The organism is Streptomyces gossypii (assembly GCF_025165795.1).
In the GTDB taxonomy this organism is placed as follows: Bacteria; Actinomycetota; Actinomycetes; order Streptomycetales; family Streptomycetaceae; genus Streptomyces; species Streptomyces gossypii.
Genome location: NZ_JAJAGO010000004.1, coordinates 169,591 through 282,935, shown reverse-complemented (window position 1 = coordinate 282,935; position 113,345 = coordinate 169,591). Strand labels below are relative to the sequence as shown.

The following is a 113,345-nucleotide window of genomic DNA, read 5'->3' as shown; positions in this document are numbered from 1 at the left end:
GGCCGCGTCCGGCGAGCAGTTCGCGGGCCTTGACCAGGCGGGAGAGGTTCGCCGTCGGTTCCGGCACGCCGGTCGCCGGATCGCACAGCAGGCACGGGAAGGCGGTCACGCCCGCGATCCGTGCCCCCGGCAGCTCCTCGGCCGCGGCGGCGAACTCCTCCAGGGTCTCCAGCGGTACACCGCCCTCCTGCCCCGGATACACGGCGCCCGGCACGCCCTCCAGCCGCAGCAGGATGTCCTGCACCCGGCCCGTCGCTTTCGCGGCGTCCGAGACGGCGCGCGCGTTGTCCAGGTCGAAGACGGTGACGGCCTCGGGCTCCCAGCCGAGCATCTCCGGAAGCTCCCGCCGGGGGATCTGTACCAGGTGGCCGAGGTTGCCGGGCCGGGCACCGGCCGCGTGCAGGGTGCGGGCCTCGGCCGCGTCGATGGCCGCGAACCGGGGCAGCCGGCGTGCGATCGTCGCGGCCAGGGCCGGGTTGCGGCCGAGCTGCTTGACCACGAACCACAGGGTCAGCCCCAGCCGTTCGGCCTCGGCCGCGAGGAGCGCGGCGTTGGCGTCCACGGCGTCCCGGTCCACGACATAGGTGTCCGCGGGAACGGCGCCGGTACGGTGCAGCTCCGCCGCCGTCCGGACAAGCTGCGGATTCCGGGTGAGGACGGTGTCGAGGAACACGGTCAGTCCTTGGTCTCGCGCGGTGCGGCGGGGCCGTGCGCGGCGTCGAGGTCGGTCAGTGCGCGGCCGAGGATGTCCAGGACCAGCCCGGCTCCGGCCCGCATGGGGTTGATTCGTACGGTCCAGTCGGCCAGTTGCGGCGCGTCGTCCAGGGCGGAGGCGGACATCCGGTAGAACAGCGGTGCGATCTCGTACCGCGAGTTGGCGCCGACCGGGTAGGGCGCGGCACCGTACCGGGCCGCGGCGGCCGGCACCTGCTGTGCCACCGGATGGTGCAGCCGCACCAGCAGGCAGCGGTCCTGCACATTCGCCAGCCGGACCTCGGCCACTCCGGGCACCTCGCCGTTCGCGAGCCGCTCGGCGGCCTCGCCCGTGGCCTGCGACTGCAGGGACCACATCACTGGTACGTGCGTCAGGGCACGCAGTGCTTCCAGAGCCTGGGTGCCCTGCACCTGGCCGCCGCCCGAGTAGTTGTCCCGGTGCACCGCGTCGACCAGGTCCCGGGTGCCCACCACGGCGCCCACGCCCTCCGGCCCGTGCAGCTTGAACAGCGAGAAGCAGGAGGCGTCCGCGCCCAGCTGGCTGCCGGAGCGAGGCACCCGGAAGACCGCGTAGTTGTCGTCCACCAGGGTGCGCACGCCGGCCGCGTGACAGGCCGCCAGCACCTCGGCGGGGTCGTACGAGTCGGTCAGCCGCTGCCGGGTGTGCTGCACATAGGCGTACCGCAGGCGTCCCTCGGCCCCAAGGGCCAGGGCGCGCTCCAGCTCGGCCCGGTCGTTGAAGTCGGCCTCGACCAGCGCCACGCCCAGACCGCGCAGCGTCACCGCGGTGGTCCGGTAGACCGGTGCCCGGTGGATCAGCAGCGGCTCTCCCGGACGGAGTACCGCGGTCAGCGCGGCACGGATGGCGCCGGTGCCGGCGCCCTGCACCAGCGCGGCGGCCTCGGCGCCGAAGAAGTCGGCGAGCGCCGCCTCCACTCGCGCGGTGGTACGGGGCCGGCCCGGTCCGGGTACCACCCCGGCGTCCGAGGCGAAGAGTTCCGGCCCCTGGAAGTGGCGGGTGACGCTCTCCAGCATCCGGTGCTGGACGGCGACCGCGTCCGCCGTCGGGACCGTGGCCAGCGGGAAGGTGCGCGGCAGCCGCGGGGGCGCCGGGGGGCCGGCCGGCGGTCCGTCGCCGTCGCCGGTGCCGTGGGCGCCATCGTCTCCCGAGCCGGTGGGCCCGGTCTGCTGCTGGGTCAACTCAGTTCACCTCCGCGGTGGATCCGGTCAGAAAGCGCAGGGGGTTGCGGCGGGTCAGCAGGTCGATGAGGTCGTCATCGGCCCCGGCGGCCCGCAGCCGGGGGAGGAAGGAGCGGAACAGGTGGCCGTACCCCTGGCCGCCCTCGCCGCGCAGATAGCTGTGCCGGGAGATGTCGCAGCTCAGCAGCGCACGGTCGCCGTGTCCGGCCTCCACCAAGGCGAGCAGCAGCCGCAGCCGGGTCGCGTCGCTCTGGTAGCTCTCCTTGCCGATGGTGTCGAACGCGACATAGGCGCCCGCGGCGGCCAGTTCGCGGTGGGTGCCCGGATCGTCCAGCAGATCCTGGTGGCCGATGCAGACCCGGTGGGCGGGCAGCCCGCCGTCGGTGAGCAGTTTCAGCTGGGCGAGGCCGCCCCGGCCGAGCTGGGCATGGGTGCTCACCGGCAGCCCGGTCGCCAGCGCGGCAGCGGAGGAGGCGGCGAAGACCCGGTGTTCGGCGGGGCTGGGCAGCTCACCGTGGCTGCCGATCTCGCCGAGCACGCCGGGGCGCACGCCGGTGCCGTCCAGCCCGCCCGTGATCTCCCGTACCAGCAGTTCGGTGAGGTCCTCGGCGCGCGTCCCGCCGCCCGGACCGGCGCCGGTGACCTCCGGCGGGTGGAAGGCGGCGTAGTACCAGCCGGTGGCGGCCACCACGGCGACCCCGGAGGCCTCGGCGATCCGCCGCAGTGCCCCGGCGTCGCGCCCCATGCCGCGACAGGTCAGCTCGACGACCAGCGCCAGCCCGTACTGCTCGCGGAGGGCGGCCAGTTCGGCCGTGACCGGCTCGGCGTGGCGGGCCGGGTCCAGCCGGGCCTCGGGGTCGCCCGCGCGGCCCAGGTCGAGTGCCAGGTGCTCGTGGGCGAGCACCGGCCCGCGGATCCGGGCAGGGGAGAGGGGACCGGCGACGGTCCGCAGTGCGTGCATGGAGGGTGGCCTTCCTGACGAAGAGTGCCTGTCGGGGGCGTACGAGGGAAGGTCCCGGCGGGCTCCCCTCCTGGCGCGGTGCCGCGCGGCCCTGCCTGGTGCCGCTCACCGACCGCATCACCAGGCGTGTTTCCCGGACCACCCTGCGGCGGTCCGGGAAACACGCCTCAGCCCTTGACCGGGGTGAACAGATCGAGCCAGTACAGGATGTTGAGCAGCACGCCGCCGACGATCACGGCGGCCGGTGCGGCGGCCATCCGGACCACGATGCGACCCATCGCCTCGTTGAGCAGGTAGAGCCCGCCGACTATCAGGATGCCCAGACCGCCGCCCATGGCGTTGGCCGCCATCAGGGAGCCGAAGAGGATGGCCAGCCACAGGCTCTCGCTGATCGCGTTCCGCAGATGCTCCGAGGAGTCGCGTACCGACGGCAGCTTGCCCAGCAGCCGTCCCAGATAGGACAGCGCCAGCACCTCGACGGCGAAGACCAGGGCGCCGACGATCAGAGCGAGCCACGGGTTCGGCAGCAGGTAGCCGATCGGGTAGACCAGAGTGAAGCCGGCGATCGCGTACGCCCCGGAGGCCAGCGCCGTGGTGGCGATCAGCGGGATGAACCCGAAGACGCGGTAGAAGTCGACCTGTGCGGCCCCCGAGTAGTCGCCCTTGGCGATGAGGAAGCTGGTGGCCTCCCCGCCGCCGAAGACATGCATCTGGGCGAGCAGACAGACTCCCGCGCCGAGCACCATGTACAGCGGCAGGTACCGGCGCATCCGTGCCGCGCTGGCGCTGAACAGCGAGGCAGTGGGGTCCTCCGGCTCCGTGGCCGCACCGGTACCGGCCGGGGCTCCCGTGGAGTCGCCTCCCGCGGAACCGCCGCCGCCGACAGCGGCCTTGGCGGCCTCCGCCCGTTGCTGACGGCGCTGCCCCAGGTCCTTGGTGGTGGCGAAGCCGATCAGCATCAGGACGCCGACCGCCATCGCGATGGCGCCCGGGAAGACGTCCGGCCACATCTTCATGGTGAAGACCACCAGCACCAGCTCCACGACCCCGGCGATACCGCCGCGCAGCCGGCCGAACTGCTTGGTGATGGCCAGCATCGGGAAGAGCGTGAAGAGGAACAGGATCGGCGTGGACATCTGCTGCAGGGCGGTCAGGAAGTCCACCGGCAGGTCGTGTGCGAGGTCGTTCGCCCCTCCCAGCCCGAAGACGACGACGGCACCCCAGGCCCCGCCGAGAAGGGGCGCGAGCCACCTCTTCGGCGAGAGGATGCCGAGCACGTCGGTCGGCAGGAACAGCAGCCAGGGGTTGAGCACCCCGGTGGACAGCGCCATCGGGGCGCCCAGGCCGAAGATGAAACCGGCCGACAGCCCGAAGGACACCGCCGCGGTGGCGCTGCGGGTGGTGCGGCCCTGGATGAAGTCGAGCAGGAAGGGCCGTACGCCGTCGTTGAAGACGGCCAGTGCCATATGTGCGATGAAGGCGGTCAGTGCGCAGAGGCCGATGACCGTCATCTCCTGCGCGAGCGAGAAGTCGAGACTTGTGCTCCCGGCGTCCGCCGCGGAGGCCAGTAGGGTGCTCACGAAAGGCTCCTTCGTGCCCGGGCGGCGGTCAGGCGGCGCGCGCGGCGATGGCACGGGCGATGACGGGTGCGGTGTCGGCGAGCTGGTCCATGCCGAAGCCGAACGCCTTCTTCCCCTGGTCCAGCAGGGCGGTGACCTGAGCCTCGGTGGGTATCGAACGGCCGAAGGTGTGGCAGGCGCCGCTGCCCAGCAGGCCCACCAGCACGCCGAGCGAGGCCCCGGCACCGGTGTGGCAGGTGCCCAGGTAGTAGTCGGCCTGCCCGGAGCGCAGCTGCATCGCGGCGTCCATGTCGTTGGAGACGGTGACCTGGAGCGCGGTGAGGCCCTGTGCGCCGAGGGTGTCCGCGACCTCGGTCTTGGCGACGCCGCCGGTGAGGATCTTGGTCATGGTGATGTCCTTCCGTTCCGATTTTCCGAGGGGATTCCGGTTCAGCGGGTGGCCGAGCGCTGGGCCAGGACGGCCAGATGCAGGGCGAGGAAGTTGATCTCGGACTGGGGCAGTGCGGCGCCCAGCGTGCCCTGGGCCCGTTCCGTCACCGCCCGGGCGCGGGCGACCGCCTCCGGCTGCTCCGCGAGCTCGTCGGCGATGTGCTCGTCGGCGGGGAACTCGTCGATGGACTCACCGTTCAGCAGGCGGGTGAGCGCCATCATCAGATGGCTGGTGAGCATGCCCGCCGTCTCCTCGGAGACCGGCAGCTCCTCGGCGGCCAGTGCCTCCAGCTCGGCGGAGACGAAGTCGGCGACCGCGGGCCGTACCTGACCGCTCTCCCGGAACAGCCGGATGCGCTCGGCGAGCCTGTCCTCCATGGTCTGTCCGTCCTTCCGTGTGTGCGGTGCCGGGTGTCTGGTGCCGGATGCTTTGCGCGGGGGCCGGGGTGCGGTTCGCGGGGCATCGGCGGTGTCGCGGGGCTCCTGCCGGCCGTGTCCGGTGCCGCCCGTGTCCGGTGGCGCAGCCATTATGTGATGGTTGCTCCCATTAACGGGGAGCGGGAATCGGAACAGTAGTCAGGATTCTGGTTTTTGAGAAGCCCCTGCGTCGTTCGTACCGAGGAACGGGCAGTTCGGGGCTACGACCTGCGGTGCCGCCGCAGGTGCCGACGCCTCGGTGGAGGCGGCGTGCGGCTGCGGGGCGGGGCGGGAGTCGGCGTGAAGGGGTGGCGGCCGGTCAGTACAGCGGGACCCGCTCGCCCCGCAGTACCTCGGCCTGGACGTCCGTGACCAGGGAGAAGTCCAGTGCGTCTCGTACCGCCTCCAGCGGCCCGGCGCCCTGGGGCCGACTGATCACTGCGGCGCTGGAGTTGCGCAGCGCCAGGTCCCGGGTGATCTCGTCCCCCAGCGGGTGGACCTCGACATCCGGCCCCAGGTGGTCCCGGACTTCGTCCAGGTTCCAGACCGTGGCGTCCACCTCGCCGCGCGCGAACAGGTCACGCAGCTGCATGTAGGAAGCCTCCCGCCAGGCGATGTCGGGGCGGCCGGCGAAGGCGCGGGTGGCCAGTAACCGCAGATCCTCCGAGGAGGAGTCCATGGCGACCCGCAGTCCCTCGGTCTCCAGTGGCACGCCGCGCCGGAGCAGCAGCCCGTGGGCGCCCACGTAGGTGGCCGGCCCCAGGTCGGCCAGCAGTCGCACCTCGTGCTCCGCGGCTATCCGGTCGGCGGCGAACCGGGACAGTACGACCAGGTCGACCTTGCCCTCCAGCAGCGCCGAAAGCCGGGTGGTGGCCCCGCGCATGAAGGTGAGCGCGAACGGGGCGCCCGATTCCTCGAATGCGGTGCGGAGCCCGGTGGCCAGCCCCTCGTAACGGCGCGAGTAGGGGAGGGGCATGGCCGCCAGCAGGGTGCCGAGGCCGGCCAGCCGCCACAGCAGGGCGCGGTCCATTCGTACCAGGTAGGTGCCCAGATGGCCGCGCGCCCTGGTCTCGATGGCGCCCGTCTCCTCCAGGAGCTGGAGGCCGGTCTGTACGGTGCCGTTGCCCACGCCCAGGTCCTTCGCGAAGTCGCGGAGCCGGGGCAGCCGGGTGTCCGGCTCATACCGCAGCAGGACCGCGGCGAGCTGGCGGGCCGCCAGGCCGTTTCGCGTGAGGAACCGCTCTTCACCGGCAAGCATGCGAGGGACAATAATCAGAATCCTGGATTCTGTCAAAGCTCTCAGACTGCCGCGGGTCGTGGCCGCAATCCCCTGCCGGACCTGTGGTGGAGGCGGCCGGCGGGGTGCCAGCCGCGCACGGGGAACGCGTCAGGGCTGCCCGTACGACGGCGCATCCGCCGCCCCCGAAGGCTTCGCCGCCGCCGCTTGGAACGCCCCCGGATACGTCTGCTCGCGCACCGCCGTGTACTGCTGCCGGATCGCCTGGCCCACAGCCAGTTCGTCACCAGGCTCGAAGGACTGGCCGGCCGCCGCGGGCCAGGGCGGCGGCGCGCCGCCACCGCCCGAGAGGGCCCAGGCGGCCTGGCGCGCGGCGCCCAGTGCCGTGTAGTCGGCGGGCTGCGGCACCACCACCGGCGCTCCGAACAGCCCCGGCGCCATCGCCTGCACGGCGGGAAGGTCGGCCGCCGCGCCGAGCAGGAAGACCCGCCGCACCTGGACGCCGCGCGTACGCAGCACGTCCAGCGCGTCGGCCAGCCCGCAGAGCATGCCCTCCAGGCCCGCCCGCGCCAGGTGTTCGGGCCGCATGCTTTCGCGCCGCAGGCCGTGCAGGGAGCCCGCGGTGTGCGGGAGGTCGGGGGTGCGTTCGCCCTCCAGATAGGGGAGGAGGACCATCCCGGAGGCTCCCGGTGTGGATTTGAGCGCCAGTTCGGAGAGCCCGTCGAGGTCCGTGCCGAGCACCTCGGCCGTGCCGCGCAGCACCCGTACGGCGTTCAGGGTCCGCACCACCGGGAGATGCATCCCGGTGGCGTCGGCGTAGGAGGTGATGGTGCCGCTGGGGTCGGTGAGTGCCTCATGGTGCACGGCGAAGACCGAGCCGGAGGCGCCCAGTGAGATCACCGCGTCGCCGAGGCCGACGCCGAGTCCGAAGGACGCGGCCATGGTCTCGCCGGTGCCCGCGGAGATCAGCAGGCCCTCCGGGGTGTGCCCGGCGCTGTCGGCGGGGCCGATCACCTGCGGCAGGGACACCTGGTGGCCCAGGGCCAGTTCGACGAGGTCCGGCCGGTAGGACTCCTGCGCGGCCGACCAGTAGCCGGTGCCGGAGGCGTCGCCCCGGTCGGTCGTACGCCGGTCGGGGCGGCCCAGCAGCTGCCAGACCAGCCAGTCGTGCGGCTGGAGGACCTCGGCCACCTGCCGCGCCGTTGCCGGGTCATGACGCGCGAGCCAGCGGAGCTTGGAGACGGGATGCGCGGCCTGCGGTACGGCACCCACGGCCTGTGCCCAGGCCGCCCGTCCGCCGAGGGCGTCGGTCAGGTCGGCGGCGGCGGTCTGCATCCGCCGGTCGTTGCCGAGCAGCGCCGGTCCGACAGGGGTCCCCGAGGAGTCGAGGGCGACGACGCCCTGCTGCTGGGCCGCGACGCCGATTGCCCGTACGTCGGCGAGTTGTCCGCCGCCCGCGGCCTCGCCGAGTGAGATCAGCCAGGACTGTGGATCGTCCCGCTCACCGGAATGTTCGGCGTACCCCTGTTTGACGACCGCGCCCGTGTCGGCGTCGCACACGACGACACGGGTGTACGCGGACGAGCTGTCCAGCCCGGCGACGATGCTCATGCTCCGTGGATGCCCTCCAGCTCCGGAATGTGCATGGGGTACCGGCGACGTGGTGCGCACGCCGGCCCGGGTCCCTGGCCCGGGGGGAACGAGACTACCGGGCGACCGTGGCGACCCGTCGCCAGCGGCGGCCTGCCGAGCCGTCCGGGGAGGCGGTACATTCTGTCGCCGGAGCGGTCGGGGGTGTGGCGGCGGGTGACCGTATTCCCCGGCTCCGCGACCGCCTGCTGTGAGTCGGCTGCCCGTTTGCTGCCCGTTTGCTGAATGACCGCCGCGAGCCCGCTGCGAAACGCGAGGCCATAAAATTCGCTGGAAAATATGGTTATCTTCATTTGGTCCTGCTCCGATGAAGAGGTCCGATCAAGTTCCCAATGGCTAATAATGGACTCTGCGGGAACTCCGCATTCGAAGAGAATGAGGAGTTCCCCCCTCTGCAGATTCCGGCAAGGGCGGGGTGGACCGTTCGCCGGGGGTTCTCGAACCCGGTTCGACTACCGTGGAGGCGAGTTGACAGGCTCCGGGCTTCCCTTGGGAGCGGTCGTCATGGCCGACATCGCCATCGTGCTGATCGCCGGCGCCGTGGTGGTCAGGCTGAGCCGACGGCTCAGACAGCCACCCGTCGTCGCGGAGATAGCCACCGGCATCATGCTGGGCCCGAGCGTCCTGGGCCTGCTGCCCGGTGACCTGCCACAGCAGCTCTTCCCCACTGACGCCCGGCCGGCGCTTTCGGTGATCGCCCAGGTCGGACTGGTGTTTTTCATGTTCCTCGCCGGCTGGGAGCTCGACTTCACCCGGCTGCACGGCCGGGGTAAAGCCGTCGCCACGCTCGCCGGACTCTCGATGGCGGTGCCGTTCGCGCTCGGTGCCGGAGCCGCCGCGTTATTGTTCGACCGCTACGGCGGCGGCGACGTCCAGCTGAGCACCTTCATTCTCTTTCTGAGCACGGCATTCTCCATCACCGCCTTCCCGGTGCTGGCCCGGATCATCAAGGACGGCGGGCTGTCCGGGACGAAGGTGGGCACCATGGCGATGGCCTGCGCCGCCATCGGTGACGTGCTGGCCTGGTGCGTTCTCGTCCTTGTGGTCGCGGTGTCCCAGGCGGACGGCGCGGGCCGGTTCGTCGCGGTGCTCGCGCTGACCGTGGCCTACGCGCTGCTGATGGCCTGCGTGGTGCGTCCGCTGCTGCGCACGCTGATAAGCCGGTCGGCACGTTCGTCCCGGCCGGTGGCGGGCGGCATGTACCTCGCGCTGATCGCCTCCGGTGTGTTCCTCTCCGCCTGGGTGACCTCCTGGATCGGCATCCACGCGATCTTCGGCGCGTTCGCCTTCGGCCTCGCCATGCCCCGCACGGTCTCGCGCGAGGTGCACGAGCATGTCGCCGCGCCGCTGAGCAAGATCGTCTCTCTGCTGCTGCCCGTCTTCTTCATCGTCACCGGGCTGACAGTCGATCTGGGCACCCTGGCCCCCTCCGGCCTGCTGATCCTGCTGTTCCTTCTGGCGGTCGCGGTCGTCGGCAAACTCGCGGGCGCCGGGCTGCCTGCCCGGATGTCGGGGATGTCCTGGCGGGAGGCGGGAGCGTTCGGAATCCTGATGAACACGAGAGGACTCACCGAGCTGGTGGTGCTCGACATCGGGCGCCAACTCGGGGTCATCAACGCGGACATGTTCACCATGATGGTGATCCTGGCGGTCGTCACCACGGCCATGGCGGGGCCTGCGCTGCAACTGCTCGGCGTGACGGCGCAGCCATCGGCGCCTGAAGCCCCGCTCGCGAACCCCGACACCATCCCGCCCGTCACCGGCCCCGTACCAGATCCGGTGCCCTGACGACCGACCTGACCCGGCCGGAACCTCAGGCTCGTACGGCGTGCCTCCCCGCCCGGGGGAGGCACGCCTTTCACGAGCTGTCAGTCCGCCAGGCCCTTTGAGGACGTCGAACAGGTCAAGGTGCCTTCGGACGCCCCCTCGATCAGCGCCTCGTGGGCTGCCTTGAGCCGGTCCACATCGGGTTTGACGACCTTGCGGTCATAGGTGAGCAGGCCGTTCAACTCGCCTTCCAGGTCGGTGATCTGGGTGTAGACGGCACCGCTGCTGCCCCGGCAGGCAGCCAGTTCCTCGACCTCCTCGAGCCGCTCCAGGTACTTGTCGGTATAGGTCTCCCGCTCCACGCCGACGTACGTGTGACGGACGGGCCAGGCGTGTCCCGGAACCGCCAGGCCGAGACCGCCGTACTCGCCGCTGACCAGTGCCCGTTCGCCGTCCGGTTCGGGCAGCTGCGCGCCCGGATAGCCATGGGCGTCCGAGATGTCGCCGTTGCCGCCGTCCACCGCCCCGCAGCAGTTGTGACCGCTCATGTTGTTGACAAGGCGTGTCGGGTCGAGCGCCTTCGCGTAGTCGGCGATCCGTGCCTGGTCGTACTGGCCCCAGCCCTCGTTGAAGGTCACCCACATGATGACCGAGGGGTGGCTGTCATGCTGCTCGATCATCTCCTTCATCTCTTTCTCGTACTGCTTGCGGGCGGCGTCGCTCTTCGGGGTCTCGGCCATGGACGGCATGTCCTGCCAGACCAGCAGGCCGAGTTTGTCCGCGTGGTAGAACCAGCGGTCGGGCTCGACCTTTATGTGTTTCCGTACCGAGTTGTAGCCGAGCTTCTTGTGCATCTCCAGGTCGTAGGCGAGGGCCTCGTCGGTCGGCGGAGTGTGCAGCCCCTCCGGCCAGAAACCCTGGTCGAGAGTGGCCATGGAGAAGACCGGCTCTCCGTTGAGCACGGTGCGCTGCTGACCGTCGATGGTCTCGACCGCGATGGTGCGCATGCCGAAGTAGCTGCCGACCTTGTCCGCCGACCTGCCCTCCCCGACGGTGACCTTCAGCTGGTAGAGGTGCGGATCATCGGGGGACCACAGGTGCGGGTCGGGCACGGGTACGGCGATGTCCTCCCCGGAGACGCCGGTGGTCCTGCCGATCTCCCGCTTGCCGTCGTAGGCGACGGCGGTCACCGGCAGGCCGTCGCGTACGCCGCGGACCTGGACGCCGACCTTCTCGCCCGCGACGTCCGGGGTGGTCTTCACGTCCGTAGCGTGATCAGCCGACACCGGCTCCATCCACACCGTCTGCCAGATGCCGGAGGACGGGGTGTAGAAGATGCCCTGCGGGTTCAGGCGCTGCTTGCCCACGGGCTGGTTCTCGCCGTCGCGGGAGTCGGTGGGGTCGTACACGCCGACCACCAGCTCCTGCTTCCTGCCCGGCTTCAGCGCGTCGGTGACATCGGCGGTGAACCGGTCGTAGCCGCCCTTGTGGCCGGCGACCTTCGTGCCGTTGACGTAGACGTCGGCCTTCCAGTCCACGGCGTCGAAGTTGAGGTTCAGCCGCTTGCGGTCGCCGACCTTCCATCCCTGGGGCACGGTGAAGGTGCGCCGGTACCACATGCGCTCCTCGTGCCGTTCGATGCCGGAGAGCTCGGACTCGACCGGGTAGGGGACGAGGATCCGCTCGTCGAGGTTCTTGCCGAACGGCGGCTGCTCGCCCTCCTCCGCACCGGCGAACTGCCATTCGCCGTTGAGGTTCTTCCATGCGTCACGGGTCAGCTGGGGGCGCGGGTACTCGGGGAGGGCGTTGTCCGGACCCACCTCGTCGGCCCACTTCGTCTTCAGCTGGTATTCGGACTTGTTCGCGCCGGAGGTCCAGAACTCGTCGATCGCCTCGCTGTCCGCGGTGTTCAGACCGCCTTCACCGTCGTATCGGACATCGGCGAGCCCGCCCTGTCCGACGACCGGTTCCTCGAGCGTGACGAGGAGCTTCTTCGAGTTGCCGGCGTCCAGGCGCGCCTTGTCCAGCGGCCATTCGGCGCCGCCGATGACGGCCTCGACGTGCTCCAGGAAACCCGTGGGGGGAGCGGAGAGGGCCTCCGGGAACTCCATGCTCAGGGTGCGGCCGGAGGCTTCGACGGCAACCCCGGTCGGCCCGTTGTAGTCCATGCCCTCGGGCAGGGTGAACGCGGACTGCGGGACGGCCGTCTTCGCGCCGCCGGGCGGGGTCCAGCGCAGGTGCAGGTTGGAGCCGCCGTAGTGCTCGAAGTACTCGACCTTGATGTCGTAGGCCCGGCCCGCCTCGAGGGGGACCGGCTCGGAATTCTGCTCGTTGTCCCAGTCGTCGACCCAGTGGTCGATCACCGGGTTGCCGTCGATCCAGAGCCTGAATCCGTTGTCACCGGACATCGAGAAGGTGTGGTCGCCGGTCTTCTCCGGGGTGATCTTCCCGGTCCAGCGCACGGTGGCGTCGTCGGCCTGGCCGGTGCGTGCCTGCAGTCGCTCTTCGAGAGTGTCGAAGTCGAGACTCGGGTCGACCGTGGTGGCCTTCAGCTCGTCGAAGTCGAAGGCCCCGGTCGCGGACTGGGTGTAGTACTCGCCCTTGAGGCCGTGTGCCACGCCGGATTCCTCCGCCGCCGAGGCGGCGGCGCCGGGCACGACGGCGGTGCTGACGAGGGCGAGGGTGGCGATACCGATCAGCCAGGATGCCGAACGGGCGCGAGCACGTCTGGGCGCACTCAGATGGGGGATACGCAACAGAACCTCCCGGTAGAACGTACGTGTGTACCTGGGGTGTTGGAGCTGCTGGGGTGTTGGAGCCGCTGGGTTGAACGGGGGCTGCTGGGTTGCACGGTCTGCTGGGCCGCACGGAGCGGCGGCGCACGTGGTCCGTTGGCGCACCGCGGGGCACCGCACGGTGCCGCGCCCCGGCGCGCGAGCGTCACCCTCGCCGCCTATCGCTTGGCGGGTCCGGTCCGCCAGGCCAGCACGCCGCCGGAGTAGTCGGCCCGCAGGTGAACCCGCAGGCGCAGGGCGGTAGTCGTCACCCGGTTGAACGCCACCCGGTTGAACTGGTCCGTCGCCGTGCCGTACTCCGTAGGGCTCTCCACCGGCTTCCAGTCACCGGCGCCGTCCCGGTACAGCAGCTCCCAGGTATCGGGGACGCGGCACGCTCCCACGCCGGTGTCGTCGAACCAGTACACGGACACCTCGTCCAGGCGGGTGGCCCCGGTCGTCTCGTACTGCACCCACTCGGTGGTCCCCCTGCGGTCCCACCAGGTGAAGCGGGCGATCGAGTGGTCGCTCGAACTCGCCGGTTCCGTCCCGGCGTTCATGATCAGAGCCTGGGGCGTGTCGACGCCGCTGAACGACGCGGTGCACGAGATCCACTCATGGGCGCGCGGCCCCGTACCGGCCGAGGGGAAGGCGGTGACGCGCAGCCGTGCGGCGGCCGACGGGATGAGGGTGACCTGCTCGACGGGCTCCCGTGTGTGTACGGGGCTCTGCTGAAGCGGCGTGATGACGTCCTGGTCGTCGGTGCGCCATGCGGGGACGCGGCGGGCCCGGGCGCGCATCCGCACCGGGGTGCCGCTGTGGGTGAAGGGGTTGGCCTCGTCGGCGCCGGTGCGTTCGACGGTGAACGACTTCTCCGGGGAGTTCTTGTCGAGTTCGAGGGCGTAGTTCCACGGGGAGGCGGGGTGCACCTCGTACTCCGGCCAGTCCTCCGTGCCCGCGAAGCGCTTCCAGTCCTCGTCGATCTGGAGGGAGTAGGTGAGCGGGCCGTGGTCGACGGACACGGCGTCGTTGTTGTCCTTCCAGGTGCGCACGCTGGTGCGCATGGGCAGCCGCAGTTCCAGGGTGTCGCCGTCCTGCCACTCGCGGTTCAGCACCAGATAGCCGCCACTGGTCCGGCGGGGGGCCGGCCGGCCGTTCAGCCGGACGGAGGGAGCGGAGCACCAGCCGGGGAGCCGCAGGTAGAGCGGGAAGTTCACCGTCCGGGGTGTGCTCAGCGTGAAGGTGATGGTCTCCTCGAAGGGGTATGCCGTGTCCTCGGTGAAGGTGACCGTCGTCCCGTCGCCGACCTTCGCCCGGACGGACGACTGCGCGTAGAGGGAGGCGCAGAGGCCGCCGTCGGCGGAGGCGAGCCAGAGTTCCTCCGCGTAGTACGGCCAGCCCATGCCGTAGTTGTGGGGGCAGCAGCGGTAGTTGTGGATGCCGGGCATGTACGCCTGCATGGCGAAGTCGTTGTCGAACTGGCCGTGGTTCTTGGCCCCGTTGTCGAGCTGGACGCCGTTTGCCGAGGTCACGTAGTGGATGCCCTGGTGCTGCGGATCCAGGGCGGCCGGCAGCATGTTGAGCGCCAGTTCCTCGCAGCGGTCCGCCCACACCGGGTCGCCGGTCATCCGGGTGAGCAGCTCGTGGCTGTACATGTACTCGACGATGCCGCAGGACTCGAAGCCCTGAAGCGGGTCCGCGTAGCCGCTCCGGCAGTTCTCGTCTCCGGCGAAACCCCCGCCGGGGAACTGCCCGTAGCGGCGCATCACGGTCTCGTAGTTGCGGTAGGTGGCGGAACGGAGCGAGGAGGCGCCGTCGAGCAGGCCGTACTGGGCGGGCTCGCGGAAGCCCTGGGCGAGGTTGACGTTGTGCCAGTTCGGGATGCCGGTGGTGTAGTCGGCGGAGTGCGTGTGCACCTTGCGGACCAGGTCGAGCAGCCAGTCGTCCCCGGTCCGGTTGTACAGCCAGTACGCACTCTCGATGACGTCCGCGCAGCGGAAGGTGCCCCAACCGTGCCCGAACTGCTCCGGTTTCTGGCCGTTGAGGTACTTCAGCCAGCCGGTCAGCGCCGACAGCGCCCGTTCGTCGCCGCTGTACTCGTGCCAGCTGCGCAGGGCGTCCTGCACCGGCACGTACGGCCAGAAGTCGGGGCCGCCGTTCAATGCGGTGCGAAGCGAGGTGGGGCCGAAGAAGCCGTCGGACTGGCGGGTGCCGAGGATGCGGTCGATCCAGGCGCGGGTCTGCTCCAGCGCGTTCGCGTCCCCGGTCACATAGGCGAGGTCCCCGAAACCGCGGAGCCAGTAGGGCAGTTCCTCCCAGCCCCCCTTGCTGGGCAGGGACCAGCCGCTGGTGGCCGGGTCGAGGAAGTCGGAGATCTCGGGCAGGCGCCCGTTGAGGCCGCCCAGTTGCAGCTTCAGCTGCTCGCGCAGCCATCCTCCGGTGCTGATGCTGCCGGGAGGCAGGCGCAGGAAGGGAGTCGACTGCAGAGGGGCGCGGTTGACGGGGTAGTGGGCCGCCTTGCGGGTCGGCCCCACGAGTTCGACCGGCGGACGCGGAGCCGCGGCCTGCGCGGGAAGCCCCGCCATGCCGCTGAGCGCGATACCGCCGGAGACAGCGAGTGTGCCGGCGAGGAACTGGCGACGTTCCATGTCTGGACATCCTTCCGAGTGTGGCGCTTCGGGTAGTGAGCGGGCATGGCGCAGCCGCGCTCCGAGCCTGCGTGATCCACGGTTATCGGACGCTGTCCCTTTTTCGCGGCGCGTCGGGGCTACACCGGGAGGTGGGGGAAGCGGAGTTCGGTGCGGCTGCGGCTGGTCGTACCAGGGCGCAGCACGGTGCTCGGATAGTCGGGACGGTTGGGCGTGTCGGGCAGGTGCTGGGTCTCCAGGCAGACGGCACCGTGGCGGTCCAGGCGTCGGCCGCAGTCGTCCGTGAGCGAGCCGTCGAGCTGGTTCGCCGTATAGACCTGCACGCCGGGCTCGGTGGTCCACACCTCCATCACACGGGCCGAGGCAGGCGCGGTGAGCCGGGCGGCGCGCCGGAGCACGTCCGGGGGGCCGGACAGCACCCAGCAGTGGTCGAAGCCGTCGGTCGCGCGGATCTGGCTGTCGGTGGACTGCAGGGGCTCCCGCAGCAACTGGGGCGACGTCAGGTCGAAGGGGGTACCGGTCACGTCGGCGACGGGGCCGTGCGGGATGCCGTCCGCGTCGATCGGCAGATAGGCGGGGGCGTCGACCTCCAGGGTGTGACCCAGGATGTCGTCCTGCCCGGCCAGGTTGAAGTAGGCGTGATTGCTGAGGTTGACCACGGTGGGGCGGTCCGTGGTCGCCGTGTAGTCGAGGGAGAGGGTTCCGGAGGCGTCGAGTGTGTAGGTGACGGTGGTGTCGAGGGCACCGGGGAAGCCCATGTCGCCGTCCGGGCTGTGCAGCGAGAGCCGCACCCCGGCAGTGTCGCCGTCCCGCAGCGGAGTGGCCTGCCACATCCGGGTGTTGAACCCTTCCGGGCCGCCGTGCAGGGCGTGGCCGCGGTCGTTCGTCGGTATGTGGTGGGTCGTTCCGTCGAGGGTGAAGCGGCCGTGGGCGAGGCGGTTGGAGTAGCGGCCGACGATGGCGCCGAAGTAGGAGCTCTTCTCGGCGTACTGCTCGATGGAGGCGGGGGAGAGGACCACGGAGGTCGTCTCCCCGGTGGTGCCGGGCACGCCGAGGGTGTGCAGGATGCCGCCGTAGGTGAGGATCTCGGCGTGCACTCCCGTGCCGGATTCCAGACGCCAGAGCACGACGTCGTCCCCGCTGGGGGCGGTGCCGAACGGCCGGTGCTGCACGGTGGGTCGGGGCATGATCAGTCCTCGTGGCGAGCTGTGTCCGGATGGCTGGGGGTGTCCGGATGGCGGGGGGTGGCGGGGAGCAGTGGGTCGGTTCGCGTGGCGTTCTCCGTACCGTTGCCGGATCCGTGCGCGCCGGTGGGGACGGACCCCGTCGACTCCCGGACGGCGAGCCGGTATCCGGGCCTGATCCTCAGCGGCTCGGATACCGGCTTCCCGGCGAGCCGCTCGACCAGCCTGTCCACGGACAGCCGGGCGATCGCCTGCTTGTCGGGTGAGACGGTGGTCAGCGTGATCGTTCCGTAGCTGCTCTCCTCGATGTCGTCGAAGCCGACGACGGCAACGTCGTCGGGCACCCGCAGGCCGTGTTCGGCGAGGGTGCGCATCGCGCCGATGGCGATCAGGTCGTTGTAGGCGAAGACGGCGTCCGGCGGTGCGCCGCGCTCCAGCAGCGTCGTCATCGCCGTAGCGCCGTCAGCGCGGCCGTAGCCCTCCGTGGCGACGACCAGCGTCTCGTCGGGCTCCAGCCCGGCCGCGGTGAGCTCTTCGCGCCATCCGCGCAGCCGCAGATGCGCGGGCCTGCGCTCCCGGCTGGTGCGCGAGCCGAGGAAGGCGATCCGGCTGCGTCCCAGGTCCAGCAGGTGGCGCACCGCCAGACGGGAGGCGGCCACGTTGTCGATCGCGATCTGGTCGTAGGGCGCCTCGTACTCCCGCTCGCCGAGCAGCACCAGCGGGGAGGTCTCCTGCCTGGCGACCAGGTCCGCGGTCTCCAGGTGGATGGGGCTGAGAATGAGTCCGTCGATGACATGGGACCGGAATTCCTGGCAGACCAGCAGTTCTCGCTCGCGGAGGCCGGCGGTGTGGTCCACCAGGACGGTGTAGTCGTGCCGCGCGGCGGCGTCGATGACGGCTCCGGCCAGTTCCGCGAAGTAGGGGTTTCCGAGTTCGGGAACTGCCAGGGCGACGATCCCCGTGCGCCCCTTGCGCAGATGGCGCGCGGTGAGATTGGGGCGGTAGCCGAGTTCGTCGATCGCCTGCTGCACCTTGGCGCGCATCTGCGGCGTGACGTGGGGATAGTTGTTCACCACATTGGAAACGGTCTTGATCGACACGCCCGCTCGCTGCGCGACGTCTTTGAGGCTGACGCCCACGGCACTCCTCGTATTCGGCTCTGTTCGACATGCGTCGACCGGGATCGGGCCTCGGCGATGTCCGGGCTCCGGGGTGGTGCGCGCCGGGCCGCTGTGCGGGGGTGTCCACGCGGCCACCCGGCGGGATTTCAGGCCCTGGAGGCCGGCCCTTCGTCCCTGGCGGGCGCACGATGACGGCTGCGGCATCTCGCCGCGCTGTCGGCACGCCCGGATAACGACCTCGCCCGCGATGGGACGTGGGCGAGGCCGTAGCCAAGTATCACGGTGCCGCCCCTCTGCGAGTGCGCGCGGTCAGATACCGCTGCGAGACCACCACAAGGATGAGAAAGCCGCCGCTGACCACGGACTGGTAGGAGGAGTTGAGCGAACCGATCTGGTTGATGAGGTTCTGGATGACGGCCAGCAGGAGCACGCCCCACAGCGTGCCGCTGACGGATCCGGCACCGCCGATGAGGAGCGTTCCGCCGATGACGACGGCGGCGATCGCGTCGAGTTCCATTCCGACACCGATGATGGTGACGCCGGAGGACAGCCGTGCCGCGTTGATCGCCCCGGCGAGCCCGGCCAGCAGCCCGCTCATCAGATAGACCGTCATTCTGACGCGGGCGACGGGAAGACCCATCAGGGTGGCCGCGTCCTTGCTGCCGCCGACGGCGAAGACCGTCTGGCCGAACGAGGTGCGCTGGAGTACCACCCCGATCACCCCGAAGAGCGCGAGAGCGATCAGGATCGGATAGCCGAAGCCCCAGATGCTGCCCTGGCCGAGCGTGGCGAACGCCGAGTCCTTGGGCACCAGATAGGTGGTGGCGCCCTCGTCGGTGATCGCGAGCAGCAGTCCCCGGGCGCCCAGCAGGGAGGCGAGCGTGACGATGAAGGGGGCCATGCCCGCCCGTGCGATGAGCAGGCCGTTCACCGCGCCGATCGCTCCGCACACCGCGAGGGGCACCAGCAGCGCGGGAATCATGCCCCACTGCGAGGCCCAGGCGGCGAGCACGCCGCCGAGGGCGAACACCGAGCCGACCGACAGGTCGATGCCGCCGGTGATGATCACCATCGTCACGCCCAGCGCCACGATGGCGAGGAACGAAGCCTGCACCGTCACGCCACGGGCGTTGTCGAGGGTGGCGAAGGTGGGATAGATGAAGGAGGAGATGAGTATGAGGGGGATCAGGATCGCCAGCGCGCCCTGACTCTGGAGGAACGAGGCGAGCCGGTCCTTGCCGGACGTCTGGGAGGCCGGTGCGGACCCTGGGCTGGGGCCGCCCTTGCCGAGAGGCGCGGAGGGAAGAGGGGCGGCGGTCTTCGGAGAACCGAGTGCTGACATGAGTTTCATCGGGACCGGCGCTCCCGTGCGACGTAGACGGCGATGATGATGATGACCGCCTGGGCCATCTGGGCGGTCGAGTCGGGCAGGTTGTGCTTGACGAGGGTCGCCGTCAGCAGCTGCATCAGCAGCGCTCCGGCGACGGTGCCCAGCACCCGGATGGAACCGCCGCTGAGCGGGGTCCCGCCCACCACGACCGCGGTGATCGCCGACAGCTCCATCAGGTTGCCCAGGGAGGAGGGATCGCTGGCGGTGAGGCGGGCTGTGGCGAGGATCCCGGCCAGCGCGGCCAGCACACCGCACAGGACGTAGACGCCGGTCAGGACCCGCTTGACGGGCAGGCCCGCGAGGGCCGCGGCCGAACGGTTGCCGCCGATCGCGACGACCTGTCGCCCGAAGGTGGTGCGCTGCACCAGGAAGGCGACGGCGAGAGTCAGCACACCGGCGATCAGGACGACCAGCGGGACGCCGAGGAAGCTGCCGGTGCCGAGGGCCAGGACGTCGGGGTTGGTGATCTGCTTGAGCTGTCCGTCGGCCACGACCAGTGCGATTCCCCGGCCGCCGACGAACAGCGCGAGGGTGGCGACGATGGGTTGCAGCCCCACCACCGACACCAGGGTGCCGTTGACGGCGCCGACGGCGGCACCGGCCAGCAGCGCGATGAACAGGGCAGGCACCAGGCCGTAGCCCAGATAGAGCGGCAGCAGCGCGGCCGAGAGCGCCATCGCCGACCCCACCGACAGGTCCACACCCTCCGTGCCGATCACCAGGGCCATGCCCAGCGCCACGATGACGATGGGGGCGACCTGGATCAGCTGGGTGCGGAGGTTGTCGACGGTGAGGAAGTGCTCGGTGAAGAACGCGTTGAAGACCAGCAGCGTGGCCACCGCCGCGTACACGCCGTACTCCTGGAACCAGGCGGGAGCGCGGGACTTCGACAGGGGGCGTTCCGCCGTCGCGGCCGGTTGGGTTGTCGTCATCGGGCAGCCTCCTCGCCGGCGTTCTCTGTGGTCCCGGCCTCCGGCGCCGCGGGGGAGTGGTCGGCGAGCGCTTCGAGCAGGGCGCCCTCGGTGACCTGGTCACCGGTGAGCTCACCCGCCGAGGCCCCCGACCGGAGCACCAGGATCCGGTCGGCCCCCTCGATGAGCTCCTCGATGTCGGAGGAGATCAGCAGCACGGCGAGCCCCTGCTGGGCGAGCTCGTCGATGAGGGCCTGCACCTCGGCCTTCGCACCGACATCGATGCCCCGGGTGGGCTCGTCGAGCAGCAGCACCTTGGGTTCGAGGCAGAGCCACCGGGCCAGCAGGACCTTCTGCTGGTTGCCGCCGGAGAGTTCGCCGACCTTCTGCTCCGGACTGGACGCCTTGATGCGCAGGCGTTTCATGAAGATCTCGACGATGCGGTCCTGCCGCCCGCGCGAGACGATGCCGGCGCGGGACAGCCGGGGCAGCGCGGCGAGCACGATGTTCTCCCGGACGGAGAGTCCGGGCACCACGCCCTCCGCCTTGCGGTCCTCCGGCAGCAGGCTGATCCCGGCCCGGATGGCGCTCGCGGAGGAATGGCGGCGCTGTACGCTGCCGTCGATGCTGATCTTTCCCGCGTCCAGCGTCAGGGCCCCGGCCAGCGCCTTGGCGGTCTCGCTCCGGCCTGAGCCCAGCAGGCCCCCGAGACCCAGCACTTCGCCCGGGTGGAGGTTCAGGGAGATGCCGTCCAGCTGATGTCGTCGGGCCAGCCCCTCCGCCTTCAGGACGGGCCGGCGCTCGACGTCGTGCCCCTCCTGGCTGAAGCTTGTCACTCCGTGCCGGCGGACCTCGGTGATCTCCCGGCCGAGCATCATCGACACCAGTTGCATGCGGTCCAGTTCGGCCAGGTCGCCGGTGTGGATGTGCCGGCCGTCGCGGAGCACGGTGACGCGGTCGCAGACGCGGTACAGCTCGTCCATGCGATGGCTGACGTAGACGACGGCGATGCCCTGACGGCGCAGGTCCGCGATGACTCCGAAGAGCGTTTCGACCTCGCGCGGTTCGAGGGACGAGGTCGGCTCGTCCATCACGACGACCTGGGCGTTGACGGAAACGGCACGGGCCAGCGCCACCATCTGCTGGGCACCGACGCCGAGCGTGTGCAGCGGACGGCGCGGGTCGACCCGTACTCCGAACCCGTCGAGCAGTGCCGCGGCCTCGCTGTTCATGCGCGGGAAGTCGATCAGGCGGAAGCGGTTCCTGGGCTCGCGGCCGAGGAAGACGTTGCGCGCCACGCTCAGCAGCGGGACCAGGTTCACTTCCTGGTAGATCGTGGAGATACCGGCCTGCTGGGCCTCGAAGGGGCGGGCGAAGTGCACCTCCTGCCCGGAGAGCCGGAGTTCGCCGCCGTCCGGGCGGTGGACGCCGGTCAGTACCTTGATCAAGGTGGACTTGCCCGCGCCGTTCTCGCCCACCAGAGCGTGGGTTTCGCCCGCCTCCAGGGTGAACGAGACGTCATCGAGGGCGACCACGCCCGGGAAGTGCTTGCTGACTCCGCGAGCCTCCAGCACCGGCGGTGGGGCCGGCGACTGTCTACCGGCCGCCGCGGACGCTGCCGCTTCGGGGGGTTTCATAAGAGCTGGCCTTCCGGAGTTCGGATGGTGGTTCCGCGGCCGCCACGGCAGGGCCCGTGGCGGCCCGCCGGGCGGGTCAGTAGGCGCCGCCGATGGACTCCTTGGCGTTGGACTTGTCGTAGGCGCGGTCCTTGATGAGCACCTTGGCCGGGATCTCCTCACCGTCGTAGAACTTCTGCGCGGTGGAGAAGGCGAGCGGACCGAAGCGCGGGTTGGACTCGATCACCGCGTTGAGCTCACCGTTCGCCAGGGCCTTGACGGCGTTGCGGGTGCCGTCGATGGAGACGACCTTCACGTCATCGCCGGGCTTCTTGCCCGCCGCCTTCAGGGCGGTGACGGCGCCCAGCGCCATCTCGTCGTTCTCCGCGTAGACGGCGGTGATGCCGGGCTTGGACTGGATCAGCTGCTCGGTCACCTCCTGGCCCTTGTCGCGGGCGAACTCGCCGGTCTGCTTGGCGACGATCTTCAGACCCGGGGCCTCGGCCTTCACCTGGTCGACGAAGCCCTTGGTGCGGTCGGTGGTGACGCTGTTCCCGGAGGTACCGAGGAGGATGGCGACCTTGCCCTTGCCGTCGGTTGCCTTGATCATCGCGTCGGCGGCACGCTTGCCCTGCTCGACGAAGTCGGAGCCCAGGAAGGCGAGATAGTCCTCGCAGGACTTGGCGTTGACCTCGCGGTCGATGGTGAGCACCGGGACCTTCTTCGCGGCGGCGGCCTTGAAGGCGGGCTCCAGGCCGTCGGAGTTCAGCGGCGCGACGATCAGGAAGTCGGCACCCTGCGCCAGCATGGCCTGGATGTCACTGTTCTGCTTGGACAGCTGGGACTGGGCGTTGGTGGTGAGCAGCTTCTTGACGCCCACCTTCTTCGCCTCGTCCTTGATGGACTGAGTCTCCGCGATGCGGAACGGGTTGGCCTCCTTCTCCGACTGGGAGAAGCCGACGACCGCGTCCTTGAGGTCGAGCTCGGGCGTGCCGTAGCTCTTGAGCGAGCAGCCCGGACCGGAACTGCCCGCCGTCTCGGCTGCCTGGGGTGCCTGGCCCGTGTCGCCGTCGGTGTCGCCGGACGACTCCGACTTCGCGCAGCCGGAGAAGGCCAGCGTGGCGGTGGTGGCGAGCAGCAGGGCGACAGCCCGCGTGTGGGATCTGTTCGAGTTGATCATCTGGGGACACTCCCGTGCATGGGTGACAGCGCCGCCGAGTGGGTGCGGCCGGGCAACGTGGGTATGGAGAGTCAGCCTGTGCCGGGGTAGGACAGGGGTCGGCAAAAGGCGCTCTGACCAGCGGAAACTAGGACCCCAAAGCGTCTGTTCGGCCCGTCGGCCGCTCTGGTTTACAACGTTATATAGCCGCTCCGCGGGGGTCGGCAAGGGGGTTGCGTGAGGTTTCCGGAATGTGATGCGGTCGGCGTCCGCTCGTGGCGGCGGGTCGTGGCGGTGGGGTGGCGGCCGGATGGCGCACGGGTCTGGACACCCACTCCCGGGCGTGCTGTCATTCCGCTGCAGGCCAAATTTCCAACGATGGAACGACCGCTGGTGCGTGCCGCCGCCGCTGTGGGCTCCGGCGTCCCGTAGTCCCGTATTCGCGTAGTCCCGTATTCGCGTAGTCCCGTAGTCCCGTCGTACCCCAGACACCCGTGCCCTGAGGGCGAAGACGACACCTCACGGGTCTTCGTCAGTCGCCGCACGCACTCCACGCAGGTCCGTCTCCGATCCCGCTGTGCGAGGAAACTTCCGATGACACGACATCACGCCCGCCCACGATCCAGAATCTGGGCGCTGCTGACCGCGGCCGCGCTGGCGCTGACGGGCACCCTTGTCCCCGCGGCCTCGGCAGCCGAACCGCCGAGCCGCGCCCCCGCGTCCGCCGATGCCCACGGCCTGAAGGGTGAATACTTCAGCATGTCCGAGCCGGGCGCGCGCGACTTCGCCGACCTCGGTGGCGTAGCGCTCGACCCCCAGATCAACTTCCCCGGACTGACCGGCACCTTCGAGTCGATGACGGGGCGTCAGGAGCACACGACGGCGCGCTGGACCGGCCAGATCACCCCGCCGGCCACCGGCGACTACACGTTCTACGGAATCGGCGACAACGGCTTCCGGCTGTTCATCGACGACAAGCCGGTGATCGACCACTGGGTTCCCGACTGGGACAAGGAACAGACCAGCGCGGCGGTCCGGCTGACCGCGGGCGAGTCGCACGAGTTCCGGATGGAGATGTTCCAGGACATCGGCGGCGCCAACATGTTCCTTCGCTGGTCGGGCCCGGACACCGCGAAGCAACTGGTGCCGGAGACGGCGTTCACCCCGCCCCCCGGCTTCGAGATCTACCCGGTGGACCTCGGCGTCTCCGGTGACGGTCTGCGTCTGAAGGCGACGTTCGAGAACGAGGTCGGCGGCACCGAGGCGGTCAAGGACCACCTGGAGGTCGAGGCCGACACGACCGCGATTCCGGTCGAATCCGCAGCCGTCGCTCCGGACGACCCCAACTCCCTGGTCGCCACCCTGTCCGCGCCCATCCAGAAGGACCAGCAGATCCGCGTCGCGTACGACGGGGAGGGCGGTCTCACGGCAGGCTCCGACACCGTGCCGGAGATCCGGCGCTCGGCGCAGAACGACTCCACCCACCGGCTCACCACCAAGTGGGGAGACGAGCTCGACAAGAAGAACCCGCTGCCCGAGTACCCCCGCCCGCAGCAGGTCCGCGCCAAGTGGAAGAACCTCAACGGCCCGTGGCAGTTCACCGGTGCCGACTCGGGGGAGAAGCCGGTCTTCGGCAAGGACCTCGACGAGAAGATCACCGTGCCCTTCCCGGTCGAGTCGCAGCTCTCCGGGCTGGAGCGGCACGAGGACCACATGTTCTACCGCAAGCTCGTGACCGTGCCGAAGAACTGGAAGGTCGGCAGCCGCAACCGGCTGAAGCTCAACTTCGACGCCGTCGACTACCAGGCCCGCGTATGGGTCAACGGCAAGAAGGTCACCGAGCACACCGGGGGTTACACCGCCTTCAGTGCCGACATCAGCGACGCGCTCAAGGGCACCGGACCCCAGGAGATCGTGGTCGCGGTCACCGACACCGGCGGTGCGAACCAGCCGAAGGGCAAGCAGTCCACCGATCCGGGCGGCATCGTCTACACCCAGTCGTCGGGCATCTGGCAGACGGTCTGGATGGAGCCGGTCGCCGCCGCCGCTTCGGTCGACAGCATCAAGACCACGCCCGACATCGACTCCAGCAGCCTGGCCGTGACGGTCAACTCCGAGGACGCCTCCTCCAGCGCCCGCGTCAAGGCAGTCGCCCGCGACGCCAAGGGCAAGGAGGTCGGCTCGGTCAGCGGGCCGGCGAACAAAGAACTGCGCCTGCCCGTCAGCAGGCAGCACCTGTGGTCCCCCGACGATCCGTACCTCTACGACCTCGACGTCAAGCTGACCGACGGGAAGTCGAAGGACAAGATCAAGAGCTACTTCGGCATGCGGAAGGTCGGGATCGAGAAGGTCGGCGGCTACCAGAAGCTCGTACTCAACGGAAAGCCGGTCTTCTCCCTCGCCATGCTGGACCAGGGCTTCTGGCCCGACGGCCTGCACACCCAGCCCAGCGACGCCGCCCTCGCCTTCGACCTGAAGGCCCAGAAGCGGCTGGGCTTCAACGCCGTGCGCAAGCACATCAAGGTGGAGTCCGCCCGCTGGTACCACCACGCCGACAAGCTCGGTCTGCTGGTGTGGCAGGACTTCGTCTCCGGCGACCTCCCCGACGAGAGCGGCCAGAAGGCCTTCGTCGCCGAGGGCAAGGAGATGATGCGGCAGCGGCACAACTCGCCGTCGGTCATCGGCTGGGTCGTCTTCAACGAGGGCTGGGGCGAGTGGAACCGCGAGGAGTCCGGCCGGATCGCCGAGTCCGTCAAGGCCGCCGACCCCTCCCGTGTCGTGAACGCCCACAGCGGTGTGAACTGCTGTGCTTCGAAGGGCGATTCCGGCAAGGGCGACGTCATCGACCACCACGACTACACGAACACCGACCCTCCCTTCCCGGACGAGAACCGGGCGGCGATGGACGGTGAGCACGGCGGTTTCACCCTCCGTACGCCCGGACACATGTGGCCGGGCGCGCCCGCCGCGATCTACAGTGGCGTCGCCGACAAGGACGCGCTCACCCGCAAGTACGTCGAGAACACCGAGACGTTCTACCTGGAGGCAGCCGGTGCCGAGCTCTCCGGCTCGGTCTACACCCAGATCACCGACCTGGAGAACGAGCTCAACGGCTTCTACACCTATGACAGACGGGACATCAAGGTCGATCCGTCCAAGGTGCGCGAGATCAACCGCAAGGTCATCGAGGCCGGCGCCGCCGCCGGTGAGCGGGACGAACTGAGCGGCGGAGGATCCTGGCCCCTCGACGAGGGCAAGGGCACCACCGCACAGGACGAGGGCCCCAACGGGAGCACACTCACGCTCACGGACGGCACCACCTGGACCCCCGGCGTCAGCGGCAGCGCACTGAGCTTCGACGGCGACGGCCAGTACGCCCAGACCGGCGGGCCCGTCCTCGACACCACGAAGAGCTACTCGGTGTCGGCCTGGGTCACGCTCGACTCGGTCCCGGACAACTACGCGACCGCGGTCAGCCAGGACGGGCGACGCCAGGAGAACCCGTTCTACCTCCAGTACGGGCAGGGCGCCTTCGCGTTCAGCATGCCCGGCGGCAACCGTGCCCGCGTGGAGACGGAGCCCGAACTGGACCGCTGGTACCACCTCGTCGGCGTGCGGGACACCGCGAGTGACGACATCAAGCTGTACCTCGACGGCAAGTTGGTCGCCACCGCCGAACCCGGCCCGGCCGACGTCAGCACCGGCCCCCTCTCCCTCGGCCGCGCCCAGTGGAACGGCCAGCACGGCGACTTCTGGGATGGCGCGATCGACCAGGTGCACGCCTACGACAAGGCACTCACCGCCGAGGAGGTGAGCGCCCTCAACGCTGCGGAGAAGCCGTAGCCTTTGGCGGCGACCGCACCGGTGCCGGGCGCGCGGGCCCTGTCCGCGCGCCCGGCACCACGGGCGTTGCGTTCCGCTTGGCGGCCCGGCACTCTCCTTCGTGGCCTCGCCGCGAAGGCCCAGCCGGTGCCGCCGCAGTGTTGGGCCCCTGTTCACGTGCGCACGAAGACCGGGCCACCTCCGCTTCCTAGGGTTACGGCTGCCCCGACCGCGGCAACCAACCTCGCGGTCCACTTCCATGGCTGGAGGCCCTCCGTGCGCCCCGACAGTGCCGCTTCACCCTCGATGTCCGAGCTCGCCCGGCGCCGCCTGTCCCGCCGGACGGTCCTGGCAGGCGGGCTCGCCACCGCCACGGCCTCGTTCTTCGGCGCCACGGCCACGCCCGAGGCTGCGGCCGGCACCCAGCCGGGCGCCACGCCCGGCGCCGGCCACGGCAGGCCGGGGCTGCTCGGGTTCCCCGCGGTCCAGCCGAGCGTCGCCGACACGGTCGTGCTGCCGCCCGGATACCAGCACCAGGTGCTCTTCCCCTGGGGCCACCCGATCGTGCCCTCCGGGCCCGCGTTCGCCGAGGACGCAGGCAACAGCGCGGCGGAGCAGGCGCATCAGGCGGGTGACCACCACGACGGCATGTGGTTCTTTCCGCTGAAGGGCGGACCTTCTGGACGCTCGGGCCTGCTCTGCGTGAACCACGAGGCGACGAGCGAGCAGTTGCTGCACACGGACGGCCGGGCCGACTGGTCGCCGGAGAAGACCGCCAAGTCGCTCGCCGCGCACGGAGTGTCGATCATCGAGGTCGAGCGGGACCGCGACGCCCGGTGGCACCTCGTCGAGTCGAAGTTCGCCCGCCGGGTGACCATGACCACGTCCGCCGAGGTCACCGGACCCGCCGCGGGACACCCACTGCTGCGTACCCACGCGGACCCCACCGGCGTCCGGGTGCTGGGCACCCTGAACAACTGCGCCAGCGGGCCGACGCCCTGGGACACCTATCTGACGTGCGAGGAGACGATCAACAAGTACTTCTACTTCGGCGAGGAGCCACCGGCGGCCGGTTCCGTCGAGGAGCGCTACGGCATCGGATCGGAGGAGCCGTATCCGTGGCACACCACGGAGGCCCGATTCGACATGAGGGAGGAGCCCAACGAGTACAACCGGTTCGGCTGGGTGGTGGAGATCGACCCCTTCGACCCCACGTCGACACCGAAGAAGCGGACCGCCCTGGGCCGTATGGAGCACGAGAACGCCGTCGTCGTACGCGGCAGGCGCGGCGAGGCCGTCGTCTACATGGGCGACGACACGCAGTTCGACTACTTCTACAAGTTCGTGGGCGCGGAGCGGATCCACAAGGCGCACAAGCGCGGACGCAGCCCGCTCGACAAGGGCACCCTCTATGTGGCGCGGCTGGACGAGGACGGCACCGGCAGCTGGCTTCCGCTGGTGCACGGTGAGCCGGGCCTGACCGCGGCCGACGGCTTCGCAGACCAGGCCGAGGTGCTGATCCGCACCCGCCTCGCGGCCGACGCCGTGGGCGCGACCCCGATGGACCGCCCGGAATGGTGCACCGTGCAGCCCGGCACCGGCGCGGTGTTCTTCACCTGCACGAACAACACGGCCCGGACCGAGTCGGTGAACGCGGCCAATCCACGACGGGAAAACCGCTTCGGCCACATCATCAAGATCGACGAGGGCGGAGACCCCGGCGCGGAGACGTTCGACTGGGACGTGTTCCTCCTCGCCGGGGACCAGGCCAGCGGCGCCACCGTCCCGCCGGACCAGGCTTTCGGCTCGCCCGACGGTCTCTGGTTCGACGCCGAGGGGCGGCTCTGGATCCAGACCGACGGCACCCAGCCCACGGTCGACGGCGCCGAGCAGAACAACCAGATGCTGGCAGCCGATCCGCGCACGGGTGACATCCGGCGCTTCCTGGTCGGGCCGCCGCGCTGCGAGATCACCGGCATCACCTCCACGCCCGACGGCCGGTCGCTGTTCGTCAACATCCAGCACCCCGGCGACTCGGGCACGCCCCAGGACCCCCGGGCGAGCTCGAACTGGCCGGACTTCAGCGCCACCGGACGTCCCCGGTCAGCAACGATCGTCATCACCAGGGAAGACGGCGGCGTGGTCGGCGGCTGACGGGGGTGCGGGCAGGGCGGCATACCGGCGCGGCGACGTGGGGTTCGCTGCCGCCGCCGCGGCCTCCCCGTCCAGGTCTCGCCTTCGGCGGCCGAGCCGACTCGCGGGGGGTCGCCCGGAGCGAAGACCCCCTTGCTGGAATACGGCGGCAGCGGTTGGTCTTACGCAGGTGCCAGGCCAACCTCTCAGAGAGCCGACATGCTTACGGAGCGGAACATGCGCATCGGAGAGTTCGCCGAACGAGTCGGCGTCAGCCCTCGCTCCCTGCGTTACTACGAGCAGCAAGGGCTCCTTTCGCCTTCCAGGGACGCCAACGGGCACCGCGAGTACGAGGAAGCCGCTCTCGACCGGGTACGCAACATCAAGGATCTGCTCGTCGCTGGACTGACCACCGATGACGTCCTGCTCTACCTCTCTGCGGGCTGCCTGGAACACCGCCTGACCGACTCCCCCCGCTGTGCGGCCGAAGTGGAAACGGCGCAGCGGCGGCTGGCGGGACTGGAGGACAGGATCGCCCGGCTGCAACAGGTCAGGGACCGGCTGGTCCAGCACTGTGCCGAACTGGAAGAGGCGGTCGTGCCGCAACGGGACAGCCCTTAGGCATCTTCCTGCAGGTCTTCACGGGACGGTGACCCGGGCGGCAGGGGTTTTGGCGAGGGGAGTGGCGGTGGGGTGGCGGCGGATGGCGGCGGTCATGAGGAGGAGGGCGGCCAGGCCGGTACCGGTGGCGGTGAGGGAGACTCCGGTGCCGTTGTGGGTGCTGAGCGCGGCGCCGCCGACAGCGCCGGCGAGGGCGATGCCGAGGTAGAGGCCGCTGGTGTTGAGGGCGACGGCTTCGGTTCCGGCATCCGGGGCGAGGTGGAGGGCGCGGGTGTTCATAGGGGGGTTGAAGCCCCAGGCGGCGAAGCCCCACAGGGCCAGGGCGAGGGCCACGAGCCAGACCGGGGCGTCCTGTTGGGCGGTGGTGCCGATGAGGGCGAGTCCGGCGGTCGCCACGACGAGACCGGTGAAGGTGGCCAACAGGGCTTTGTCGGCGCCCCAGCTGTCGGTGAGGCGGCCTCCGGCGAAGGTGCCCACGGCGCCGGCGACACCGATCACGGCGATGAACAGGGCGAGGACCGCGCCGTTCTTCCCGGTGAGGTTCTCGGTGACCGGGGCGATGTAGGTGTAGATCATCAGCCCGCTGCTGGCACCCAGCACCGTCCCGGCCACGCACATCAGGAGGGCGGGGCGGCTCAGGATGCGCAGCTTCTGGGCGACGGTGGCTTCGGTGGCGCCCGAGAGGCGCGGCAGGAAGCAGGCGGCCGCCGCGGCGACCACGACGGTGAGCAGGGCGACGGCCAGGAAGGTGGCCCGCCAGCCGAACGCGTCGCCCACCAGCGTGCCCAGCGGCACGCCGACGAAGAGCGACACCGTGAGGCCGGCGGCGACGGTGCCGATGGAGCGGCCGATCCGCTCCGGCGCCGAGAGGCGGCCCGCGAGCGCGAACACCGCCGGGGTGAGGGAGGCCGCGACCAACGCGGCCACCACCCGCATCACCATCAGCAGCCCGTAGCCGGGTGCGAGCGCGGTGGCGACGTTGGCCACCGCGAACACGACAAGGCCCCCTACCACCAGCGCCTTGCGCGGCAGCCGGGCCGTCAGCACCGCGAGGACCGGCGCCGCCACCGCATACGTCACCGAGAACACCGTCACCAGCTGCCCGGCCGCAGCCTCACTCACCTGCAGATCCTCCGCGATCTGAGGCAGCAGCCCCGCGATCACGAAATCGTCCGTACCGATCACGAAGGTCGTCAGCAGCAGACACACCAGCCACCCCGGCCCGCGCGGACGCACCACATCACTCGCATCAGCAATCATGCGGGCACCGTAGGACGCTGACACTAGCGTCAAGGGCAAGTCCTGCTGCTGGAGAACGCCCCGTCGCGCCGTGGTGCGTAGAGGGACTCGATGACCGTGAAGAGGCTGACGCGTTCGTCGCGCTCGTCCAGGACCTCGTGGTCGGGCGCGTGGAAGAAGAGGCTCTGCCGCCCTCCGCCGGGGCCGAGGACCATCAGGCGCTCCAGCGGGTGGAGGCCCATGGGCGTCCGGCACCCCCGCGTCCGGCACCCCCGCCAGCGGGCGCGGAGCCTCCTCCGGGACGGCGAAGGGCTCCCAGCGCAGTCGCGATGGCGGGCCGTCACAGCGGGTGAGCGTCGGCGTACTGGCCCTGAGTGGCCGTTTCCGACCATAATGTGAGTGCAGGGCGCGGCCAGAAGTGGCTTGCTCCCGCGCTCACTTGCCCCCTGTGCCGACGCGTGGTCACTGAGCACCGAAGGAGCCTCATGTCACTCGGCTTACCCCCGGTTCACGTGCCCGTGGAGGGCGGCTCGGCTGTCCACCTCGTGGGTGACACGTACACGACGCTCCTCGATTCGGGGCAGACCGGCGGGGAGTTCTCGCTGATCGAGGCAATCATGCCCGCCGATGCCGGGCCCCCACCGCACACGCATCACGGTGAATCGGAGACATTCATCGTGATGGAGGGCGAACTCGTCATCACCGCGGGCGACGATTCGTACGAGGTTGCGCCCGGTGGGGTCGTATACGTGCCGAAAGGTGTGCGCCACTCATTCAGGAACCTGAGCCGCACCACACCGGCCCGCATATATTTCCTGTACGCACCCGCCGGTATGGACGGCATGTTCGCCGAAATCGGATCCCCCGGCACTCGCGGCGTGGTCGGACCGCCTCTGAACGACGCCGACGTCCAGGCGATGACGGCCCTCGCCGGAAAATACAACTACACCTTCGACTGAGCGAGCCGCCGCGTCACAGGGGGCACCTCCACTCCAACGGTGGCCGTCAGCGACGCTGGCACCCTGCCGTGCACGGACCGGCGCGGTGAGGCATTGCCCCACCGACCCTTGGAACACCCCCGCCTGAGCAGAGGTGAACCGATTCCCGAGAGGCCCAGGCTGCGGGGCGGGCGGTGTGCCCGGCTTGGCTGTGCTTTAAGGGAGGCTGGCGGGTCCATGCCCAGTGCGCGCCAGGGCAGGGGCGTCCCGAGGCGTACCCGTGGCATCTGGCGCTCGCGGCGGCTGACGAGAGCCTGACCCCCTAACGGAACGAAAGATCCCCTTCCTTTGCCGAGCCAGGCGCATCCGCGATCACGTTCACGGTCGTGGCGCGTGGCGGGATTCGATCATCGACAGCGTGCTCGAGCAGGAGCGGCGCACCGATACCGGCAGGGGTCGGGGCTTCTTCGTGGCATGGCGTGATCGTCTGCGCCCGTGGCCGAGCTGGTGATCTTCACAGTGGCAACGCAGAGGTGCTGCTGAGCCAAGGCCCCAGCTCCGGTGGGGAGGTCGGCTGGGGAGCCAGAGTGGGGCGGGTGGGACTCGAACCCACGGCCGACGGATTATGAGTCCGCTGCTCTAACCGGCTGAGCTACCGCCCCGAAACGGCGTGCCGCGCACAAGTGTGCGCGCCGTCTGCCGCAGCATAGCTGCTCATACGATCTCCCGCCCGTGCCGGGTGGAGACCGCTGTTGATCAGGACATCGTTCCTGGCCCGCGCGGTTCCCGGTTCGGCGGTTCGCTTTGCCGGGAACGCTGCCGGGAGGTGCCGAGGCGCCGCCGGGAGGCGGCCGGGGCAATGAGAAAGGGCCCCTCGCGGGGCCCTTGATACTGCTCCCCCGACTGGATTCGAACCAGTAACCTGCCGGTTAACAGCCGGCTGCTCTGCCGATTGAGCTACAGGGGACTGCACTGCTCGGACTCGCCTACCCGCCTCCGGGGGCGTTCCCTCGCTGCGAGCAATACATTAGCGCATGCCCGGGGCTGCGCCGAAATCGGTTTTGCGCGCGCCCCCAGACAGGACAAGGAAAGGGTTGCGCCATGCGGTACCGCCTGACGTTCGTCGTCGGACTGGCCATCGGATACGTGCTCGGCACGCGCTCCGGCAGGGAGCGTTACGAACAGATTCGGCAGGGTGCGGAACAGTTCGCCCAGAACCCGGCCGTGCGCAACGCCGCGGAGGCCGCCGCGCTCAATGGGCGCTCCATGGCGACCAGGGCCTTCGACACGGTCAACGACAGGGTCGGGCACCGGCTTCCGCCCCTGGTCAGCGACAAGGTGCACGCGATGCGCGACCGCGGCGTCCCCGCAGACGACGACTGGGGCACCAGCAACACCTGAGCACGGAAAAGTGTGTGCTTGGTCACGCATGTGTCCTTGATCACGAAGGAAGGGGCCGCGCCTGCGCGGGGTCGAGCAGTGGGGCCAGGAGGTCCCCGTGCTGCTGGAGCCGCTCGGGCGTGTCCGATGCGAGGAAGACCAGGTCGTCCGGGGTGCGGGCGGCTTCCAGCTCCTCCCAGGTGACGGGTGTGGAGACGGTGGGACGGGCCTTGGCGCGCAGGGTGTACGGGGTCGCGGTGGTCTTGGCCCAGGAGTTCTGGGAGTGGTCCACGAACACCTTCCCGGCGCGCAGTGACCTGGTCATCCGGTGCAGTGCGAGGTCGGGGAGGGCGGCCTCGGCCTCCCGCGCGAGCGTCTTGGCGTAGGCCGAGGCGGCGTGGCTGTCGGTGGGTACGAGGGCTGCCAGGAGGTGGAGGCCCTTGGAGCCCGAGGTTTTGGGATGGGCGGTGAAGCCGTCCTCGGCGAGCCGTTCGCGCAGCCAGACGGCGACGGTGCGGCAGTCGAGGACGGTGGCGCCGTCGCCGTCGCCGGGGTCGAGGTCGAAGACGATGCGGTCCGCCTGGCGTTCGGATTCGATCCGCCACTGGGGGGTGTGCAGTTCCAGTGCGGCCAGATTGGCCGCCCAGATCAGACTCGCGAGATCCTGGATCAGCACTTGCTGCCCCGTCTTGCCGCCGCTGCGGTGGACCTTGCAGGTGGTCACCCAGTCGGGGGTCCCGGGCGGCACGTGCTTCGCGAAGAACCGCTGCGCCTCCACGCCGTCCGGGAAGCGGAGGAAGGAGACGGGGCGCCCGTAGAGGTGGGGGAGGACGGCGTCGGCGACCGAGGCGTAGTAGTGCACGGCCTCACCCTTGGTGAATCCGGCGGCCGGATACAGGATCTTGTCGAGATTGCTGAGCGCCACTTTGCGGCCCTCGATCTCTGCCATGGGCATACCCTGAGAGTCCCATGGAAGGGACAAATGATGCGTTCCATCTGGAAAGGGTCCATATCCTTCGGTCTGGTCACCATCCCGATCAAGGTGTTCTCTGCTACCGAGAGTCACAGCGTCTCGTTCCGTCAGATACACACCACGGATGGCGGTCGTATCCGCTACCGGAAGGTGTGCGAGCTGGACGAGCGCGAGGTACCCGGCGAGGAGATCGGCAAGGCATACGAGGCGGCAGACGGGACGGCAGTCCAGCTCACGGACGAGGACCTCGCCTCCCTCCCGCTGCCGACGGCCAAGACGGTGGAGATCCTCGCCTTCGTGCCCGCCGAGGAGATCGACCCCATCCGGTTGGACCGCTCGTACTTCCTGTCGGGCGACGGGCAGGGTGCCAGCAAGCCGTACGTGCTGCTCAGGGAGGCGCTGGAGCGTTCGGGGAAGGTCGCCATAGCGAAGTTCGCGCTGCGCGGCCGGGAGAGCCTGGCGATGGTGCGGGTGTACCAGGACACGCTCACTCTGCACATGATGCTCTGGCCGGACGAGATCCGGTCGGCCGAGGGTATGGCCCCGAGCGGCAAGGTGGAGGTGCGCGACGCGGAGCTGGACCTGGCGGACACCCTGATGGCGACGCTGGGTGAGCTGGACACGGGCGAGCTGCACGACGACTATCGCGAGGCGATGGAGGCGCTGGTCGCGGCGAAGGAGCAGGGCGCCGCGCCGGCGGCGGAGAAGCGGGCTCCGGCCGAGAAGGGGAAGGTCTTGGACCTGATGTCGGTGCTGGAGAGCTCGGTGCAGGCGGCGAAGGAGTCGCGCGAGGACGTTCCGGGGGCGGCCGCGGGGTCGGAGGAGGCGGAGTCGGGGCCTGGCGGGACGGTGCATGAGATGCGCCGGAAGGGCGCGGCGAAGAAGAAGGCCGCACCTGCCGGGAAGAAGACCGCATCGCAGAAGGCCCCGTCAGGGAAGACCGCGAAGAAGAGCACCGCCGCGAAGAAGGCCGCGAAGAAGGGCACCGCCGCGAAGCAGGGCACCGCGAAGGCTGGTGCGTCGTCCGGGAGCGCGGGCGAAGGTGGCTCCGCGGGAAAGCGGGCCGCGCAGAAGCGGACACCACGGAAGTCCGCCTAAGGTCTGGCGGGTGATCCCTGGCGGGCCCGCTGTTGCAGTCCGCCGCCCCGGCGGGGCCCAGCGGAGGCTCCCAGCCGGATATGTGACCCAGGTCACGAAGAGGGTGTTCGACGCTTCTCCTCTGGAGCGCGTATCCCCTGTGACACATCGTCCGGTGCGGTGGAGGGGCGCTCGTAGTGGAGGAGTGCAGTCGGCAGGCGGCATGCGGCGGGTCGGTGTAGTGGTGGCCCGGCTATGGAAGTCAGGGGGGCGGTCCGCCGCCCGGCAGGAGGCCCTCAGCTCCCTGGAAAGCGAGCAGGACATGCGGCTCGCCTGCGACCGGCACGGCAAGGAGCTGCTCGGCTTCGCGTACAGCGCCCTCGCTGACGAACAACTCGCCGAGGACGTCGTGCAGGAGACGTTCGTCAGGGCCTGGCGGGCCGCCGACTCCTTCGACCACCGTCGTGCCAGCCTGCGCACCTGGCTGTTCGCGATCGCCCGCAACGTCGTGACGGACGCAAGGCGGCGCAGGGCGGCACGGGAGCCGCTCGCCGGACCGGCGGAGGAAGGCGAGCAGCAGCGTGATCCGTCCGACAAGTTCGATCAGCTGCTGACGCGCATAGAACTCGACGAGGCGCTGCGGCGGCTCTCGCCCGAGCACCGGCAAATCGTCCTGGACGTGTACTTCCTCGGCCGGACGTGCGCCGATCTCGCTGCCGAACTCGATATCCCGGCTTCCACCGTGCGAAGCCGGCTCTATTACGGAGTGCGCGCTCTGCGCGGGATCCTGGAGGAGAAAGGATGGCTGGCCCCGTGACACCTTCCTGCCACGCGATCCGCGTCGAACTCACCGAGCTGCTCCTGCTGGACCGGCCGCTGCCGGCTCCTCTGGCCCGCCATCTCGCGTGTTGCACGGGCTGCTCCGCCGAACTGGCGGGGGTGCGCCGGGTGATCAGGACTTTTGGACGGGCCGGCCCGCCTCTTGACGGCTCCGGCTCCGGTCCCGGTCCCGACTCCGGCCTGCCGCCGGCCGGGCAGCCGCGCGGTGCCTGGTTCGCGCTTGACGGAGGAGTCGATCGGTCCGATGAGGTGCCCGACGCCGACCACCCGAAGCCGTCGCGGGCGCCGAAGGGCGGCGTCAAACGGCGGCGGGCCGCGGCCGTGGCCGCCGGAGTGGTGCTTGCCGCCTGTGCGGTGCTGACGACGGTGGTGCCCGGTGACCACCACGGGGCGCCGGCGGTGGCAGAGGTGACGCTGTCCCGCAAGGAGCCGATGATCGCGCACAGTTGGGGTACGGAGGTTCCGGTGTCCCTGTCCGGGCTCCAGCCCGGTGAGACGTACCACCTCATGACCGGCGACGCGCAGGGGAGGCGTCAGTCGGCGGGCAGCGTGCGCGCGGGCGACGGTGACACGCCCATGCGCACCCGCATGGTGACGGCAATGCCCCGGCCTGACATCACCACGCTTCTCGTCCAGGACGAGAGCGGTCGCATGGTCGCGCGGCTGCCGGTGGCGCCCCCCGCTGCACAGAGCTCGCCGACAGGGACTCCGCCGACGGCTGACGCCGCGCCCGGGTTCAGAGGTCCGGGCCGGGGGTGAACGACTCGTAGCGGATGCGCGCCGCGGGTACCCCCGCGTCCGTCAACTGCCGGCGCACGGCCGTCATGAAGCCGACGGGCCCGCACAGGTAGGCCGTGGTGCCCTCCGGGATGTCCAGCACGCTCAGGTCCATCAGCCCCGTGCGGGCGGCTGAGGGCCGGCCGCCGTCGGACGCCGGGTGCTCGTACCAGAGTGCGACATGGGCGTTCCGCAGCTTGGCCGCGAACTGTTCCAGGTCCGCCCGGAACGCGTGTGTCTCCGGGCTGCGGTCGGCGTGGGCGACCAGCACCCGCCGGGGTGACGCGTCGGCGGCGAGGCGGGACAGCATCCCGGTCATCGGGGTGCAGCCGATGCCCGCGGAGGCGAGCAGCACCGGTCCGTCGCCAGGCGCGAGTGTGAGGTCACCGCGTGGGGCGCTCAGCTCGACCGTCGCGCCCTCGCGCAGATGTGTGTGCAGGTGGTGCGACACCTCGCCGGGCCGGTCCCCCTGCACCCGCTTCACGGTGAAGCGGAGCGCGTCGTCCGGGAAGCCGGAGAGGCTGTACTGCCTGATCTGGTGTGCGCCGTCGGGCAGTTCGACCCGTACGGAGACGTACTGGCCGGGCAGGGCGGGTGGCAGTTGTGCGCCGTCGGCGGGCTGGGCGAGGAAGGTCGCGACGTCCGCCGTCTCCTCGATCCGGCCGGTCACCCGGTACGGGCGCCAGACCTGGCCGTACGAGGTGCCGGTCTCCGCGTACAGCTTCCGCTCCTGCTCGATCAGGGTGTCCGCCATCAGCCAGTAGACCTCGCTCCACGCCTCGGCGACCGCCGCCGTGCAGGCGTTCCCGAGGGTGTCCGCGATGGCCGGGAGGAGGTGCTCGTGCACGATCTCGTACTGGTCGGGAGTGATGCCGAGGGAGGCGTGCTTGTGCGCGATGCGGGAGAGGGCGGGGCCGCCGTCCGGCGTCCCGTGGCTGTGCGGGTCCGGCGGCGGTCCCACGAGCCGCGCCGCGAACTGGGCTATGGAGCCTGCCAGGGCGCGCTGCTGGTTGCCGTTGGCCTGGTTGCCGCGGTTGAACAAGTCCCGCAGGAGCTCGGGCCGAGCCGCGAACATCCTCTCGTAGAAACGTGAGGCGATCTCCCCGATGGACGCGCCGACCAGCGGGAGGGTGGCGCGGACGGTTTCGGTGGACTTCGGTGACAGCGGCATCTGCAGCTCCTCGTACATCGGGTTCCCCGCATCCAGCAGAGAATATGCATGCGAGATTCGTATTTTGTGGAGTGCGTCATCCGCTCGTCGGCGGGCGGTGATGTGTGCGGCTCAGTCGCCGGGGCGCGCACTGAGTGCGAGCAGTACGGGTCCGGTCGGGGACTTCGCGAGGTCGCCGACCGTGATCGGGTCGAGCGAGGCGAAGAATGCCTCCTGTGCGGTCCGCAGTGCTGCTCGCAGGCGGCACGCGGCCCGCAGTGGGCAGGGTTGGTCGCCGTCGCAGTCGACGACGTCCCCGGCCCCCTCCAGTTCCCTGACCAGGTGGCCGACCGAGCCGGTCCGGCCGGCCGTGGTGAGCGCCAGCCCGCCGCCCCGGCCGCGTCGTGCCTCGACGATGCCAAGGTGCTGAAGCCTGCTGACCACCTTCGCGGCGTGTGAGTACGGCACTTCGACGGCGGTCGCCACCTCGCGGGTCGTCGGTGCCTCTTCCAGTACGGCGAGTCGCATGGCGATGCGGAGGGCGATGTCGGTGCTCTTGGTGAGTCGCACGCCCGGAGCCTAGCTAATTGGCATTCTGAAGTCCAATTAATGGCCAGGGTGGACTACTCCCAGTGGGGTATCCGGAAACAGGCAGGATGACAGCGGGAGTACGTCCATCACCTTCTGGCGAGTGATGTACGCGTGAGTACTCTCGGCGGATCCTAGGGGGACACAACGTAACCGGGCAGGCCAAGGAGGCCATGGAATGGACCAGGAACTGGCGGAGTTCGGCCGGCGCTGGGCCGAGGCGGAACTCCTCGGAGACACCGAAGTCCTGAACGCGCTGCTCGCTGACGACTTCCACGGCATCGGACCTCGAGGCTTCATCATCGACCGCGAACAGTGGCTGGAGCGCTACGAGTCGGGCAGCCTGGTCCACGACTCGTTCGACTGGGAGCGGGTCGAACTGCGCCGCTACGAGAACGCGGCGGTCGCCAACGGAGTGCAGAGCCAGCAGAGCATCTACGAAGGCCGGGACGTCGACGGGCACTTCCGGGTGACACAGCTCCTCGTGTGCGAGAGCGGCCAATGGCAGCTCGCCTGCATCCACCTCAGCCCCATCGCCGAACTTCCGCCGACGTGACGGAGATCCGCGCCGACTCGGCTGCTGCCGCGCCTTCCCCGACTCCGGCGCCTCCCGCACCTGTCCCGCCTCCCGCACCTTCCGCGTCGCCCGCGCCCGCCGTGCGGTCGCCTATCGTTCCCGCATGGACGCGCAACGCGAGCGGTCGGTGGAGGCCGCCGTCGAGGGAGAGCTGCGGCTGCTGGAGCCCGCGGTGCGGGTCTCCCCGGAGCTGGTCGCCGAACTGCTGGATCCCGGCTTCGTGGAGTTCGGGAGGTCCGGCCGCCGTTGGGACCGCGTCACCATCCTCGGCGCCGTCGCGCCCCGCCCGTCCGGCGGCGGTGCGGCGGAATCACCGATCACCGTAACCGGCATGGCCGGTGTGCTGCTGGCGCCAGGCATCGTGCATCTGACCTACGTGTCCGACGACAACGGTCACCGCGCATGGCGCAGTTCGCTCTGGAGGGCTCAGGGCACCGGCCGTGAGGGCGAGGACGGGGGCGGTGCGCGGTGGCGGCTGTACTTCCACCAGGCGACGCCCGTCGACTGGGCCTGACCCCCTCCGGCGGGCCGCCCCGTGGTGACGGCGGGACAAGGGAGTTCAGGAGCCGGGGGTGCGGGCGTCCGGGAGGAAGAGTGCCGAGTTGACGTACCGGCGATGGGGCGCCAGGGAGCGGCGCAGCAGCCCGTCGTCGGCGACGTGCACCGTCCGTTGCTGGTGCGCCGCGAGGTCGAATTCGGCGAGCGGGGTCCAGTCACGGCCGGGCAGCACCCAGCCCGTGTAGGCGAGCGCGGCAAGAAAATCGATCACCGGCTCCAACGGCTGGATGCGTACCTCGAGTTCGATGAAAAGCGCGGGCCGCTCACGGCGGATGGTCGCCTCCGCGCCGCGCAGCATGGCGAGTTCACTGCCGTCGACATCCACCTTGAGCAATGACACATCTCCCAGGCTCAGTTCGTCCAGCGCCAGGCATGGCACGTCCAGTGCGACGTCATGCAACTCCCGGCGTACGAGGGAGGAGATGCCACGGTCACCGCGTCCGTCCGGCGGCAGCCACAGCGTGGCCGTGCCGTTGTGGTCGGTGGCGGCGGCCTGGAGGACTTCGACGTTCGGGGGAGTGGTGGCGCGCAGACGGCGGGCCAGATGCGGTACGGGTTCGATCGTGACCACCCGGTCCGCCCGTGCGGCCATCCGGCGGGACCAGGGCCCGTACCAGCCGCCGATGTCCACTGCGGTGCCGCCGCGCGGGCAGAAGTCGGCGAGGTGCCGCAGCTCGGGCTCGAAGCGGGGGTAGAGGAAGTCGGTCGCCGAGGCGAGGACGCGTGGCGGCAGATGGGGGGCGAGACGGGCGGCCAGGGTCACGAGGGGGGCTCCTCGGGGACGTCGGCATGTTGTTTCTGCAAGCGCTCGTGTTCTTCGTCCGAGATTTGCTCCCCGGAGGACGGGAGGAGCTGGGGGACGCCGTCGAGGATGGGGTAACGGCGGCGGAGCCGGGGGTTGTAGAGGGCGTCCTCCGGCAGGAGGAGGGTGAGCGGGCCCTTGTCGAGAGGGCAGGCGAGGATCTTCAGGATCGGGTCATCGGGAGACATGGGGACGGCCTTTCGTGCGGTCCGGGCCGGGGCGCGGGCGAAGCTCGGACGCCGGTCCGGGTGGTGGAACCGGGCGCTGGCCCGTATCGGGTATCGGTGTGGCTGCGGGTGTGACCGGGGATGTGCCCGCGGCTGTGGACGAGGACGAGGACGAGGGCGAGGACGGGGACGGGGACGGGGAAGGGGAAGGGGAGGCGGTCCCGGCCTGCGGGCCGGTGGCGGGCCCGGCGGCAGAGGCAGCAGCGGGCCCGGACTCAGCCGGGGTGCCGGGTCCGGGGGCGTCCGGCGCCTCGTCGGCGGCGTCTTCTCGTGGAGGGCCGGGGGAGGCTGCGGGCCGGGTGGCGGGCCCGGACGGAGAGCGGGTTTCCGGCGGTGGCACTGGCCAGAACCCGGCCTCCGGCGTGGGCTCGGGATCTGCGGTGGGTTCCGGCCGGTCGCTCGGCCGGGATGCCGGACGGAACGCGCCGCCTGCCCTCGGCTCCGGCACCCCGGTGGGGCCCGTCGCGGAGATCGGGCGCCCGGCTGCGGGCAGTGCCGGGTCTGCGGGCAGTGCCGGGTTTGCGGGCCGCGCCGGGTCTGCGGGCGGCGCGGTAGCTCCGGCCTGCTCGGCCCTCTTGCCCTGCGACGCGCCCTCTCCGCCCGGCGCGCCCTCGCCCGACGCGGCTGCCGCCCGGTCCGTCTCGGTCGGCCCGTCCGGCCCGTCCGTCTCCGTCGGCTCATCGTGGCGCGGCAGCGCCAGCAGCACCGAGATCGCCAGCGCCGCCCCGCCCACCCGCAGGGCCAGCCGCAGCGGTTCGTCCGGCAGTGGCTCCGAGAAGGCGACCGTGCCGCTGACGACCGTGTAGAGGAAGGTCACCGTCGTGCACACCGGCACGATCAGCGACGCGCGGCAGCGCTGGAGCGCCGTCTGTGACAGCACCAGCCCGGTGGAGCCGGTGACCAGCAGCAGGTACGGGTAGGGCGAGGTCAGCACGTCGGCGGCGGTGCCGCCCGGATCGCCGAGGTCCAGCAGCCCCGCCACCCCCTTGATGGCCAGCGAGCTGACCCCGTAGAGGAAGCCGACGGCGACGCCGTACGGCACACCCGCCGTCGGCAGCCGGTGGCGCCGTCTCGAGCGCCGCTCCGCCGTGAAGAAGATGCCGAGCCCCAGCGCGAGCGACGGTACGCAGATCAGCAGCAGCACCGGCGCCGGGGCCAGCCTGCTGATCTCCTCCGGGCTGCCGCGCAGGGAGAAGACGATCATGACGAGGGCGGCCACGATCGCCACCATGCTCTGGCGTTCCCGGCCGGAGGACTTCTCACCCAGGAAGCGCGCCGAGAGCAGCAGCAGCATCACCAGGCCGGTGACGAACAACCCCTGGGCGGCGATCAGCGGCAGCGTCCGGTACACGGCGAGCTGGGCGGTGAAGCCCAGCAGCAGTGAGGCGGCGCCCAGTATCCACAGCGGGCTGCGCAGCAGATGCAGCACCAGCTGCCCCGGCTGCCCGGCGGACAGCGGAGGCAGCGAGGAGAGCGCCCGCTTCTCGATCACGAAACCGGCACTGAAGAGGAGGTTGGCCAGCAGCGCCGAGGCGACCCCCCAGATCATTACGGCCTCCCCTGCGACAGGGGGCGGGCTCCCGGTGTCATGTGCCTCCGCCTGTCGCGGGGGAGGCTGTCAGTCACCACGGCCGTTCCGGGCGGCTATCCGTCTCATCACAGCCGCCGCGCGTGTACGAGGAGGATCGAGGCCAGTGACGGTGCCCGGCAGGCCAGCCGGTCCAGTGGACGGAGCGGGCGGGGCACATCGTGGTAGGGCGCCCCGGTGATCCGTACGATCTCGAAGCCGGAGGCGGGCAGCAGGGAGCGCAGCGCCCGCGCGGTGTAGAGGCGCAGATGGCCGACGACCTGCGAGCCGGGACGGCCGTGGATGCCCCGCAGGCTCACCTCGGAGAAGACCGGTTGCACTCCGGCGAGGATCAGGCCGCGGTTGTACCAGGCGGCGAGGTTGGGGGTGGAGAGCAGCAGGTGGCCGCCGGGTCGCAGTACCCGGCGCAGCTCGTCCAAGGCGGAGTCCGGGTCGACGAGGTGTTCGATGACCTCGCTGAAGAGCACCGCGTCGGCAACCCCGTCCGCGAACGGCAGTCCGGGATCGGTGAGTTCGCCGCGTACCGCCGTCAGGTGGCGGTTGGCCCGGCGCAGCGCGTCCTGCGACCAGTCGACGCCGACGATCCGGTGCCGGCCCAGGACGCCCGCGGCCGTGGCCGCCGCCGAGCCGTCGCCGCAGCCGACGTCGAGCACCGTCTGCGGTACGGGGCCCAGCGCGCGAGCCAGGATCGCGGCCTGGCGGCGGCTGCGGTCCGGCCCGGAGGCGACCGGAGTGGAGGGGTCCTCGTAGAGGTCGCGCAGCTGCGTTGTCATCCGCCGTCACCTCCCGGTGTGTACGAGGTCGACTCCAGTGCCTGGGCGAAGAGTTCGCCCAGCTTACGGCCCGCCGTATCGTCGAACCGTGCGTGCGCCCAGCGCAGCGCCAGTTGCAGCCGCCCACCGGTGGAGACGGTGGTCACCGACAGCCCGCGCGGCGAACGCGCCGGTGCGGAGAACCAGACGCCCGTGGCCCGGCCCGCGTCGCCGAAGTCCAGCGCGTAGGGCACCCGTCCGATGTTGGAGAGCAGCGTCGTGGACGCCCAGGGCCCGGCACCCGCCCGCAGTGCCCGCGTGTACGCCGCGCGCAGCCCCACCGGCAGCAGGGGGGTCGTCAGCAGGTCCCCGCTGAAGCCGAGTTGCGGACGGTCGGCCTGCTTGAGCGCACGGGTACGCGCGGCGGTCGCGCGCAGCAGCCGGTCGATGGCCGCCCGGTCGGGGGCGCCGGACGCGGTGAGCGTGTCGTACAGCTCCGCCTCCTCGCTGCCGAAGGTGACCTCGACCAGCCGGGTGCCGTTCCCGATGGGCATGTCCGCGGTACGGGGCCGGTCGTCGACGGGCATGGTGATCCGTACCGGGCGGCGCGGCTGTTCGTGCTGCCGGTTCCAGCGGGCGGACATGATCCAGGTGGCGACCAGCAGCTGATCGTTGACCGTGTACGCGGCCCGCCCGTCCGGTGTGCGCGGGGGCCGGGCGGGGACGGGCAGGTCGGTGACGAGCATGCCGTTCCCCGTCACCCCGCGCTGCGCTCGGCGGTCTCCCGGCTCCCCGGTCTCCGGGGCCATGCGCGCCGGGCGCGCCCACGGCGACGTCGCGGGCGGCGGCGCCGTATCGGGAGCGGAGGCCCCGCTCCGTACGGGCGGCGGGGCGGGCGAGTTGTCGGCACCGCCGTAGCACTCGGCTGCGGTCGCCAGCACCCGGAGACAAGCCGGGCCGTCGAGCGCGGTGTGATTGATCGTGGTCAGCAGCACCCAGCCGCCCTGGTGTTCGATCACCTCCACCCGGATCGGGGGAGTGGCGTTCATCGGCGGGCAGAAGGCCAGCGCGCGTCGGCGGCTCTCCTCCAGGGTGCCGCCGGGGTAGGACACCGGATCGCTGTCCGGCCCGTCGGTCAGCTCCCACACGTAGCGCCGGTGCCACCAGCGGGACGGTGTCTGCCGTACGAGGATCCGCGGGTGCCGCCGGAGTGCCTCGGACACGGCGCGCCGCAGCCGGTCGGGGTCGGGCCGTCGCGGCAGATGGATCTCGATGTGGACGGTATCCGGCTCGGCCTCGTCGAGGCAGTGCCGGGTGATCTCGTCGACGGTCGGGAACGGCACCCGTCCGGTCGCTCGCGCTCTCGTCCGCCCGCCCCCCGGGGGAACCCGGCCCTCCCCCGGCCCGGCGCCGGGGAGGGGCGCGCCGGTACCGGGGGAGGCCGGCCGCCCCTCCGGGGCGGCCGTACCGTCGAACCCCTGCTGTGCTGCCGTCATCGACCGGGTTCCTCCCCTTGCTGCGGGTCCTGCTGCGGGTCCTGCTGGGGGTGCTCCCCAGCCTGCCGCTGGGGCAGCGGCGGCGGCGTGTACGGGGTGCCCAGCGGCGGCGTGGGCGCGCCGGGCAGCACGACGGTGGGTGCCTGGGCGCCGTCGAAACCGGTGGGCGGCGGCCCGTACACGTCCGGGGACAGTACGGGGTCGGACTTCCGGCCCGTCTCCTCGTCCGGCCTCGGCAGCGTGACCAGCGCGGCGGCGACCGCCAGCAGTGCGAGTGCCTGCGCGGTGTGCCCGAAGGTGCCTTCGCCGTCGCCGATGCCCCCGTCTCCCGTACCCGCGCCGATCGCGGCGGCAACGCCCGCGCCCAGCATGGCGAACAGTGCGGTCGGCACGAGCAGCCCCGGTCGGAACCACGCGGCCAGCGCGAGCACCGGGACGATCAGCGCGTACGGCCCCGCGACGAACGCGAGCACCAGGGTGAGCGCGAGCGTGCCCAGCACCCAGCTCGGTGCGGGCACCGAGGTGCCCGGCGTCTCGTCCTCGCCGAGAGGTGTGCCCTCGCGGCGGCGGAGGAAGGCGAGCCCGAGCAGCGCCGCCAGTGCGATGCCGCCCGCGATCAGCCCGCCCTCGTACCAGCGCACGGGCTCGTACTCGAGCTCGACCAGACCGCCCTTGCCCTCCGGGATCAGGAAGCCCTGCTGCCAGCCGTCGATGCGCAGCGGGGTCAGCTCCTTACCGTCGAGGGTGGCCTTCCAGCCGTCGTTGACGTTCTGGTGCGTCTGGAGGTACGAGGCTCCGCCCTCGCCGACCTGGACCTTGCGGCGGTCGCCGCTCCAGTCGGTCGCGGACACCTCGCGGCCGTCCCCGGCCGCCGGTGAGGACCCGGCAGAGCCGGCGGGCACCGTGCCGCGCGAGAGCGTGAGGTCCATGATCGCGAGGGGGCCGGCGCCGCCCGTCTCGACGGTGTGCTCGCCGCTGCCGAGGGCGACCGAGCCGTCCTCCTCGCTGCCGGCGCACAGCTCCACGTCGATCGGCTTGCGCTCGGTCAGATCGCTGATCTTGCCGGACACCTTGGTGGTGTGCAGCTTCTTGTCGATCCGGACCGTGGGGCCCTCACGGCAGGGGATGGTGAACTCCTCGTCCCGATCTGCCGGACGGGCCCGGAGCTTGTCCTTCAGCGCGGGGATGTGGATCTCGGTGAGTCCGACCGGGAGCTGGAGGTCCTTGTCGGCGTACGGGTTGTACACCGTCTTCTGCTCCGTCTCGGTGACGGTGATCTCCAGCGAGTCCGTCTCCATCGGATCGAAGCGGGCCCAGCCGTTCTCGTCGACGGACGTGGTCGTCGCGCCGTCCGGCGAGCTGATCCGTACCTCGGTGGGGCGTGCGGTGATGCCGCCCGCGCCCGCCAGCACGATCTCGGTGATCTCCGTCTTCTCGGGCCACTGCAGCCGCACGGTCGGATCACTGCCGGCGATCCAGGCGGTGGTCAGATCCGTGTCCACGAGGCTGCGCGGGCTTGTCGACGGGCTCAGCCGGCTCGTCGACTCGGCCGTCGCGGTGAGCCGGTTCCGGGAGCCGGGTGCGAACTCGTCGAGCAGCTTGTCCAGGGCCTCGCCCGGGACGGCCAGCGCGCTCGCGTTCAGCTCGTAGTCGTCCGCACGCTCGGTGGTGAACTGCCGGCGTATCCCGGACTCCTCGGGGGCGCCCAGCAGGCCGCCCGGGTCGGTGGTGCGGTGCAGCGAGACCAGTTCGCTGCCCGCGTCGCCGTTGTCGGCGGCCTCGGGGAGCTTCAGCAGTTTGGCGATCTCGAGCTTCGGGATGCTGATCTCCGAGAAGCCCGCCCCGGCCAGGCCGGGCTGGGCGCCCTCGGTGCCGGTGATGGTGACCTTCAGCCACTTCGCCGCGCCTGCGGGGGCCTTGATCTCCTGCTCTCCGCCGCCCCGCTGGAGGGGGCTGTCCGCCGTGCCCTTGTCGGTCTCGACGCGCACGCTGGTGGGCATCGCCCGTACCTCGCCGCCGGGCAGCGGGGTGACCTTGAACCGGGAGGGGATGTCGTGCGTGCCGTCGAAGTCGATCCGGACCCACTGGCCCTCGGCCTCTCCGGCGGTGCCCTCTGCCCAGGCGGTGTCCGGGTTCCGGTCGAAGGCGTTGACCGGCTCGAACTGCGGGAGGTGGAAGAGCCAGTTGCCGCTGCTGGACGCGGTCACCGACTTCGCGCCGCGCAGTTCGGCCGTCGTCTGGTGCTTGACGCCCTCGGTCGGCAGGATCTGCTTGGGCTTCTCACCCGGGTCCTGGGCGCTGTCGGAGTGGTTGCGCTCCTCGGGCCCGTAGGTCGCGGACGTGTTGTTGTTGACCAGTCCGAACCGGGTGTCCGCCCGGCGCAGCCCGTCCGCCTGCACCTGGAGGGTCGGGTTGGAGATCCCCGGATGGTCGTCCCCGGTCAGTACGGTCGGCCGCCCGGCGATCCGGGGGTCGGCGGCAAGCGGCAGCAGGGACTCGGGGCCGCCGCTGAGCACGGCCGTGTCGCCGACGGGCTTGAGCGCCACCTCGCCCGGCTGGGAGACGCCCTTCGGCTCGTAGATCTCCACGGCCTGCAGCCGCGAGTAGAGGCCGGTGATCTCGACCGGGGCGCCGGAGGGAATGGTGCCGCCGGTCATCTTCGGACCGAAGCCCTTCACCTTCCGGTAGCCGGACTCCTCCAGGGTGTGCTTGACAACCTGCGGCGGCACATAGCCGACCTCGTCCGGGTCCAGGTCGTTCCGTACGACCACGTTGTACAGCCCGGCACGCTCCAGGAAGGCTGACAGGCCCGGCACTTCACCGCCGGAGGCCAGGGCCTTCTCGACCGCGTCCAGCGCGCGCCGGTTGCCCGGGGTGCCGAACGGGACGTAGTCGCGCTGCGCCCACGGCGATTCGGCCAGCACGTCCAGCGGCTGGTCGATGGGGGAGCCCCACTCGTAGATGCCGTGTGCGGTGGCGGGGGTGACGTAGGCGCGGGATTGCGGTGAGTTCTTCTCCAGCCAGTCCGCGGTCTGCTCCCAGTGCTTGGGGAGCTTGTCGAAGGCCCCGGGCTGGAGGATGTCGCCCTTGAGGAAGGGGGCGAGCAGGCCGGGCAGGATGAGCAGCGCTGCCACTCCCGGGATCAGCCTGCGTCCGGAGGTCTGCCACCAGGAGCGGGCGCTCGGGCCGCCGGTCGCGTCCGCCGCCGGGCTCTGGGCACGTGCCAGGCATCCGATGAGGTGTGCCAGGCCGAAGGTGAGCGCGAGGGCGAGTCCGGGCTGGAACTTGTAGATGTTGCGGAACGGCCGCAGCCCGCCGTCCAGCCAGTCCTGCACCGTCTGGGCGAAGGGGCCGCCGAGACCGCCCGCGTAGCCGGCGAGCGTGATCGCGACGACGGTGACGACGGTGAGCAGCATCCAGCGGCGCTCGGGCAGATCACGGCGGGCCAGCCCGGCCAGCCCGATCGCGGCGGCGCAGGCGCTGCCGAGGATGGCGACGACGCCGGTGGCCACGGCCCAGCCCGCGGGCAGCCAGGGCTCGCCGTAGCTGAGATAGGCGGTCCAGTTCCCGGCGCCGCGCAGCATCTCGGTGGCGGACATGGTGCCGGTGGTGGCGTCGGCCTGCTCGACGTACGGCATGAAGTCCTCGCCGTAGGCGCCGAGGAGCAGCAGCGGCACGATCCACCACAGGGTGGCCAGCACCACACCGGGGGTCCACCAGGCGATCAGGGTACGGCGCCTGCGGCCGGTGCGGCTGAGGATGTACAGCCCGACCGGCAGCAGGGAGGCCAGTGTCGAGGCGGCGTTGACCCCGCCCATGAAGGGGATCACCAGCGCCGAACGGGCGGCGGCCACGCGCGGGATGGCGGTGAGCGAGGTGAGCGGCAGGATGACCCAGGGCAGTACGGCGCCGGGCAGCGCGGCGGCCGAGGTGGAGCCGATGACGATGGTGAAGGTCGGCCACAGGGCGTACGCGGCGGCGGCGACCAGCCGGGAGCGGTGGGTGCCGATGCCGAACCGCTCGGCCAGCCGCAGCGCGCCCCAGAAGGCGGCGGTCACGATCAGCGACAGCCACAGGCGCTCGGCCAGCCAGGTCGGAATCTGCAGCAGGTCGGTCAGCGCGTAGTACGGCAGCATCGGGAAGGCGTAACCGATGTACTGGTCGCTGATACCGCCGAAGCCCGCCTGGTCCTGCCAGAGGCCGCCGAGGTCGCTGATGAAGCGCCAGGGGTCGGTGACGACCCCCAGCTTCGTGTCGAAGGTCATCTTCCCGGGCGAGTTGACCAGGAAGCCGACGAGGGCGGTCAGCCAGAAGCCGAGCAGCCAGCGCCTGTCGCGCGGCCGGTCCTCCGGCGGAGGCGTTCCGGCCGCCCTGGCATGATGCGGCCGTCCCGGATCCACGGGGGCGGGCGGACTGATTGCGCTGGAGGTCATCGTGGGCACCGCCGGAGAATGAGGAGGAGGTTCCAGGTGGCTATCTCGCGGAGAACCGGTACGCGGGTGATGACACCTGGAAGGAAGGGCCAGTAGCGGGAGCGCGCCGAGAGGATTCGCACGTCGTCGCGGGCGCGTACCTGGCGCAGGGTGGGGCCGATGTGCACGGCGAAGAGGTTCTCGCCGAGGGTGTGCTTGGCGTCGTGGCCGGTGCGACGCCGGTAGCGGGCGCGGGCGCGGTCGGCGCCCAGATAGTGCCAGGGGGCGGTCTCGTGCCCGCCCCAGGGGGAGTACCAGTTGGTGAAGGACAGATAGATCAGCCCGCCGGGGCGGGTCACCCGGACCATCTCGGAGAGGAAGGTCTGCGGATCCGCCACGTGTTCCAGGACGTTGGAGGAGAAGCACACGTCGGCGGCGCCGTCGGCCAGCGGCAGCAGATAGCCGTCGGCGAGGACGCCGCCCTCCGGGGCGCGCCCGCCGGCGAGCAGTTCGGCGGGGTCGGGTTCGAAGAGGAAGCTGTGGGCGCCCCGGCGGCGGAACTCCTCGGTGAAGTGCCCGCTGCCGCCGCCGATGTCGACGACCGTCTGCCCCTTGAGCGGCCCGTAGCGCTCGACCTGCTGGGCGGCGTCCCGGGCGAGCAGGGCGTAACACTTCTCGGGCTCGGTCTGCTCCCGCATGAAGGCACGGAAGAGGGCGGCGGATCGTCTGAAGGAGGGGTCGCGCACGGCTGTCGTCATCCCTGCTGGCCGGGGGTGGGGATGCGGGTGCCGCCTTGAGGGGTTCCGGAGAGCGCACGCGTGGGTGCGTGGGCCGCCGTCACCCGGGCGGGTACGGGCGGGGTGGCCCGTCCGGCACCTGAACCACGGGCACGGACACCGGGGGTGCCAGTACCTTGGGCGGCGTTCGGGGCTGGGTTTGGGGCTGGGTTTGGGGCTGCGGCGCCTGCCGCGGCGGCACCGGCAGGCGGGGCGGCACCTCCGGCCCGCGTGTACGCCTCCGCCGCGACGGCGCGGAAGCTGTTGACGGTGTTGGCCCAGCGGAACCGGCGGGCCCGCAGCTCGGCAGCCCGGCCCAGCGCCGTACGCCGCCGCGCGGAGAGGGCGAGCGCGCACCAGTGGGCGGCGAACGAGCTGTCGCCGCGCGCGAGAAGCCCCGTATGTCCGTCTTCGATCGAGTCGCGCAGGCCGGGAATGTCGAAGCCGACGGCCGGGGTGCCGCGGGCCGCGGCCTCGGTGACGACCAGACCCCAGCCCTCCACCATCGACGGATGCAGCAGCAGCCACGCCTGGCAGAGCAGCCGGTGCTTCTCGGCTTCGCTCACATGACCGGTGAAGGTGACGGAGGGGCCTGCCATCGCCTCCAGCCGGGCCCGCTCCGGGCCGTCGCCGACGATGACCAGCCGGCCGCCGGTGACCGGACGCACCCGCTCCCACAGGCGCAGCAGCAGATCGACCCGCTTGTACTCGACGAGTCTGCCCATCGCGAGAAACAGCGGCTCGGGCGCCTTGGGCACCAGTGGCCCCGGGTCGTCCACGCCGTTGTGCACGATGCGGATCTCGTCCTGCGGCACGCCGAGCGCGGTGAGCGCGGCGGCCGTGGAGCCGGAGACGGCGATCTTGAGGTTGCGGCGGTGGTTTCCGGCCAGCGCCCAGTGCTCCAGGCGGCGGCCAAGCCGGGCGGCCGGAGCCGGGTAGCGCATGCTCCACAGGTCCGTGTGCACATGGTTGACCAGGCACAGCGTCGGGCCGTGATGCCACAGCGGAGCCAGATACGGCATTCCGTTGGAGACCTCGACCAGCAGGTCGCAGCCCCCGACCTGGCGGGCGAAGGCGCGGCGGGCGCGCAGGAAGTGGTCGGCGTCACCGCCCGCTGAGACGACGCGGTAGTCGCGGTAGGCGGCCGGGCCGCCGCACAGCAGCGTGACCTGGTGGCCGTAGGCCGTGAGGCCCTCGGCTATCCGGTCGATGAGCAGCTCGGATCCGCCCGCAGCCGGATTGCCGAGGTCACGCCGGGCCAGAAAGACGATCCGTCGCGGGTGCGCCGGTTCGGTGGCGCGCTGCTGGCGCACGGCGGCCTTGGGGGTGGCGCCGAGCGGCGGTACCGGTGACGGTCGTACGTGCTGGGGCATCTGCGCTCCAACTCGTCTCAGGGTGCGGTTCATACGGGACTTGTTCGGGTGTGAGGGGGAAGCGTGGTCTGGGTGCGTGGTCCGGGCTGTGCGCCCGGGATAAGAGTTCGGGGTGTGAAGGCGGTGCTGAGGGTGCCCGCCGGAGCTGCTGCGGGCTGGGGCGGATCCGGGGCGGGATGCGCTGTGGTTGGCTCAGTGTTCGCTCAGCCGGGCGTCGGGGCTACTCACCGACATGACAATTTCTGGGATCCTGCAGCTTGAAGCTTCATCACATTGCGCTCCGGGGGGCGTTCTCCCCGTCCGGATGCCCTTCGAGGCCCCGGCCCCGCCTGCCCCGTACGACCAGAACGGCACCGGCCGCCGCCAGCAGCCCGCCCACCGCGGCACCCGCCACCGGTAGGGTCTCGCCGACGAGCTTGAGCCGGTCGCTGTCGTCGCGGGCCAGCTCGACCTGCTCGCGGCTGGTCTTCTCGGTGAACTCGATCTTGTCACTCTGGAGCAGGGTCACCTTGTCCTCATCCCCGCCCGGGGGGCGCAGGGCGAGCTTCGGCGCGATGCTCGCATAGATGATCCGGCCGGTGCGCTCGTCGGCGATGATGTGGATCTCCTCGTTGGAGTACCACTCCTCGGCGTTCATCTGACCGCTCGCCGAATCGTCCACGAGCACGGCCGGAACCTGCCGGATGCCTACCTTGACCTGCTTCTTCACCGAACCCTTGTAGTGCATGCCCTCATAGCCGGCGACCTTCTTCCGGCCCTCGAAGCGGAGCGGCACCGTGTCTCCGAGAGTGCTGTCCCACCAGGTGTAACCGCGCTCCTCCATGTCGAAGGGGAACTTCAGGTACCCCTCGCCGGCGAAGGCCCCCGGCGACTCGTCGCAGCAGTGCACCGGCCGGTTGGTCTTGCGGTCGGTCACCCAGCGCTCCTTCTTCCACTGGAAGGACCGGCGCGGGTCGTCGAGCTTGAGCGTCTTGGGGTTGTCGATCGTCTGGGAGACGTTCCAGACGGCCACGTCGTCCTCCTCGCTCTTGGCCACATCGCCCAGCACCCGGCGGGTGACCGTGAGCTTCTCGCCCTCCTTGGTGGCCGTCGTCTCCTGGTCGAAGTAGCTGCCGGTGCCGGTCATGACGGTCGTCGAGTTGATGTCGATCGGCGTGCGCTTCGCACGGGGCTCGACGTACCAGGCGAGCAGCGGGGCCAGCACGAGCAGGAACACGCCGAGTCCCAGCAGGACCAGCGAGAGGGGCGAGGCTCTCCTGGCCGAGGACCGGGGCGGCGTCGGTGGGGACGGCTGACCGGCTGACGGAATGGCGGAACGGCGCATAGTAGGGCTCTCCGGGGTTCAGGCGATGCTGCGCGGGAACGGTGCGCGTTCGGGAAGACCGTGAAGCTTTATGAGCCGGAAACGTAGGCGACGCCTTGACATGACGTCAATGCTTAATTGACACTCGGGTAACTTAGTAATTCTGGCCCCTGGGGCGGGGCAGGTGCGCATTCATGAGAGAGGTTTGTCGCGCCATGCAGAGAGTTCTCGCAGCTGCCCTTACCTGTGTCGCCGCCGCCGCACTGGCGGTCGGGGCGGCCTTCGGTATCGTCGCGGCACTCAGCGCCACGCCGGAACAGCCCAACGTTCCGCTGGTGCACTTCGGCTCGCCCTCCGGCGAGCCCCGGTCACCGTCTCCTTCGGAGTCTCCGGCGGCATCACCCTCGGAGTCCTCGTCGCCGTCTTCCTCGCCGTCCGCGTCGGGGTCCTCTTCCGCGTCTCCGGACTCCGGGGACTGACCCGGTGACGGCCGGCACGATGCGATCGGCCTGGCAGGACATGCCCCAGCTGCGGGTACAGCAGTTCGCCGAACGTGCCCTCGCAGAGGTGCCGGTGCTCGCCGAGGACATCCTCCGCGAGATCCGCCGGGAGTACCCGACCGTTCCCCTCGCCCTCGACGAGTCCGGCGAGCCGAGGGCGCTCATCGGCATCCGCCGGGCCCTCGAACACTTCGTCGACCACTTGGGCCAGGGGCTCGACGCCCCCGAGGTGCCGACCCGGGTCTTCCAGGACTTCGGCCGTGGAGAGGTGCTGCAGGGACGCAGTCTCGACTCACTTCAGGCGATCTACCGGCTCGGCATCCGCCTCTCCTGGCGCCGCCTCGCGGTCATCGGCACCCAGATGGAGATCCCCGCGCCCGCGATGTACGAGCTGGCGGACGCCGGTTTCCAGTTCCTGGACGGACTGGTCGCCGAATCCGTCCGCGGCTACGCCGAGGCCGCCGCCCGCCGCGCCGGCGAGCGGCTCCGGCTACAGCGGCGACTCCTCGACCTGCTGCTCTCCGAACACCCCCGGCCCCCCGGCGACCTCAACGAACTCCTCGCCGACCGGGCCGCACGGATCGGCTGGACGGTGCCCCGCACCGTCGGCGTCGCCGTGCTCGTACGGCCGGCCCGCTCCGCGGTGGCGCCCGCCGTCGGCGAGGAGGTGCTGCTCGACATGGACTACGACCAACCGCGCATGGTCGTGCCCGACCCGGACGCCGCCGGGCGGGCGGAACTCCTGCGGCGGGCCACCGCCGGATGGTCCGGCGCGATCGGGCCGCAGGTGCCGCTGACCCAGGCAGTCAAGTCGCTGCACTGGGCACAGTCGGCGGTCGCGCTGATGGAGCGGGGCCTGCTGCCGAGCGGTGGGCTGCTGCACTGCACCGAGCACACCGAAGCCCTGGTACTGCTGCCGCCCGAGGAGCTGATCGAGGACCTGGCCCGGCGAAGGCTGGCACCACTGGCCTCCTGCGGGCCCACGCACGGCCGTCGGCTCGCGGAGACACTGCTCGCCTGGCTGGAGACCAGGGGCGGTGCGCCGGAGGTCGCCGGACGGCTCGGCGTACATCCGCAGACGGTGCGCTACCGGCTGCGGCAGATCCGCGAGCTGTGGGGCGAGGACATCGACGACCCGGACAGCCGGTTCGAACTGGAGTTGGCGCTGCGGACCATGCGCTTGCGGGGAGAACTGGGAGCGATTCCGGCAGGCTGAGGGGCAGGAGCCGTACGGGGCCGCGTGCGGCCAACGGATGGATGGCCGGGGCGGATGGCACGCGGCTGGCCGGGCGGCTGGTCGGGCGGGGCGGCGGGCGGCGGCACAATTCCCCCACCAGCAGACCCGGTTCGGCATGACGGGCCGGTGGCTGGGAGAACACAACCCCCTCGACAAGGCAGGCCCCAAGTGAGCGCATCCGCCCGAGCGATCGTCATCGACAGACCCGGCGAACACCGGCTGGTGAGCGGACCGCAGGCCGAACCGGGGCCCGGGGAGGCACGAGTCACCGTGCACACCGCGGGCGTCAGCCGCAGTGACCGGGAGCTGTACGACGGCACCCGCCCCCCGGCGCTCGTCCGCTACCCCGTCATCCCCGGCCACGAGTGGTCCGGCACCGTCGACGCCGTGGGGGAGGGGGCACCGCCGGAGCTGCTCGGCCGCAAGGTGGTGGCCGAGGGCTTCCGCGCCTGCCTGGTCTGCGACCGCTGCCGGGAGGGCGCCGGCAACCTGTGCACACGAGGTTACGAGGAGACTGGTTTCACCCGGCCAGGCGCCTTCGGCGACTCTCTGCTGGTGCCCGCCCGGCTGCTTCATGTCCTGGCCGACTGCGCCGATCTGCGGGCCGCGGCTCTGCTGGCGCCCGCGGCGGTGAGCGCTGCGGCCGTGCTCGCCGGGGTGCCCCGGCCGGGCGACCGGATCGCCGTGGTGGGTGCGGGCACCCTCGGCCTGCTGGCGTTACAGCTGCTCGCTGCCTGCTCACCCGCCGAGTTAGTGGCGATCGACCCCCGCGTCCAGCGATGCGAACGGGCACTGAGGATGGGAGCGACCCAGGCTGGCCCTCCGGGGGAGAACAGCGTCTCGTACGGGCGATTCGACCTTGTGGTCGAGGCGGCGGGCGCGTTCAGCGCGGCGCAGGAGGCGTGCCTGCTGGTGCGGCGCGGCGGGCGTGTCGTCCTCACCGGGATGTTCGGGCCCGGAGCGGAGGGGATCGACCCGGAGCATCTCGTCGAGGGCCAGCTCACCGTCCGGGCCGTCTTCGGTGCGCCGCCCTCGGCCTGGTCCCATGCCGTCCGGGCATGGGAAGCCGGTTTTCTGGACCCCGTCCCGCTGATCACCCATGAGCTGCCGCTCACCGCCTTCGGCGAGGCCATGGCACTGGTCGGCAGCGAAGATCCGGCGGTCGGCAAGGTGCTGCTCACACCTTAGGTCCTGTCGCGGTGGGTGATGGTGCCGTGGTGGGCGCCCCCCGCGGCCGGGGGGGCCCCCCCGCCCCAAAAGCCCCCCAACAAAACAACCCCCCGTTTGGGCGGGGGGGGGGGGGGGGTGGGGGGGGGGGGGCCCCCCCGGGGCGGGGGGCCCCCCCCCACGGCCCAAACGGCCCCGAATCAGACGATGCTGAGGGAGACCTCGATGTTGCCGCGGGTGGCGTTGGAGTAGGGGCACACCTGGTGCGCCTTCTCCAGCAGCTCCTGAGCGGTGGCCGCGTCGACGTTCGGGATGCTGGCGCTGAGCGCGACCGTCAGCCCGAAGCCGCCCTCCGGCGTGCTGCCGATGCCGACCTCGGCGGTCACGGTGGAACCCGTGATGTCCGCCTTCTCCCTGCGGGCGACGACACCCAGCGCGCTCTGGAAGCAGGCGCTGTAGCCGGCGGCGAAAAGCTGCTCCGGGTTCGTCCCCGCACCGCTGCCGCCCATTTCCTTGGGGGGATTGACGATGACGTCGAGCTGGTTGTCATCGCTGGAGACGCGGCCGTCACGGCCGCCCTCGGCGGTGGCGACGGCGGTGTACTTGACGTCGATCGGCTGGATGGACATGAATCCTCCTGTTGCAGTGCGGTGAGCGGGGGGTTCGCGCCCACCAACCCCAGGCTCTACTCGATCCTAGGCGTTCGGGCTGTCCAGCTGGACGACGGTCTTGCCCGAGTTCTCTCCGCGCAGCATGCCGAGGAAGGCGTCCAGCGCGTGGTCGATGCCCTGCGCGAGCGTTTCGCGGTATTTCAGCTCGCCGGAGCGGATCCAGGCCGAGACCTCCTCGACGAACTCCGGCTGGAGGTCCGAGTGGTCGTTGACGAGCATGCCCTGCAGGCGCAGCCTCTTACCGATGACCAGAGCGAGATTGCGCGGTGCCGCGGGCGGCTCGGTGGCGTTGTACTGCGCGATCATGCCGCAGATGGTGGCTCGTCCGTGGAGGTTGAGCGAGCTGATCGCCGCTTCCAGGTGCTCGCCGCCGACGTTGTCGAAGTAGACGTCGATGCCGTCCGGTGCGGCCTCCTTGAGCTGGGTCTTCACATCGCCGTGCTTGTAGTTGAAGGCGGCGTCGAAGCCCAGCTCCTCGGTCAGCAGCCGCACCTTGTCGTCGGAGCCCGCGCTGCCGATGACGCGTGAGGCTCCCTTCAACCGGGCGATCTGGCCGACCTGACTGCCCACGGCGCCCGCGGCGCCGGAGACGAAGACGGCGTCGCCCGCCTTGAAGGAGGCCACCCTCAGCAGCCCCGAGTAGGCGGTCAGCCCGGTCATGCCCAGCACTCCCAGATAAGCGCTCAGCGGCGCCGCGTCGGGCGAGACCACGACCGCGTGACGGGCGTCGAGAGTGGCGAACTCGCGCCAGCCGAGGCCATGCAGCACGTGGTCGCCGACGGCGAAGCCCGCCGCGCGGGAGGCGATCACGACACCGACCGCTCCGCCGTCCATCGGGTGGTCGAGCTGGAAGGGCGGGACATAGGACTTCACGTCATCCATCCGACCGCGCATGTACGGATCGACGGAGAGATAGAGATTGCGCACCAGGATCTGCCCGTCACCGGGCGCGGCGACGGGGGCCTCGCGGAGCGCGAAACCGGAGGGCTCCGGCCAGCCCTGCGGCCGGGCGGTCAGATGCCACTCGCGGCCGGTGGTGGGGAGAGGCTCCGCCGCGGAAGCGGACTCCGGCGACGGGGGCGGGGTGATCGGCGGGGTCATGCGATGCCTCCAACTGTTTCAGATACTGAAACAATAAGACCTTGGATATTTCATGCTGTCAAGCAATTGGGTAGACTGTCGGCATGGCATCCCGGACACCGCTTACCGATCCGCTCACCCTCGAGGTCGTCGACCTCATCGGCAGCGTCGTCGCGCGCTACCACGAGGAGTACGAGCTGGCTGCGGCCGAGCATGCGCTCACCGGTGCCCAGGCCCGCGTGCTGGCACTCCTGGCGCGCGAGCCCACGCCCATGCGCAAGATCGCCCAGGCGCTGAAGTGCGAGCCGTCCAACGTGACGGGCATAGTCGACCGCCTGGAGGTGCGCGGCCTGGTCGAACGCCGCCCCGATCCGGGGGACCGCCGGGTCAAGGTCGCGGCTGCCACGGAGGAGGGCCGGGCCACCGCCGGGTTCCTGCGCGGTTCGCTGGATTTCGCCCGTGAGCCGCTCGCCGGGCTCACCCCGCTGGAGCGCACTCTGCTGCGCGATCTGCTCCAGCGCATGCTCGGCGGCCCCCCGCCGGAGAGCCGTTCAGCGGGCGGGGCCGAAAGCGGCAGTCAGGGCTGAGCCGTCAGGATGCGGTGATCTGCCGGTAGGCCAGCTCGGCGAGCTTCCGCTGCCCCTGCTTGCTGGGGTGGAACCAGTCCCAGCTGCTCAGCTCGTCACCCGTGAAGCGGTAGTCGAAGACGGCGCCCCCGTCGTAGCGGCACAGTTCGTCCTCGGCGCAGACCTCCTCGAGCACGGTGTTGTAGGCCACCACGCGGTCGTAGACCTGCTGGCGGCGATCCACCGCCGCCTTGCCGGTCGCGTTCGGGTCCTGGAGCATGGACTGGCAGATTCCCAGCCTCCAGACCTGCATCCGGATGCGGTCCTTCCGCCCCTCCGACCACAGCCGCTTCAGGTTCGGCACGCTCGACACATAGACCTGCGTTTTCGGCTGCTCCCGCCGCAGCGTCCGCAGTGCCTCCTCGAAGTCCGTGCGGAATTCCGCCACCGGAGTCATCTCGGCCGCGCTCGGCTGGCAGGCGTCGTTGGAGCCGGCCATCACGGTCACCATGTCCGGGTCGTGTGCCGCGGCCCTCTCCATCTGCGCCGGGAGATCCGCCATGACCGCTCCCGTCTTCGCGACGTTCCAGCTCTGCTTGCGGGGGCGCTCCAGCAGTTGACGGGCGAGGCTCTTGATGTCCGGGTCGACCCCGGTGGCCCAGGAGACCTCGGGGCAGTCGGACAGCAGCGAGCAGGCGTCGAACCCACGGCTGATGGAGTCGCCGACTGCGGCCAGGGACTCCGGAGTTCGATCCCAGGCGGTCGGGGGAGTGGGGGAGGGGCGCGGCGAGGCTTGCGCGCGGCGCGCCTTTGGCTGGGCGTCGGTTCTGCCCGGTGAGTCGTCGTCGCCGCAGGCGGCGAACGACAGTCCGCCGATGAGGAGGGCGACTGCCGCCCCCGTTGCGGTGACACGGGTCCGGCCCGAGCCGTCCGTCTTTGCCCCCGGGCTGCGCCGCATCCGACTCCCCTTGATTCTCGGTCCCCTGTCCGACGGTACGTCACTCGCCTTCCTCCGCCGCAGGGTAGCTTTTCTCCAGAGGTGTGCCTGCGAGCGGACGTCGGCAAACGAATATTACGCGACGTCACCCCATGTCCCTTTAAGGGATAATTGCCCGCAATGGTGTTTACTGTTCGTAACCTCGGGAGCTGGTGGAGGCGTGCCCGATGGTGAAAAATGTCAGGCGCCGATCCGGCGTGTGACCGGTAGAAATCGAGGCCACCTGGGGAAGGCGAACCTCGAACCGCACTGGAGGTCCCGGTGACGACGACACGTGGAGTCCTGTTCGTGCATTCCGCGCCCCGCGCGTTGTGCCCGCATGTCGAATGGGCCGTCGCGGGCGTTCTCGGCGCCCGCGTCAGCCTCGACTGGATCAGACAGCCGGCTTCCCCCGGCACCTGGCGCGCCGAGTTCTCCTGGCAGGGCGATCCCGGCACCGCCTCCAAGCTCGCCTCCGCACTGCGCGGCTGGCATCTGCTGCGCTTCGAGGTGACCGCCGAGCCCTGTGCCACCGCCGAGGGCGAGCGCTACAGCTCCACACCCGAGCTGGGCATCTTCCACGCCGTCACCGGCATCCACGGGGACATCCTCATCCCCGAGGACCGGCTGCGCGCCGCCGCCGCCCGTTCCTCACGAGGTGAGAGCAACCTGGAGGCGGAGATCTCCCGGCTGCTGGGCAAGCCCTGGGACGACGAACTGGAGCCGTTCCGACACGCCGGTGAAGGAGCCCCGGTGCGCTGGTTGCACCAGGTGGTCTGACAGTGTTTTAACGGGTTAAACGGGTTTGACGGGCCACCAGTCCCGCGGCCGTACGCCGGAAGGCCCGCCCGCATGCCGGTTACCGGATGCGAGCGGGCCTTCGTGCCGTGACGGTTGCTCAGACCGTACGGAAGGCCAGCACGATGTTGTGCCCGCCGAAGCCGAACGAGTTGTTGAGCGCGGCGATCCGGCCCTCGGGCAGTGCCCGCGCCTTGTCCAGCACGACGTCCGCGTCCGCCTCCGGATCGAGGTTCTCGATGTTGATCGTCGGCGGCGCCAGGCGCTGGTGGAGCGCCAGCACGGTGCACACGGACTCGACGCCGCCCGCGCCGCCCAGCAGATGACCGGTCATCGACTTGGTGGCGGAGACCGCCATGTGGTCGACATCGTCACCGAACACCTTGCGCAGCGCCTTGAGCTCCGCGACGTCCCCCTGCGGGGTCGAGGTGGCGTGCGCGTTGACGTGCACGATCTCGGCGGGCTTGAGGTCACTGCCGTCCAGCAGGTTCTGCAGTGCGTGTGCGATGCCCCGGCCGCTGGGCTCGGGCTGGGTGATGTGGTGGCTGTCGGCCGAGATCCCCTGGCCGACCGCCTCCGCGTAGACCCGCGCGCCACGCCGCGCGGCGTGCTCCGCGGACTCCAGCACGATCACGCCCGCGCCCTCGCCGAGGACGAAGCCGTTGCGTGCCGTGTCGTACGGCCGCGAGGCGCCCTGCGGGTTGTCGTTGTCCTTGGACATGGCCATCATGTTGCCGAAGGCGGCGATCGGCAGCGGATGGATCGCCGCTTCCGTGCCGCCCGCGACGACCACGTCGGCCCGTCCGGTGCGGATCATCTCGATGCCGTACCCGATTGCCTCGGAGCCCGAGGCGCAGGCGCTGACCGGGGTGTGCACCCCGGCGCGAGCGTTGACCTCCAGCCCGACGTTGGCGGACGGGCTGTTGGGCATGAGCATCGGCACGGTGTGCGGGGAGACGCGGCGCGCGCCCTTCTCCCGGAGCACGTCGTACTGGTCGAGCAGGGTGGTGACCCCGCCGATGCCGGAGGCGATGGCCACCCCGAGCCGGTCCGGATCCACCAGTGGCAGGGGCGAGGAGCCGTCGTCGGCGACGACGGCCTCGCCGGCTCTGCCCGAGAAGCCGGCGTCGGCCCATGCCTCACGAGCCGCCACCAGCGCGAACTGCCCGGAGCGGTCCAGCTTCCGTGCCTGCGGCCGGGGGATGAGGGTCGTCGGCTCGACGGCGATCTGGGCCGCGATCCGGACGGGGAGCTCGGTGGCCCAGTCCTGTTCGAGTCTGCTGACACCGGACTGGCCGGCGACCATGTTCGACCAGGTCGACGTACTGTCGCCACCCAGCGGTGTGGTTGCGCCGATACCGGTGACGACCACGGCGTGGTGGGTCGCGTTCATCGGGATACTTTCTCCACAGTTGGAAGGGTGCGGTGACGAGTCGACGCCACCGCGGAGCGGCGACAGCCCGTCTCAGCCCTGGTGGCTCAGGATGTACTGGGTGGCGTCGCCGACCGTCTTCAGGTTCTTGACGTCGTCGTCCGGGATCTTCACGCTGAAGCGCTCCTCGGCGGCGACGACGACCTCGACCATGGAAAGCGAGTCCACGTCCAGGTCATCGGTGAAGGACTTCTCCTCCTGCACGTCCTCGGCGGGGATCCCGGCGATCTCGTTGACGATCTCGGCGAGACCCTCGATGATCTCTTCCTTGGTGGCGGCCATGTGAGGTGCTCCTTTTGGGTTCTGCTGTGCGAATTATCTGAAAATTCTCAACTGTACTGCGGGTTACTGCGTGTACCGCGGGTTACTGCTGGGTACTGCCTGTATTCGTGTGGTTCGGGTGCTTCGGGCACTGTGCTCCGGAGCCGACCGTGTCGCGGTGGCCCGGCGCACCTGCCCTAGGGGAGGGTAACGACCGTCGCCGCGTACACGAGACCCGCCCCGAAGCCGATGAGCAGCGCGGTGTCGCCGCTCTTCGCCTCCCCCGTCGCCAGCAGGCGCTCCATGGCGAGCGGGATGGACGCGGCCGAGGTGTTGCCGGTGGTCTCCACGTCACGGGCGACCTTCACATGCTCCGGCAGTTTGAGTGTCTTCACCATCGAGTCGATGATCCGCATGTTGGCCTGGTGCGGAATGAAGACGTCCAGGTCTTCCGCCTTCACGCCGGCGGCGTCCAGCGCCTGCTGGGCGATCTTGGCCATCTGGAAGACAGCCCAGCGGAAGACGGTCTGGCCCTCCTGGCGGAGCGCCGGGAACTGCTCGGGGCTGCCCTCGCGGTACTCCTCCCAGGAGAAGGTCTGCTCGATGGCTTCCTTCTTGTCGCCCTCCGAGCCCCAGACCGCGGGGCCGATGCCGGGCTCCTTCGACGGCCCGATGACCACGGCTCCCGCGCCGTCCCCGAAGAGGAACGCGGTGGAGCGGTCGGTCCGGTCCGTCAGGTCCGAGAGCCTCTCGACGCCGACGACGAGCACGTATTCGGCGCTGCCCTCGGTGACGAGGCCCTTGGCGATGGTGAGCCCGTAGCCGAAGCCCGCGCAGGCGGCGGAGATGTCGAACGCGGCGGCCTTGGCGGTGCCGAGGCGGTAGGCGATCTCGGTGGCGATCGCCGGCGTCTGCTTGAAGTGCGAGACGGTCGAGATGATCACTGCGCCGATCTGGTCCGCGGTGATGCCCGCGTCGGCGATCGCCTTGCCGGACGCGGCGAGCGTCATCTCGGCGATGGTCTCGTCCGGCCCGGCCCAGTGCCGGGAGACGATGCCGGAGCGAGAGCGGATCCACTCGTCAGAGGAGTCGATGTGCTTGAGGATCTCCTCGTTCGGCACCGCCCGGGTGGGCCGGTAGCCTCCGACGCCGCGGATGCGCGCGTACGGCCAGCCCTTGGCGGGTTTGATCTTGGCGGTCATGCTCTCAAGGCTCCTATCCAGCCGTGGAGGCGTACTCAGCGACGAGCGCACGGGCCGCATCGAGATCGTCCGTGGACTTCAGTGCCAGCGTGCGTACGCCCGGAAGCGCGCGCTTGGCCAGCCCGGTGAGCGTGCCGCCGGGACAGACCTCGATCAGTGCGGTGACACCCAGGGTCTGGAAGGTCTCCATGCAGAGATCCCAGCGGACCGGATTCGCCACCTGACCGACCAGTCGCCGTACGACCTCCGCGCCGGAGGCGACCGTCTCGCCATCGCTGTTGGAGACGTAGCGGACCACCGGGTCGCTGACGGTGACGTCCTCGACGGCGGCCTCCAGGGTTTCCACGGCCGGCGCCATGTGCCGGGTGTGGAACGCCCCGGCGACCTTCAGCGGTATGACGCGGGAGCCCTCGGGCCTGTCGGCGGCCAGCGCCTCCAGCTGCTCGGCGGTACCCGCGGCGACGATCTGCCCAGCGCCGTTGATGTTGGCCGCGGTCAGTCCGAGCCCCTCCAGATGTGCGATGACGACCTTCTGCTCGCCACCGAGGACCGCGGCCATGCCGGTCTCGGTGACGCCTGCGGCCTCGGCCATCGCGGCGCCGCGAGTGCGTACCAGCGACATCGCGGTCTCGGGCGTGAACACACCGGCGGTGACGGCTGCGGCCAGTTCGCCGACGCTGTGGCCGGCGGTGGCACCCAGTACGTGGCGGGGGTCCCGCTCTTCCAGCAGCGCGCCGGTGGAGACCAGGGCGGCGGCGACCAGCAGCGGCTGGGCGACTGCGGTGTCGCGGATCTCCTCGGCTCCCGCCTCCGTTCCGTAGTGGATCAAGTCGAGGTCGATGGAGGCCGACCACTCCCGGAGGCGTTCGGTGACGCCGGGAAGGTCGAGCCAGGGGATGAGGAAACCAGGCTTCTGGGCGCCTTGGCCGGGAGCGACGAGTACGAGCACTCTCACACTCTCTCTCGTGAGTAACGGTTCCCGCCCGTGGGGACCGATACGAAGAACGGTCAGGGGTTTTGTAGGCTCACGACAAAAGAGTCACTCGGGCTAGAGCTGTGGCTCTCCATCCGTGAGGCGTCCCAGGATAAGAGCGATACGTAGCGTAAAGGCGGACCGAACGTCAGAGGGCGACCACCCGGTGACATCTGTCACACGTCGCAGCCGGTAGCGCACGGTGTTGGGGTGGACGAAGAGCATCCGGGCCGCGCCTTCGAGGCTCGTCGCCTGCTCGAGGTAGACACTCAGGGTTTCCAGGAGGGCGGACCCGGCCTCCTCCAGTGGTCTGTAGATCTCCTCCACCAAGAGATCGCGGGCGGCAGGGTCTCCGGCCATCGCGCGCTCGGGCAGCAGATCGTCCGCGAGCACCGGCCGAGGCGCGTCCGGCCAGGCCGCGCTGGCCCGCAGTCCGGCGGCCGCGGCCTGCGCGGACCGGGTCGCCGACAGCAGGTCGCCGACGACCGGGCCGGCCACCACGGGGCCCCGGGCGAACGGGCCGATCAAGGACTTCGCGGCGCGCAGCGGGTCGTTCGAGCCGCCGGCGATCACCACCAGCCGGGTGCCGAGCACCCCGGTCAGCACCTGGAGCTTGGCGTGCCGCGAGGCCCGGCGGATGGCCTCCACCGTCAGCTCGCTGTCGCCGTCGGGCGCGGTGCCCAGCACGACCGCCACATGCTCCGGCGCGTTCCAGCCCAGCGCCGCCGCCCGCGAGACGGTGCCGTCGTCGGCCTCACCGGAGAGCACGGCGTTGACGACCAGCGATTCGAGGCGTGCGTCCCAGGCGCCGCGGGCCTCGGCGGCCTGCGCGTACACCTGTGCGGTGGCGAAGGCGATCTCGCGCGCGTAGACGAGCAGGGCCTCGCGGAGCACGGCCTCGTCACCGGGGGCGGCCACCTCGTCGATCGCCGCCTCGACCACCTCGATCGTGGTGCGCACCATCTCCACGGTCTGCCGCAGCGTGATCGCACGGGTCAGCTCACGGGGCGCGGTGCCGAACACGTCGGTGCTGATGGCCTGCGGGGTCTCCGGGTGCCGGAACCACTCGGTGAAGGCGGCGATGCCCGCCTGCGCGACCAGCCCGATCCAGGAACGGTTCTCCGGAGGCATCGCCCGGTACCACGGCAGCTGCTCGTCCATGTGTGCGATAGCCGCCGCGGCGAGCTTGCCGGACGACTGCTCCAGCCGTCTGAGCGTGTGCGGATGCGGGTGTTCCGGGCGGTTACTGGGCGGTGTGGCGGCGGATTCTGTGGGTTCGGGCACGTGACCAGACTGCCTCATGCGACAGGAGGTGCGGGTCCGGGGGCGGTTACGGTGGTTACATGCTTCAGGTGTGGCGGGCCGACGACCGGTATCGGGGCGGTGACGCGGCTGCGGGGATCGACACCCGGCACGCGTTCTCCTTCGCCGGTTTCTACGACCCCGGCAACGTGCGGTTCGGATCGCTGGTCGCCTGCAACGAGGAGCGGCTGGCACCCGGCGCCGGGTTCGGACCGCACCCGCACCGCGATGTGGAGATCGTGACCTGGGTGCTGCGGGGCGTGCTGGAGCACGAGGACTCCACGGGGCACACCTCACGGGTGCTGCCCGGCGACGTGCAGCGGCTGAGCGCGGGCGACGGCGTGCGGCACGCCGAGCGGAACGCGGGGGACGAGGAGCTGAGGTTCCTCCAGATGTGGCTGGCACCGGGGCCCGGTGGCACCGGTGCGGGCGCCGCCGCCTCCCCTGCTGCTTCCCCTGCCCCCTCCGCCCCCGATTACGAGGTGGTATCCGGTATCGCGGACGGCACCCCGTACCGCATGCCCCGTACGGACGCGGTGCTGCACGTACGACGGCTCGGGGCGGGCGGTCGTACGGCGCTGCCGGATGCGCCCTGGGTGTACGCGCACGTCGTGCGGGGGGCGGTGGAGATCGGCGGGGAGCGGCTCGGCCCCGGGGACGCGGCGCGGATCACCCGCGCCCGGGGCCTGTGGGCGCGCGAGCCGGACGTGCCCGACGCCGAGCTGCTCCTGTGGGAGATGCACGCGGAGCCCGGGTACGGGTGAAGCCGGACCTGGCCGCTACTCCCGCCCGGCGGAGGAGAAGCTCATGTCCGCGTAGCGCGGGCCCGAGACCTGGGCCGCGATCGGCTCCAGCAGTGCCAGCTCCGCCCCGGTCAGCTCGACCCTGGTGGCAGCGGTGTTCTCCTCGACGCGGGTGCGCTTGCGGGTGCCCGGGATCGGAAGCACGGTCAGTCCGTGCACCGTCGCCTGCTGGTGCACCCACGCGAGCGCGACCTGCCCCAGCGTCGCCCCGTGTGCTTCGGCGATCTGCCGTACCGGCGCGAGCAGTCCGCTGTTGCGCTGGGCGTTCTCGCCGGTGAAGCGGGGGTGCTGGCGCCGGAAGTCGTCACCGCTCAGGTCCTTGTCCGCGTCGGCGAAGGCGCCGGTGAGGAAGCCGCGGCCGAGCGGCGAGTAGGCGACGAGTGTCACGCCGAGCTCGCGGGCGGCGCCGACGGCGTTCTCCTCGATGTCCCGGCTGAAGACCGACCACTCCGACTGAAGCGCCGCGATGGGGTGCACGGCCTGCGCGGCACGCAGTTCGCCGCCGCTGACCTCGCTGAGCCCGAGGTGCTTGACCTTGCCCTCGCGCACCAGTTCGGCCATGGCGCCGACGGTCTCCTCGATCGGCACCTCGGGGTCCTTGCGGTGCATGTAGTAGAGGTCGATCTCGTCGACGCCGAGCCTGCGCAGGCTGGCCTCGACGCACTCCCGCATGTAGGCGCGGTCGTTGCGGATGACCCGTGCGGTGGGGTCGTCCGCCGGGATGCCCAGAGCGAACTTCGTGGCGATCGTCACCTCGTCGCGGTGCCGCTGCACGAACGGCGCGAGGAACTTCTCGTTCTCACCCTGGCCGTAGGCGTCCGCGGTGTCGAAGAGGGTGACTCCCAGCTCCAGCGCCCGCTCCAGGGTGGCCTGGGCCTCCTGGGTGTCGGTGGGGCCGTAGGCGAAGCTCATGCCCATGCAGCCGAGACCCTGAACGCCGGCCCGGGGGCCGCCGTTGCCGAGCTGCGCTGTCGCGATCTTCTCCGTGCTCACGTGCATTGCCTCTTTCCGTTGCTGCTTCTTGACTGCCCGGGCTGCCTTGGCTGTGCTGCCCGGGGTGTCTGCTCCGGCCGCTCCGCGTGCTCTTCGGCGCGCGCTCTCGTCCTGGCCTCGGCATAGTTGTCGATCTTGAAATTGAGGACGGTGAGGGAGTCCTGGAGTTCGGCGATGCGCTGCTCCACCTCACGGCGGGTGGCCTCCAGCAGTTCCTGCCGCTCCCCGAGGGTCCCGGAGCCCGCACGCACCAGCTCGGCGTAACGGACCATGGCCGCGACCGGCATGCCCGTCAGCCGCAGCTTGCCGACCAGAGCGAGCCACCGCAGGTCCCGTTCGGTGAAGCGCCGCTGCCCGGTGTGGGAGCGGCTGGCGTACGGCATCAGCCCGATCCGTTCGTACCAGCGCAGGGTGTGCGGGCTCAGCCCGGTGCGTGCGGCGACCTCGCTGATGGCGTACAGCTCCTGATCCGTTTCCGTCTGCGTTTCCGTGTCCATCAGGCTCATACGTGCACGCTACGGACTTAGAGTGCACTCTAAGCAAGTGGCTCCGGGAAGCAATTTCTGCAAGCCGCTGGCGCAGCCGGAAGCACTAGGCTGCTGAGCATGGACAGCGCGCTGCAGATGATCGAGGACTGGCCGGTGACGACCGCGGCGGCGGCCGTCGTACGAGCGGACGGCACCCTCGCCGGGACGCACGGGCCGATGGACCACCGCTTCGATCTCGCCTCCGTGACCAAACCGCTGGCTGCGTACGCCGCGCTCGTCGCCGTCGAGGAGGGTGCGGTCGAGCTGGACGAGGCCGCCGGTCCGGCGGGCTCCACCGTCCGGCATCTGCTCGCCCACACCTCCGGGCTCGGCTTCGACGAGGACCGCGTCATGGCGCCCCCCGGCACCAGGCGGCTCTACTCCAACACCGGCTTCGAGGCGCTGGGCGATCACCTCGCCAAGGCCACCGACATCCCGTTCGCCGAGTACCTCCACGAGGCGGTGCTGTCGCCGCTCGGCATGACCAGCACGGGGCTGACCGGCGGTTCCGGCACCTCGGGGGCTGCCGAGCCCGCCGGGTCGCCCGCCAAGGACGGCGTCTCCACGGCCGGTGACCTCGTGCGCTTCGCTGCCGAACTCCAGGCGCCCCGGCTGCTGGCCCCGGAGACCGTACGAGAGGCCACCAGCGTCGCCTTCCCCGGTCTCAAGGGTGTGCTGCCGGGCTACGGGCACCAGTCCCCGAACGACTGGGGCCTCGGCTTCGAGATCCGGGACGCCAAGGCCCCGCACTGGACGGGGGACTCCTCCTCGCCGGGTACGTTCGGGCACTTCGGCCAGTCGGGGACCTTCCTGTGGGTCGACCCGGCGGCGTCCGCCGCCTGTGTCGTCCTCACCGACCGTGCGTTCGGGCCCTGGGCGGTCGAGGCGTGGCCCCGGTTCACGGACGCGGTGCTGGCCGTGCTCTGACGCGGCCGTGCCCGAACACGGCCGTGCCCGTCAGAGCTCGGCGAGGAGTTCGGCCTTCTTGCCGGTGAACTCGTCGTCGGTCAGCAGCCCCGCCCCGTGCAGCTCACCGAGGTGCCGGATGCGCTCCGCGATGTCGGCCGGGTCGGCGCGGCCCACCTGCGCCGTACGTACGCCGCCGTGCGAGATCGTCCCGGCGCCCTCCAGGGCCATGACGGGGTCCGCGTCGCGCAGTGCCGCCAGCACCGAGGCCGCGAACGGCAGCGACTCGTAGACCAGTCCGTAGCCGAGCCCGAAGACAACCGCCGCCGGGTCCTGATCCGCCTCCTCGGCGGGGGCCTCCTCGACGCCTGCGGAAACGTCACGGCGTCGGAGCCGCAGATGCCCCCTGAACACCTCGGGCGAACACCATTCGACGCCCTCCAGCTCGCTCACCGCGAAGGACTGGTCACCCGCCCGCCACTTCGCCGACGACGCGCCCGTCCAGAACCAGCGGAAGGTGACCGCCTTTCCGTCGAAGGACGCCTTTCCGTCGTACGCCTTGAACTGCAGCGGCGCCGCCGGAGCGGCGACCAGATGGCGCTCGGCGGGGCTTCCGGCGTCCGGGCCCAGCGCGCTGCGCAATTCCGTCGCGTAGTACTCGGCGAGGAGCTCCCGCTCAGCCGGAAGCACCAGCCGGTACGGATCGCTGCCTTCTTTGAGCTGCCCGTCGGCCGCCTCCAGCAGCGGATCGGCACCCGCCCTCGGCACGGCGCGCAGCACCACCGTTCCCCGCTTGCCTCCGGGGGTCAGCTCCACCGTGCTCAGCGCCTCATACGGAATGCGCCGTTCCCCGAGCACATGGAAGAGCTTCGGCGTGCGAATCCCCCGTTCGAAGCGGATGAGCACGGAGTCCGAGTCAAACTCCCAGGTGGAGTGGATTCCAGCCAGTACGTCACCCATGTGGGCCATCGTATGCGGCGGTTGCCCGCGCGTCCCCCCTCTCCGCGCTACGCGCGTTAATCCGTGGCCGCGGGACGAGTTCCGCCGGACGGTACCGCGCCGGCTCGCTCAGCCGGCCGCGGCACTTCCGCCGGTACCGACGGCGCCGACGGATGCGAAGCCGGCGAGGCTCGTGGTGCCCGGCACGAAATAGCCGGCGTGCCCCGAGACGCCCTCGGCGGAGAGCCGGCGGGCGCCGAATTCGGGTGCGACGGGATCGGCGCCGTGCCCCAGGCCGCCGAACTCCAGATGCGGCACGTCCGCGATCCAGTCGTCGTCGTCCCGTATCGCCCAGACCCGTGCCTCGGTGTGCAGTTCCCCGACGTTGTCGGCACGCATCCCGGGGCTTCCCGCCACCGCGATGTCGGTGACCCGGGGCGGCAGCCCCTCCGCGGCCAGCCCGCAGGCCACCGACCCGTAGCTGTGGCAGAAGAGGGCGACCTCGGGCAGGCCGCCGGAGTGGCGGGGCAGGGCGTCCCGGACGAAGTCGATCAGCCGTTCGGCGCCGTCCTGTGCCAGCTTGGCGGAGGCGGCGTCCAGCCCGAGCCCGCGCGGGGCGGTGTAGTCGGCCCAGGCGACCGTCGCGGTACGGACGCCGGGGTAGCGCTCGCGCTGCTGGTCCTGGAGCGCCCGGGCCATGCCGACGGGGGCGCTGTGCGGGCGCTGGGTCCGTTCGAAGGTCAGCAGTTCCGTGTCTATCCCCGGCACGACCACCGAGACCCGCTCGGCGCGGGAGAGATCGCCGAAGACCTCGGCGGCCCGGCCGTTGCCGGTCGGATCGAAGGCGAGGATCTGCCGGTCCCCGCTGAGTATCGACTCGAACCGGTGCATGCGCCGTCCGGCCGTCTGACGGCCCTGCTCGGTGAGCTGGGGGCTGTGGGTCCGGGCCCGCTCGGCCTCGCGGGCGTCGGCGAGCGCGGCGCGGTTGGCGCGGTAGCGCAGTGGCACCGGCGCACCGTCGAGGTTGCCCACCACCAGGGGGTAGCGGTCGGCCAGCCGTTTTTGCTGGCCGGCGTCCAGGGAGCCGAAGAAGCCGGTGAGGGCGCGCGCAGACGCGTCCGGGTCCGGCAGAGGGCGGCCCGCGATACTGCCCTGCTCCCATGCGGTGAGGGCGGCGGCCCGTGCCCCGGGCTGGCTGTCTCCCTGGGCGACTGTCCACCCGGTGGTCAGCAGCAGCACGAAGACCACCGCGAGGGTGAGGAGCGCACGCCAGGCGGTGGTGTCCGGGGCATCCGTCGCGGGGAACGAAGGGAGCGTGCGGAACGGCGCACCTTCGAGGCGGGAGCTGAATGCGGAGAACGAGATCACTGAGGCGAAAGCGTAGGAGCCCTCATGCCCGACCTGCGGCTTTGGTGAGGGATGTCACGCTGCATGACATATGAAATTCAGACAAACGCAGCAACGCCACTCCGCCGGTCAGGTACCCGGCCGGGGGACCGTCACTCTCCGGCGCAGCTGCTCCAGTCGTCGCTGAGCACCGGGCCCATCAGGTCGAGACAGTGGTCCATCACCTGCCGCGCACCCTCCAGTGTGAGGTCCTCGCCGCTGCCCCACTGGCGTCCTGCCGTCCGCATGACACCCGAGAAGGTGGCGACCAGTACCCGGGGGCGCAGGTCGGTGTGCGGATCGAGGCCCTCGCGGACCGCGAGGACGGCGGCCAACTGGTCCTCCATCTCGGTGGAGCGCCGCATGTGGACCGCCACCAGCGCGGGCGTCGTCTCGATGACCTGCCACATCCGCATGTGCAGGCCGATCGGCACGACGTCCTGGATCGCCTCGCCCATGCTCGCCCAGGTGGAGTTCAGCGCATTGCGCAGGGCGCGGGCGGGGGACTCTCCCGGCGGGCGGGCCACGACGGCGTCGTAGAAGCGGGACTCGACCTCGTCCTGCACCGCGAAGGCGACGGCCTCCTTGCCGGCGAAGTAGCGGAAGAAGGTCCGCTGGGATACGTCCACCGCCTCGGTGATCTCGTCGACGGTCGTTTCCTCGTAGCCGTGGGTGACGAAGAGCTCGTGTGCCACCCGGACGAGGGCATCCCGTGTGCGCTGCTTCTTGCGCTCGCGCAGGCCGGTCACTGTCAGTCACCTCCAGTTACTTGTCGCCCACGCCAAACGTGAGGTGTTTGACACTTACCGACTCTTTGATTGGTTTGTCAATTGACAGAAGCTGACACTAACCTCGGGTTATGAGTTCCTCGATATCTCCGGTCGCGAAGGACGCCCCGGAACCTCCGGAACCAACCACGGAGGCCAGTGCCCGAAACGGATGGCGCGGCCATCCATGGCTGACCCTTCTCACCGTCGCCCTGGGCGTCACCATGGTGGCCCTGGACAGCACGATCGTCGCCATCGCCAATCCCGCCATCCGGGACGACCTCGGTGCCAGCCTCGCCGATGTGCAGTGGATCACCAACGGCTATCTGCTCGCGCTCGCCGTCGCGTTGATCACGGCAGGGAAGATCGGCGACCGCTTCGGCCACCGCCAGACCTTCCTGATCGGCGTCGTCGGGTTCGCCGCCTCCTCCGCCGCCATCGGATTCGGCGGCAGCGTGTCCATGGTGATCGTCTTCCGGGTGTTCCAGGGCCTGTTCGGCGCCCTGCTCATGCCCGCCGCGCTGGGGCTGCTGCGGGCCTCCTTCCCGGCGGAGAAGCTCAACGCCGCCATCGGCATCTGGGCCGCGGTCATCGGCGCCTCCACCGCCGCCGGACCGATCGTCGGCGGACTGCTGGTGGAGCATGTCAGCTGGGAGTCCGTCTTCTTCATCAACGTCCCGGTCGGGATCATCGCGGTGGTGATGGGGCTGGTGCTGCTGATCGACCACCGGGCCGAGAAGGCGCCGCGATCCTTCGACATACCGGGGATCGTGCTGCTGTCGAGCGCGATGTTCTGCCTCATCTGGTCCCTGATCAAGGCACCTGCCTGGGGCTGGGGCGACAACAAGACGATCTTCTTCCTGCTGTTCTCCCTCGCCTGCTTCGTGCTCTTCGGCTTCTGGGAGAAGCGGGCGAAGGAGCCGCTGCTGCCGTTGTCGATGTTCCGGTCCGTGCCGCTGACGGCGGGCACGGTGCTGATGGTCCTGATGGCCTTCGGCTTCATCGGCGGACTCTTCTTCGTCACCTTCTACCTGCAGAACGTGCAGGGCATGACGCCGGTGGAGAGCGGCCTGCACCTGCTCCCGCTCACGGCGATGATGATCGTCGCCTCACCTGCGGCGGCTGCGCTGATCACGCGGACCGGGCCGCGCCTCCCGCTGCTCGGCGCCATGGTGCTCGTCGCGATCGCGCTGTTCGGGATGTCCGCCCTGGACGTCGACAGCGGCAGCGTGATCACCTCCATCTGGTTCGCCATGCTCGGTCTCGGGCTCGCCCCGGTGATGGTCGGTGCCACGGAAGTGATCGTCGGCAACGCCCCACTGGAGCACGCGGGCGTCGCCGGGGGACTCCAGCAGGCCGGTATGCAGGTCGGAGGCAGCCTGGGCACGGCCGTACTGGGAGCCGTCATGGCATCCCGGGTGGACACCACGCTGCCCCAGCAGTGGCAGGAGGCCGGGCTCCCGCCACTCAGGGAGGACATGGCGGCGAAGCTGACGGGCGCCGCCGAGGTGGGGGTCGTACCGCCCGCCCCGAAGGGCACACCGCAGAGCGTCGCCGACACGATGGCCGACGTGGTGCACGGCTCCTTCGTCTCCGGCATGGGGCTCGCCTTCACCGTCGCGGGGACCGTCTCGGTGCTGGCCGCGGGCGTCGCCCTCTTCACCAAGGGCGCCAAGTCCGACACGGGGCCGTCCGTACACATCTGAGGCCCGGCAGGCATGAGGGGCATGAGGGGTACGGATCCGGGACCGGTCCGTACCCCTCAAGACGTAACCCCTGATGGCTTTCCTGTACGCGGTGGTGGTGGCGGTGGAGGCCTGTGGACAAAGTGCCACCTGTGCATAACTCGGCCACCTGACCTGGTGAATCGAGCGGATCTCCCTTGGCAGCCACGTGCTCGCGGCGCAAAGCTGATCACGACGCCGGGCGACCACGCTCGGCCACAGCGGGGGGAGATTCTCCATGCCTGAAGCCGTCATCCTCAGCCTGCCCGGCGCCGCGCAGGAAGCGGCCCGGCCTACTGAGCCGGGGCTCCGTGCCCGGCCGGGCCTCATCGCTGCCGTCCTCGTGATGACGGTCCTGGCCCTCCTCGCCGCCCTCGCGTGGCCCGGCGGCGCAGCCGCACGGCAGCAGGGCCCAGGAGGGGCCAGCGGCCGTCTCGGGGGCTGCGCGGCCGGTCAGCTCTGCCTCTGGGAGCGTCCGGACTTCAAGGCCAAACGGCTGACGTTCGACCTGGCGGGGACGGACATCGAGAGCTGTGTGGCGCTGCCACCCGGCTTCACCGCCGACTCGTACGCCAACCGTACGGGTCGGCCGGTGACGGTCTACCAGAGCGCGGAGTGCGCCTCGACCGGCGAGTTCCACACCCATCCCGGCGGCTCCTGGACTCCCGAGTCCGCCTATGAGGTGCGGGCGTTCAAGATCTGGGAGCGCTGAGATGCGGCGGAGCCCGGCCGTGCGGGCCGGGCCTCACCACCCTCTCCGCACGGCCCGCCGTGGCCGCGGAAGAGCCCTACGCGTCGCCGCCCGCCGCACCGGGCTCGGCAGCGGAGGTGTCCAGCAGCTGGTAGCGGTCGATCGCCTGCTTCAGCGCCGAGCGGTCGACCTTGCCCTCCTTCGCCAGTTCGGTGAGGACTCCGAGTACGACCGACTGCGCGTCGATGTGGAAGAAGCGCCGGGCCGCCCCACGGGTGTCCGCGAAGCCGAAGCCGTCGGCTCCGAGCGACTGGTAGGCGCCCGGCACCCAGCGGGCGATCTGGTCCGGCACCGCACGCATCCAGTCGGAGACGGCCACCTTGGGCCCCTCCGCTCCCTGAAGCTTCCGGGTGACATAGGGGGTGCGCTGCTCCTCCTCGGGGTTCAGGAGGTTGTGCTGCTCGACCGCGATGGCATCCCGGCGCAGTTCGTTCCAGGAGGTCGCCGACCAGACGTCCGCGCGTACGTCCCAGTCGTCGGCCAGGATCTGCTGGGCCTCCAGCGCCCAGGGCAGCGCCACACCGGAGGCGAGGATCTGCGCGGCGTGTGCGCCCCGCTCCCCGGCCCGGTAGCGGTGGAGGCCCTTGAGGATGCCCTCGGTGTCCACGTCGTCCGGCTCGGCGGGCTGCTGGATCGGCTCGTTGTAGACGGTGAGGTAGTAGAAGACGTCCTCACTGTCCTCGCCGTACATCCGGCGCAGGCCGTCCTGCATGATGTGCGCGATCTCGAAGCCGAACGCCGGGTCGTAGGCCACCACGGCCGGGTTCGTCGAGGCCAGCAGCTGCGAGTGCCCGTCCGCGTGCTGGAGCCCCTCACCGGTCAGCGTGGTGCGTCCCGCGGTGGCTCCCAGCACGAAGCCGCGCGCCAGCTGGTCCGCCATCTGCCAGAACTGGTCGCCGGTGCGCTGGAAGCCGAACATCGAGTAGAAGACGTAGATCGGGATCAGCGGCTCGTTGTGGGTGGCGTAGGCCGAGCCCGCCGCGATCAGCGAGGCCGTGCAGCCGGCCTCGGAGATCCCGTCGTGCAGCATCTGCCCGTTCGGCGTCTCCTTGTAGGCGAGCAGCAGCTCGCGGTCCACCGACTCGTAGGTCTGCCCGAGCGGGTTGTAGATCTTCGCCGAGGGGAAGAAGGAGTCCATTCCGAACGTGCGGTACTCGTCGGGGGCGATCAGCACGAACCGCCTGCCGATCTCCTTGTCCCGCATGAGGTCCTTCAGCAGCCGTACGAAAGCCATCGTGGTGGCGATCGACTGCTGCCCGGAGCCCTTCTTGACCGCCGCGTAGGTCTTGTCCTCGGGAAGCCGCAGCGGCTTCGCCCGCACCAGCCGGGTAGGCACGTAGCCGCCGCACTCCTGGCGGCGGTCATGCATGTACTGGATCTCCTCGGACTCCCGCCCCGGGTGGTAGTAGGGCGGCAGGCCGGACTCCAGCTCCTTGTCCTGGATGGGCAGGTGCAGCCGGTCGCGGAAGCGCTTGAGGTCCTCGACCGTCAGCTTCTTCATCTGGTGCGTGGCGTTGCGGCCCTCGAAGTTCGGGCCGAGGGTCCAGCCCTTGACCGTCTGCGCCAGGATGACCGTCGGCTGACCCTTGTGCTCCTTGGCGGCCTTGTAGGCGGCATACACCTTGCGGTGGTCGTGCCCGCCGCGCCCCAGATGCAGGATCTGGTCGTCGGACATGCCCTCGATCATCGCGCGCAGCCGCTGGTCGCCGCCGAAGAAGTGATCGCGGATGTAGGCGCCGGATTCCGTCGCGTAGGTCTGGAACTGCCCGTCGGGAGTGGTGTTGAGCTTGTTGACAAGGACGCCGTCCCGGTCCTGTGCCAACAGCGGGTCCCAGGAGCGGTCCCAGACGAGCTTGATGACGTTCCACCCGGCGCCGCGGAAGGCCGACTCCAGCTCCTGGATGATCTTACCGTTGCCGCGGACCGGGCCGTCCAGGCGCTGCAGGTTGCAGTTGACGACGAAGGTCAGGTTGTCCAGACCCTCGCGCGCCGCGATGGAGAGCTGCCCCAGCGACTCCGGCTCGTCCATCTCGCCGTCGCCCAGGAAGGCCCAGACATGCGAGGCGGAGGTGTCGGCGATCTCGCGTGCCTGCATGTAGCGGTTCATCCGGGCCTGGTAGATCGCGCCGATCGGGCCCAGCCCCATGGAGACGGTCGGGAACTCCCAGAAGTCCGGCATCGACCGCGGATGGGGATAGCTGGAGAGGCCGTGCGGAGCCTTGGACTTCTCCTGGCGGAAGCCGTCCAGCTGGGACTCGGCCAGCCGGTCCAGCAGGAAGGCACGGGCGTAGATGCCGGGAGAGGCGTGGCCCTGGAAGAAGATCTGGTCGCCCCCCTTGCCGTCGTCCTTGCCGCGGAAGAAGTGGTTGAAGCCGACGTCATAGAGCGAAGCGGAGGAGGCGAAGGTGGCGATGTGGCCGCCGACCCCGATGCCGGGGCGCTGCGCGCGCGACACCATCACGGCGGCGTTCCACCGGGTCGCGTTCAGGATCTTGCGCTCGATTTCCTCGTTCCCGGGGAAGAAGGGCTCGTCCTTGGTCGCGATGGTGTTGACATAGTCCGTGCTGCGCATCTCCGGCACGGCCACGCGCTGCTCGCGCGCGCGCTCGATGAGCCGGAGCATGAGGTACCGGGCGCGGTCCCGGCCGCGCTCGTCGACAGCGCCGTCGAGCGAGTCGAGCCACTCCTGGGTCTCTTCAGGATCGAAGTCCGGGACCTGGCTGGGAAGACCGCCAATGATGATCGGGTTGCGATCGGATCCGGAAGCCACGCTGTTCCTTCGCTGTCGGTCTGGTACGGGCTGCTGTGCGCCCGCTGCTGCGCCCGCGAGGGTTCGGTACGGGCCGGGCGAGAGTGCTGGGCGCTGCCAGTGCTGCGCCGCCTCCATCGTGTACTGCCGTCGCGGAAACGTCATCTCTACCGATGGGTAATCATCGGCTTCGCTCAGGGCTAACCGGGGTATATCGGTCATATGTCCGATGGGACGATGTGGTGCGAAGCCCTGGGGATCGTGCATTGTGGGAGGACACGTCAACGTTTGGGCGGGCTGGAGAGCCTGGTACTTGCGCGATCCGCCCCGTCCGTGTGGACTACGGGCCATGCTTCGCGTACGCGAGGCTGGTAAACACTGATAATCAGAAGATGACAGGAGGCAATCCGTGAGCGCGACCGCGGACCACGCGGAGGAGCGGACCAACCCCGCCGCAAGGCTGGGGTTCCAGCCCGGGCAGGTGGTCCAGGAGCTCGGTTACGACGACGATGCCGAGCAGGCCCTCCGCGAGGGAATCGAGGCCGTCACGGGCACGGAGCTCGTCGACGAAGATCACGACGATGTGGCCGATGCCGTGGTGCTCTGGTTCCGCGAGGAGGACGGCGATCTGACGGATGCGCTGGTGGACGCCACCACGATGATCGACGAAGGCGCCCCTGTCTGGCTGCTGACACCGAAGACCGGCCGTGCAGGCTACGTCGAGGCAAGCGAGATCGGTGAGGCTGCGCAGACAGCCGGCCTCGCCCAGACCAGCAACGTCAACGCGGGCAAGGACTGGACGGGCTCGCGGCTGGTCACGCCCAAGGCCGCGAAGTCGGGCAAGCGGTAGCGCGCCGCCCGCGGTACCTCTTCGCCGTCCCATCCTCTTCGCCACCCTTCGGCGCACCGGCCCCGGGCCGGCAATCGGGAGGCGGGTGTCCCCGGCAGCCTCAGGCTGCCGGGGACACCCGTACCCGGGGTGCGTAGGCTGGGGTGCGTCACTCACCGCGACTGAGGGGATCCGATCCATGAAGGCTCTCGAGGCCGGCGTCAAGGCCCCGGACTTCTCCCTGAGGAACGAACATGGCGAGAGCGTCTCGCTCTCCGCCTATGCGGGCCGGAAGAACGTTGTACTGCTCTTCTTTCCTTTCGCCTTCACCCCCGTCTGCAGCGGTGAGCTGTCCGCGCTCCGCGACGAGCTGCCGCACTTCGTCAACGACGAGGTCCAGCTGCTCGCCGTCTCCAACGACTCGGCTGCCTCGCTGCGCGTCTTCGCGGAGCAGGAGGCCTTCGGGTACCCCTTGCTCTCGGACTTCTGGCCGCACGGCGAGGTGTCGCGCGCCTATGGCGTGTTCGACGAGGACAAGGGCTGCGCGGTGCGCGGTACGTTCGTCATCGACAAGGAGGGCGTGGTGCGCTGGACGGTCGTCAACGGCCTGCCGGACGCCCGCGACCTGAACGACTACGTCAAGGCTCTCGAATCTCTGTGAGCGTCCCTCTGGGACGGGCGGGAACCGCTCACTAGGATCGAGTCGTTGATCCATCGAATCCGAAAAACGGGGCACGAAGTGCTCCTTACGAACAATTCTCAGGAGGACTCGTGGGAGTCAGCCTCAGCAAGGGCGGCAACGTCTCGCTGACGAAGGAAGCACCCAACCTCACGGCCGTTATCGTCGGTCTGGGCTGGGACGCACGGAGCACCACCGGGAGTGACTTCGACCTCGATGCCAGTGCACTGCTGGCCAACGCAGAGGGCAAGGTCACCAACGACCAGAACTTCATCTTCTTCAACAACCTGAAGAGCCCCGACGGCTCCGTGGAGCACACCGGTGACAACCTCACCGGTGAGGGTGAGGGCGACGACGAGGTCATCAAGGTGAACCTCGCCGGAGTGCCCGCCGACATCGAGAAGATCGTCTTCCCGGTGTCGATCTACGAGGCCGAGTCGCGTCAGCAGAGCTTCGGCCAGGTTCGCAACGCCTACATCCGCGTTCTGAACCAGGCGGACAACAACGAGCTGGCTCGTTATGACCTGAGCGAGGACGCCTCGACCGAGACCGCCATGGTCTTCGGCGAGCTCTACCGGCACGGTGCCGAGTGGAAGTTCCGTGCCATCGGCCAGGGCTACGCCTCCGGGCTGCGCGGGATCGCGCAGGACTTCGGTGTCAACGTCTGACCGGTCTGTCCGCTGGACCACCTGATCTCGGCAACGGTACGGCGCCGCACACTTCCTGGTCAGGGAAGTGTGCGGCGCCGACTTCTTCGGCACACTGGGCGCATCACATCGGGGAGAGGAAGTAAGAACATGGGCGTGACGCTCGCCAAGGGGGGAAATGTCTCCCTCTCGAAGGCCGCACCGAACCTGACGCAGATCCAGATCGGCCTGGGGTGGAAGGCACGTTCCACTACGGGTGTGGACTTCGACCTGGACGCCAGCGCGCTGCTGTGCGGAAACGGCAGGGTCCTGGGGGACGAGTACTTCATCTTCTACAACAACCTCAAGAGCCCGGACGGCTCGGTCGAGCACACCGGTGACGACCTGACGGGTGGTTCCGGGGGCGACGACGAAACGGTTCTGGTGGACCTGTCTCAGGTGCCCGCGCAGATCGACAAGATCGTTTTTGCAGTCTCGATCTACGACGCGGAGCCGAGGCACCAGACGTTCGGCCAGGTCACCGACGCGTACATCCGCGTGGTCAACCAGGACGACGGGCTGGAGCTGGCTCGGTACGACCTCACCGAGGACGCCTCCTCGGAGACGGCCATGATCTTCGGCGAGCTCTACCGCCATGCTGGTGAGTGGAAGTTCCGGGCGGTGGGGCAGGGGTACGCGTCGGGTCTGCGGGGCATCGCCCTAGACTTCGGGGTCAACGTTTCGTAAAGCGCGACTCGGTGTAGCAGTGTAGAGAGATTGGGTAACCAGTGGTCCTGAAAACCTTCGGCTGGTCCTTCGGCGTCACAGCCGCGGGATTGGCTCTGGCCGCGTATTTCTGGGGGTGGGAGGGTTTCGCCGTCGTGGCGATCCTCTCGGTCCTGGAGATCTCGCTGTCCTTCGACAACGCGGTGGTGAACGCCGGTGTCCTGAAGAAGATGAACGCCTTCTGGCAGAAGATCTTCCTCACCATCGGCATCCTGATCGCGGTCTTCGGAATGCGACTGGTCTTCCCGATCGTGATCGTCGCGATCAGCGCTCAGATCGGCCCGATCGATGCCGTCCAGGTCGCCCTGGACGAGCCGGACCGATACGAGCAGCTGGTCACCGACGCTCACCCGTCCATCGCGGCGTTCGGCGGGATGTTCCTGCTCATGATCTTCCTCGACTTCATCTTCGAGGAGCGGGAGATCAAGTGGCTCGGGTGGCTGGAGCGCCCGCTGTCCAAGCTGGGCAAGGTGGACATGCTGTCCGTCTGCATCGCTCTGATCATCCTGGCAGTCACCGCGACGACTCTCGCCACCAGCGCGCACCAGCATGGCGGGGAGCATGCCGACAAGGCGTCCACCGTGCTGCTCTCCGGCATCCTCGGACTGATCACGTATCTCCTGGTCGCCGGGCTCTCGGGTCACTTCGAGGGGAAACTGGAAGAAGAAGAGGAGCGCGAACACGAGGCGGAGGAGGCGGCCAAGCGCGCCGGCAAGGACCCCAGCCTGGTCGGGGTCGCGGGCAAGGCCGCGTTCTTCCTCTTCCTCTACCTCGAAGTGCTCGACGCCTCCTTCTCGTTCGACGGGGTCATCGGTGCCTTCGCCATCACCAACCACATCTTCTGGATGGCGCTCGGCCTCGGCATCGGCGCGATGTACGTCCGTTCACTCACCGTCTACCTGGTCCGCCAGGGCACCCTGGACGACTACGTCTATCTGGAGCACGGCGCGCACTACGCCATCGGCGCGCTCGCCGCGATCCTGCTGATCACCATCAAGTACGAGATCCACGAAGTCATCACCGGAATGATCGGCATCGCCCTGATCGGCGCCTCGTTCTGGTCCTCGGTCCGGCGCAACCGCCTGATGGAGGCGGAGGGCGGCGACGACGGCGGTGGCGAGTCCACGGCTAAATCGGAGGTCTCCTCCGGAGTGTGAGGCACCGCTGACCAAGGAACGCCGGGGGCACGGGAGCGATCCCGTGCCCCCGAGGGGTGTCATCACGGTCCGATTGCGGAACGCTCTCAGCGGGGGCGGTGGCGAGCCCGGCTCGCCACCGCCCCGTGGCTGTCGGACTGACCAGGGTGCGGTGGGGGTGGGGATGGTCTCCCTTTGGGAGAACTGGCGGCAGGGCATGGGCAAATGGCCGAAGTTCGACACGGCCGGCGGACCGTCGACCTATGCGGTCGAACTGAGCCGGCGCCACCCGGTGGTGTCGCTGACCAAGCAGGGCGCGGACACCGGAGGCCTTCAGGTCAACCTCTCCTGGCGGTCGAGAAGCGCCGACTTCTCCAGCCGCCCTCCTCTTGGCGCGTCGCTGCGGCATCCGCTCCAGGCATTCAAGCCGCAGGTGGTGCAGGCGCACACCCGCGGCGTGGTGAACTTCGACCTCGACCTCGCCTGTATGTACGAACTGGTGGACGGCAGCAAGGGCGTGGTCCAGCCGCTCGGCAAACTGCTGGGGGATTTCAACGCCCCGCCCTTCGTGAAGCTCAGCGGTGACGACCGGTTCGGCTCCCCGTCCGGCGAGACGATGCATGTGAATCTCGACCACAAGGAGCAGATCAAGCGTCTGCTCGTCTTCGTCTACATCTACGACAACACCCCGGCGTTCGACCGCGCGCACGCGCTGGTCACGCTGATACCCAGCAACGGTGCGCGGATCGAGGTACCGGTCGACGAGCGGGCACCGCAGGCTCGCTCGTGCGCGGTGCTGATGCTGGAGCACGACAAGGACGACTTCGTCGTACGCCGCGAGGTGCGTTATGTCTACGGTTTCCAGTCGGAACTGGACCGGTTGTACGGCTGGGGGCTGCAGTGGGGGCGCGGCTACAAGACCGGGACTTCCTGACCCGCTCCCGGGAGCCGGGTCACTGGTTGAGGAACTGAGGCCCCTGCGGCGGCAGCTCCCCCGTGCTCGCGCTGCCCGGCGCCCTCGCCGCGGCCGGCGGCTGCTGCGGCTGCTGCGGCGGGTATCCGTACACGGGCTGCGGATAGCCGTACGCGGGCGGGACGGACGGCGGGTGCTGAGGCGGCTGCGGGAAGCCGTAGGCAGCCTGGGTCGCCTGGTCGTCGGGCACCGAGAAGACGGAGGCAGAGGCCCCGGCGGGCTGCGGATGGGGCTCGGGAGCGGGCGGCTCCGGAGCCGGGCCGGGGCCAGGGCCAGGAGCGGGGCCGGGCCCGGGGACCGGGTCCGGTACAGGCCGAGGACCGGGGCCTGGCGGTTCCGGCACGGGCTCCGGTGCGGGTTCCGGCTCGGGCCGAGGACCGGGTCGAGGCTCCGGCCGGGGCTCGGGCACCGGAGAAGGCTCCGGGAAGTCCGGCTCCGCCGGCGGCTCCGGCACCCTTCCGCCGGGCTGCGCCGTCCGTGCCGTCCGCCCTGCCGGTTCGCCGTCCTCGCTGTCCCCGCCGTCCCCGCCGGTCTCGTCCACGGAGATGCCGAACTCGGTCGCCAGTCCGATCAGTCCGGTGTCGTAGCCCTGCCCGAGTGCGCGGAACTTCCAGCCGTCGCCCCGCCGGTACAGCTCCCCGCAGATGAGTGCCGTTTCCGCGCCCGTCTCGGGGGCTATCGCGAACGACGCCAGCACCTCGCCCCGCCCGTCACCGCCGTCCGCACCCGCCCCGCCGGCCGGGCCCGGCGCCGCGTCGTGCAGGGTCAGCCGCAGGTCGCGTACGTCGGCGAAGGTGCCGCCGTCCGCCGAGGCGGAGAGCATCACGCAGCTGACCGAGCTCTCCAGTGCCGCCAGATCGGCCTCGACGGTGTCGGTCAGGCCGTCCGCCTCGCGGGCCTTCGGCAGGTGGCGTACGAGGCCCGAGGGATGGCGCGGCTGGTTGTAGAAGATGAAGTCGTCGTCCGAGCGGACCCGCCCCTCCTCGCCCAGAACGAGGGCGGAGGCGTCGACATCCGGTACGCCGCCCGGCCCGGGAGTCCAGCGCAGCACGGCGCGCACCGCCGTCGTGCTGAGCTGAATGTTCGAGCCCTTCATCATCTCGTGGGTCATACCCTCAATCCTGCCCTCCGGACGCCACAGCGGACAACGCGGGGCGACCGCTTGTACTTGTCGGTAATGCGCTCTTCATCTCCATGGGGAACACTTGACCCCCACTCGAACGTACGATGAGTGGCCGGATCTCGCCCTTCGGGGCTGCGGAACGTGAGCGGGACCTGCCAGGAACGGGCCCGTGAGCGGCCGGGCGGGGGGTCGGAGGCACCGGAGACAGGACCGGGGACAGGGCCGGGACAGGTCATGGACGACATGCAGAGACGGGAATCCCATGCGGCATTTCAGGCACCTACCGCCTGAGGTCCGGCACACCCTCTTCCACCAGGAACCGGCTGAGTTCGGCCCGGAATCCCCGGTCCGTACGCTCGCCGCCGCGCTGGGCGCCACGCTCTACAGCCCCGCCACCCGCGACTCGCTCGCCGAGGACGTGCTCAAACAGGCCGGGCGCGGAGTGGTCTCCATGGTGCTCTGCCTGGAGGACTCCATCGACGACAGCGAGGTGCCCGGGGCCGAGGAGAATCTGGTGCGCCAGTTCACCGACCTCGCCTCCGACTCCTACGCCGACGGCGGGCTGCCCCTGCTGTTCATCCGCGTCCGCACCCCGAAGCAGATACCGGACCTGGTCCAGCGGCTCGGCCCGGCCGTACGCCTGCTGTCCGGCTTCGTCGTGCCGAAGTTCACCGCCGAGACCGGTCTGCCGTTCCTGGAGGCCCTGGCCGACGCGGAGGCGTCCAGCGGCCAACGGCTCTTCGCCATGCCCGTACTGGAGTCGCCCGAGCTGATGCATCTGGAGACCCGCGCGGCCACCCTGGCGGGCATCGGCCGAGCGGTGGAGAAGCACCGCGAGCGGGTGCTCGCGCTGCGGCTCGGTGTGACGGACTTCTGCGCGGCCTACGGGCTGCGCCGTACGCCCGAGATGACGGCGTACGACGTGCAGCTCGTCGCGTCCGTGATCGGGGACGTTGTCAATGTGCTGGGCCGGGCGGACGGCACCGGGTTCACCGTGACCGGCCCGGTGTGGGAGTACTTCCGGCTGCAGGAACGAATGTTCAAGCCTCAGCTGCGCCAGAGCCCCTTCCTCAGCGGGCGCGCGCAGGAACTGCGGACGGCCCTGATCGAGCATGACATCGACGGTCTGCTGCGCGAGATCGAGATGGACCGTGCGAACGGACTGCTGGGCAAGACCTGCATCCACCCCTCGCACGTCGCGCCCGTGCACGCGTTGTCGGTCGTCTCGCACGAGGAGTACAGCGATGCGACCGACGTGCTGCGGCCGGAGCGCGGCGGTGGCGGAGTACTGCGCTCCGCCTACACGAACAAGATGAACGAGGTGAAGCCCCACCGCGCCTGGGCCGAACGCACCCTGCTGCGCGGCGAGGTCTTCGGTGTGGCACGGGAGGGCGTGGGCTTCGTGGATCTGCTGGCGGCGGGGATCAAATGAACGACGGAGAGCGGGAGCGAGTGCGGGAATCGGTACGGCCGGACGGAGCGGCGGCGCCCGCCGACGAAGCGGTGTGGCCCGGTGAGTGGGTCGCCGAGCGGCTCGGCGCCGAAGTCACCGGTGAGGTGAAGCGCCTGGTCGGCCTGGCCCTGCGGCAGAACCCGAAGCGCGCACACCTGCTGGTCTCCCAGGTGCTCGGCAAGCATGTGCCGCAGCGTCCGATGCTCGTACTGGGCGCCGGTGCCCGACTCGGGCGCCGGGTGCGCGAACTGCTGGGCGAATCCGCGAGCCGCTCGGTCGTGCTCGGATACGCCGAGACGGCCACCGGCCTCGGTCACAGCGTCGCGGACGGCATGGCAGCCGCCATGGGCGACGGCCCGGTCACCTCCGTCACCTGCCTGCACTCCACCCGGCGGCCGGTGCGCGGCATGACGGCGGTGGGCGGCTTCGAGGAGGAGCACTCGCACGCCTCCTCCCACCTGCTGCTCCCGGAGAACCGGGAACTGCTCGCGGGGGACGGCCCGCTGGTGCTGGTCGACGACGAGTTCTCCACTGGGCGCACCGTACGGAACACGATCGCCGCGGTGCACCGCAGCCATCCCAGGACGCGCTACGTGGTGGTCGCCCTCGTCGACATGCGTTCGGCGCAGGACACCGCCGCGCTGGAGAAGTTCGGCGCCGAACTGGGCGCCCGGGTGGACGTGGTGGCGCTGGCCTCGGGCCGGATACAGCTGCCCGCGGACGTACTCGAACGCGGCCGGGAACTCGTCGCCCGCCACGCCGCGGCGGCCGAGGAGGCGCAGCCGGAGCCCGCCGCCTCGTACCCGGACGCCCTGCGAGTCGATCTCGGCTGGCCCTCCGGCCTCCCCGACGGCGGGCGGCACGGCTTCACCTTCGCCCACCGGGAGCGGCTGGACGGTGCGCTGCCGGGCATGGCCGCACGGCTTGCCGATGCCCTCACCGGCGCGGGCGCCCTGCCCGCCGCACCCGCCGCACCCGGCGATCCTGCGCCCGCCGCCGCCGCCGTACCCGTGCCCCGGGTGCTGGTGCTCGGCTGCGAGGAGCTGATGTATGCGCCGCTGCGCCTCGCCTTCGCGCTCGAACAGCGCCTGGGCGAAACCGCCGAGGTCCGCTTCTCCACCACCACCCGCTCGCCCGTCCTCGCCGTCGACGACCCGGCCTACGCGATCCGCACCCGGCTCGCCTTCCCCGCCCACGACGACCCCGCCGACGGCCCCGGCGAGCGCTACGCCTACAACGTCGCCCCGGGCAGCGACCCCGCCCGCCGGTTCGACGCGGTGGTCGCGGTTGTCGACTCCACCGCCGACACGCCCGCCCTGCACGCCCCCGGCGGTCTGCTGGCACGGCTCGCCCCGCACACCGGCACCGTGCTGCTCGGCGTCGTGCCCAGCTACGTACCCCTGCCCCAGCCGCTGCGCGGCCCGCACTTCTCCTCCTACGAGCCCGAGGACGTCGGCTGGCTCCTCCAGGACGTCTCGGAGGCGGAGCTGGAGGCCCCGACCGAGGAACGCGAGGAGGCGATCCAGAGCGGCGGCGCGCACTACGCCGAGTCGCTGCCCGTCGAGTACCAGCCCAGTGAGGACTACCAGCGCCTCTTCCACAGTGCGCTGGACGTCTCCGCCGCCCGCATCGCCCGTGCCGTCGGCGCGGTCACCGAGACCGTCCTCGCCGAGCGCGGCCCGCACCCCGTACTGGTCTCGCTCGCCCGCGCCGGGACACCGGTCGGCGTCCTGATGCGCCGCTGGGCGCGGCACGTGCACGGCGTCGAACTGCCGCACTACGCCGTGTCGATCGTGCGCGGACGCGGTATCGACACCACCGCCCTCCGCTATCTCGCCGCGCATCACGACCCCGCCGACGTCGTCTTCGTCGACGGCTGGACGGGCAAGGGCGCCATCACCCGCGAGCTGGCCGACGCCGTCGCCTCCTTCGGCGGCTTCAACCCGGAGATCGCGGTGCTCGCCGACCCGGGCGGCTGCGTCCGTACGTACGGCACCCGGGAGGACTTCCTCATCCCCTCCGCCTGCCTCAACTCCACCGTCTCCGGACTCATCTCGCGCACCGTCCTGCGCGACGACATGGTGGGCCCGGACGACTTCCACGGCGGGAAGTTCTACCGCGAGCTGGCCGGAGCGGATGTCTCACGCCTCTTCCTGGAGGCGGTCGAGGCCCGCTTCGACGAGGTGCGCGACGAGGTGGCCGCAGACGTGCGCGAGCTGCTCGCCGCCGACCGCACGCCGACCTGGGAGGGCTGGCGGGCGGTGGAGCGGATCAGCGAGGAGTACGGAATCGGTGACGTCAACCTGGTCAAGCCCGGAGTGGGCGAGACGACCCGGGTGCTGCTGCGCCGGGTGCCCTGGCGGGTGCTCGCCCGGCGCGGCGCGGGCCGAGACCTGGACCACGTACGACTGCTGGCCGGGCAGCGCGGCGTCCCCGTCGAGGAGGTCGACGAGCTGCCCTACAGCTGCGTCGGCCTGATCCACCCCAGATACACGAGGGGCGCCACCGGCGCCGACGGGAAGGCCGTCCAGTGAGCACCCCCACCACGCTGATAGCCAGCGATCTCGACCGCACCCTCATCTACTCCGCCGGTGCGCTGGCGCTGACCATGCCGGACGGGGAGGCTCCCCGGCTGCTGTGCGTGGAGGTGTACGAGCGGCGGCCGCTCTCCTACCTGACCGAGACCGCGGCGGGGCTGCTCACGAAGCTGTCCGGCGGCGACGGCTCCGGCGGCACGGGCTCCGGCGGCACAGACTCCCGGCGCACCCTTTTCGTGCCCGCCACCACCCGCACCCGCGAGCAGTACGCCCGCATCAGGCTGCCAGGCCCGCCCGCCCCGTACGCCGTCTGCGCCAACGGCGGCCACCTCCTCATCGACGGCGAACCCGACACCGGCTGGCAGGCGCAGGTGCGCCGGAACCTGACCGACTGCGCTCCGCTCGCCGAGGTGCGCGCCCATCTGCTGGCCACGGCCGATCCCGCCTGGCTGCTCAAGGAGCGGACCGCCGAAGACCTGTTCGCCTACCTCGTCGTCGACCGGGACCGGCTGCCCGACGCGTACACGAAGGAGCTGGCCGACTGGGCCGAGCCGCGCGGCTGGACCGTCTCCCTCCAGGGCCGCAAGATCTACGCCGTGCCGCGTCCGCTCACCAAGAGCGCCGCCGTCGCCGAGGTCGCCCGCCGCGTCGAAGCCACCCGCACGTACGCCGCCGGGGACTCCCACCTCGACGCCGACCTGCTGCTCGCCGCAGACGCGGGCTGGCGCCCCGGCCACGGCGAACTCGCCGACAGCGGCTGGTCCGCCCCGCACATCACCGCGCTCGCCGAGCGCGGGGTGGCGGCGGGAGAGCGGATCCTGCGGGAGGCGCTCCGGCTCACGCGGTAGCCGCGCCGTCGCCGCGCGCCGGCCGGTCCGCCGGGCTACCTGCGTCCCGCGTGCTCATGGCTCGGGCGCCGGACGTCATCACCGCGGGCACTGCGCTCCAGCTCCGCGCGCCGCCGGGCACGCTCCCGGAACAGCTCACGGCCGCGCTCCTCGAACTGTGCCTGATCGGGATGGCGGGCACGCCAGTACGGATTGTCGTGCGGCAGAGCGCCACTCACCCGTCCGTACATGCCGAAGACGAGCAGCAGCAGTCCGACCGCGAAGCTGAAGATCACGTTCTCCATGTCGAACGCGAGGGGATTGAACTTCCGTTCCAGCAATGCGAGATTCACGAAGCCGCTGAGCAGGAAGCAGACCCCGAGCACGCTGTTGAGCGTCGAGGCGAGGTTGCCCCCTCGCACCATGCCGAAGAAGAGCAGCAGCCCGACGACGATGGACAGGACGCTCAGCGCGCCGTTGGTGTTCAGCCCCGCGACGGTGTCGCCGCCCCGGTCGAAGAAGCCGATCCTGTCGATCAGCCCCAGGACGCCGAATACCAGCAGAAACAGACCCATGAGCCCGGCACCGATGCGGTAGACCTGGCTCAGCTTGTGGTCGACGGGCAGATGCTCATCAAGCGCCGTGTGGCGCCATGAGCGGATGGCAGCCATGAGCGGCCCTCCTCACCGGACGGTAATCCCTCCAGCATCCGCCCTCGCCCGGCCGATCTCAACCGCAGCAGCCGCCCCCGCAGCATCCGCCGCCGCTCGCCTCGCCGCCACTCGGTGCCGCACCGCTCGCCGCGGCACCGCCCACGGAGACGGTCGAGAGCAGCTTGACGGTGTCCCCGTGACCCTCCGGGCAGCTGGCGGGGTCACCCGAGCTGGCCATCGGACGGCGGAGCTCGAAATCTGTGCCGCACTGGCGGCAGCGGTACTCGTATCGCGGCATGCCCGAAGCATAGCCGCGACGCCCCGGGACCGGGCAGAGCCCCGGGGGGCCGGGCCGGGACGGCCCTGGCTCTGTCCCAGCGGTCTTCTCGGGTCTGCGACGCCCGGCACCCGTCCCCTCGGCCCTGAGGAGGTCCCATCCTCGCTGCGTTGTCGGACTCGCCCGAGTACGCCCCGTACGAAGGCGATCCTCCGCCTTGTGATCCGTCCCCTGCCTGCGGCGGGGAGACCCCGGCACCGGACGCCGCAGAACTGATCCTCAAAGACCGCCCGAACAGAGCCTAGTGGGCGCCTGCCCCGCGCTCCTGCCGGATCTGCTCCACCACTCCCTGCACCGTCTCCTTCACCGAATCCAGCTCGGTGAGGAAGTGCCAGTAATCCGGATGCCGCCCGGTCAGCCCCGCCACCGCGCGGTCCACCCGCTCCACCGACTGGTCCAGCGGGCGCGCGTGGCGCGGATCGGGCGTACTGCGGCCAGCCATCGCCAGCCGCTGGGCGTCACGGATCGCGAACCGCACCCGCTCCACCTCCGAGGTGTGGTCGAAGCTCACCTCGTTGAGCCGCTGGAGCCGGTCTCCCGCCGCCTTCACCGCCTCGTCGGTGGTGTTCAGCAGGGCCCGGACCGTCGACAGCTGGGCGGTGGCGTCCGGCCAGCGCTGCTCGTCGCGCGCCTTCTGGGCCTCCCGCAGCTTCTCCTCGGCCTGCCGTACCGTACGCACCGCCTCGTCCGGGACCTGCTGGAGGTCCTGCCAGCAGGCCGCGCTGTAGCGTCTGCGCAGCTCACTGAGGACCGGCTCGACCTTGCCCGCGCGGGTGTGCAGCGCCTGCGCACGAGTGCGGAGGGAACTGAGCCGCTTGTCCGTCTCCGCCGCCGTCTGCGGCAGCCGCTCGGCCTCCCCCCGGATCGCCTCGGCCTCCCGCGCGACCCGTTCGGCACGGTGCAGCGTCTCCGCCACGCCGTGCTGGGCCGCGCCCTGGTTGAGTTTGGTCAGCTCGGGCGAGAGCGCGGCCAGGCGGGCCGCGAGATCATCGGCCGCAAGGCCCGAAGCGCGTACGGCATCCAGCGCGTTGGACGCCGCCAGCAGCCCCTGCCGCCCCCGCTCGACGGCCGGGGCGAGCCGGGCCAGCTGCGTCTCCGCCTTGTCCAGCAGCCTGCCGAGACCGCGCTCGAAGCGGTCCAGATCGCCCTTGACCCGCTTCAGATCCTCCGTCGTCTTGTTCAGCTCGGCGCGCGCCCGCGCCGCGGTGCCCGAATCGAGGTCGTCGCGGTCCAGATCGTGGGCGTCGACCGCGGTGATGTACTCGTGACTCACCTGATCGATACGGGTGCCGAGCACGGCGAAATCCTGAACCGCCTTGCGGCCTGCGGGCGAATCCTCGACAGCGGTGATCGTCTCGATGGAGATCCGCAAGTCCCGCTGCGCGGTGTCCAGCTCATAGAAGGCCGCCGCCGCAGCGTCCTTGGCGGCCTGCGCATCGGCCCGCAGGCTGTCGGCACGGCCGCTGCCCCAGCCCCATCGGCGGGTGCCGCCGCCGTTCATCGCCACGAAATCCTCTCCCCGTGTGCCGCAGCCGGTGGATCAGTGCTCATTCTCCCACCCTGGGACAACGAACACACGGGTCATTCCGTTCACGATCTACCCCCGGTGATGGCCGGTAGCCGCCAGTTTGCGTCCAGGCCGTGCGGACAAGGTATCCTGTGGGCTCATCCGCACCCAGGGCGCATAGCTCAGCGGTAGAGCGCTGCCCTTACAAGGCAGATGTCGCAGGTTCGATCCCTGCTGCGCCCACTGGTTTGACTAAATGACCTGCACGTTCTTCCGAGCGTCAGGCACGTTGGGGAACGTCCGAGCACATTCGGGAACCAAGATCGTCTCCCGAATCTCTCCCACGCGGACCCCGCGTCACCACAGGTGTGAGCGTCCACAGCGATGTGGACGCTCCCCGTAGCGAGCGCGACGTCCGACGCACGTCAACGCCCCTGCTGCCCGGCGCCTTTGCCCGGCTTGTCTGCCGTGCCGAGCCCGGGAGGGCCGATCCGCCCTCCGAGAGAGTGCTCCGCGCCCGCCGTCAGATCGGCCGCAATGTCGCAGAGGCGCGGGTGCGGGCCAACCGCAGCCAGGAGCGGTTGGCCGAGAACGCCAGCCTCTCCGGCACATGGTCTATCGCACCGAACTGGGCGTCATCTCCGCACGGATCGACTGGCCCATCTCCATCGCGGACTCCCTTGACACGGATCTGGCCGACCTCGTAGGCCAGCCGTGAACGAACTGTCAGCGGACGGCGGCGGTGTACGCCAGCAGCGCCACCCCCAGCCGCCACGATGAGGGCGGTGGCCGGGGGCTCGGTCGGGAGTCAGGCCGGGACGATGAATCCGCGGACTGCACGGCCGCCGACAGGTAGCGTGGCCGCGCCCTCTTGCTCGCCGCCCAGAGCGTCGAGTACCTCGGCTGTGATGTCCCGGCGCAGGTCCGGTTCGGGCCGGTCGTAGATCCGCCAGTCCCCGTCCGCCTGAAGCGGGTCGGATGGGGCGGCGACGCCGGGCCGCTCCATGCGGTGGAGCATCCGCTCCACCCTGCGGGCCTCGGATTCGGTCACGGGATCGTCCCTTCTCGTGCTGGTGCGGCCGAGCCTACGCGTCCACGCTCGGCGCGACAGGAGGCTGCGGGGTCGGCGTCCACAAGCCGGTGTCGACCTCGTACCCGGCCCGGACGATCGCGTCTCGGGTGCGGTCCAGGATCGCCGGGTCGTAGTGGGTGGGGTCGTAGCCGGGGTGGTGGTCCACGAACCGGCCGTGCCGCTGGCACAGGTCGCGGTACAGGGCGGTGTGCAGGATCAGGGCATGCCAGCCCTCATCCACCACTCGGGACGGCGCCATGGGGGTGTCGAACTGGGCGCCAGCCGCGACGAACTTCGCTGCTTCGCCGATGATGCGGCGGGCGACTGGCTCGGTCATGCCGGGGTTGTTGTCCCGGATGGTCACGAGCACGCGGCTCATCTGGTCCGGGGAGAGTAATTCGGTCATGTCTGTTCCTCTCTCGGGTGGATCTCTTGTGGTGGTTCCGGCCGTCCGCTACGGGGGAGCAGACGGCCGGAACCGGTCTCAGGTGGGGAAGGGCGCGTACGGGCGGCGGGCGTGCAGCTCGGCCCTCACCGCAAGGCGGTACGGCTTTCCGTCGTCGAAGAGGAGGACCTTGTGACCTCCGGCGATCGAGCGCATGTTCCGCACGGGGCGCTCGGCGCCGTGTACGTGGACCAGGTCGCCGAGGCGGACGGAGTCGGCAGTGACGGTGAGCGTCTCGTAGACGATCTCGTGGCCGCTCACCGCTTGCGCTCCCTGTCGATGGCGGCAAGGTCCTGGGCCAGCCAGGGGTGGCCGGTGCCCCACCGCAGGAGTGACCGGGCGCACGGGAGGCAGCCGAGCACCTCACCTGCGGGGCCGGAGGCGCGTTCGACGTAGTCGACGGCTATGCGCTCTTCCGCGTGCTGCTTGCAGTGGCAGCAGGGTCCGGCGGGCTTGAGGAGGTCCGCCGCGCGGGCGCGGGTCACCACTCTTCCCCTGCCAGCTGGTTGAGGAGGACGCGGCAGTCGGCGGTGAGGTGGAAGAGGTGGGCGTGTGCGGCCAGCGGGTCGGTGGGGGGTGGCTGGGCCAGTGTGCGGTGGACGATGTCCAGGCGTGAGCGGCGCTGCCACCATTTCAGGCTGCCGCGCCACAGCTTGGCGGTCCCCGCCTCGGCCACGGGCAGCAGTGCTTCGGCGTAGCCGCGCAACTCCGCTTCGATCGGGGCAAGGTCGGGGCGGCCGGGGAGCGCCAGGATCTCCTGGGCGCGCTCGATCGCGGCCCGCACCGCAGCGGTGTCGACCGGGGCGGTGGTGTTCGGTACGGCGTTCACCGTGCGGCCCCCTGGCGGGAGTCGGACGCCGTACGGCGGGCGTGATCCTGCGGACTGCTGCCGTGGATGGCTGACACGGTGACCCTCCCGGTTCGGTGATCAGGTGGTCACCGAAGGTACGGACACCGAATGCCGGGGAGGGGCAGGCATCCTGCCCCTCCCTTTTCCCTGGCTCACGCGGCGAGTACGCCCACCTTCACGGCGAGGTCCGCTGCGCGCTGCCGACGCCCCGGCGCCTTCGCTTCCGTCTCCTCCAGGATGATCCGGCGGGCATAGCCGTTGTACTGCACCGTCTCCGGCGCATTCGTGTGCGCCTTGTCCAGAGTCTCCAGCGCTGTCTCCGGCTTCCCGTCCAGCTGGTACGCCCGCGCCTCTTCGATGCGGTGGCGAGCACGACGCGGCCGGGACGGAATGCACTTCGCGTCCGCCCGTGTCGCCTGCCGTACGGACTCACCACCCGCATGCAGCTCTACGGCGAGCGTGACCGCGTGAGCGCCCATGATGGCTCGGGAGAAGGACGTGACCGGGTGGTAGTAGCCCTCGGGCAGAGCCTTCGACGCCTTGTCGGCTTTATCCCACCAGCCCCACGCCGTCCCAGTGTCCCCACGACGGGCTGCTGTATACCCGGCTGCGACCTGGAGTGCACCAGCGATCGCGAGCACTTGGTCGCTGCCGTCGGCGAGTTGGGGCTGGAGGTGGTGCAAGCATCGCTGCACCACCGCGTCGGCGCCGTCGTAGTGGGCGGCGTCGCGGTGTGCTTCGGCTGCCAGCCAGGCGGCCATGCCGAGAGCGTGCGGGTCCTCGCTCTCCTGGGCGGCTACCATGCCTCGCTCGGCGACGCGCCACAGAAGCGCGGAGTCGGGCTGGTACGCAAGGAAGAACTGGCTGAGGCTGTAGACCTCGGCGAGTAGGGACTGTGCCGCTCGGCGATCGGCGGCGGTGTCTGCCTGACGCACCGCGAGTTGCCCGTCCAGGATCAGATTCGGCAGCAGTCGGCCAATGACGTCCCTGTGGTTGGGTGCGGAGTGGCGGGCCGTCCACGCGTGCGCGAGGCGCGCGCGCAGATGCGCAGCGTCCGGTGCGGGCCGGTCATCGGCCAGAGGGAACGCGTCAACGGCCGCGCGGACTGCGGGTAGGAGGGGGTGGCCGGGGCCAATGAACAGCTCCATGGGCATGGACTGGTCTCCCGTGAGATCGCTGAGGTTGCGCACCCGCAGCACCTCGGCGATCCGCAGGATCATCGGCAGCGGCGGCACGTGGATGACGCCCCGCTCCACCTGCTTCACCCAGCTCGGCGACTTCCCGAGCAGCCCGCCCAGGACTGGGCGGGTCATGCCTCGGCGAGTGCGCAGGATTTGCACGCGCTGGCCGAATGCGAGCGCGCTCACCTCGGTGTCGTCAGGCATACTGGTGCTCCTCGTTCTCGTGTCGAGCAGACACTCAGAACGGTACGCCCGTGACATTGCGGCGGGTAGCGATTGGCCTCCACCAGGTATGGGTGGGGGCCATCGCCATGACCAGAGCCCGGCCCGCCCAGCGTGCGCGCGGTACGGTCCGGCCGCACTCTGGCCTCATGGCCCACGCTGCCCGGATCGTCGTATACCCGCCCAGCCCCACCGGCGGCAGGCGAGTGCGGGCAGATGGGGAGGCCATCGGCATCGCCCACTCGGCGGCCGATCTGCTGGAGTTCCTCCGCCGCGTCGGCCTCGACCCAGAGGCCGTGCGGCTGGACGATCCTCACCTGATCGAGTGGCGGGGCGGCGGACCAACCGTGTGGCTATGACTCCAAGGACAGCACGAACGTCGGTGATCGCCCGCGTAACGCTGCTGGGCAGCCATGGCACCCTGGGTGCATGGTCCGTGTCGACTACTTCAATGATCCGCAGGCACCGAAGGCGAACAGCATCGGTCCGTCCGTGACCACTGTCGCGCTCAACGAGGGTGGAGAGCTCTTGCTCATCCACAAGACCGACAACGATCTCTGTGCACTTCCCGGCGGCGGGTCCGGCACTGCTGTCGACGCCTCGCGGGCACGCTCCGCAACCGCCTGCGTGTGCAGCCAACGGTTCCCGAGCCGCGGCAACAGCGATCCGGCTAGCTCGGCAGCTCCTTGAGGGGTGTCCAGCGATGAGGGCATACAGCCACGGCAGCCGAGCAGAGCACCTGCGATCAGCCCCACGTGAGCCACTGCGCGGTCAGAGTTTCCCTACGTCATCAAGGGCTCGCTCCGCTCGCCGCGCGGCCCGGCTTGCCGCCGGGCCGACGTTCCTGTCTCCGCCCCACTCCGGCCCGACCGCCGGTCCGCGCGCGGCAGCGAGCCCAGAGAATGGGCGCCATCGTTGCTGGGACGGTCGGCTCCACGGCTTTAGCCTCGCGCTTTCATGAAGGGTGCTATTCGTGGCGTGGGCATGAGAGGTAGAGGTAGGGCTGACCTGCAACGACAGGATCTCTGAAGACGCTACGACCGCAGAGTCGAAGAGCACTTCTCAGGTGAATCGCTGCGTCGGATCGCACATGCATGTCCGCGTAAAGCAACGGTTGTGGAGTGACTACCCAGACCGGGCTGAACGTTGGTGGCGGCGGGCAGTCGCCAGACAGCATCGGGGTACCCGCAACCCATGCGACACCCTCGTGGCCGCCCTTGCCTTCGTGGTCCCGCTACACCGGAACTGCTGAAACGACATCAGCCTGCCCGTGGGGCATGGTGACCGTGACGGGTGGCCGTGGGATCCCGCCGACAGCCTTCCGATTGATCGAGGAAGATCGTCTCAGGTGGGGTCGGCCGTGGTCGTCCGGCGCCCACCCGCAGCCATAGGTGGAGGAACTCCCCACCGAGTCGAGGTCAGCCGGAGAACCACACAGTTCTGGCGATCCAGGCTATGGCCAACAAGCACGCCATGCCCGCCGCCAGAAGCACCGGGACCGCCACCGTCATATAGATGGCGTTGGGAATGAGTGCGCGAACCGGCCAGACCCCCGCTACCTTCGGGTTTTGCGGCAGGTAGACGACCTCTACCTCGCTGCCTTTTTCCGGCAAAACACCCTCCCACGCACTGGCTACCATTTGATTCGTCATGCCAGAGAAGTTCGCAAACGTAACAATGACACCATTGCCATATCGGCCGCTCGTATATCCGACACACGTCCCTCGGGCACGCACGCCCCGTGTACCGAGTCGTACCTTTTCGACGAAAATACCCAACAGTGCCCGGAGGGCTACGTACACGAAGAAGGAAAGCCCAAAGAGTGCCACGATGGCCCCAAGTGCTAGAGCGTGCACCATGTCGAAGTCTCCCGAGGTGTGGGTGGCCGCTCGCAGTGGGCGGGAAATACTCCTGGCCCGCACCGGTAGAGCATGTTGAGAGCCTTGTTGGCACGATGAAGGAAGCACTCTTCCAGTGAAGAAGCGTATCGGGCCCTATCCCCGCGTCCGAGTCCAGGGCGACGGCCGACAGGTCGTCTCCCAAGCCGGGGCGGTCCTGCTCGTCGAAACGGTCCGCAAGACCGGCCTTGACCAGGCCATATCCCAGGCTCTCGCTCCGTGGCGCAAACCGCCATATCCCAGGCTCTCGCTCCGTGGCGCAAACCGCGGGCCGTCCACGATCCCGGCAAGGCCCTCCTGGACGTGGCCCTGGCAGTCGCACTGGGCGGGGACTGTCTTGCGGACGTCGCGATGCTGCGGTGCGAGCCGGCCATGTTCGGCGCAGTCGCCTCTGACCCGACCGTATCCCGACTGATCAACAGTCTCGCCGCCTCCGGCGAGAAGGCCCTGCAGGCCATCCGGTCCGCACGGTCCGAAGCCCGTTCTCGCACCTGGTGGTTGGCGGACCGGAACGCGCCGGATGCCGATGGGCAGGTCACAGTCGATCTCGACGGCGTCCTGGTGATCGCGCACTCCGACAAGGAGGATGCGGCCGCGACCTGGAAGAAGACCTATGGCCATCACCCCCTGATGGCCTTCGTCGACCACGGATCCGGCGGGACGGGTGAGCCGGTCGCCGCTCTCCTCAGACCGGGGAATGCTGGCTCGAATACGGCCGCCGACCACATCACCACCGCTCAGCTGGCCTTAGCCCAACTGCCGAAGAAGTACCGCCGGGGACGGCAAACGCTGATCCGTACCGACTCCGCGGGCGGCACCCACGACTTCGTGTCCTGGCTCGCCCGGCGAGGACGGTGGCTGTCCTACTCAGTCGGCATGGTGATCACCGAAGTGATCCACCAACACGTCTTGAACGTCCCGGCCACGGCTTGGACCCCGGCCGTCGAGGCGGACGGCGAGATCCGCGACGGTGCCTGGGTCGCCGAACTCACCGGCGACCTCCTGGACGGCTGGCCCAAGGGCATGCGGCTGATCGTCAGGAAGGAACGACCGCACCCCGGGGCCCAGTTGCGGATCACCGACGCGGACGGCATGCGGCTGACGTGCTTCGCCACCAACACCTCGGGCCGGCCGATCGCCGAACTCGAACTTCGTCACCGGCTGCGGGCCCGGGCCGAGGACCGCATCCGAAACGCCCGCGCCACCGGCTTGCGCAACCTTCCCCTGCACCGCACCGACCAGAACCGGATCTGGCTGGAGATCGTGCAGATCGCCCTCGATCTGCTGGCCTGGATGCCGATGCTCGCCCTGACCGGCAAGGCCCGCCTCTGGGAACCCCGCCGCCTGCGGCTCCGTCTGTTCACCGCGGCCGGACAACTCGTCACTACCGGCCGCCGCCGGATTCTCCGCCTGACCCGGCACTGGCCCTGGACCGGCCACATCACCGCCGCACTCGACCAGCTCGCACTCCTGCCAAACCCCGGCTGACCAGCAACTTTCCCGTCCCCACGACAGCAGCCCGACACCGGAGCAGTGGAACCCGGCGCCTCCCCGAGGCGACACGCGGGCCCTCGACCTGCCCACTCTCAGCCCACGGCACGAAAACGGTCCACCGACTCCGTCGGCGGACCGTCATGAAACTTCGAGGTTAGGCAGCCACCTTGGGGCGAGCCTCTAAGATCGGGGCCCACTTCGGGCTATTGCGGGCAGGCTAGGAGCTGCCCGAGTCGCGGCAAGCTTACGGGCCCCGATCTCTCGCCCCAAGCCAGCTCCAGCCCAAAGCCGCTACGCCTTGGTGGCTTACCGTCCCTGACGTGGTGGAGGTTCAGGAATCCGAACGCCTGGAGAACGGGGAGTGTCGAGGGCATCGCGATCAGCAAAGCGGATGAGCAGGTTGAATAGCCATACTAGTCGAAGTGCTCGAAAAATCCCCAACCCCAGAAGGATTTCAAATAGCCAAATCGATAATCCCGCGTGGGCTGAACGGTCCACGATAAGGGCCAGCAGGCATCCGCCAGAAACTGCCAGCATGCTGGTCAATATGCTTGACCAATTTCTTCGCAACTTGTCGCCGAACCAGCGTCGCAGTTTCAGGATACCTCTGCCGTTGGCACTTGCGTATTGGGCGATTGCAGCAGTTCCGAAGCCTCCGACTAAAGCGGCGACTGAGGCAGTCGTCGTGTAAATATCTTTCCGGCGTTCCGCGCTTAGCTGTGCTAGGCCGAACGTCTCATGGCTGAGTGCCACCTGAGATAGGGCATGGCAGCCGATCAAAACAAGAGCCAACACCCAGTCGGTCCGGGGGTGCTCACTCCAGAAGTCTGACAACCGGCGTAATGCAGCCCTCATGTCCCCTCCTAGCTCCGAGGGGTACTAGCCTAGTCGTCAGCACTGACAGCGGCCTTCAGTGAGTCTTTGTGGAGGCGCGCCGCCTCCATGATCCCGTCGATGGATGCGTGTGGGCTTGGGCGGGAGTCACCGCTGTGCACCTCTACGCGCGTCTTTACTGTCACATGATGCTTAATGAAGTCAAGTGGTTCCTCTACGTACTCGCCATCTGAATTCTCTACCGTTACGATGGCGCGGGCTCGCTCAACTCCTGTCGGTCCTTCCAGGTAACCCAACTCCGCCATAAAGGAGTGGATGTCTTCTTGCATTCTTCGATGCCCTCGAAGTTTGGCCATGGGGCTTAGGCCACCCCTCTTTGGCACCTCAAGTTTCACGGTAATCTTATGGTCAGGGTAGCGCTCATTGGAGATTTTGTTGTAAGTGCTTAGCCCTACCTCTTCTGGTGGGGGAGCGAGAGGGTTGGGGCGGTAGGTGAACTCGAAACTATGTACTGCGCTGGCATTTTCCAACTTTTCCCAGGTGTGGTCGCTGATTACAGGCCATAGGGCAATCTCCTCATCGGCTAATCCGCAGGCATTCATCCAATTTTGGATTGCCGAAGCGCGAGGAGAACCCTGCTTGCTTTGCATGATGCCGATAATGTTGCCGAAGTCAAGGAAGCAAACAGCAGTTGTATCGATTGTTCCTTTGTTTCCTTCCAGTCGCATTTCTTCGATCAGAAGTCGGTCTAGGTCGACGGTTTGTAGCGGTCCCGTGGTGATGCGCCCCACGAGGAGATGCTGTCGATTGCTGAGTTCGACAGTCTGTCCGAGGTAGTTTCCGCTGTCGCTGCTATAGATGCGACTGCGAGGTTCTCGGTGCGCCAGAGCGGATAATGACTGCTGCCAGGGAACTCTCTCCATTCGAGCGTTGTCGGCATCTTTTCCTCGTACGATTTCAAAGAAGGCCACTGTTCGCTCAATGTTGCCCATGCTTTCTCCCTCATGATCGGGAACCACGTTGGTGGGACTCTATCGCTGCTCCATGCAGTCGTATAGGCACTCTTTGTGTTCGGGGCCATCATGGGACGCCTGGGCCGTCTGTGGGCCGTGCGAGGGTGGCCAGCGGTGACAGACGTCGGCAGGGGGTGACCCACGTTGCACCGGCCTGGCCTGGGGGAGCGCGGATGATCTGCGGGACTGGGGGGTTATGCCTGCACCCGGAGTGCTGACATCTCCGTCTGACATCAACGGCACCAGATGAGGGCGTACGTGAGCACCCACGACAGGCCGTCATAGCAACGTGCCGCAGCGGCCATACGTCGGGTGCGAGCGAACTTACAAGGCAGATGTCACAGCTTCGATCCCTGTTGCGCCCACCAGCTCGACCCCAGGTCGACCAGTAACGAAGCCGCAGCCCCACTCGTCCCCAGCTCGCTCGATCGGTCGACGCTTCGACCAGGATTCGTGGCTGGAAGCGGCAATTGCGTCGACCGATGCGGTCAGTCGGAACTTGGGTCAGGGAAGGCGGAGGGTGAACCAGGGCACCGTGTCGCCGGGGAGGAGGTACTTCTTCGTTGCGCTGGGTGCATTCGCGTATCTCATCGAGGGTGGCGTCAGCCGCGTTCAGGGCTCGGGCGCGTGCTCTCAGGTGTGGACGGCGAGTTTGAACTGCGCGTGCACCAGGCGCCGTGCCCGGCTGTCGTTGTGGTGGACGCGGAGAGCGAGCGGCGTGCCGGGGTGGACCATGATCTCGTGGCTCTTGGTGTAGCACTGCATCCCGGGCGAGGGCGGCCGGTGATCGGTCGCGGTGGTGTCCGGGCCGGTCGACAGGTTGAGCGGGTCGCGTATGTACTGGTCCCGCAGTTCGGTGTAACCGCCGTCCTCCCACTGGATCATCGCGGTCAGTCCGCCCCAGCCGTCCACGGAGGGCCAGATCAGCCCGGAGCGGTCCTCGGCGTCCCAGTCGCCGATCCGGTGGCCGTCGGGTTGTTCGATCTGGTGCATGCCGTGCCGGTCCAGCGACTCGGCGCTGCCGAAGGGGAAGCGGACGATGTGGTAGCCGTCGGCGGGGATGGTCTGGGCGGTGTTGCGGATGAGGGAGCAGACGTGCACGGCCATGGTTTTCTCCTGTCGGGTTCGGGTCGAGAGTGCTTCCTTCGCCCGGTGCGTCGCCCGGACGATCTCTCTTCCCTCTGGTATCTCCCCGGTTGAGCATGGCCTTGCACACGCGGCAGCCCTTACGACCTCCCCCGCGGCAGGCGAGGCCGTGAGCGTCAGTTGTTCTCGGCGAAGCGCTCGACGTCGTTTATCTTGCCGAGGATGAGGATGACGTCGGAGTAGGTGAGCACGGTGTCGGGCGTGGCGTACGTGAACCCGGCGTCGCCGGTCCTGACGGAGACGACGGTGAGGCCGTAGCGGCTGCGGATGCGGGTGTCGCGCAGCGGGACGCCGACGAGTTCCCGAGGCGGTTTGATCTTGGCGATCGCGTGGTTCTCGTCGACCTCGACGTAGTCGAGCATGCGTCCCGACACGAGATGTGCCACCCGCTCGCCCATGTCGTTCTCGGGGAAGACGACATGGTGCGCACCGATCCGGTCCAGGATGCGGCCGTGCTGGCGGCTGATCGCCTTGGCCCAGATGTCCTCTATCTCCAGCTCGACGAGGAGTGAGGTCGTCAGGATGCTGGACTCGATGTCCGTGCCGATGCCGACGACCGCCTTGGAGAAGTCCGGGATGCCGAGCTGACGCAGTGCCTCCATGTCGGTGCAGTCGGCCGTCACGGTGTGCGTGAGTTCGCCCGCGAGGCTCTGCACCACCTTGGCCCTGCTGTCGACGGCGAGGACTTCGGTGCCCCGGCTGGCGAGTTCCAGTGCCAGCGCGCTGCCGAAACGCCCCAGCCCGATGACGACGACGGGTTCGTCCTTGTGGTCAGCCAACGATTGTCCTTTCCTCCGGCAGTTCGTAGCGCCGGACGCGGTCTCGCAGCGCCAGAGCCGATGCCACGGTGAGTGGGCCGATGCGGCCGATGAACATGAGCACGATGAGCACCACTTGCCCGCCGGTGGGCAGGTCGTCGGTGATCCCGGTCGACAGGCCGACCGTGGCGAACGCGGAGGTGGCCTCGAACATGACCTGGTCCAGGCTGTATGTGCTCAGGCCGAGAAGGATGAAGGTCGAGACCACGACCGCGGCGATGCCCGTGAGGGCGACCGCGAGAGCCTGCCGCTGGTTGGCACTCGGTACGCGCCGGCGGCCCACCCGCACTCCGGGTTCGCCGCGCATCTCGGCCCAGATCACATAGGCCAGCAGCCCGAAGGTGGTGATCTTGATGCCGCCTGCCGTGCCCGCGCTGCCGCCGCCGATGAACATCAGGATGTCCGTGGCCAGCAGGCTCTCCGGCCCCTGCGCGGAGGTGTCGATGCTGTTGAAACCTGCGGTGCGGGCCATCACGGAGGCGAAGAAACCCGCGAGCCATTTGTTCGAGGTCTCCAGCGGGCCGAGCGTCCTGGGGTTGGTGTACTCGGCGGCGGTGAGGGTGAGCGTGCCCACCGCGAGCAGCACGAGAGTCATGGCGAGGGTGATCCTGGTCAGCACCGACCATCCGCGGGGCCGCCGCCAGGAGCGGCGCAGCTCGAAGATCACGGGGAAACCCAGCCCGCCCAGGATGACCGCACAGGCGATCGGCAGGCACACCCACGGGTCGGAGACATAGCTCATCAGACTGTCGCTGTGGGGGGAGAATCCGGCGTTGTTGAACGCCGAGATCGCGTGGAAGACCCCTTCGTACGCCGCGCTGCCCCACGGCCGGTCGTGCCCGACGAGCAGCACCGCCGTCAGGATCACGGCGATGACCGCCTCGGTACCGAGACTGAACAGGACGATGTTGCGCACCACCCGGCGTACGTCCCGGAGTGTCAGCGACTTGGTCTCCACCTGCGCCAGCAGCCGTGCGCGCAGACCGAGGCGCCGGGAGACCAGCACCGCGAGCAGCGTGGCCAGCGTCATGATGCCGAGCCCGCCCGCCTGGATCAGCACCAGAATGACGATCTCGCCGAACGTTGACCAGTAGGTGCCGGTGTCCACGGTGATCAGCCCCGTCACACACACCGCGGAGGTGGAGGTGAACAGGGCGTCGATCAGATCGGCGCGCTCACCGGACTCGGTCGCGACGGGCAGCGACAGCAGCGCGCAGCCGATCAGCACAGCGCCCGCGAACCCGGTGCTGATCACCTGGGTGGGGTGGTGAAGCCCGGCCGCGCCGGTCGCTCGCCGGACTGCGCCTCCCCTGCTCTTCACGTCGCTTCAGCTCTCTGTGTGTGTAGAACGCCGGTCGCTGTCACCGGTGGGCGCGGGCACGCCCGGAGGCGGCACAGGGACGGGGGACAAACTACCTGACTCCGTGAGCCGGACCCCGCGCCGCCAGCGCCGCGGCCACTGCAACGGGGCAGGGCGGGGAATGACGGCAGCGTCGGTTGCCGAACGGTTGCAGGGCGGCGACAGAAGCATCGTGACCGTTGATCTAGGGTCGTGGCAGCGCGCCGGGGAGGCGCGCCCGATATCTCCATGGGGGTCACTTATGGCGTCTGGCTGCCGCGATTGTTCGACATGCACGAAGCCCGGTCTGGTGCGGCTGTTCCAGAGCTGGGCGGTCGGGGCGCTCTACCTGCTCACTGCGGGGATCGCCTTCGTCGTCAAGCGTGGGCTCATGCGTCACTGCCCCCAGTGCCGTCATCTGCTGAGCAACCACGCCCGTCGCCGGGACGGGTCCTTCCACGACTGACACAGGCCCTGTCAGTCCGGTGGCGCGGTGCCCAGCAGCCGGGACACCGAGCGCCGGGCACGCTCCGCGGCCACCGGGTCGGCGTAGAGCTGGAGCGCGTGATTCAGGCTCATCAGAACGCCGTTGAGTTCGAAGACCACCTGGTCCGGTTCGGTGTCCCCGGGCAGGTCGCCCGCCTTCACCGCCGTGCGGATGTCGCTGTTCAGCCGGTGCCGCCAGGCGGTGAACTGCCGCCGCAGTAAATCGCGTACGGGCCCGGTGCGGCCGTCGTACTCGAAGGTGGCGCTGGTGAAGAGGCAGCCGCCGGGGAAGACGCCCCGCTCCAGGTAGGAGATCCAGGCCGTGCAGATCGCGCGCAGTCGGGGGAGCCCGGGGCGGGTGCCGGAGGCCGGATGCCACACCTCCCGGCTGAACATCCCGGAGGCGCGCTCCAGGGCGGCGAGTTGCAGGGCCTCCTTGGTGCCGAAGTGGCCGAGCAGACCGGATTTGCTGAGCCCCAGGTCGGTGGCGAGACGCCCGATCGTGAGCCCGTCCAGACCTTCGAGGGAGGCGACCTCGACACTGCGTTCGAGAATTCGCTCACGGGTCTGCTGGGCTTCTGCGGCGGACTTGCGGGGGCTCATGCGAGCATCCTAGCCGAACCGGGTGCCAATATAGCGTCCGATCGGTCGGACGCTATATTGGCGCGATGATGACTCTGCCGACTCCGCCGGCGATGACCACCCGCATCGCCGCGCTGGGCCACTACCAGCCCGAACACGTGCTCACCAACGACGATCTCGCCCAGATCGTCGACACCAGCGACGAGTGGATACGCCAGCGCACCGGGATCGTACGGCGCCGCATCGCCCGTACCGAGTCGGTGGCCGACATGGCCGCCGAGGCGGCGGGGAAGGCCCTCGCCGCCGCCGGGCTGGAACCTGCCGAGATCGGCATGGTCAGCGTGGCGACCTGCTCCGCGATCGACCGCTGCCCCTCCACCGCGGCGCAGGTCGCAGGGAGGCTCGGCATCCCCGCGGCGGCGGCCTACGACCTCAACAACGGGTGCGCGGGCTTCACCACGGCCCTCGCCGCCGCCGACCACTCGGTGCGGGCCGGTGCCGCCCGGCATGCGCTCGTCATCGGCGCCGAGAAGATGTCGGACGTGGTGGACTGGACCGACCGCTCCAGTTGCGTGCTGCTCGGGGACGGGGCGGGGGCCGCCGTGGTGAGCGGGGCCGAAGTCAGCGCGGGCGACAGAGACGCGGGGGATGAGCACGCGGCGGACGGGCACGCCGGGCGGGCGAGCCGTCCCGGCATCGGTCCGGTCGTCTGGGGTTCCGACCCCACCCGAGGTGACGCCGTACGGCTGCTCGGCGCCTGGCAGCCGCAGTTCGCGCAGGAGGGCCAGACCGTCTACCGCTGGGCCACCACCGAGATGGCACCGCTGATCCGGGAGGCGTGCGCACGGGCCGGTATAACCCCCGGCGAACTCGGCGGCATCGTCACCCACCAGGCCAACCTCCGGATCATCGACTCGTTGGCCCGTCAGCTGGACGCCCCGCGGGCGGTCGTGGCACGCGACGTCGTCGAATCCGGCAACACCTCCGCCGCCTCGGTGCCGCTCGCTCTGTCGAAACTGGTGCAGCGCGGCGACATCGCCTCGGGCGCACCGGTGCTGCTCTTCGCGTTCGGGGGCGGGCTCTCTTGGGCGGGTCAGGTAGTGAACTGCCCCTAGGGTCTCTCGTTTGGCAAGGAGCAGTACCGGTGCTCGGACACGGCAACCAGAGTCGGCCCGGTGCCTGCGTGTTACGCGGGCACCGGCTTCCGGTGTATGACGTACGCCGCCAGCGAGCCCGCCGCGAAGAGCGCCAGCACCGAGACCGCCGTGCCCAGCCAGGCCGCGTCCAGCCACCTGCTGCCGAGGTAGCCCAGCCCCACGCTGTACGCGGCCCAGGTCAGGCCCGCCAGGGCCGACCACGGCACGAAGTCCTTGGCCCGCCGGTGTGCTGCTCCGGCCGTCAGACTGACGACCGAGCGGCCCGCCGGCGCGAAGCGAGCCAGCACCACCAGTGCGCCGCCGCCGCGTGCGAGCGCGTAGCCCAGCCGCTCGTGCGCCGTGGTCAGGCGGCGGGAGCGGGCGATCACCCGGTCGAAGCGCTCACCGCCGCGCCAGGCCAGCCGGTAGGCGGCCAGGTCTCCCAGCACCGAGGCGGTGGTGGCGCACAACACCAGGGTGAGCATCTCCGCGAAGTGCGTGGCACCCTGGGCCGCTTCGGCGGCGGTGGTCCCGGCGACAGCGGTCGCCGCGGCGATCACCAGCACGCCGCTGGGCAACACGGGCACGAAGACGTCGAGGAGGACGGACGTCGCGATGAGTGCGTAGATCCAGGGCGTACCGACGAAAGAGCCCAGAGCTTCCGGCACAGCTGGCTCCCCCGTTCCACTCCGTTTTCAGCCGCCGCTTACCGCCGTACAGCGTACGCCGAGGTCATCCGCACGGATCGCCCGGGTGGGAGTGGCGTCGATCTCGACAGCAACCGGGATACACATGCACGGGATCGACGTGTGACGCGTCGTACGGCGCCGGAGGAGGAGAAGCGGACGTGACTGGTGTGGTGGCTGGTGCGGTGACAGAGGTGGCAGAGGTGACGGGCGTGCCGGGAGGAAGGGGCCCCGGGGCGAGGACGGCCGGGGTGAGGGCGGCCGTAGTGGGCGCGGCGCTGGCCCTGGTGGCCGCCGGGAGCGGCGTGGCGGGCGCGGACGGGGGCGCGCAGGGCGGCGGGGACCTCCGGATGCACCGGAGTGCGCGGTTCGCGCCGCCGCAGGCGTTCGTCCCCTCGTCCGCGCTCACTTACGACCAGGAACTGGTGCCCGCCGGGGCCCACATCACAGTGCGGCAGCGTGTTGACGGCGAGGGCACCACCGTCGGTCTCGCCGTACGGGGGCTGGCGCCGGATCACGCCTTCGGCGTCCATGTGCACACCGAACCGTGCGGGCCCCGTCCCCAGGACTCCGGGCCGCACTACCGGCACGTCAAGGCCCCCGACCAGCCCTCGGCGGACCCGGAGTACGCAAATCCGGAGAACGAGGTCTGGCTCGACTTCCGCACCGACGGGCGGGGTGACGGCGGTTCGTCAGTCTCGCACTCATGGGACTTCCGCAGGGGCGAGGCCGGGTCGGTCGTACTGCACGAGCACGCGGTCAGTACGGAGCCCGGTGAGGCGGGTACGGCGGGTGCGCCGGTCGGGTGCTTCACGGTGCCGTTCATGGGTGTCGGGCAGCGCTGACGGAGCGGTTCCGCACGCCCGCCGCCACTGTGAGCGGCCCGCAGAGGCTGCCCAGCGCGGCGCGGGCCACCGCGTCCGTGTCAGTCAGCGTCACCGAGTTGACCCCGGGGCGCGCACCCGCCGCGGTCACCCAGTGCACCCCCTCGGTGGGCACGCCGACCGCGAACCGCGCCGGATGCGCCCACCCCTGACGGTCGAGCACCCGGTACGGGCGCTCTGTGACGTCAAGCCCGCCCGTCTCGTAACCCCCCAGGGTGTGCGGACGGCAAGCTCCGGCGCGCAGCAGCCCGGCCAGCAGCGGGTCGGCGGTGCGCCGCAGATCCGGCTCCGGAAGCCGCGCCTCGACAAGCGTGCTGACCGTGACCTCCGAGCCGGGCACCTCGCGCGAGCGGGCCGTGAAGCGCCCCGACGCCGTGTCGGTCCGTACGTCGAGGCCGGGGCCCAGCACCTCCAGCACCCCTGCCTCGATCAGCGCGGCCATCTCCTCGATCCGGCGCCGCGGCGGTCCGATGGAGAGAAAGGCGTTGAGCGGGGTGTACCAGCGGTCCAGATGATCGCGCCGGGACGGTCCGCCGAGGCCGCCGTGGTCCACGATCTGCCGCAACTCGTTGCGCAGATCGCGCAGTACGTCGAGGGCGGCCTTGACCGGGCCGTGCACATTGCCCTCACGGGCGTACGCGATGTCCTGGCGCAGCCGTTCCAGCAGCAGGCGGCGGTGTTCCCGGGGGCCGTCGAAGCGGGTGCCGCCGTACGGGCGGGCCAGCGCGGCCCAGTCCCAGCGGGCCGCGCGGGTGCCGCTGCCAGTGCAGCTGTCGCCGCTGCCGCTGCCGCTGCCGCTGCCCCCGCCGAAGCCGAACGCGTCCAGCACGGCGGACTCCTCCTCGCTGCCGTGCGCCACGGCGAGGAACCGGGCCCGGAACCGCCCGCGCACCCGCGGCGGTTCACCGGCGGCGGCGAGCCGCGCCTCGTAGTAGACCGTCTCGACCTCCTTGGCCACCAGCGGCCAGATCTCGGTGAGGAAGTCCGGCGGCTCGCCCGCTTCGGCACGCGCGCGCAGCCGGGCGACGAGGGGTGGTGTCAGCAGGAGCGGAAGGTGCCGTCCGTGTGCGCCCTTCTCGTTGTCGCCCCGTGCGTGGTACGGGACGCCGCGCCGCGAACCGGCGTACAGGCGGGGCTCGCGGCCGGACGGCAGATAGCGCAGCCCGTGTCTCTCCCCGTGTCCCTGCCCGTGTCCCTGCCCGACGAACCGGCCGCCCCGGCCGCTGGTCAGCAGTGCCATGTGGTCGAAGAAGTTGAGGCCCAGCCCCCGCAGCAGCACCCGCTCGCCGGGGGCGATCGCGTCCAACTCGGCGGCGAGGTCAGCCGGATTGGCCGGGGCGAGGTGGCGCAGCCCGTGTGTGTGCGCGAACTCCGTGAGCCGCCGCTGTTCCGGGGAGGCCGTGGACGGCAGATGGCCCTGGGCCAGGACGACGGCGGAGAGGCCGGATATCCCGGTACCGTCCGCGAGTTCGAGCAGCTGGCTGCCGTCGGGCGCGTCGGCCAGCCGTACCGCCAGCGCCCGGTGGACGGTGACGGTCACCGTGCGGGGCGCCCGGCGCAGCACCTCGGCGAACACCCACTCCAGATAGGCGCCGTACTGCGCCCGGCTCGGGTAGTCGTCGGGGCCCAGCGTGCCGGGGGCGGTGCGCGCGTACCACTCGTAGAGGCTCGGTCCGGGACGGACCGGTCCCTCGGCCAGGACACTGTCGTCGGTGAACAGCGTCACCTGGGAAGCCACCGTGTTCATCAGCAGCTCGCCCGGCTGGGCCGTACGCCACACGTGGCCGGGGCCGGGCGGCGCCGGATCGACGATATGCACGGTCAGCCGGGCGCCCGCCGGGAGCAGTTCCGGAACGGAGGCGCAGAGCCGCTCCAGCACGCTCGTACCGCGGGGCCCGGCGCCGACCACCGCGACGGCCTGGTCAGGGCAGGGGTGCGCTGCGCCCACCAGGCCCTGTCCGGGCGGTCTTTGAGGATCAGCCTGCGGCGTCCGGTGCTGCGGATCGCAAGGCGGAGGATCGTCCTCGTACTGGGCGTACTGGGCGTACTGGGGCGGGTCCGACAACGCGGCGAGGTGCGGTGCCGGGCGTCGCTGTCCCGAGAAGATCGCCCGGTCAGGGCCTGGGGCAGCGCGGGCATGGTGCTGGGCGGCCACGAGTCGTCTCCCGGTCCGGTCCGTGCGGCGCGATGTGCTGCGTGCGAATCCGCACACCGGCCTGCGGCGGCGTTGCCTGCCACGGTGGTGTGCGGCCTTCATCATGCCGCTTCGCCGCCCGGAGCCGACCCTCCGCCCGGAAGATCAGCCTCCGGTGTGGGAAGACTCACTCGCCCCCGCGGTCACCGCTCGGTCCAGCACCGGAGCCAGCCGTACGCCCTGCTCGGTGACCCGGGCGCGGTGCATGCCGAGCCGGGACGAGCGCCCGTGCAGGGTCAGGGTCATCAGGTGGTTGCCGAACCACGGGCCGCCCGTACGCCGCCAGCTCAGCGGGGTGGGCGTCACCCTGCCGTGCCGGGCGAGGATCCGCCCCAGCAGGCGGCCCGCGCCGCTCCAGCCGAAGCGGAAGCCTCCGCGCATGAAGGCGGGAATGCTGTTGTGTATCGGTGAACACGTCAGCTGGAGCACCCGTGAGTCCGTCGGACCCTCGTACCGCGGTGGTGCGAAGAGCGGTTCCGCGACATAGGCGTGGTGCACGTCGCCGGAGAGCACGCAGACCGTCGCCGGGGCGCCCTCGCCGCTGCCCACCTCCGCGATCAGCTCGCTCAGGGCGCCGAAGGACTCCGGGAAGGCAGCCCAGTGCTCCAGATCGGAGGCGCGCCGCAGCTTCTCGCCGAAGCGTGCCCAGCGCGGTCCGCGCACGCCCGCGCACAGTGCCGCGTTCCACGACTCGGCGTCGTGGATGGCGGGTGGCAGCAGCCAGGGCAGCGAGGAGCCGATCAGCAGATGGTCGTAGTCCTCCGGCCCGGTCAGCGCCTGCTCACGCAGCCAGGCCATCTCGTCGGCGTCGAGCATGGCCCGCTTCTCCTCGCTGAGCACCCGGGCCGCCCGGGTGTCGGCCATCAGCAGCCGGACCCGGCCGAAGTCGCGCCGGTAACTCCAGCGGACGGTCTCCGGGTCGGTGTCGGCGCGCGCCGCGAACTCGCGGAGCAGGGCGGTGCCGTCCTCCGCCGCGCGCACGGAGGCGAACAGCGGGTCCTCGGCCAGCTCGCCCGGTGAGAGGTTGCCCAGATGCTGGTAGACCCAGTACGAGGTGAGCCCGCTGAGCAGCCGCTCACGCCACCAGGGGGTGGCGCGGATGTCCCGCTGCCATGACTCGCTGGTGTTCCAGTCGTCTATGACGTCGTGGTCGTCGAAGATCATGCAGCTGGGCACGGTGGAGAGCAGCCAGCGGACCTCAGGCGCGAGCCAGGACTCGTAGTAGAGAGCCGTGTACTCCTCGTAGTCGGCGACCTCGTCCCCGGGCGGCTCGGAGAGGTCGCGCCGCTCGGCGAGCAGGGCGCGTACGGCCTCCGAGGTCTCGTCCGCGTAGACCTGGTCGCCCAGCAGCAGCAGGACGTCGGGCAGCTCACCGCCCGCGACGGCCTGCCGGGCCAGCGCCTCCAGCGCGTCGGGGCCGACGGGGTCGTGGGAGCTGTCGGCCGGGCGCGAGGCCCAGCGGCAGGAGCCGAAGGCCAGCCGCAGCGCGTCGCGCCCGTCGGGGGCCGGGGTGCGGATGGTGCTCGGGGGAAGCCGGCCGCCGATCGCCGGGGGAGACGCGGGCAGCGGCCATACCTGCGCGCCGTCGAGCAGCACCTGGTAGGCCGTCTCCGTCCCGGGCTGCAGCCCGACAACGGTGACCAGGGCGTAGTGGTGCCCGGACACCTGCCAGGTGAGCGCGGTGCCACCGGCGGCGGAACCCTCGCAGCGGATCTCGGCCTCGCAGGGACCGTCTGTCTCGACCCACACGGTCGCCGTGTCCTCATCGACGTACCGGAGCAGCGGGCCCAGGCGTAGCGCGGTCATCGCGGTCTCCCTCCATTCGCCCCGTAACCGTACGGAACGATGGAGGGAGACCGGTAGTTTCCTGTGACTGGTGGTTTCCCCGCAGGGGGAGTACGGGTCAGCAGCCCGTCAGTACTCCGCTCAGCGCCTGCTTCTCCGCCGCGTCGACGGTCATGTCGTAGGTGTGCTTCACCCAGACCCACATCCGCGCGTACGTGCAGTGGTAGCCGGTGCTCGGCGGCATCCAGTCGGCCGGGTCCTTGTCGCCCTTGGACTGGTTGACGTTGTCGGTGACCGCGATCAGCTGAGCGACGTCCAGGTCGTTGGCCAGGCCCTCGCGCTGGTCCTGGGTCCACCCGGAGGCACCGGAGCGCCATGCCTCGGCCAGCGGGATGAGGTGGTCGATGTCGACGTCGCTGGGCTCCGTCCAGGTCTCACCGTCGTACTCGCTGAACCAGCTGCCGCTCGTGGGGTAGCAGTCGCTGCCGGTCTCGACGCCGTCGCCGTCACGCTTGAGTACGGCCTCGCGGGTGTTGCAGTTGTCACCCTGGCTGCTCCAGTGCGGGAACTTGTCGCGGTCGTAGCCGTCCATGGACCCTTCGGTGCGCTCGGTCAGCGCACCGAGCTGGGTGCGCGCCTCGGCGGCGCTGGGCGGTGCGGGCGGGGACGCCTGGGCCGGTCCGTTGGCCGTCAGCAGGGTGGCACAGACGGCCAGCAGTGCGGCCAGGGCCGCGGTGACCTTCGTGCGGCGGGCGTGAGGGGCGTGGCGGGTGCGACGCGCGTAGACGCTGCTGCGTATGCGGTGCATACGAACTCCTCTGGGTGGGGGGACGTGAGGACTCGGAGAGCACATGCTCGGCCGGCCGGATGTCCGTCCGGCGGTCGACAGGTAACAGCGTGACGACATGTGCACGTCACATCAAGGCTTTGGCGTCACCTGTACCCCACCGCACGCGGCACAGCGCCGTACGGGGACGCACGCACGGCCCGCACCACGGGCGCGCGGCGCAGCTGCCCGAGCCTGGCCGACCCTGACGACCGCCCCCTGTCGCGGGGGCGGTCGTAAGGTGAGCCCGTGCTCGCCGCCGACACGCTGCTTCCGGTGAATCCCGTCCTCGGGGCCGTCCTGGGCGTGCTCCTGCTGGCCGCGATGGGTGTCGCCGCGGCCGCCCATCTGACGCACGACGGCCGCCGGGGCCATGCGCGTGCCATCGCGGGCGCCGGGGTGCGGGCCACCGTGCAGTTGGCCGCCGTCTCCTGGGTGATCGGCTGGGTGGTCGGCGCGCTCCCGACACTGCTCGGCTTCGTGGTGCTGATGTACGCCGTCGCGGTGTGGACCGCCGGGCGCCGGGTCACCGGCAACCGCACCTGGCGGTGGGCCGCGCTGCCGCTGGCAGCCGGGGTGCTGCCCGTACTGCTGGTGCTGCTGCTGACCGGGCTGGTGCCGCTGGAGGGCATCGCGCTGGTCCCGGTGGCCGGAATCCTCATCGGCGGTTCACTGACGGCGACGGCGCTCGCGGGGCGGCGCGCGCTGGACGAACTGGAGACGCGCTGGGGCGAGGTCGAGGCGGCGATGGCGCTGGGGCTGCCGGACCGCGACGCGCGGCTGGAGATCGTACGGCCGGCCGCCGCCGGTGCGCTGGTGCCGGGACTCGACCAGACCCGGACGGTCGGACTCGTCACACTGCCGGGCGCCTTCGTCGGCATGCTGATGGGCGGCGCATCCCCGCTGCTGGCGGGAGCCGTGCAGCTTTTCGTGCTGATCGCGCTGATGCTGGTGCAGGTGGTCGCCGTCGCCGTCGCACTGGAGCTGATCGCGCGCGGGCGGCTGCATCGCGTACGCTTGACGGCGTCTGAAGGGGAGTAGCTCTTCGCCGGACCGTCGACATACTGGGCAGCGCGACTGCCCCGGCGCCCGGAGCGTGTGCAGGGCCCGCGTTGTGCGCGGGCCGGTGCGCGCGCCAGCGAGACCTTCGGCCGCAGTGTCCGTACGCCGCGACGCTGCCGAGCCGAAGCGTGCGCGCACTCCCCGCGGGCCCCTCCGGCATCGGCGGCCCCGACCGATTGAGGATCCCGTGTTCAGTCCCACCGTCGCCGCCATGACCTTCGGTGTCGTCTTCCTGGCCGAACTGCCTGACAAGACGGCGCTGGCCGGGGTGATGCTCGGTGCCCGCTACCGCGCCTCGTATGTCTACGCCGGGGTCGCCGCCGCCTTCGCCGTCCACGTGGCGCTCGCGATCGCCGCGGGCAGCGTGCTGACGCTGCTGCCCTCCCGGCTGGTGGACGGGGTCGTCGCCGCGCTCTTCCTGGCCGGGGCGGCCGTGCTGTTCTTCCGCAAGGACGAGGACGAGGACGGCGAGGCCAGGGCGCCCGCCAGCCAGACCTTCTGGAAGGTCGCGGCGAGCGGTTTCATGCTGATCCTGGTCGCGGAGTTCGGCGATCTCACCCAGATCATGACGGCGAACCTGGCCGCCCGCTACGACGACCCGCTCTCGGTCGCGACCGGCGCGCTGCTGGCGCTGTGGGCGGTGGCCGGCCTGGGCATCGTCGGCGGGCGCACCCTGATGAAGCACGTGCCGCTGAAGCTGATCACCAAGGTGGCGGCGACGCTGATGCTGGCGCTGGGCGTCTTCAGCCTCATCGAGGCGATCACGGGCTGACGCGAGGCGCCGCGAGTGCGGGTTGGCGGCGTCCGCCTCAACTGCGGAACGCGGCGCCGGGCGCACCACGCCATGAACGGCGCCCGACGCGCGGCGCAGCCGCCCCGCCTCAGGCCGTGAAGCTCAGCCGTACCGTGCCGTCCGGGAGCGGCTCGATCCGGATCCCGTCCAGGTCCGGCAGGCTCACCGTCGGGCCGTGGGCGGCGGCGCGCGGGCCGATGCCCACCACGCGCATACCCGCGGCCTGCGCGGCGGCTATCCCCGCCCCGGAGTCCTCGAAGGCGACACAGTCGGCCGGGGCGTAGCCCAGTTCGGCCGCGCCCTTCAGGAAGCCCTCCGGATCCGGCTTGCTCATGCTCACCGACTCGGCGGTGACCTGGACCCGGGGCATCGGCAGCCGTGCCGCGCCCATCCGGGCGGTGGCCAGGGCGACGTCCGCCGAGGTCACCAGCGCGTGCGGCACCGCGCCCGAGCCGAGGGCGGCGAGGAAGGCGGCGGCACCCGCGATCGGCACCACGCCGTCGAGGTCGGCGGTCTCCAGTGCCAGCATTTCGCGGTTCTCCGCGTAGTTGATCTCCATGGGGCGGTCGGGCAGCAGCGCGGCCATCGTCGCGTAGCCCTGTCGCCCGTGCACGACCTTCAGTACCGACTCCGGGTCCAGGCCGTGCGTGGTGGCCCAGCCACGCCAGGTGCGTTCCACTGCGGCGTCGGAGTCGACCAGGGTGCCATCCATGTCGAGGAGCACCGCCTTGACCGCATCTATGGGCTCCGAGCTGCGCATATGAACTCCTCCGCTGGTCGCGCACTGCTTTGTTTGCCTAGGGTACAAAGTGGCACGCGCGGAGCCTGACAGCGCCCCCGGCAGGGGGTGCGTGGTGAGGCTGGCCTTGCGGGGGAGTGCAAGGGGGAAGCTGACTATGGAGACGTTGCGCGATCGGGATCCCGACCGCATCGCCGAGTACCGACTCATCGGCCGTCCGGGCGAGGGCGGGATGGGCGTTGTCCATCTGGCCCGGACGCCCGGGGCCGCCCGGTGGCGGTGAAGACCATCCGTGCGGAACTGGCGGCCCTTCCGGATTTCCGAAAGCGCTTCGCGCGGGAGACCGTCGCCGCTCAGCAGGTCGGCGGACGGTGGACCGCTCAGGTTCTGGCGGCTGACCCGGATGCGGGGGTGCCATGAGTGGCGGCCGCTTACATCGCGGTTCCGACGCCGCGCGACGTCGTGAGCCGGTACGGGCCCTCGCAGGAGCATTCGGTGCGGGCGCTGGCGATGGGGCTGGCCCA

Annotated in this window: 99 protein-coding genes, 3 tRNA genes and 3 pseudogenes (2 of these 105 only partly in view); 38 read left to right on the top strand and 67 right to left on the bottom strand. The window is 70.2% G+C overall.

Annotated elements, in window-relative coordinates:
- The 8 genes from LHJ74_RS10430 to LHJ74_RS10395 all read right to left on the bottom strand — a co-directional run.
- Positions 1-673 carry the 5' portion of an alanine racemase gene (locus LHJ74_RS10430; protein WP_260217621.1) on the bottom strand. 491 nt of this gene lie to the left of the window's left edge, so 673 of the gene's 1,164 nt are visible here — the first part of the coding sequence; it begins with the start codon at positions 671-673; its stop codon lies off the left edge, out of view.
- A gap of 2 nt (positions 674-675) precedes the next feature.
- Positions 676-1,914, bottom strand: a complete 1,239-nt coding sequence (locus tag LHJ74_RS10425; protein ID WP_260217620.1) for an aminotransferase class V-fold PLP-dependent enzyme — start codon at positions 1,912-1,914, stop codon at positions 676-678.
- Position 1,915: 1 nt separating this feature from the next.
- Positions 1,916-2,875, bottom strand: coding sequence for a phosphotriesterase family protein (locus LHJ74_RS10420; protein WP_260217619.1), 960 nt, complete (start codon positions 2,873-2,875; stop codon positions 1,916-1,918).
- A 167-nt stretch (positions 2,876-3,042) separates the two neighbouring features.
- Positions 3,043-4,455, bottom strand: a complete 1,413-nt coding sequence (locus LHJ74_RS10415) for a YhfT family protein (protein ID WP_260217618.1) — start codon at positions 4,453-4,455, stop codon at positions 3,043-3,045.
- A 28-nt stretch (positions 4,456-4,483) separates the two neighbouring features.
- Complete coding sequence (locus LHJ74_RS10410) at positions 4,484-4,843, bottom strand: DUF2620 domain-containing protein (RefSeq protein ID WP_260217617.1); 360 nt, start codon at positions 4,841-4,843, stop codon at positions 4,484-4,486.
- 41 nt (positions 4,844-4,884) lie between these two features.
- Positions 4,885-5,262 (bottom strand): PRD domain-containing protein, encoded by a 378-nt coding sequence (locus tag LHJ74_RS10405; protein WP_260217616.1) that lies wholly within the window; start codon positions 5,260-5,262, stop codon positions 4,885-4,887.
- Between the two features lie 358 nt (positions 5,263-5,620).
- Positions 5,621-6,559, bottom strand: coding sequence for a GntR family transcriptional regulator YhfZ (gene yhfZ, locus LHJ74_RS10400; protein ID WP_260217615.1), 939 nt, complete (start codon positions 6,557-6,559; stop codon positions 5,621-5,623).
- 129 nt (positions 6,560-6,688) lie between these two features.
- Entirely contained in the window at positions 6,689-8,149 is a 1,461-nt protein-coding gene (locus LHJ74_RS10395; protein WP_260217614.1) for an FGGY family carbohydrate kinase, read from the bottom strand.
- A gap of 543 nt (positions 8,150-8,692) precedes the next feature.
- Between LHJ74_RS10395 and LHJ74_RS10390 the strand changes: the two genes are divergently transcribed.
- Positions 8,693-9,976: a cation:proton antiporter gene (locus LHJ74_RS10390; RefSeq protein ID WP_260217613.1), complete on the top strand. Its 1,284-nt coding sequence runs from the start codon at positions 8,693-8,695 to the stop codon at positions 9,974-9,976.
- Positions 9,977-10,056: 80 nt separating this feature from the next.
- Here the strand turns inward: LHJ74_RS10390 and LHJ74_RS10385 are convergent, their stop codons facing one another.
- The 8 genes from LHJ74_RS10385 to LHJ74_RS10350 form a co-directional block, all read right to left on the bottom strand.
- A complete protein-coding gene (locus LHJ74_RS10385; protein ID WP_375546723.1) occupies positions 10,057-12,654 on the bottom strand; it encodes a PA14 domain-containing protein in 2,598 nt (865 codons plus the stop codon).
- 254 nt (positions 12,655-12,908) lie between these two features.
- On the bottom strand, positions 12,909-15,377 hold the full coding sequence (locus tag LHJ74_RS10380) for a beta-L-arabinofuranosidase domain-containing protein (RefSeq protein WP_260217612.1): 2,469 nt from the start codon (positions 15,375-15,377) through the stop codon (positions 12,909-12,911).
- A gap of 119 nt (positions 15,378-15,496) precedes the next feature.
- A complete protein-coding gene (locus LHJ74_RS10375) occupies positions 15,497-16,564 on the bottom strand; it encodes an aldose epimerase family protein (RefSeq protein ID WP_260217611.1) in 1,068 nt (355 codons plus the stop codon).
- A 2-nt stretch (positions 16,565-16,566) separates the two neighbouring features.
- Complete coding sequence (locus tag LHJ74_RS10370; protein ID WP_260217610.1) at positions 16,567-17,700, bottom strand: LacI family DNA-binding transcriptional regulator; 1,134 nt, start codon at positions 17,698-17,700, stop codon at positions 16,567-16,569.
- Between the two features lie 259 nt (positions 17,701-17,959).
- A complete protein-coding gene (locus LHJ74_RS10365; protein WP_375546711.1) occupies positions 17,960-19,033 on the bottom strand; it encodes an ABC transporter permease in 1,074 nt (357 codons plus the stop codon).
- Positions 19,030-20,004 carry an ABC transporter permease gene (locus LHJ74_RS10360; RefSeq protein ID WP_260217609.1) on the bottom strand — a complete coding sequence of 325 codons (975 nt, stop codon included), beginning with the start codon at positions 20,002-20,004 and terminating at the stop codon, positions 19,030-19,032. Before LHJ74_RS10360 ends, LHJ74_RS10365 begins: the two co-directional genes overlap by 4 nt.
- Positions 20,001-21,620 (bottom strand): sugar ABC transporter ATP-binding protein, encoded by a 1,620-nt coding sequence (locus LHJ74_RS10355; RefSeq protein WP_260217608.1) that lies wholly within the window; start codon positions 21,618-21,620, stop codon positions 20,001-20,003. The genes LHJ74_RS10360 and LHJ74_RS10355 overlap by 4 nt, the downstream gene beginning before the upstream one ends.
- A gap of 76 nt (positions 21,621-21,696) precedes the next feature.
- Positions 21,697-22,779, bottom strand: a complete 1,083-nt coding sequence (locus tag LHJ74_RS10350) for an ABC transporter substrate-binding protein (RefSeq protein WP_260217607.1) — start codon at positions 22,777-22,779, stop codon at positions 21,697-21,699.
- 573 nt (positions 22,780-23,352) lie between these two features.
- Between LHJ74_RS10350 and LHJ74_RS10345 the strand changes: the two genes are divergently transcribed.
- The 3 genes from LHJ74_RS10345 to LHJ74_RS10335 all read left to right on the top strand — a co-directional run bounded on the left by LHJ74_RS10345 (position 23,353) and on the right by LHJ74_RS10335 (position 29,334).
- Positions 23,353-26,601: a LamG-like jellyroll fold domain-containing protein gene (locus LHJ74_RS10345; protein WP_260217606.1), complete on the top strand. Its 3,249-nt coding sequence runs from the start codon at positions 23,353-23,355 to the stop codon at positions 26,599-26,601.
- Positions 26,602-26,856: 255 nt separating this feature from the next.
- Positions 26,857-28,734, top strand: coding sequence for a PhoX family protein (locus tag LHJ74_RS10340; protein WP_260217605.1), 1,878 nt, complete (start codon positions 26,857-26,859; stop codon positions 28,732-28,734).
- 216 nt (positions 28,735-28,950) lie between these two features.
- Positions 28,951-29,334, top strand: a complete 384-nt coding sequence (locus tag LHJ74_RS10335) for a MerR family transcriptional regulator (RefSeq protein ID WP_260217604.1) — start codon at positions 28,951-28,953, stop codon at positions 29,332-29,334.
- Positions 29,335-29,352: 18 nt separating this feature from the next.
- Here LHJ74_RS10335 and LHJ74_RS10330 read toward each other — a convergent pair whose 3' ends face one another.
- A complete protein-coding gene (locus LHJ74_RS10330; protein ID WP_260217602.1) occupies positions 29,353-30,594 on the bottom strand; it encodes an MFS transporter in 1,242 nt (413 codons plus the stop codon).
- 29 nt (positions 30,595-30,623) lie between these two features.
- Positions 30,624-30,815 carry a hypothetical protein gene (locus tag LHJ74_RS10325; RefSeq protein WP_260217601.1) on the bottom strand — a complete coding sequence of 64 codons (192 nt, stop codon included), beginning with the start codon at positions 30,813-30,815 and terminating at the stop codon, positions 30,624-30,626.
- A 243-nt stretch (positions 30,816-31,058) separates the two neighbouring features.
- Here LHJ74_RS10325 and LHJ74_RS10320 point away from each other — a divergent pair, with 243 nt between their 5' ends.
- Complete coding sequence (locus LHJ74_RS10320; RefSeq protein ID WP_260217600.1) at positions 31,059-31,532, top strand: cupin domain-containing protein; 474 nt, start codon at positions 31,059-31,061, stop codon at positions 31,530-31,532.
- Between the two features lie 567 nt (positions 31,533-32,099).
- Here the strand turns inward: LHJ74_RS10320 and LHJ74_RS10315 are convergent.
- Both LHJ74_RS10315 and LHJ74_RS10310 read right to left on the bottom strand, forming a co-directional pair.
- Positions 32,100-32,173 (bottom strand) — tRNA-Ile (locus tag LHJ74_RS10315).
- Between the two features lie 232 nt (positions 32,174-32,405).
- A tRNA-Asn gene (locus LHJ74_RS10310) sits at positions 32,406-32,478 on the bottom strand.
- Between the two features lie 134 nt (positions 32,479-32,612).
- Between LHJ74_RS10310 and LHJ74_RS10305 the strand changes: the two genes are divergently transcribed.
- Complete coding sequence (locus LHJ74_RS10305) at positions 32,613-32,912, top strand: YtxH domain-containing protein (protein WP_260217599.1); 300 nt, start codon at positions 32,613-32,615, stop codon at positions 32,910-32,912.
- Positions 32,913-32,952: 40 nt separating this feature from the next.
- On the opposite strand, the gene ligD is transcribed toward LHJ74_RS10305, so the two are convergent.
- Positions 32,953-33,846 carry a non-homologous end-joining DNA ligase gene (gene ligD, locus LHJ74_RS10300; protein WP_260217598.1) on the bottom strand — a complete coding sequence of 298 codons (894 nt, stop codon included), beginning with the start codon at positions 33,844-33,846 and terminating at the stop codon, positions 32,953-32,955.
- 30 nt (positions 33,847-33,876) lie between these two features.
- Between ligD and ku the strand changes: the two genes are divergently transcribed.
- The 3 genes from ku (at position 33,877) to LHJ74_RS10285 (ending at position 36,540) form a co-directional block, all read left to right on the top strand.
- Positions 33,877-34,962, top strand: a complete 1,086-nt coding sequence (gene ku / locus LHJ74_RS10295; RefSeq protein WP_260217864.1) for a non-homologous end joining protein Ku — start codon at positions 33,877-33,879, stop codon at positions 34,960-34,962.
- 184 nt (positions 34,963-35,146) lie between these two features.
- Positions 35,147-35,758 carry a sigma-70 family RNA polymerase sigma factor gene (locus LHJ74_RS10290; RefSeq protein ID WP_260217597.1) on the top strand — a complete coding sequence of 204 codons (612 nt, stop codon included), beginning with the start codon at positions 35,147-35,149 and terminating at the stop codon, positions 35,756-35,758.
- Entirely contained in the window at positions 35,743-36,540 is a 798-nt protein-coding gene (locus LHJ74_RS10285) for a hypothetical protein (protein WP_260217596.1), read from the top strand. Before LHJ74_RS10290 ends, LHJ74_RS10285 begins: the two co-directional genes overlap by 16 nt.
- On the opposite strand, the gene LHJ74_RS10280 is transcribed toward LHJ74_RS10285, so the two are convergent.
- Entirely contained in the window at positions 36,518-37,729 is a 1,212-nt protein-coding gene (locus LHJ74_RS10280) for a globin domain-containing protein (RefSeq protein ID WP_260217595.1), read from the bottom strand. The genes LHJ74_RS10285 and LHJ74_RS10280 overlap by 23 nt on opposite strands.
- A gap of 111 nt (positions 37,730-37,840) precedes the next feature.
- Entirely contained in the window at positions 37,841-38,278 is a 438-nt protein-coding gene (locus LHJ74_RS10275) for an RrF2 family transcriptional regulator (protein WP_260217594.1), read from the bottom strand.
- 196 nt (positions 38,279-38,474) lie between these two features.
- Between LHJ74_RS10275 and LHJ74_RS10270 the strand changes: the two genes are divergently transcribed.
- Both LHJ74_RS10270 and LHJ74_RS10265 read left to right on the top strand, forming a co-directional pair.
- A complete protein-coding gene (locus LHJ74_RS10270; protein ID WP_260217593.1) occupies positions 38,475-38,852 on the top strand; it encodes a nuclear transport factor 2 family protein in 378 nt (125 codons plus the stop codon).
- Positions 38,853-38,976: 124 nt separating this feature from the next.
- A complete protein-coding gene (locus tag LHJ74_RS10265; protein WP_260217592.1) occupies positions 38,977-39,387 on the top strand; it encodes a nuclear transport factor 2 family protein in 411 nt (136 codons plus the stop codon).
- Positions 39,388-39,432: 45 nt separating this feature from the next.
- Here the strand turns inward: LHJ74_RS10265 and LHJ74_RS10260 are convergent, their stop codons facing one another.
- From LHJ74_RS10260 to pgfA, 9 genes and pseudogenes are all read right to left on the bottom strand, one after another.
- The gene (locus LHJ74_RS10260) at positions 39,433-40,194 is read right to left on the bottom strand and encodes an FkbM family methyltransferase (RefSeq protein WP_260217591.1); all 762 of its coding nucleotides are present in this window, start codon (positions 40,192-40,194) and stop codon (positions 39,433-39,435) included.
- Positions 40,191-40,421 (bottom strand): Trm112 family protein, encoded by a 231-nt coding sequence (locus LHJ74_RS10255; protein WP_260217590.1) that lies wholly within the window; start codon positions 40,419-40,421, stop codon positions 40,191-40,193. The genes LHJ74_RS10260 and LHJ74_RS10255 overlap by 4 nt, the downstream gene beginning before the upstream one ends.
- On the bottom strand, positions 40,408-42,009 hold the full coding sequence (locus tag LHJ74_RS34385) for a DMT family transporter (protein WP_375546710.1): 1,602 nt from the start codon (positions 42,007-42,009) through the stop codon (positions 40,408-40,410). The genes LHJ74_RS10255 and LHJ74_RS34385 overlap by 14 nt, the downstream gene beginning before the upstream one ends.
- A gap of 107 nt (positions 42,010-42,116) precedes the next feature.
- A complete protein-coding gene (locus LHJ74_RS10240) occupies positions 42,117-42,821 on the bottom strand; it encodes a class I SAM-dependent methyltransferase (RefSeq protein ID WP_260217589.1) in 705 nt (234 codons plus the stop codon).
- On the bottom strand, positions 42,818-44,296 hold the full coding sequence (locus tag LHJ74_RS10235) for a condensation protein (protein WP_260217588.1): 1,479 nt from the start codon (positions 44,294-44,296) through the stop codon (positions 42,818-42,820). The genes LHJ74_RS10240 and LHJ74_RS10235 overlap by 4 nt, the downstream gene beginning before the upstream one ends.
- Positions 44,293-48,729: an alpha-(1->3)-arabinofuranosyltransferase gene (locus tag LHJ74_RS10230; protein ID WP_260217587.1), complete on the bottom strand. Its 4,437-nt coding sequence runs from the start codon at positions 48,727-48,729 to the stop codon at positions 44,293-44,295. The genes LHJ74_RS10235 and LHJ74_RS10230 overlap by 4 nt, the downstream gene beginning before the upstream one ends.
- A complete protein-coding gene (locus LHJ74_RS10225; RefSeq protein WP_260217863.1) occupies positions 48,726-49,454 on the bottom strand; it encodes a class I SAM-dependent methyltransferase in 729 nt (242 codons plus the stop codon). The genes LHJ74_RS10230 and LHJ74_RS10225 overlap by 4 nt, the downstream gene beginning before the upstream one ends.
- Before the next feature lie 254 nt (positions 49,455-49,708).
- Positions 49,709-50,857 (bottom strand): annotated as a pseudogene (locus tag LHJ74_RS10220) (glycosyltransferase family 4 protein); the annotation flags it as partial.
- Positions 50,858-51,125: 268 nt separating this feature from the next.
- Positions 51,126-52,181: a cell envelope lipid trafficking protein PgfA gene (gene pgfA / locus LHJ74_RS10215; RefSeq protein ID WP_260217585.1), complete on the bottom strand. Its 1,056-nt coding sequence runs from the start codon at positions 52,179-52,181 to the stop codon at positions 51,126-51,128.
- 477 nt (positions 52,182-52,658) lie between these two features.
- On the opposite strand from pgfA, the gene LHJ74_RS10210 reads away from it, so the two are divergent.
- Entirely contained in the window at positions 52,659-53,876 is a 1,218-nt protein-coding gene (locus tag LHJ74_RS10210; protein WP_260217862.1) for a PucR family transcriptional regulator, read from the top strand.
- Positions 53,877-54,065: 189 nt separating this feature from the next.
- Positions 54,066-55,085, top strand: a complete 1,020-nt coding sequence (locus LHJ74_RS10205) for a zinc-dependent alcohol dehydrogenase (RefSeq protein ID WP_260217584.1) — start codon at positions 54,066-54,068, stop codon at positions 55,083-55,085.
- A 179-nt stretch (positions 55,086-55,264) separates the two neighbouring features.
- On the opposite strand, the gene LHJ74_RS10200 is transcribed toward LHJ74_RS10205, so the two are convergent.
- Complete coding sequence (locus LHJ74_RS10200) at positions 55,265-55,693, bottom strand: organic hydroperoxide resistance protein (protein ID WP_260217583.1); 429 nt, start codon at positions 55,691-55,693, stop codon at positions 55,265-55,267.
- Positions 55,694-55,759: 66 nt separating this feature from the next.
- Positions 55,760-56,836 carry an NADP-dependent oxidoreductase gene (locus tag LHJ74_RS10195; protein WP_260217582.1) on the bottom strand — a complete coding sequence of 359 codons (1,077 nt, stop codon included), beginning with the start codon at positions 56,834-56,836 and terminating at the stop codon, positions 55,760-55,762.
- An 83-nt stretch (positions 56,837-56,919) separates the two neighbouring features.
- Between LHJ74_RS10195 and LHJ74_RS10190 the strand changes: the two genes are divergently transcribed.
- Entirely contained in the window at positions 56,920-57,402 is a 483-nt protein-coding gene (locus LHJ74_RS10190) for a MarR family winged helix-turn-helix transcriptional regulator (RefSeq protein WP_260217581.1), read from the top strand.
- Between the two features lie 4 nt (positions 57,403-57,406).
- Here LHJ74_RS10190 and LHJ74_RS10185 read toward each other — a convergent pair whose 3' ends face one another.
- Positions 57,407-58,339: an SGNH/GDSL hydrolase family protein gene (locus LHJ74_RS10185; protein ID WP_260217580.1), complete on the bottom strand. Its 933-nt coding sequence runs from the start codon at positions 58,337-58,339 to the stop codon at positions 57,407-57,409.
- A 300-nt stretch (positions 58,340-58,639) separates the two neighbouring features.
- Between LHJ74_RS10185 and LHJ74_RS10180 the strand changes: the two genes are divergently transcribed.
- Complete coding sequence (locus tag LHJ74_RS10180) at positions 58,640-59,137, top strand: DUF3145 domain-containing protein (RefSeq protein ID WP_260217579.1); 498 nt, start codon at positions 58,640-58,642, stop codon at positions 59,135-59,137.
- Positions 59,138-59,255: 118 nt separating this feature from the next.
- On the opposite strand, the gene LHJ74_RS10175 is transcribed toward LHJ74_RS10180, so the two are convergent.
- The 5 genes from LHJ74_RS10175 to LHJ74_RS10155 all read right to left on the bottom strand — a co-directional run bounded on the left by LHJ74_RS10175 (position 59,256) and on the right by LHJ74_RS10155 (position 64,307).
- Positions 59,256-60,548 (bottom strand): beta-ketoacyl-[acyl-carrier-protein] synthase family protein, encoded by a 1,293-nt coding sequence (locus tag LHJ74_RS10175; RefSeq protein ID WP_260217578.1) that lies wholly within the window; start codon positions 60,546-60,548, stop codon positions 59,256-59,258.
- Between the two features lie 72 nt (positions 60,549-60,620).
- Positions 60,621-60,869 carry an acyl carrier protein gene (locus LHJ74_RS10170; RefSeq protein WP_260217577.1) on the bottom strand — a complete coding sequence of 83 codons (249 nt, stop codon included), beginning with the start codon at positions 60,867-60,869 and terminating at the stop codon, positions 60,621-60,623.
- Positions 60,870-61,045: 176 nt separating this feature from the next.
- Positions 61,046-62,050 carry a ketoacyl-ACP synthase III gene (locus LHJ74_RS10165; RefSeq protein ID WP_260217576.1) on the bottom strand — a complete coding sequence of 335 codons (1,005 nt, stop codon included), beginning with the start codon at positions 62,048-62,050 and terminating at the stop codon, positions 61,046-61,048.
- A gap of 13 nt (positions 62,051-62,063) precedes the next feature.
- Positions 62,064-62,999, bottom strand: a complete 936-nt coding sequence (locus LHJ74_RS10160; protein WP_260217575.1) for an ACP S-malonyltransferase — start codon at positions 62,997-62,999, stop codon at positions 62,064-62,066.
- Between the two features lie 99 nt (positions 63,000-63,098).
- Entirely contained in the window at positions 63,099-64,307 is a 1,209-nt protein-coding gene (locus tag LHJ74_RS10155; RefSeq protein WP_260217574.1) for a PucR family transcriptional regulator, read from the bottom strand.
- A 59-nt stretch (positions 64,308-64,366) separates the two neighbouring features.
- Between LHJ74_RS10155 and LHJ74_RS10150 the strand changes: the two genes are divergently transcribed.
- On the top strand, positions 64,367-65,089 hold the full coding sequence (locus LHJ74_RS10150; RefSeq protein ID WP_260217573.1) for a pirin family protein: 723 nt from the start codon (positions 64,367-64,369) through the stop codon (positions 65,087-65,089).
- 15 nt (positions 65,090-65,104) lie between these two features.
- Here the strand turns inward: LHJ74_RS10150 and LHJ74_RS10145 are convergent, their stop codons facing one another.
- Positions 65,105-66,127, bottom strand: a complete 1,023-nt coding sequence (locus LHJ74_RS10145; RefSeq protein WP_375546709.1) for an aldo/keto reductase — start codon at positions 66,125-66,127, stop codon at positions 65,105-65,107.
- A complete protein-coding gene (locus LHJ74_RS10140) occupies positions 66,118-66,627 on the bottom strand; it encodes a MerR family transcriptional regulator (RefSeq protein ID WP_260217571.1) in 510 nt (169 codons plus the stop codon). The genes LHJ74_RS10145 and LHJ74_RS10140 overlap by 10 nt, the downstream gene beginning before the upstream one ends.
- 99 nt (positions 66,628-66,726) lie before the next feature.
- Here LHJ74_RS10140 and LHJ74_RS10135 point away from each other — a divergent pair, with 99 nt between their 5' ends.
- Positions 66,727-67,575 (top strand): serine hydrolase domain-containing protein, encoded by an 849-nt coding sequence (locus LHJ74_RS10135; protein ID WP_260217570.1) that lies wholly within the window; start codon positions 66,727-66,729, stop codon positions 67,573-67,575.
- 30 nt (positions 67,576-67,605) lie between these two features.
- Here the strand turns inward: LHJ74_RS10135 and LHJ74_RS10130 are convergent, their stop codons facing one another.
- From LHJ74_RS10130 to LHJ74_RS10120, 3 genes are all read right to left on the bottom strand, one after another.
- A complete protein-coding gene (locus tag LHJ74_RS10130) occupies positions 67,606-68,514 on the bottom strand; it encodes a DUF4429 domain-containing protein (RefSeq protein WP_260217569.1) in 909 nt (302 codons plus the stop codon).
- Positions 68,515-68,622: 108 nt separating this feature from the next.
- A complete protein-coding gene (locus LHJ74_RS10125; protein WP_260217861.1) occupies positions 68,623-69,741 on the bottom strand; it encodes an alpha/beta hydrolase in 1,119 nt (372 codons plus the stop codon).
- A 251-nt stretch (positions 69,742-69,992) separates the two neighbouring features.
- Entirely contained in the window at positions 69,993-70,628 is a 636-nt protein-coding gene (locus tag LHJ74_RS10120) for a TetR family transcriptional regulator (protein WP_311203279.1), read from the bottom strand.
- 110 nt (positions 70,629-70,738) lie between these two features.
- Here LHJ74_RS10120 and LHJ74_RS10115 point away from each other — a divergent pair, with 110 nt between their 5' ends.
- A complete protein-coding gene (locus LHJ74_RS10115; RefSeq protein ID WP_260217568.1) occupies positions 70,739-72,352 on the top strand; it encodes an MFS transporter in 1,614 nt (537 codons plus the stop codon).
- A 364-nt stretch (positions 72,353-72,716) separates the two neighbouring features.
- Entirely contained in the window at positions 72,717-73,082 is a 366-nt protein-coding gene (locus tag LHJ74_RS10110) for a peptidase inhibitor family I36 protein (protein WP_260217859.1), read from the top strand.
- A 76-nt stretch (positions 73,083-73,158) separates the two neighbouring features.
- Here LHJ74_RS10110 and aceE read toward each other — a convergent pair whose 3' ends face one another.
- Positions 73,159-75,891 carry a pyruvate dehydrogenase (acetyl-transferring), homodimeric type gene (gene aceE / locus LHJ74_RS10105; protein ID WP_260217567.1) on the bottom strand — a complete coding sequence of 911 codons (2,733 nt, stop codon included), beginning with the start codon at positions 75,889-75,891 and terminating at the stop codon, positions 73,159-73,161.
- 388 nt (positions 75,892-76,279) lie between these two features.
- On the opposite strand from aceE, the gene LHJ74_RS10100 reads away from it, so the two are divergent.
- The 6 genes from LHJ74_RS10100 (at position 76,280) to LHJ74_RS10075 (ending at position 80,860) form a co-directional block, all read left to right on the top strand.
- On the top strand, positions 76,280-76,720 hold the full coding sequence (locus tag LHJ74_RS10100) for a DUF3052 domain-containing protein (protein WP_027748303.1): 441 nt from the start codon (positions 76,280-76,282) through the stop codon (positions 76,718-76,720).
- 178 nt (positions 76,721-76,898) lie between these two features.
- The gene (locus tag LHJ74_RS10095) at positions 76,899-77,360 is read left to right on the top strand and encodes a peroxiredoxin (protein WP_260217566.1); all 462 of its coding nucleotides are present in this window, start codon (positions 76,899-76,901) and stop codon (positions 77,358-77,360) included.
- 110 nt (positions 77,361-77,470) lie between these two features.
- Positions 77,471-78,046 carry a TerD family protein gene (locus LHJ74_RS10090; RefSeq protein ID WP_260217565.1) on the top strand — a complete coding sequence of 192 codons (576 nt, stop codon included), beginning with the start codon at positions 77,471-77,473 and terminating at the stop codon, positions 78,044-78,046.
- 129 nt (positions 78,047-78,175) lie between these two features.
- Positions 78,176-78,751 carry a TerD family protein gene (locus LHJ74_RS10085; RefSeq protein WP_260217564.1) on the top strand — a complete coding sequence of 192 codons (576 nt, stop codon included), beginning with the start codon at positions 78,176-78,178 and terminating at the stop codon, positions 78,749-78,751.
- A 41-nt stretch (positions 78,752-78,792) separates the two neighbouring features.
- Entirely contained in the window at positions 78,793-79,947 is a 1,155-nt protein-coding gene (locus tag LHJ74_RS10080; protein ID WP_260217563.1) for a DUF475 domain-containing protein, read from the top strand.
- 163 nt (positions 79,948-80,110) lie between these two features.
- Positions 80,111-80,860 (top strand): Tellurium resistance, encoded by a 750-nt coding sequence (locus LHJ74_RS10075; RefSeq protein WP_260217562.1) that lies wholly within the window; start codon positions 80,111-80,113, stop codon positions 80,858-80,860.
- Between the two features lie 19 nt (positions 80,861-80,879).
- Here LHJ74_RS10075 and LHJ74_RS10070 read toward each other — a convergent pair whose 3' ends face one another.
- Positions 80,880-82,010 carry a TerD family protein gene (locus LHJ74_RS10070; RefSeq protein WP_260217561.1) on the bottom strand — a complete coding sequence of 377 codons (1,131 nt, stop codon included), beginning with the start codon at positions 82,008-82,010 and terminating at the stop codon, positions 80,880-80,882.
- Between the two features lie 274 nt (positions 82,011-82,284).
- Here LHJ74_RS10070 and LHJ74_RS10065 point away from each other — a divergent pair, with 274 nt between their 5' ends.
- Genes LHJ74_RS10065 through LHJ74_RS10055 form a run of 3 tightly spaced genes read left to right on the top strand, consistent with a single transcriptional unit; the run spans position 82,285 to position 86,860 of the window.
- Complete coding sequence (locus LHJ74_RS10065; protein WP_260217560.1) at positions 82,285-83,454, top strand: HpcH/HpaI aldolase/citrate lyase family protein; 1,170 nt, start codon at positions 82,285-82,287, stop codon at positions 83,452-83,454.
- Complete coding sequence (locus tag LHJ74_RS10060; RefSeq protein WP_260217559.1) at positions 83,451-86,009, top strand: phosphoribosyltransferase; 2,559 nt, start codon at positions 83,451-83,453, stop codon at positions 86,007-86,009. The genes LHJ74_RS10065 and LHJ74_RS10060 overlap by 4 nt, the downstream gene beginning before the upstream one ends.
- Complete coding sequence (locus LHJ74_RS10055) at positions 86,006-86,860, top strand: HAD family hydrolase (RefSeq protein WP_260217558.1); 855 nt, start codon at positions 86,006-86,008, stop codon at positions 86,858-86,860. Before LHJ74_RS10060 ends, LHJ74_RS10055 begins: the two co-directional genes overlap by 4 nt.
- Positions 86,861-86,895: 35 nt before the next feature.
- Here LHJ74_RS10055 and LHJ74_RS10050 read toward each other — a convergent pair whose 3' ends face one another.
- From LHJ74_RS10050 to LHJ74_RS10040, 3 genes are all read right to left on the bottom strand, one after another.
- Entirely contained in the window at positions 86,896-87,510 is a 615-nt protein-coding gene (locus LHJ74_RS10050) for a DUF4383 domain-containing protein (protein WP_260217557.1), read from the bottom strand.
- Positions 87,511-87,568: 58 nt separating this feature from the next.
- Positions 87,569-87,790, bottom strand: coding sequence for an FmdB family zinc ribbon protein (locus LHJ74_RS10045; RefSeq protein WP_260217556.1), 222 nt, complete (start codon positions 87,788-87,790; stop codon positions 87,569-87,571).
- Positions 87,791-88,070: 280 nt separating this feature from the next.
- Positions 88,071-89,330, bottom strand: a complete 1,260-nt coding sequence (locus tag LHJ74_RS10040) for a hypothetical protein (RefSeq protein WP_260217858.1) — start codon at positions 89,328-89,330, stop codon at positions 88,071-88,073.
- Positions 89,331-89,507: 177 nt separating this feature from the next.
- Between LHJ74_RS10040 and LHJ74_RS10035 the strand changes: the two genes are divergently transcribed.
- Positions 89,508-89,579 (top strand) — tRNA-Val (locus LHJ74_RS10035).
- Between the two features lie 565 nt (positions 89,580-90,144).
- On the opposite strand, the gene LHJ74_RS10030 is transcribed toward LHJ74_RS10035, so the two are convergent.
- The 6 genes from LHJ74_RS10030 to LHJ74_RS10005 all read right to left on the bottom strand — a co-directional run bounded on the left by LHJ74_RS10030 (position 90,145) and on the right by LHJ74_RS10005 (position 93,088).
- Positions 90,145-90,387, bottom strand: coding sequence for a hypothetical protein (locus LHJ74_RS10030; protein ID WP_260217555.1), 243 nt, complete (start codon positions 90,385-90,387; stop codon positions 90,145-90,147).
- Positions 90,388-90,421: 34 nt separating this feature from the next.
- Complete coding sequence (locus LHJ74_RS10025; RefSeq protein ID WP_260217554.1) at positions 90,422-90,814, bottom strand: UCP032817 domain-containing protein; 393 nt, start codon at positions 90,812-90,814, stop codon at positions 90,422-90,424.
- A gap of 78 nt (positions 90,815-90,892) precedes the next feature.
- Positions 90,893-91,114 (bottom strand): hypothetical protein, encoded by a 222-nt coding sequence (locus tag LHJ74_RS10020; RefSeq protein WP_260217553.1) that lies wholly within the window; start codon positions 91,112-91,114, stop codon positions 90,893-90,895.
- On the bottom strand, positions 91,111-91,338 hold the full coding sequence (locus LHJ74_RS10015; RefSeq protein WP_260217552.1) for a hypothetical protein: 228 nt from the start codon (positions 91,336-91,338) through the stop codon (positions 91,111-91,113). The genes LHJ74_RS10020 and LHJ74_RS10015 overlap by 4 nt, the downstream gene beginning before the upstream one ends.
- Positions 91,335-91,682, bottom strand: coding sequence for a DUF6415 family natural product biosynthesis protein (locus LHJ74_RS10010; RefSeq protein WP_260217551.1), 348 nt, complete (start codon positions 91,680-91,682; stop codon positions 91,335-91,337). Before LHJ74_RS10010 ends, LHJ74_RS10015 begins: the two co-directional genes overlap by 4 nt.
- Positions 91,683-91,855: 173 nt before the next feature.
- Positions 91,856-93,088, bottom strand: coding sequence for a helix-turn-helix domain-containing protein (locus LHJ74_RS10005; protein ID WP_260217550.1), 1,233 nt, complete (start codon positions 93,086-93,088; stop codon positions 91,856-91,858).
- A gap of 167 nt (positions 93,089-93,255) precedes the next feature.
- On the opposite strand from LHJ74_RS10005, the gene LHJ74_RS10000 reads away from it, so the two are divergent.
- Both LHJ74_RS10000 and LHJ74_RS09995 read left to right on the top strand, forming a co-directional pair.
- On the top strand, positions 93,256-93,465 hold the full coding sequence (locus LHJ74_RS10000; protein ID WP_260217549.1) for a hypothetical protein: 210 nt from the start codon (positions 93,256-93,258) through the stop codon (positions 93,463-93,465).
- A 70-nt stretch (positions 93,466-93,535) separates the two neighbouring features.
- A pseudogene (locus tag LHJ74_RS09995) lies at positions 93,536-93,685 on the top strand (NUDIX hydrolase); the annotation flags it as partial.
- An 839-nt stretch (positions 93,686-94,524) separates the two neighbouring features.
- On the opposite strand, the gene LHJ74_RS09990 reads toward LHJ74_RS09995, so the two are convergent.
- Positions 94,525-94,758 (bottom strand): hypothetical protein, encoded by a 234-nt coding sequence (locus LHJ74_RS09990; RefSeq protein WP_260217548.1) that lies wholly within the window; start codon positions 94,756-94,758, stop codon positions 94,525-94,527.
- 322 nt (positions 94,759-95,080) lie between these two features.
- Between LHJ74_RS09990 and LHJ74_RS09985 the strand changes: the two are divergent.
- A pseudogene (locus tag LHJ74_RS09985) lies at positions 95,081-96,492 on the top strand (IS1380 family transposase).
- A gap of 890 nt (positions 96,493-97,382) precedes the next feature.
- On the opposite strand, the gene LHJ74_RS09980 reads toward LHJ74_RS09985, so the two are convergent.
- From LHJ74_RS09980 to LHJ74_RS09965, 4 genes are all read right to left on the bottom strand, one after another.
- Positions 97,383-98,324, bottom strand: a complete 942-nt coding sequence (locus LHJ74_RS09980; RefSeq protein WP_260217547.1) for a hypothetical protein — start codon at positions 98,322-98,324, stop codon at positions 97,383-97,385.
- 654 nt (positions 98,325-98,978) lie between these two features.
- Positions 98,979-99,452 (bottom strand): hypothetical protein, encoded by a 474-nt coding sequence (locus LHJ74_RS09975; RefSeq protein WP_260217546.1) that lies wholly within the window; start codon positions 99,450-99,452, stop codon positions 98,979-98,981.
- A gap of 155 nt (positions 99,453-99,607) precedes the next feature.
- Positions 99,608-100,270 carry a potassium channel family protein gene (locus LHJ74_RS09970; protein ID WP_260217545.1) on the bottom strand — a complete coding sequence of 221 codons (663 nt, stop codon included), beginning with the start codon at positions 100,268-100,270 and terminating at the stop codon, positions 99,608-99,610.
- Positions 100,263-101,564, bottom strand: coding sequence for a TrkH family potassium uptake protein (locus LHJ74_RS09965; protein ID WP_260217544.1), 1,302 nt, complete (start codon positions 101,562-101,564; stop codon positions 100,263-100,265). Before LHJ74_RS09965 ends, LHJ74_RS09970 begins: the two co-directional genes overlap by 8 nt.
- 394 nt (positions 101,565-101,958) lie before the next feature.
- On the opposite strand from LHJ74_RS09965, the gene LHJ74_RS09960 reads away from it, so the two are divergent.
- Positions 101,959-102,114, top strand: a complete 156-nt coding sequence (locus tag LHJ74_RS09960; RefSeq protein WP_260217543.1) for a hypothetical protein — start codon at positions 101,959-101,961, stop codon at positions 102,112-102,114.
- Positions 102,115-102,125: 11 nt separating this feature from the next.
- On the opposite strand, the gene LHJ74_RS09955 is transcribed toward LHJ74_RS09960, so the two are convergent.
- Positions 102,126-102,737: a TetR/AcrR family transcriptional regulator gene (locus LHJ74_RS09955; protein ID WP_260217542.1), complete on the bottom strand. Its 612-nt coding sequence runs from the start codon at positions 102,735-102,737 to the stop codon at positions 102,126-102,128.
- 65 nt (positions 102,738-102,802) lie between these two features.
- Between LHJ74_RS09955 and LHJ74_RS09950 the strand changes: the two genes are divergently transcribed.
- On the top strand, positions 102,803-103,831 hold the full coding sequence (locus tag LHJ74_RS09950; protein WP_260217541.1) for a beta-ketoacyl-ACP synthase III: 1,029 nt from the start codon (positions 102,803-102,805) through the stop codon (positions 103,829-103,831).
- Between the two features lie 71 nt (positions 103,832-103,902).
- On the opposite strand, the gene LHJ74_RS09945 is transcribed toward LHJ74_RS09950, so the two are convergent.
- Entirely contained in the window at positions 103,903-104,520 is a 618-nt protein-coding gene (locus tag LHJ74_RS09945) for a DedA family protein (RefSeq protein WP_260217540.1), read from the bottom strand.
- A 269-nt stretch (positions 104,521-104,789) separates the two neighbouring features.
- On the opposite strand from LHJ74_RS09945, the gene LHJ74_RS09940 reads away from it, so the two are divergent.
- Positions 104,790-105,383 carry a superoxide dismutase family protein gene (locus LHJ74_RS09940; RefSeq protein WP_260217539.1) on the top strand — a complete coding sequence of 198 codons (594 nt, stop codon included), beginning with the start codon at positions 104,790-104,792 and terminating at the stop codon, positions 105,381-105,383.
- Here the strand turns inward: LHJ74_RS09940 and LHJ74_RS09935 are convergent.
- The 3 genes from LHJ74_RS09935 to LHJ74_RS09925 form a co-directional block, all read right to left on the bottom strand.
- On the bottom strand, positions 105,361-107,370 hold the full coding sequence (locus LHJ74_RS09935; protein ID WP_260217537.1) for an FAD/NAD(P)-binding protein: 2,010 nt from the start codon (positions 107,368-107,370) through the stop codon (positions 105,361-105,363). The two genes, LHJ74_RS09940 and LHJ74_RS09935, sit on opposite strands and share 23 nt — an antisense overlap.
- Positions 107,371-107,721: 351 nt before the next feature.
- Positions 107,722-109,422: an alkaline phosphatase D family protein gene (locus tag LHJ74_RS09930; RefSeq protein WP_260217536.1), complete on the bottom strand. Its 1,701-nt coding sequence runs from the start codon at positions 109,420-109,422 to the stop codon at positions 107,722-107,724.
- 97 nt (positions 109,423-109,519) lie between these two features.
- The gene (locus tag LHJ74_RS09925) at positions 109,520-110,209 is read right to left on the bottom strand and encodes an HNH endonuclease family protein (RefSeq protein WP_260217535.1); all 690 of its coding nucleotides are present in this window, start codon (positions 110,207-110,209) and stop codon (positions 109,520-109,522) included.
- A gap of 267 nt (positions 110,210-110,476) precedes the next feature.
- Between LHJ74_RS09925 and LHJ74_RS09920 the strand changes: the two genes are divergently transcribed.
- Together LHJ74_RS09920 and LHJ74_RS09915 are read left to right on the top strand one after the other, a co-directional pair.
- Positions 110,477-111,268 (top strand): ABC transporter permease, encoded by a 792-nt coding sequence (locus tag LHJ74_RS09920; RefSeq protein WP_311203278.1) that lies wholly within the window; start codon positions 110,477-110,479, stop codon positions 111,266-111,268.
- A gap of 208 nt (positions 111,269-111,476) precedes the next feature.
- Entirely contained in the window at positions 111,477-112,061 is a 585-nt protein-coding gene (locus LHJ74_RS09915; protein ID WP_260217534.1) for a TMEM165/GDT1 family protein, read from the top strand.
- 109 nt (positions 112,062-112,170) lie between these two features.
- On the opposite strand, the gene LHJ74_RS09910 is transcribed toward LHJ74_RS09915, so the two are convergent.
- On the bottom strand, positions 112,171-112,842 hold the full coding sequence (locus LHJ74_RS09910) for an HAD-IA family hydrolase (protein WP_260217533.1): 672 nt from the start codon (positions 112,840-112,842) through the stop codon (positions 112,171-112,173).
- A gap of 399 nt (positions 112,843-113,241) precedes the next feature.
- Here LHJ74_RS09910 and LHJ74_RS09905 point away from each other — a divergent pair, with 399 nt between their 5' ends.
- A protein-coding gene (locus LHJ74_RS09905; protein ID WP_260217532.1) for a protein kinase family protein crosses the window boundary here: on the top strand, positions 113,242-113,345 show its 5' portion. 85 nt of this gene lie beyond the right edge of the window; only the first 104 of its 189 coding nucleotides appear in the window; the start codon lies at positions 113,242-113,244; its stop codon lies off the right edge, out of view.

Coding starts and splice junctions, on each gene's coding strand:
- LHJ74_RS10060 (WP_260217559.1), top strand. CDS start 83,451: ATGAACGACGGAGAGCGGGAGCGAGTGCGGGAATCGGTACGGCCGGAC.
- LHJ74_RS10285 (WP_260217596.1), top strand. CDS start 35,743: ATGGCTGGCCCCGTGACACCTTCCTGCCACGCGATCCGCGTCGAACTC.
- LHJ74_RS09955 (WP_260217542.1), bottom strand. CDS start 102,737: ATGAGCCCCCGCAAGTCCGCCGCAGAAGCCCAGCAGACCCGTGAGCGA.
- ku (WP_260217864.1), top strand. CDS start 33,877: ATGCGTTCCATCTGGAAAGGGTCCATATCCTTCGGTCTGGTCACCATC.
- LHJ74_RS10265 (WP_260217592.1), top strand. CDS start 38,977: ATGGACGCGCAACGCGAGCGGTCGGTGGAGGCCGCCGTCGAGGGAGAG.
- LHJ74_RS10280 (WP_260217595.1), bottom strand. CDS start 37,729: ATGCCGCTGTCACCGAAGTCCACCGAAACCGTCCGCGCCACCCTCCCG.
- LHJ74_RS10005 (WP_260217550.1), bottom strand. CDS start 93,088: ATGCCTGACGACACCGAGGTGAGCGCGCTCGCATTCGGCCAGCGCGTG.
- LHJ74_RS10050 (WP_260217557.1), bottom strand. CDS start 87,510: ATGGCTGCCATCCGCTCATGGCGCCACACGGCGCTTGATGAGCATCTG.
- LHJ74_RS34385 (WP_375546710.1), bottom strand. CDS start 42,009: ATGATCTGGGGGGTCGCCTCGGCGCTGCTGGCCAACCTCCTCTTCAGT.
- LHJ74_RS10140 (WP_260217571.1), bottom strand. CDS start 66,627: ATGAGCCTGATGGACACGGAAACGCAGACGGAAACGGATCAGGAGCTG.
- LHJ74_RS10330 (WP_260217602.1), bottom strand. CDS start 30,594: ATGATTGCTGATGCGAGTGATGTGGTGCGTCCGCGCGGGCCGGGGTGG.
- LHJ74_RS10325 (WP_260217601.1), bottom strand. CDS start 30,815: ATGGGCCTCCACCCGCTGGAGCGCCTGATGGTCCTCGGCCCCGGCGGA.
- LHJ74_RS10130 (WP_260217569.1), bottom strand. CDS start 68,514: ATGGGTGACGTACTGGCTGGAATCCACTCCACCTGGGAGTTTGACTCG.
- pgfA (WP_260217585.1), bottom strand. CDS start 52,181: ATGCGCCGTTCCGCCATTCCGTCAGCCGGTCAGCCGTCCCCACCGACG.
- LHJ74_RS10000 (WP_260217549.1), top strand. CDS start 93,256: ATGGCCCACGCTGCCCGGATCGTCGTATACCCGCCCAGCCCCACCGGC.
- LHJ74_RS10255 (WP_260217590.1), bottom strand. CDS start 40,421: ATGTCTCCCGATGACCCGATCCTGAAGATCCTCGCCTGCCCTCTCGAC.
- LHJ74_RS10075 (WP_260217562.1), top strand. CDS start 80,111: ATGGTCTCCCTTTGGGAGAACTGGCGGCAGGGCATGGGCAAATGGCCG.
- LHJ74_RS10065 (WP_260217560.1), top strand. CDS start 82,285: ATGCGGCATTTCAGGCACCTACCGCCTGAGGTCCGGCACACCCTCTTC.
- LHJ74_RS10135 (WP_260217570.1), top strand. CDS start 66,727: ATGGACAGCGCGCTGCAGATGATCGAGGACTGGCCGGTGACGACCGCG.
- LHJ74_RS10410 (WP_260217617.1), bottom strand. CDS start 4,843: ATGACCAAGATCCTCACCGGCGGCGTCGCCAAGACCGAGGTCGCGGAC.
- LHJ74_RS09950 (WP_260217541.1), top strand. CDS start 102,803: ATGATGACTCTGCCGACTCCGCCGGCGATGACCACCCGCATCGCCGCG.
- LHJ74_RS10345 (WP_260217606.1), top strand. CDS start 23,353: ATGACACGACATCACGCCCGCCCACGATCCAGAATCTGGGCGCTGCTG.
- LHJ74_RS09930 (WP_260217536.1), bottom strand. CDS start 109,422: ATGACCGCGCTACGCCTGGGCCCGCTGCTCCGGTACGTCGATGAGGAC.
- LHJ74_RS10195 (WP_260217582.1), bottom strand. CDS start 56,836: ATGACCCCGCCGATCACCCCGCCCCCGTCGCCGGAGTCCGCTTCCGCG.
- LHJ74_RS10395 (WP_260217614.1), bottom strand. CDS start 8,149: ATGAGCATCGTCGCCGGGCTGGACAGCTCGTCCGCGTACACCCGTGTC.
- LHJ74_RS10270 (WP_260217593.1), top strand. CDS start 38,475: ATGGACCAGGAACTGGCGGAGTTCGGCCGGCGCTGGGCCGAGGCGGAA.
- LHJ74_RS10235 (WP_260217588.1), bottom strand. CDS start 44,296: ATGACGGCAGCACAGCAGGGGTTCGACGGTACGGCCGCCCCGGAGGGG.
- LHJ74_RS10040 (WP_260217858.1), bottom strand. CDS start 89,330: ATGAACGGCGGCGGCACCCGCCGATGGGGCTGGGGCAGCGGCCGTGCC.
- LHJ74_RS09925 (WP_260217535.1), bottom strand. CDS start 110,209: ATGCACCGCATACGCAGCAGCGTCTACGCGCGTCGCACCCGCCACGCC.
- LHJ74_RS10045 (WP_260217556.1), bottom strand. CDS start 87,790: ATGCCGCGATACGAGTACCGCTGCCGCCAGTGCGGCACAGATTTCGAG.
- LHJ74_RS10405 (WP_260217616.1), bottom strand. CDS start 5,262: ATGGAGGACAGGCTCGCCGAGCGCATCCGGCTGTTCCGGGAGAGCGGT.
- LHJ74_RS10095 (WP_260217566.1), top strand. CDS start 76,899: ATGAAGGCTCTCGAGGCCGGCGTCAAGGCCCCGGACTTCTCCCTGAGG.
- LHJ74_RS10110 (WP_260217859.1), top strand. CDS start 72,717: ATGACGGTCCTGGCCCTCCTCGCCGCCCTCGCGTGGCCCGGCGGCGCA.
- LHJ74_RS10115 (WP_260217568.1), top strand. CDS start 70,739: ATGAGTTCCTCGATATCTCCGGTCGCGAAGGACGCCCCGGAACCTCCG.
- LHJ74_RS10305 (WP_260217599.1), top strand. CDS start 32,613: ATGCGGTACCGCCTGACGTTCGTCGTCGGACTGGCCATCGGATACGTG.
- yhfZ (WP_260217615.1), bottom strand. CDS start 6,559: ATGCTTGCCGGTGAAGAGCGGTTCCTCACGCGAAACGGCCTGGCGGCC.
- LHJ74_RS10375 (WP_260217611.1), bottom strand. CDS start 16,564: ATGCCCCGACCCACCGTGCAGCACCGGCCGTTCGGCACCGCCCCCAGC.
- LHJ74_RS09910 (WP_260217533.1), bottom strand. CDS start 112,842: ATGCGCAGCTCGGAGCCCATAGATGCGGTCAAGGCGGTGCTCCTCGAC.
- LHJ74_RS10335 (WP_260217604.1), top strand. CDS start 28,951: ATGCGCATCGGAGAGTTCGCCGAACGAGTCGGCGTCAGCCCTCGCTCC.
- LHJ74_RS10420 (WP_260217619.1), bottom strand. CDS start 2,875: ATGCACGCACTGCGGACCGTCGCCGGTCCCCTCTCCCCTGCCCGGATC.
- LHJ74_RS10240 (WP_260217589.1), bottom strand. CDS start 42,821: ATGACAACGCAGCTGCGCGACCTCTACGAGGACCCCTCCACTCCGGTC.
- LHJ74_RS10070 (WP_260217561.1), bottom strand. CDS start 82,010: ATGACCCACGAGATGATGAAGGGCTCGAACATTCAGCTCAGCACGACG.
- ligD (WP_260217598.1), bottom strand. CDS start 33,846: ATGCCCATGGCAGAGATCGAGGGCCGCAAAGTGGCGCTCAGCAATCTC.
- LHJ74_RS09975 (WP_260217546.1), bottom strand. CDS start 99,452: ATGGCCGTGCACGTCTGCTCCCTCATCCGCAACACCGCCCAGACCATC.
- LHJ74_RS10355 (WP_260217608.1), bottom strand. CDS start 21,620: ATGAAACCCCCCGAAGCGGCAGCGTCCGCGGCGGCCGGTAGACAGTCG.
- LHJ74_RS10170 (WP_260217577.1), bottom strand. CDS start 60,869: ATGGCCGCCACCAAGGAAGAGATCATCGAGGGTCTCGCCGAGATCGTC.
- LHJ74_RS10085 (WP_260217564.1), top strand. CDS start 78,176: ATGGGCGTGACGCTCGCCAAGGGGGGAAATGTCTCCCTCTCGAAGGCC.
- LHJ74_RS09990 (WP_260217548.1), bottom strand. CDS start 94,758: ATGACGAATCAAATGGTAGCCAGTGCGTGGGAGGGTGTTTTGCCGGAA.
- LHJ74_RS10380 (WP_260217612.1), bottom strand. CDS start 15,377: ATGGAACGTCGCCAGTTCCTCGCCGGCACACTCGCTGTCTCCGGCGGT.
- LHJ74_RS10350 (WP_260217607.1), bottom strand. CDS start 22,779: ATGATCAACTCGAACAGATCCCACACGCGGGCTGTCGCCCTGCTGCTC.
- LHJ74_RS10150 (WP_260217573.1), top strand. CDS start 64,367: ATGCTTCAGGTGTGGCGGGCCGACGACCGGTATCGGGGCGGTGACGCG.
- LHJ74_RS10390 (WP_260217613.1), top strand. CDS start 8,693: ATGGCCGACATCGCCATCGTGCTGATCGCCGGCGCCGTGGTGGTCAGG.
- LHJ74_RS10185 (WP_260217580.1), bottom strand. CDS start 58,339: ATGCGGCGCAGCCCGGGGGCAAAGACGGACGGCTCGGGCCGGACCCGT.
- LHJ74_RS10320 (WP_260217600.1), top strand. CDS start 31,059: ATGTCACTCGGCTTACCCCCGGTTCACGTGCCCGTGGAGGGCGGCTCG.
- LHJ74_RS10190 (WP_260217581.1), top strand. CDS start 56,920: ATGGCATCCCGGACACCGCTTACCGATCCGCTCACCCTCGAGGTCGTC.
- LHJ74_RS10365 (WP_375546711.1), bottom strand. CDS start 19,033: ATGAAACTCATGTCAGCACTCGGTTCTCCGAAGACCGCCGCCCCTCTT.
- LHJ74_RS10360 (WP_260217609.1), bottom strand. CDS start 20,004: ATGACGACAACCCAACCGGCCGCGACGGCGGAACGCCCCCTGTCGAAG.
- LHJ74_RS10145 (WP_375546709.1), bottom strand. CDS start 66,127: ATGCACGTGAGCACGGAGAAGATCGCGACAGCGCAGCTCGGCAACGGC.
- LHJ74_RS10230 (WP_260217587.1), bottom strand. CDS start 48,729: ATGACCTCCAGCGCAATCAGTCCGCCCGCCCCCGTGGATCCGGGACGG.
- LHJ74_RS10210 (WP_260217862.1), top strand. CDS start 52,659: ATGCGATCGGCCTGGCAGGACATGCCCCAGCTGCGGGTACAGCAGTTC.
- LHJ74_RS10200 (WP_260217583.1), bottom strand. CDS start 55,693: ATGTCCATCCAGCCGATCGACGTCAAGTACACCGCCGTCGCCACCGCC.
- LHJ74_RS10175 (WP_260217578.1), bottom strand. CDS start 60,548: ATGAACGCGACCCACCACGCCGTGGTCGTCACCGGTATCGGCGCAACC.
- LHJ74_RS10165 (WP_260217576.1), bottom strand. CDS start 62,050: ATGACCGCCAAGATCAAACCCGCCAAGGGCTGGCCGTACGCGCGCATC.
- LHJ74_RS10025 (WP_260217554.1), bottom strand. CDS start 90,814: ATGACCGAATTACTCTCCCCGGACCAGATGAGCCGCGTGCTCGTGACC.
- LHJ74_RS09980 (WP_260217547.1), bottom strand. CDS start 98,324: ATGGGCAACATTGAGCGAACAGTGGCCTTCTTTGAAATCGTACGAGGA.